Below are 115,343 nucleotides of genomic sequence, written 5' to 3' on the forward strand. Positions count from 1 at the left end.
GTATCTGTAATTAATTCTGCATCAGCTGTTTTACCTTGCTCTGTTTGATGGAAGAAGTTATCAAAATATGTGAAGCCTTTTTCCTGATCATGAACGAGAGAATTCAAAAATGGCGTAACTTCTTCTCCATGTAGCTTATAATCAATTAAGAATGATTGAAAAGACTCTAAATGAATTTTAATAATATTCTTTCCTTCACCCTTACCAAAATACGCTTCATTCGGTTCTGCATACTTCGATTTCGTGTAGTTCTCTACTTTTACGATGTCACTACTATCTGCTAGTACACGTCTAGTTGACGTTTTAGCACTTTGAATAGCATCATAAATGGTAAAGTTAAATGCTCCCAAATATTTCACTAAATAGTTTCTATCAAATGTTCTTTCTAATAACTGTGGACGGTCAGCTTCTGCTAATCCTAGATTAATAGTAAAAGCTAATACACCTGCAGCTAATACCATAAATGGCTTACGGAGTTGTATACGACTTACTGACCAACCTTTACGTATCGTGGTATACAATACGATTAGTAAAATGATATCGACTGCATACAGCAAATCATGCATTTGAGCTAAATCAGCAATACTTCCACCAATACTTCCAAAGTTATCTGTCTGCATTAACGTAGGAATGGTAATGAAATCACTATTGAAGCGATAGAACACGACGTTTGCATATAAGATAAATGAAAGAATTGCGTCTATTACGATAATCCATATTCCTGCTCTTCTACCTTTTGCAAATAAGGCTAGTCCGAGAAAAATTAATCCAGAACTGAGAGGATTAAAGAATAATAGAAATTCTTGCATTGCCCCACTTACACCTAGATTGAATTCAAATTTATATATCGTATACGTTTTTATCCAAAATAAAACCAGTGCAACCGCGAAGAACCCCATTTTTGTTGATACTAATTTCTTCACTTTTTTCACCTCTAATTTTAAATCTCAATTTTTAATTTGTTTAGTTATATCTTTAGCTAATAACGATTTTTAATTATAACGCAATCCTCCTATTTGGTCAAAGACTTTTCTGTGACTTTTTTTGGCATTATTTGTCGAACCCTTGATCCCTTAGCTTTACATAATAAAAAAACATGATATATTACCATGTTTTTCTATTTATTCCGCTTGTTTGGAGCTTGCTGTTACTCCAATCTGGGGTAGTATCTCTTTATTTATATACAACAAGATTCATTCCATGTATTACTTTCTTTAACCTGTATAATACTACAAATTAAATCGTTTAATTAACATATTTAATTCATCAGCTAAATCCGCTAGTTGGTCAGCGTTAGCGGCAACTTCTTCCATTGAACTACTGGTTTGTTGAGTCGAAGCAGAAGTTTGCTCCACACCAGCTGCTGATTCCTGTGAAATAGCTGCAATTTCACTTACTGAACCATTCATTTCTTTACTACTTTCAGCAATTCCTACTAAGTGATTTTTCACTGCTCTAATTTGTTCGGTCATATGTTTAACAGAGGTATAGATCGTATTAAATGTTTCTTCGGTCGACTCCATTTGACCTGTTCCCTCTTCTACTTCTCGATAACTTGTTTGTAGGGTAGTTACTACAAATTGTGACTCTGATTGAATATCTCCCACGGCATTTGTTATTTCATCTAACGACGAGGAAACCTGTTCTGCAAGCTTTCGAACTTCGTCCGCTACGACAGAAAAACCTTGGCCATGTTCACCTGCTCTTGCTGCTTCAATTGCTGCATTCAATGCAAGTAGATTTGTTTGCTCTGCTATGTCACTAATTACTGTTACTAAATTAGATATTTGCTGCGATTTAGTATCCAATCCTTCTACTCGCTGGACAGCATCCTTCACAATTTGATCAACTTTCCTAACTTGGTCCTTTGTAGATACCATAGTAACCTGTCCAGCTTCCGTTTGATCTAATATTTCAATAGAAGCATTCTGAATCATTTCGCTACTCGTATTTACTTCCTGAATACTTCGATCAAAATCATGCATCATACTTGCCAAGTTTCCTGCATGACTAGCTTGTCCTTCCGAACCTGATGCTAATTCCTGCATAGTTACAGCAACTTGCTCTGTACCTTGTTGAACTTCATTAGCCGCCTGTGTTAATGCTTCACTTTGGTCATTTACTTTTGAAGAAACTTGTTTCACTTTAGATAGGAGTTCCTTTAAATTAGCATTCATGGTATTAGCTGCATTGGTCAGTTGCCCAATTTCATCTTTTGTTTTAACCACCAACGGTTCATGGTTAAGCTTTCCTTCGGCAATAATATTCATTCGCTGCTTAACTAATTGCAATGGCCTCGTAATTGAATTTGATGTAATTAATGCAATCAAGGCTCCTAGTATAATGACTACTGCAGTAACCACTATACCAATTATAAGTAAGGAATTGCCTGTTTCAATCATCGACTCTCCCATGCTATTGATAGTTCTTTCTTTATCTGCTGCTAAATCCTTAAATCCACTTATCAAATCATTTGCAAGTGGCTGCACCTGGCTCGTCATAATGAGCATTGCTTTTTCTTTGTCTCCACTATCATACTCCTTAAAAACTTTATCCGTTAGATGGCCCCACTCAATTTTTTTATCCATTAAAGATTTTACTTGCTTTGAATCTGCGTGATCCAACACAAAATTCTCAAGCTTGATTGTTTCTTCCACTGTATCCTTAAAGTTCTGTTTGTATTTATTTTCACCATATAACAAATATCCGCGGATTTGACTTGTCCGTTCAGCCATATTTATAGCCAGCTGTTCATCTGCCACTAATAGCTGCATTTCTTCTTTTATTATCTCTTTTGTGTTTGCATTGCTCTGTTTCATACCAATAAAATTTGTAATGCCTAGCAATAGTACCAATATGATGATGACAGAAAACGCAACGAACAACTTCATTTTTATGCTCTTAAATGTCAATACTTTTTTCAATTCTGTTCCTCCTGATTTACAAAACTAGTTGTTTTTATTCCGATCAATGTTCTGTGTATCAATTTCATAATTCGGTAATATAAGAACTTCAACTCGTCTATTTTTCGCGCGATTTTTCTCGCTTGAATTAGGTACAGCTGGTTGATGCGGTCCATACCCTTTAGCGCTAAATTTAGTTGGATCTAGTTTTTCATTTTTTAATAATAAATGCATGAAATTGACAGCTCGAGTCACACTTAATTCCCAGTTTGAAGTAAATTCGGCATAATTAATTGGGCGATCATCCGTATGACCACTAACTACCACTTGATGGGGCGGGTCCGTATAAAGAAACTCTGATACTTCCTCCGCAATTTGCTTACCATTCGTCGAAACTTCAGCACTCCCAGAATCAAATGATATATCGTTTAATATAGATATTAACAATCCTTCATCTGTCAGTTTTGTGTCTAATTTATCATGGAGCCCTTTTTCAGCAATATATTTATTCATTTGATTCTGTACTTCTTGTAAATCCTTTAGTTCCTGTTCATTTGGTGTTAATTGTTTCTCTTCTTCTTTGTTGTCCTCATCAACTTTATTTGGGAGTTCAATAGAATGATTACTCTCCTCTAAGATACCTTGTCCTCCAGAAAACTCATTTTGAAACACACGTGATAATTCTTTGTATTTTTGTGTATCAACCTCACTCATTGCAAATAATACGATGAATAGAGCGAGCAATAATGTTAATAAATCGGAATAGGGAAGTAACCATGATTCATCAATATGATGTTGTTTTCGCTGTCTATTTCTACGCATCTGTCTCATCCTTTTTTAAGGAAGCAAATTCCTTCGTTGACAAATACGAGCCTAGTTTATCTTGTACAACCATTGCAGAATTACCAACTGTAATAGATAACATTCCTTCCAGCATGATCTCCTTTATTTGCACTTCTTTTTTCGATTTTTCTCTAAGCTTATTTGCAAAAGGATGCCAAAGTACATATCCTGAAAAAATACCTAACAAAGTGGCAATAAACGCAGCGGATATAGCATGTCCAAGCACATCCATATTCTGCATATCACCTAATGCAGCTATCAACCCAATTACTGCCCCTAACACACCTAAGGTCGGCGCATATGTACCTGCTTGAGAGAAAACAGCAACTCCCTCCTGATGTCTGTCTTCCATAGCATTAATTTTCTCTAGCATAACTTCTCGAATAAACTCAGGAGACTGTCCATCTACTACAAACTGTAAGCCAGACTGTAAAAAAGGATCATCAATTTCCTTTAGCTGCTTTTCTAATGACAATAGACCTTCTTTTCTCGTTTGATCAGCTAATTGTGTAAACATCTCAACTACTTCTCTATGATTATATTGTTGTTTATCCGAAAAAATAATTTTCACTAAAGCTGGAATCTTTTTAAGTGTACTCATTGGAAAAGCAATACAAACAGATGCAGCAGTACCTATAAAAATAATTAATATAGCCGCTGGATTAACGAGTGCAACCAGATCAACTCCTTTTAATACCATTCCTACGCCAACTGCAATAATTCCTAAAAAGATTCCTATAATAGATGTTTTGTCCACATTTAATCCTCCTGTTCAAATTACATAACTTTCCATCAAAAAAGCTATCCTGATAACGAATAGCCAAAAAACCTCTTTTATTTATAGTTGTGAACACCTCACCTAGCTGATGTAGGAAAAGTGTCACTTCTATATAAGAAGAAACAAATAAAAGAAAATACTTGGCAACCAGGCGATCATAGATAGAATCCTTAGACCCTAGGCTTTGCGTCCTCCCCTTTCGAAAAGTTTGCCCTTATCAACCATGTCATGTTCATTTTTGTATACCATTGTTATCGGCAGGATTTTTAAAATGATAAAGATAAAATTGGAAATATGTGCTTTTTTATAAGTCTATATATCTATTGCATATGTGTAAAAACTGTTAATAATTTCTTATGTCTCTTTAATTCTAGGCATTTTTACCGATAATAATGACGTACAATTATTAACAACAAATTGAAATAAAGACAGGAGTGAAAAATATGACCTTTGCCAATGCTGAAAAATTAGCAGAAACAAATATTCATCCATTATTACAATCTTTTGTCACCGTTGGACCATTTTTACAAAGCTTAATAAATGATGATATAACAATTGGAATTTATGATACAGAAAAGTTAGTGATCAACTTTCCAGCGGAAACATTCTCGCTTAATGTAAATCCTGGTGACCCTTTAGTAGAAGGGGATATTGTTACAAATGCTATTTTAGAGAATAAAAATCAAGCAGCCATTGTCCCTGCAGAACTATTCGGCGTAAACCTAATTGCTCGAGCTATTCCTCTACACGACGAAGAAGGAAATGTTATTGGTGGTGTAGGAGTAGGCCTAAGTGTTGAAAAAGCAAATCAGCTATCGGAAGTTGCAACAAATTTATCTGCCGTGTTTGATGATGTGACTAATACGATTCAAGATATGGCTGAGTCCATTACCGGGCTTGCCAGTAACATGTCCTTTATTTCAGAAAAAGCTACAGAAGTCACAAATCGCGTTGATACCATTGAAAAAGTATCAAATGTTGTCAAGGGGATAGCCGATCAAAGTAATTTATTAGGGCTTAATGCAGCAATTGAATCAGCGAGAGCTGGGGAACACGGAAGAGGATTTTCTGTTGTAGCAGATGAAATTAGAAATATGGCAGCTAATTCAAAAGACCAGGTAACAGAAATACACACCATTACGGATAATATTAAGGAAGTAATATCTAATCTCGATACCTATATTCAGGATGCCAACTTAGAATCAGACAGTCAATCGGCAGCGATCGAAGAGCTAACTGCCACAATGCAGGAAATAAATGGGAACATACACACATTGGCACAATTAGCGAAAGAGAACATTCAACTAAAAAATTAAACAAGGAGTGATACAAATGGATTTCAAAAAATTAAACAGTCAATACATTAACGGAACATGGCGTGAGGGTTCATCAACCACAATAATGGAGAATAAAAATCCATATAACGGAGAAATTATTGCTACTTACAAAGCTGCAACTACAGATGATTTGAATCAGGCTTATCAAGCTTCAGCCTCCGTACAAAAACAGTGGGCAAATACTAATCCAACTACACAGCGAGAAGTGTTTGAAAAGGCTGTACATTTCATTGAAAGCAACCATGAATCGATTGTATCCATTATTATTGAAGAAATTGGTGGAACCCGACTAAAGGCTGAATTCGAAATCGGGCTCGTAACAAATATAATAAAAGAGGCTTCCACTTTTCCATTTCGTATGGATGGAAAAATATTAACTTCACCAATTGATCATAAGGAAAATAGAGTGTATCGTGTACCTGTTGGAGTAGTTGGTGTAATTAGTCCATTTAATTTTCCATTCTTTCTCTCCATGAAATCAGTAGCTACAGCATTAGCATCTGGTAATGGCGTCGTATTGAAACCACATGAGCATACAGCGATTACTGGTGGAACAATGATTGCCAAAATTTTTGAAGACGCTGGATTACCAAAGGGATTATTAAATGTCATTACTACGGAAATTGCTGAAATTGGCGATTATTTTGTGGAACATCCAATTCCACGAGCTATTTCTTTTACTGGATCTACAAAAGTTGGAAAACATATCGGTGCAGTGGCTGGAAAAAACTTAAAGGAAGCTCATTTAGAGTTAGGTGGTAACAGTGCTCTTGTTGTTCTTGACGACGCTGATATGGATTTAGCAGTAAGTGCTGCAGTTTTTAGTCGTTTCACCCATCAAGGACAAATTTGTATGTCTGCAAATCGCTTAATTGTTCATGAAGACGTGTATGACGAATTTGTAGAAAAATATCAAGCAAAAGTATCAACATTAACTTGCGGCGACCCAAGTGATCCAACTACAATTATTGGACCACTTATCAATGAGCAACAAGTGAAAAATACCGTGAATTTGATTGAAAAAGGAATTGAGGAAGGTGCAACGCCGATTGTCCACGGAGGAGTTAAAGGAAATGTTGTGGAACCAGTAGTATTTACAGATGTTACACCAGACATGACATTAGCAAATGAGGAGCTATTTGCTCCAGTCATATCGATAATGAAAGTTTCCAGTGATGAAGAGGTTATTGCTTATGCCAATAAAAGTGATTATGGATTAAGTGGAGCCATTCACACAAGAGATGTGGAACGAGGAGCAGAGCTCGCAAAGCAAATGGATACTGGTATGATCCATATTAATGATGGTACGATTAACGACGAACCAAATGTTGCCTTCGGTGGTGTGAAAAATTCTGGACTTGGCCGATTAAATGGAGAGTGGAGCTTAGATGCCTTCACAACATTTAAATGGATTAGTATACAACATAAAGCACGACAATATCCTTATAGTTAATGGATTGACTTCCGAAGGGGCTGCCTTAAAAGCAGCCCTTTTTTGAATACAAAAATTAATAAAATTGGTTTTACTTATTAGATCAAGAAACCGCCCATATAACAGTTTGCTAGTTAAAAACCTACTGTCTAAAAGTGATAAATCGATCAGTTGTAATGAATTTATAGGGACTGGTATTATTTTATTTCTTAACTACATTTTAAATATGTAGTAATTTGTCGATATAAAAAGAAATACATGATTAAACATTCCCCCTAATATAAGGGAATGTAACAACGACCTATACGGAGGTATAACCATGACTCACCCTTACTTAAAAATAGGAAATCGTAAAATTGGTAAAGATTTCAAACCTATAGTTATTGCAGAAATTGGTATTAATCATGAAGGGAATATAGATATTGCAAAAAAAATGGTAGATGCTGCTTATAATGTGGGTGCCGAAATAATTAAACATCAAACGCACGTGGTTACTGATGAAATGAGTAAAGAAGCTAAAAACGTCATACCAGGAAATACAGACGTTTCCATTTATGAGGTGATGGAGCGATGTGCCTTAAATGAAGCAGATGAACGTGAGCTAAAGAGCTATGTTGAAAGTAAAGGAATGATCTTCCTCAGTACTCCATTTTCACGAGCCGCAGCTAATCGATTAGAAGCAATGGATGTTCAAGCTTACAAAATTGGATCAGGAGAATGTAATAATTATCCATTAATTGAGCACATTTGTTCCTTTGGCAAACCCATGATTGTTTCTACAGGAATGAATAATATTGACAGTATAAAGAAAACCGTATCTATTCTAGAAAGAAACAATATACCATACGCTCTATTGCATTGCACAAACTTATATCCAACTCCTCCTGAACTTGTAAGACTTGGAGGTATGGAGCAATTGGAAAAGGAATTCCCTAATGCTATTATCGGACTTTCCGATCATACTACTAATAATAATGCTTGTTTAGCAGCTAGCGCATTAGGTGCCTCTATTTTAGAAAGACACTTTACAGATCGTATGTCTAGAAAAGGACCTGATATTGTTTGTTCCATGGATCCAAATCAACTAGGCGAATTGATAGAAGGAACTTCACAAATATTTAAAATGCGGGGAGGAGACAAAAAACCTGCAGATGAAGAAAAAGTAACAATTGATTTTGCCTTTGCAACAGTTGTTACTACCAAAGAACTAAAATCTGGTAATACGCTCACAAAAGACAATATTTGGGTTAAAAGACCAGGTACAGGAGATATAAAAGCGGAACATTACAAAGATATCCTTGGGAAAACCGTTAATCGAGATATAGATATAGATGAGCACTTGTCATGGAGTGATATAAACTGATGGAAATGAGTAAAAAAAAGAAAATACTTTTCATTACAGGTACTCGAGCAGACTACGGGAAAATTAAATCTTTAATGAATGAAGTTGAAAAAAGTGATTCCTTTGAATTATACGTGTTTGTTACTGGTATGCATATGTTAGAGAAATATGGTTCAACATGGAAGGAAATAGAAAAAGACGGATTTAAGAATATGTACCTGTACATTAACCAGAACGATAGATCACACATGGATATTACACTAAGCAATACGATTTCCGGAATTAGTAACTACGTACAAGAAAATAAACCTGATCTAATTATCATACATGGTGATAGACTAGAAGCATTAGCTGGAGCTATAGTCGGAGCCTTTAATAATATTCGTGTTGCACACATTGAAGGTGGAGAAGTCTCAGGAACTATCGATGAATCAATTCGGCATGCGATAACCAAATTCTCTCATATTCACTTAGTAAGTAATGAAGAAGCGAGAAGAAGAATATTACAGTTAGGTGAAAAAGAAGAAACTATACATATTATTGGTTCACCTGATATTGACATAATGCTTTCTGATGATTTACCGTCATTGGCAATGGTTAAAGATAGATATGATATTAATTTTGGGGCATATGCTATCGTAATGTATCATCCAGTAACAACAGAATTAGATAAATTATCTTGCCACGTTAACAACCTGGTAGATTCACTGATTGAATCAAATCAGAATTTTATTGTAATTTATCCAAATAATGATGAAGGCAACCATATTATTATTAAAGAATATAATAGATTTAAAGAGATTGATAATATTAAAGTCTACCCTTCCATGCGATTTGAATATTTCTTAACATTACTTAAACATGCACAGTTTATAATTGGAAATTCAAGTGCTGGGATTAGAGAAGCTAGTATTTATGGCATACCATCGATAAATATAGGAAACAGACAGCAGGGAAGGTATGACCCTACTAAATTTCAAGATATCATCATTAGTATTGAGGAAGAAAAGCAACAAATTGGAAATGCCATATCTTCCATTAAACATCCAACTAGTAGAAATTTAAATTTTGGTGACGGTACTAGTCATAAGAAATTTATTAACCTACTAGAGGATGAAAGTATATGGAATATTCCCATACAAAAAAAATTTATAGATACCAATTTAGTGGGTGTAACAAATGTATAAAGGAAAACAAATTTTAGCTATAATACCAGCAAGAGGTGGTTCTAAAGGTATCCCACGGAAGAATATCATACCGATTCACAATAAACCATTAATACAATATACAATTGATGAAGCCCTGTTATCAAACTATTTAGATGAAATAATCGTATCTACTGATGATAAAGAAATAGCGCAAATTTCCATCAATCTTGGCGCTAACGTTCCATATCTAAGACCAGAAAAATTAGCGCAAGATCATTCAAGAACCATTGATACAGTTATGCATGTTGTGGAAAAACAAAAAGAACGTGGATATAATTACGACTATGTAGTCGTTTTACAACCAACACAACCACTACGAAAACATTGGCATATAGATGAGGCTATTGAAAGTGTTATTAATAATAACCATGAAAGTCTTGTTAGTGTTACAAAAGTTAAAGAGCACCCAATTTTAATGAGAACTATAAACAAGAACAATAAATTAGAAAATATCATAAACAAGACGAGTACATTAAGAAGGCAGGACTTTCCTGAGGTGTATAAAGTAAATGGAGCAATTTATATAAATAATACTGCTACACTTCACAGCAATACTAGCTTAAATGATAACAAATATTCATATATCATGGAAGAAAAATTCGATTTGGATATAGACGATTTAAAAGATGTAGAACTTTTCTATGATTTATATCATGAAAGATAACTGAAATACTCCCAAGTAGATAGCTGATACTAATCTGTCTGCTTGGGAGTATTTAGAGCTACCATTATATTGCTGTAGCATGTTACAATTTGTTCTATGAATAAAATTAACTATAAAATTCCCTTTCTCTCTAGCCAATTCTTTAGATCACAATAAAAAGAATCATTTTGCTTTTTAAGTTGTTCATTTTTATAGGCATATTCGTTTGATAATGTAGTTAGTGTTTTCAACGTATTGTTAAGCTTGCTTAACAATACTTCTTCAAACCCTCTCTCGTTTACATTCACTAATCTATCTTCTAAAGATAACTCACGGTATAAATCATTTATCTTTTTATAACTACTTAGTGCTATAGTTGGTATATTATGGGCAATAGCACAGACATTACTATGAAACCTCATTCCTAATATACATTTACATTGTTGATATAATCCAAAAATATAACTTTCTGAGCCTCTCCCTGTTAAATATGGAGCAACTTTCACTCTTGTTCTTCTATGTTTATCATTCAAGTAATTAAGTAGATCAGAAATAGCGGTTAGATCGCTATATATATGTGGAATTAAAATTATTTGATACAATTTATTGTTTTCTAGAAATGTATCTAATACAGTTGAAAATCCATTGATGAATTCTTTATAGGTAATATTTTTATTAAATCGAATAGATTCCATATCACGTGCAATATTGATTCCAATTGACTGATAATTACATTGTAACTCAGGAAAGTCATACGTATCAGTAGTCATAAAAAAAGCTCCATCAGCTATCCGATATATTTTATCGTTATACTTCGTTCCGTATAACGATTGTAATGTTTGATAGGAGCCATCATTTCTAACAGACACTAAATAATTATCAGAGCTTGTTACGTTAGATAAAAATTCATCAAATTTATAAATAGCATTTTCACTTGCACCCTTAGCAATATCACATCCCAAGCCAAAAAACAATATTGGTGTACTAATTTTCAATAATGTTTCTTTGCTTATATTTATAGTCGTTCCTGTAAATGAATAATCCCATTTAAGTTCAAAAAAATTCCCTCCACCAATGATTACCAAATGATATTCATTACAAAGTTCAATAAACGCATTACTGTTAAAGTCTCGTAAGTTCCATGATTGATAGAATTCCCTCATCTCAATTTCTTTAAAATTCAGTTTCTTGGGAAATAGGATTTTTTCTAGTTTATTTCTCAATCCATTATGATTTGCATTATCTCCAATATTCCCATTAAAACTAGCAATATGTAATATGTTAATCGTATTCATCTCGTTACCTCTTCTAGTTACCATATTTCAATTAATTTATCTTTGATGAAATTAATTGCCTATCTATTTGTTCATTAATTAGTTGTTCCAACTCTACACCTGCACTCCTACAATTCTGAATAAACCTAGTAAACAGTTCAACAATATGATTTGCTTTTTTAATTGGATCAGCTTCCATAACGATATGATTCATTTCATTAATTAGAAAATCCACATGAACTCGTACATAAGGAACAACAAATTTTCTATAGTACATATTTTCGTTTAAATTAGAATAAAGATAATCAAATTCTCCAAAAGCTTTTTCCAAGTTAATTCTATTTTTTAAAGCAATATTTTTATTTAATTTTCGAATCAATTTGTTTATGTTTTCAATAATATTGTAAAATTGGTGCATGTAATTTTCTAAACTATTTAATTTATCCGACAATACACTTTGATCATAAGAATTTGCTGTTTCCCACCATTTTTCTTTGATTATTGAATGAGTTAAAACTTCTTCAATCACTTGTTCAATAGGACAAAAAGGAACTCCTTTAATCTCAGCTCCTCCTTTTGTTGTATTTATAAAGGTATTGCCTTTATAATGTGTTACAATTTGCTCAATACTTTCTCTCATGTTATTAAACGTAATATTTGATTTAATTTCATTACCATACACATCTTTAATCGGAACTCCCTTTTTTATAATCTCTTTATTAAATCCATTCTTCAAGTGTGTATAGCCAATTCCTTTAGCATATAGTTCATCATCCTTATATGCCAAATTCTGTCCTGCAAAAATTATTGGATCACAGCCTATTTCTGACAATAACTGTACCATTAATACCGCAATAGACGTTGCATCATTAATACAATCATTTGCATTAATTTGCGAACCTAAAAAATATTGAGATACATTATCTACTGTTGTTATAAAGTGTACCTTTGGTCCAGTAAATCTCTCCAACGTTTCAAATCCAACACTGGATCCATAAATTAGCGGAATATCATGTAAACCACTATCATTTAACCGTTCAAAGACTTTATAATTGTTATCGCTAGGAGCATACGTACAAACTGCATCCGGTATAACATCATACTCAAGTAAACTATTTATGGCAGATCCAACGGAAAAAATATTTGCTAATTCATTTTTTTTAATGTACCTTATAAATTCCATATCTTCCACTAATGATGGACCAGCAGAGATAATCACTGCCGGTTTCCTCTTAAATTGCTCAAGCTTAATATCTTTCATCATATTAGGAGTAGTTAATACAGATTTAAAGTTATGTACACTATTTATTGTCCATCTTTTTTGGAATTTCTCATTTGTATGTAATCTCGAACGACGATTAGTAATTACTTTTTTAACATTAGATCGAAATTGTATCATTTTTTCCTTAAAGAGATTTTCGTAACTTGGTAGAGTGATAATATAAATGTTTTGATTACTAGAGACAAATTCCTTTAAATAACTCATTGCTTCCTTTTCATAGGTATCAATATAAAGTTGTAATGTTTTTTTTGTTATTAGCTGATTAAGTTTCCTTTGTTGTGTCAATTCAAAAAATACTTCGGGGCAAGGTTCATAGATCGAATACGTATTGCTAGGATACATTTCCTTAAACTTTTCAATATGATATCCTAGCCCAACACCATAGAAAAATACATGTGTATCTTCCATAATACTCTCGCTATGTGCAGTTATAATTCGCTCTGCTTCACGAATTGGATCATATAAACTATGAATCATCAACGGATTGCCTTCAGTCGTTTGGTATCGAATTGTTTTAGCTCCTGTTTTTGATTCAAGGATGGTTAGTCGATTCAATTCTATCTTGTTCTCATGCTCTAAAAAATAGTTTCGAATTTCAGGGAATCGCGCTCTTAGCAATACTATGTTGTCAATTAGCATTTTTGCATAACTCCCTATCTTCTAGTGACTTTTCTAAATTATTCTCTAGCGATTCATAGGCAGGAACGACTTCATAAGATAATATATCTGAAATTAGCACCGTATCCTTTGTTTCAATTCCCTCCATCAGTGCTTTGAAGCCTTGTTCACAAGTTGAAACACTCTCCTCAATATTTTCCCAATAAGCTGGTTTTATTTTGGATGCTTTTGTGAACATGTTAAACTGTAAGATCCATTGCATCCCTTCAGCTAACTGATCAATCCCTTCCCATGTCTGCTTCGTAAACGTATGGTAGCTAGCATCAATTAGCTCTTTTAGTGCTGGTATTGCACGTTTTAGATAATCATTAATAGAATCCATCGTTTCCCAAATCATCTCCTGCTTACTATGGGTTACAATTTCCACTTGAAGAATCTCTTGAAGATGTTTTGATATATATGCTTCATGCTCCTCATAAACCTCTTGATTATCTATAACTAAATGACTGAATACTGTGTTTTCTTGTTGGATAAGTTCATTTACTTTTTCATAAATGAAATGAATTGCAGAAGTGTCATTTTCTACCGTATAGGACGTTTGTTTATGTAGTAATTTCATATGAAATCCTCCTATCTAATTACACTTTTATTATCGGCAAATAACGAAGAAAATTAAATAATAGAGATAAGAAAAACTGAGCAAAATTCGCTCAGTCCTTATCACTAAATGCTCCGATTTACGCTTTCTCTAGTAGCTATTATGGAATAATAGCTACTGCTTGACCGCCACTCCGGCTGCCCACTTCCCTTTCCGTGGGGTTTGTCCTTCATCTAACTTTTTTAGCAAAACCCGCTCAAAAAAGTGGATCTTCAGGTCAAACATTTCCCACAGGAGTTGAAGTGGCCGCCCTTCGCTATCATCAGGCTCTACAACGCTAGCATGAAGTAACACAGCTGCTTTTATACTCACGGATAGCGATTTTCACTTTAACCATTGTAAAAAAAGTCAACCTATTACTTATGACAAGAATTGTTGCACCTTCTCATAGCGGAGACTAATTACGTAGACTCCTGCGGGAATAGCGCGAGCCGAAAATCCACTTTGCAACGTGTTCTTCTTTGCAAAGTTAGTTGAGGCCGTGCCCGCGGAAAGCGAAGTAATTAGTCGGAGCATTGCCAATATACATCAAACATTTCAAAATAACTACTTGGCTTAACGCAGTCATTGCACTGATTTTATACTTTCTTAACTTAAAATAAAAACCGACCTCATATCATGAAGTCGGTTTAACGTACAGCTCATCATTGAATGTAACTTATCTTAGAAGTTGTAGCACACCTTGTGGTTGTTGGTTAGCTTGAGCAAGCATGCTTTGCGCAGCTTGAGTAAGGATGTTATTCTTAGTGAATGACATCATTTCTTTAGCCATGTCAACATCACGAATACGTGATTCAGCTGCAGTTAAGTTCTCAGCAGAAGCCCCAAGATTGTTAATAGTATGCTCAAGACGATTTTGTACTGCACCTAATGCTGAACGTTGAGTTGAAACAGTGTTTACAGCTTTGTCTATGTTGTCTAGTAGTGTATCGTATCCAGAAGTAGTTAGAGCGTTACCACTACCATCTACTACAGAAACATCTGCAACACCTAAACCACTAGCGCTCATATCGCCGATTTCGATAGATAATTGCTGTCCTTGATTAGCACCAATTTGGAAAGTTAACTGACCACTACCTGTACGGCTACCGTCAAGCAATGTTTTTCCATTAAATTCTGTACGATCAGAGATACCTTTACTTCCAGACTGACCACCTAATTCTTGAATTAAAGAATCAATTTCATCCTGGATTGCTTGTAAATCTTCTGGCTCTTGAGTACCTGTACTTGACGCTTGCACTGTCAATTCACGCATACGTTGTAGAATGGAATGAGTTTCATTTAGTGCGCCTTCTGCAGTTTGAATTAAAGAAATCCCATCTTGTGAGTTCTTTTGAGCCATTTCTAGCCCACGAATTTGGCCACGCATTTTTTCAGAGATTGCGAGACCTGCAGCATCGTCTCCAGCTTTGTTTATTTTCAAGCCTGAAGAGAGCTTCTCCAATGAGCTTTGTACTGCGTTGTTGTTACCTGATAGTTGGCGGTGCGTGTTTAGCGCCGCAATGTTGTGATTAATAATCATTTTTTCCTTACCTCCATGTAAGTATATTTTTTGCGAGCCACATCCTTATGTCTCACATCTATAACAACTCATATAGAGTTATTACCAAGTATTAGTAGATTCACTGTGCTGTCGTCCTTAACGTTAAGGCTGTAACCATTAATCTCTATGATTACATTACTTATATCGGCATATTCTTTCAATGTTTAAACGTTTTTTTTATTTTTTCTATTTTTATAGCTGAAGCATATGATTATAATAGAGTGACTCGGAAGTTTATGGTTTCTTTTCAAGAGAAAGCTAAGTATTTCACAAAATTTAAGGAGGAAAAGGAATGAAGGCTTTCACTGCATTTTGTGAGCGAATGGTACAACGTTTTTTACCTGATGCGTTTTTATTTGCCATCCTACTTACATTCACTGTATTTCTTTTAGGAATTATCTTTACTAACAGTTCTCCAATGCAAATGATTGATTATTGGGGGACAGGGTTTTGGGATTTACTTGCATTTGCAATGCAAATGTCCTTAATTGTTGTAACTGGATACATATTAGCAAATACACCACTAGTCAAAGTTGTGTTAAAAAAGATTAGTAATCTAGCAAATACGCCTTCACAGGCCATACTATTAGTCACATTTATCGCTTCCTTAGCATGTTTAATCAATTATGGGTTCGGGCTTGTAGTTGGAGCTCTTTTTGCCATTCATGTAGCGAAACGTGTACCAACGGTTGATTATCGTGTATTAATGGCAAGTGCCTATAGTGGATTTCTTCTGTGGCATGGAGGCTTATCTGCTTCTATTCCATTATTAATTGCCACACCAGGCCACTTCTTAGAAGATACGATTGGTATAGTACCTGTTTCAGAAACGTTATTTAGTGGTTTTAATTTATTTATAGCTGGTTTTCTATTATTCACCTTACCTTTTGTCAACCGCTTTTTAATGCAAGCACGGCATCCACTAATTCATTCTGACGCAACCGAGTGGCAAACAAATAACATAGACGAAAATAGCGAGAAAGATTCCGTTGAAGATAAAAGTCCTGCCGACCGTTTAGAAAACAGCAAAACGATAGCTTTCCTGATTGGCATCATGGGGTTAGCATATGTTATTTATTTTTTTATAAATAACGGATTCGATTTAAATATCAATATTGTTAACTTTATTATGCTTTTCTTAGGAGTTATCTTACATCGCACCCCAAGACGATTTTTAAATAGTGCAACACACGCTGTTAAAAATGTCGGTGGTATTGTTGTGCAATTCCCTTTTTATGCTGGGATCATGGGAATGATGGTTGCTTCTGGTCTATCCGAGCAAATGTCTCTATGGTTTGTTGAGATGTCCAATGCGTTTACCTTTCCACTGTTTACATTTCTTAGTGCCGGCATTATTAATTTTTTCGTACCATCTGGTGGCGGGCAATGGGCCGTTCAAGGTCCGATTATGATTCCAGCAGCTTTGGACTTAGGTGTAGATACAGCAAAAACAGCGATGGCTGTTGCATGGGGGGATGCATGGACGAACATGATCCAACCATTCTGGGCATTACCTCTTTTAGCTATCGCTGGATTAAAAGTTAAAGATATAATGGGATTTTGTGTCATCCTATTATTATATAGTTTCATACCTATTTCTATTGGATTATTATTCTTTTAGTAGCAATAATTAATTACAAAAGTTAGGTATCTTCTTAAACTATTTTTTCCCACTTGTAAGGGTTCAGCCTCCTGTAAACTAAACACTTACTAGAGGCTGTAACCAATTTCGTTCAAATCTTAGAGATAACATTAATACTGCTCTTGTAAAAATGTATAAATCTCTGTTTGTATTTGTTCAAGATTACTTGTTGATGGAAAATGCCCCATATCAAAGGTATGGTAGCTAATAAGGTTTGGAATAATCTGTTGAGCATACTTCATTACTCGTCGATTTGGAAAAAAGATATCTCTTTCTCCTGTGATAACCATTGTAGGGGAGTGATAGTTTCTTAACTCCTTCCTTGTTGTTAATTTTGGCATATTCTTTTCCAATTTTACGTGCGAAAATATATTTCCTATCAATTGGCGATCCTGATCCGTCATTACTCCAGCAGATAATGCATTTGTAATTGTAGTTAAGCTAGCTTCACTACGATTACGATGATAAGAGACTAAAGGAAGTATTACATGGCGTAGCATATCTTTTTTTGAACCAAGTTGAATACCAGAGGGATTAATAAGAACGGCACAAGCTATTCTTTCTGGCTGGAAAGTAGCCAACCTAAGAATAATACCTGCACCATAGGATGGACCAATGAATGCACTCTTTTCCAATTGAAACCAATCCATTATATCGGATATCCAGTTGGCAAAACTATGATCTTTTGCAGAAATACGTGTTTCGTCACTATAACCTGGATGGCCTATTGTATCTGGCGCATAAATACGATAATGATGAAAAAGCTCCTTAAACCAATATAATGTCATTGGATTAATTGCATTTCCGCCTTGTAGAATAATGAGTGGCTTTGCGTTTTTCGGCCCGGTTATTAGCAGATGCGTATTTCCAAAGCGTGTTTTGACATACGCACGCTCCAAACGCAGTGAAAAGGCTTCTAAATAATCTTCATAGGCTTCTTGAATCTTATTTTTCCCATCCACACTCTTATAAATAGTAGCTATTCCCATATAATACTCTCCCTTATCAAATTGCCAAAATGATATAATCATCACGTATCATGTACTCGTTTTTTCTGCGCAATGATAATTCCAATAATTATCATCCCTGACCCACCTAGAATCCCAAAAGTCATTTTTTCACCAAGCAGAAAACTACTAAATAACAGCCCAAACATGGGAACAAGTAATGTAGATATCGTCGCCGTAACCATATCTACTAAACTAAGAATTAAAAACCATAATGTAAAGCATAGTGCAGATGCAAATACACCTGTAAATAATATGTAGTATACACTTTTACTATTTACTAATAACGGTTCATGATGCTCCATGAAAAGGGTAACCATCATAATAGCCAGTGCTCCAAAGAACATTTGAAAGGCTGACACCTGTATTTGCGATAGGTTTTCAAGTTTTAATCGGTAATACGTATTTGCCACTGCCCATGAAACGGCAGCAAGAATAATTAAAATCTCACCTATTATCATTTCTGGCGATTGACCAATCCAAATATCCCATCCTAAAATCGTTAAAAGTCCTAGCATACCAATAAATAGCCCTATAGATTTAGCTAAGCTTAATTTTTCATTTAAGAATTTTACTGCTAATAAACTACTCCACATTGGCATGGAGTATAAGAGAACAGAGGACTTCCCTGCGTCTACAAATCGTAAAGCATACATGACTAGTAAGAAGACAATAGCTGTTTGCAGAATGCCAACGATAACAATATGTTTCCAATATTTTTTTGGAGGCAATCCGAGCTTCAAGATCCATGCTACTAACAGTAACGTAATAGCACCTACACCAAAGCGAAATGAGGAAAATGTGAATGGTCCCATGTATTGTAATGATTCTTTCATTAGTACCCATGCATAGCCCCAAAGTAATGTAATAAATAAAATAAGGCTGCCAATAAGGGTTCGATTATCCTTTAACTTCTCCATGAAAACGTTGGAAGACTTCTCCATTTCTCTCCCCCTTTTTCATATCATAGCAAAAAACACGTAAAAAAATAAGCCTGCTTATGCACGCTATAAGAACTTTAACTTTGATACAATAAGGCAACATCAGTTTTTGTTTCCAACATGTCGCTGCAGAGGATAGTGAATTTCTTATCGACCTTACGTATATCTGACTTGATTTCCATTTTCAAGTCTTTTAATTCTTTTTTTACAGAGCTGATAGTTGTTTCCATATTTGCAAAGTGACTTTCTGCCTTTCCCACTCTAAATTCCAACTTATCTACTTTTCCGTGGAGTACTTTAACGTTATTAGAAACTTCCATAACTGCTTGAAAAACGTCCTGTAAAGTTATTTCACTCATGCCTCTCCCCCTTTTCACTATATTTTTATGCTAAGCATACCACCATCTATTTATCTCAACAACCGAACAAAATATGAAATTTCGAGAAGACTCACCTGTATCCTTTAAATTTCTTCCTACTACTAAATATAATGTTGCAGAAATAATAGGATACTAAATTAGCATTTCTATGTAGCAATAATTACGAATGCCAAACTACTATGTAAAAGAAAACGAATAGGTACGTGCATACATATTCAATTTATAGAAACTGATTCATTCCTTGAAACTTTTAAATAATATAAAAAAATAAGCCTGCTTATGCACGCTTTTTAATAAACAACCTTTCGTGCTATTAACTTCTTTGTACCGCTTTCCAATCTACCTTCTGTTACTACTGCTATCTTTCTATCTATACGTTTCATATTTTTTTCTAATCCATCAATATGCAACCCCATATGATCTATTCTTGACTCTAGATTGGTATAGAGTTGATTAATCTGACGACTGTTTGTCTTTACATCTTCTAATTCTTCCATGACATCAGTGATAGCATGCAACAGATCTTCCACCATCTGTTTGGTCAATCTGTTTCCTCCTTTGTCATACATTATTGTCATCGTAACAAGCAATCTTATAACTAACAAGTGTATATAGGAGGAATTCCCATCTTCAAAATAGGTATATATATCTGGAAAGTGTTTTTTAAACCTTGAATTAAGGAGCGACCCGAAAACGTTAGCTATTTATCGATTAATTGGGATTCACTCCTTTATCAAGGAAACTTATCCTCTTGGGAACCTGATCATTGAATGATTTTTATCCCACATATAACTGGCAGTCCCCCACTTCAAGTAATAAAGTGAACCCAATATGGGTAAGTGGGGATAAACAAAACTCCGACTGATTGAAGTTTCACTCTATAGATCAATGATCTTATAGTCCAAATTCTGACTTGTATATTACACTATTGCTTCTGTTCATGAATAATATTACCGGCAAGTGCATAAAGAACTGCATAGGTTACAAAGTGAGAAGAATTATCATTTGTATCTTGCTGTGGGTAAACTTCAACATAATCCATTCCTCTAACACCCTGTTTGGCAAAAGCATAAATAAGCTCCAATAGCTCAAAGGAAGTAAGCCCATTCCCATCAACAGGACCACCAGGATTATAAGCAAAATCAAGTACATCGCTGCAAATGCTTAAGTAAACAGCTTCTGTTCCTTTACTTGCAATGGAATAGGCATGCTTAGCAAGTGCTGCTATATCTGTTGATTTGCGAATATCTCGGATAGTAATTGTGGACGCACCTACTTCTGCTGCATACTTTCCAGTCTCTGGTGCGTTTCGTGGGCCATGTATCCCCATATGCACGATGCTTTCATTTCGTACACTTTCACTTTCATATATACGATGGAAGGGTGTACTTCTTGCATAAAGGTCACCTTCATAATCCTTATAATTATCGTAATGGGCATCAAGGTGGATTATTCCTACTTTGCCATTAATATCTTCACTTAATGCCTTAACAATAGGGTAGGTTATCCCATGATCCCCACCAAAAGCTATCGGAAATTTACCTGTATTCCAAACTTTAATGGCGAATTTTTCAATTCGTTTCATTGTTTCTACCGTATCTGCTGGCACAACATCAACATCTCCTAAATCACCTACCCTGTAATGCTCTAAAACATCTACATTATCGAGTTCAGGTAGATAACCAGAATAACGAGCTGAGTTTAAACGAATGACTTTTGGGCCTAATTCACAACCTGTATAATCTCCCCATGTAACTGCACCTTCCCAAGGTACTCCGTAAATAAGAACATCATTCTCTTTTACTTTTTCGTCATGTAAATCTGCCTTTGAACCACCTAAAAAGCAAGGGGTATTACCATATATTTTTTCATGCACCATGTTGTACCACTCCTAGAGTTTATTTAACGCCAGTTACTTTATCGTATTCCTTGAGCATTTCATTGGAAGGTCCCTTACCAACTAAGCTACATCCGATAATGGCAATACTAGACAAAATAAAGCCGGGTACCATTTCGTACAGTTCAGATCCAGTTAACGGCCAAAGAAAAACTGTTATCCCGCCAACTAGAATGCCAGCTATTGCACCATTTCGGGAAGTTTTTCTCCAAAATAAAGAAAACAATATTGCTGGGCCAAATGTGGCACCAAAACCTGCCCATGCATACCCAACTAAATTAAGTACAGAACTAGTTTCATTCCACGCGATTAGTACCGCAATCAATGCAATAACTAATACGGAAATACGACCAACCCAGACGAGCTCATTCTCACTAGCATTTTTACGGAGGTACCTTCTGTAAAAATCCTCTGATAATGCACTAGAAGAAACCAATAGTTGTGAGTCAACTGTACTCATAATAGCGGCCAAAACCGCTGCCAGTAGGATCCCAGCTACCCATGGATTATAAACAACTTGAACAAGCTGAATAAAGACTTGCTCCGAATCAGCAAGTGGCTGGTCAAATGTAATGATCCCTAACATTCCAACAATGAGTGCTCCATATAGTGGAATGACCAGACCCATGGTTACACTAATTAACCTGGCTTTTCTCACTTCTTTGTGGGAACGAATAGCCATAAAACGAGCAAGTATATGTGGCTGACCAAAGTAACCAAGCCCCCACGCAAGTGCTGAGATAATTCCAACAGCCCCAATTGCACCTGCAGATTCCCAAAGAATGCCTTCCGCTTGACTATAATCTGTAGCGGCAAAAGCATCGATTAAACTTGGAGTTATATGACCAAGCTGATTAAACAGTTCCCCAAATCCACCTATCTTAATCAAACCATATATTGATGTAAATAGTAGTGCAGCTGACATTAGAGCACCTTGAATAAAATCGGTATAGCTTACTGCCAAAAAACCTCCCAGAAACGTATATGCAACAATAATAATGGCACCTACAGTTAATGCTAGGTGATAATCCATTTCAAAGGTTCCTTGGAATAGTTTTGCACCTGCAACTAAGCCTGAGGCTGTATAAAATAGAAAAAAAGCTAGAATAAAGACAGCGGAAATAACACGTAACAAATGGGAGTTATCACGGAAACGATTTTCAAAATACTGGGGTAATGTAATGGAGTCATTTGTATATTCGGTATAAATGCGAAGTCGTTTTGCAACATACTGCCAATTTATCATTGCACCAATTGCTAAACCAACAGCAATCCATAAACTCCAAGTGCCAAGTCCAGCAGCATATGCAGCACCAGGTAATCCAATTAACAACCATCCACTAAAATCACTAGCGGAAGCCGAGAAGGCTGTAACCCAGCTATTTAATTTTCTTCCACCAAGTACATAATCAGATAATGTATTTGTCATACGATAGGTTACAATTCCGATAAGGATCATCACTATCAAATAAACAATAAATGTTAAGATTGTGGGATTCATTAGTCTTCATCCCCCCTTTCTGTAAAAAAAGTGACGACAGCCCAAACTACCAACAATGGCATTGGAACAGCAAACCAAAAGAAAGTCCATCCACTAATCGCATACTCCATGTTTCTCCTCCTTTTCTTGGCGTTTGGATATAATTACGATTTCATCTTAACATAAATAACTGAAAATTTCATCTAATCTAAAAATGATGAGGTTTAGCTTCTCAACGATAAGAAAAACTGAGCAAAATTCGCTCAGTCCTTATCACTAAATGCTCAGATTCACGCTTCCTCTAGTAGCTATTATGGAATAATAGCTACTGCTTGCTTGACCAACACTCCGGCTGCCCACTTCCCTTTCCGTGGGGTTTGTCCTTCAGCTAACTTTTTTAGCAAAACCCGCTCAAAAAAGTGGATCTTCAGGTCAAACATTTCCCACAGGAGTTGAAGTGGCCGCCCTTCGCTATCATCAGGCTCTACAACGCTAGCATGAAGTAACACAACTGCTTTTATACTCACGGATAGCGATTTTCACTTTACCCATTGTAAAAAAAGTCAACCTATTACTTATGACAAGAATTGTTGCACCTTCTCATAGCGAAGACTAATTACGTAGACTCCTGCGGGATTAGCGCGAGCCGAAAATCCACTTTGCAACGTGTTCTTCTTTGCAAAGTTAGTTGAGGCCGTGCCCGCCGAAAGCGAAGTAATTAGTCGGAGCATTGCCAATATACATCAAACATTTCAAAATAACTACTTGGCTTAACGCAGTCATTGCACTGATTTTATACTTTCTTAACTTATCAAAAAGACGATGTACGTATACATCGCCTACACGTTTGTTATTTTTCAGAACTCCAGCACGCTCTTAAAAATTCTGTATCTGATACAAGTACATCGTACGCTTCATCTGAGATCATTTGATGATTTTTTTGATAGGTAAGCAAGTCTACAAAACTGTCCAAGTGTTTTATCATTTTATCTTTTCGATTTTTTTCCTCATAATAATGAAGTATATCTAAGTGTAATCGAGTTCGATTGATCAGCTGCTGATTTGTTAACTCCCCTCGTTGTTCATAATAGTCTATAAGCGATTTCATTCCTCTTATCGAATAGGAGTGATTTTCACGAAGGATTGTTACATCTGCTGTGACTGGAAGATGGTCAGATGCATTGGACATGTTTACTTGAGCAGCGTCTATCTTCATACGAGGTGACGTAAAAATATAATCGATTCTCCGGTTAGGAGCTGTCGATGGATACGTATATCCTTGCACATCATTGATATGCCATGCATCATCATACCATTGAAATAACGGATGCAATTCTTCTGCATTCGGTCTAGCATTCATATCTCCAACTAAAATATTGTAATTATTTTCTAACATAATTGCACTCATATCACTAACTTGCATTTCCCTAATTGCTGGATTAGAACGATAGTCTAAGTGAGTAACATAAAAGTGAACCACCGCTCCTTCAATTGTGATTTCTGCTTCTAAAAATCCTGGTGCCAGTCTCGGCTCAGGATTAGGATCTTGAGTAGAAAGTCTGGTGATTTGCCTATTAGCTGCATTTGTAATGGGATATTTACTTAACATAGCTACCCCAAATTGTCTACGATGGTCACTACCTTGGGCTGGTTCCATATCATAAATTGGAGCAAAATAGTAATACATATCCAGTTCTTCCGCAAGTAATTGAATGGTATTGTCGTAGTTACTCCTAGCCCCCCAATGAACATCAACTTCCTGAAGACCTATGATATCTGCTCCAGTTTCTTGGATGGTTTCAGCTATTCGCTCCAACTGATAGTTTCCATCCGTTCCCCTTCCAGCAGCCATATTATAGGTAGCCACTTTAATAGGTATTTCCTCTTCATTTACATAGTCATTAAATTCAGCAGCACTAAAGATGGATAAAGTGGGAAAACAAACGATGCATGAAAATAAAACTATAGCAATTTTCTTCAATTTGTACACATCTCCTTTGAATAAATGCTTAAAGTTACTTCGGATAGCGTTTAAAATATTGCTTCAAAAACGAGACTGGGACAAACACAACTTCTTCACTCAAAATACGAATAATCATGTTATCAATAGGAGTATCATCGCCGCACCGTTAAACTATACTCGTGGCACGGCCTCAGCTAACTTTGGTAAAGAAAAACACGTTAATACGTGGATCTTCGAACTCGTGCTGTTACCGCCGGAGTCTCGCTTATTTCAGGTGCTAAATGAATGATTCTGATCAAAAAACGAACGATGATTAATTTCAACTAATTATCGTTCGTTTTTAACCGTTTCTTCATTCTTTTTGTCTCAGCCTCGTTCTTTATTGCCATTGTTTAATCATATCGTTGGCTTGCTTCATTAAATAGCTATAAGCCTCCTCTACAATTCGTTGACTATCTTTCTGCTGATCTAATAAGAGCTTAAAGCCTTTCATATGTTTTCTTACTTTATCAGCTTGTCCTTTCTTTTCATATTGAGCTACTGCTGTTAAATGCATTGTTAATTTCCGCTTTGCAGCTTCTTCAATGGCACCACTTTCTGTGAACCTATCCACAGCTGCTTGCATATTATCTACAAGTATTTTGTAAAGTAAATAATTTCTTCGCGTTTGCTTAAATCTCTCTAACTCCTGATTCCAAGTTATCACCATTTCTTCAACTGCGTCACCATTTTCAATTGCTTCACGGACCCACCCATTACCAATTAGGTTATCAAAGAAAGATATACCGGAGCTATTTTCGGCCCGAAATGCAAATTCATCCGGATACATGTCATGAATTGCTTTTACAATATGCAGCCCAGTAATTACTGGCTGATATGCTTCTTTATCGATAACATGAATTTGAACACCGTGAGTAAGTGTTCCGCTATGCTTTGAAAACATCGGGGTAAACGAAGCTGCTCGGAATAACACACCTGGTACTTCCAATTCATTCAAAGCCTGTGCAAATTCAGTACTGTTTATAAAAGGCGCTCCTATTAATTCGAATGGCTTTGTCGTACCACGTCCTTCTGACACATTAGTTCCTTCAATTAAAGCTGCTCCCGGATATACAAGAGCAGTATCAAGCGTCGGCATATTAGGTGACGGCATCACAAACTCTAAATTTGTATCATTATAATACATACCGCGCTCCCAGCCATTCATTTCCACAACCTTTAGATCGGCACCAATAGCAAATTCCTCATTAAATAAATTTGCCAACTCTCCTACAGTTAATCCATGACGTAATGGAATTGGATAGTTTCCTACAAATGAAGCATAGTCCGGATCAAGAACGGGCCCTCCTACGTCATACCCTCCCAATGGATTAGGGCGATCCAAAACAATAAATTTTTTTCCATTCTCTTGCGCTGCTTCCATCGCATAAGCCATAGTATAAATATACGTGTAGAAACGCGCTCCTACATCTTGAATATCAAATAGCAGGACATCCACATTTTCTAGCATTTCTGGAGTTGGCTTTCTTGTCTCTCCATATAAGCTATAAACTGGCAAGCCCGTTTGTTCGTCAATATAATACTCTACATATTCTCCTGCTTGTGCATCGCCACGAACGCCGTGCTCTGGGCCATAAAGTGCTGTTAGATTTACAGCAGGATCATTGTGTAACCGATCAACAATACTATTTAACGCTTGATCCACTCCCGTAGGATTGGTAATTAAACCAACACGCTTCCCCTCTATTAATTCTTTTTGTTCATCTAATAAAACTTCGACACCCAGTTTTAATTCATCTTGCGTATTTTCAAGTCTTCCATTCGTACTATCTGCCAAAACCATGGATAGTGTATAACATATAAATGCTAGACTTAAAACTATTACAACTACCTTTTTCATCATTCACCCCTCCTGGAATTCTCCAACTTCAATATGGATATGAAGCAAAAAAGACAGCTAATCCCACCTTATTACTTGTGAGTCATAGCTGTCTTTCACTTCACATATAGAAAATGATTCTCTTAGGAACTTACTTTTCACTACTCTTTCAATCTCCACTTATTAACCAAATATGCAGAATCATTTATCAAAGTAGTGTAAGCATCCTCAGAAATCAATTGATTTTGCTTTTGGTAGTCTAATAGATCTTGAAATCCTTGTAGATGCTTCATTACTTTTTCAGTATCTTTTATTTCTTCATATCTACTAATCGCAGTTAGGTGAAGTTTAACCATATAGGCAGCTCGCTCACTAGTAAAGGCGCCTTTTCTTACTAATATCTCTACTTGCGCTTTCATACTTTCTGCACTCCAAGCATGTATCGCTGCGGCAGTAAGCTCAGAAACCTTGCGGCGAATCGGATTTGTAGATACGGTTTCACGAGTTGGATGTACCCGATTGGTTAATAGTATAGCGATTGTTTCTTGATTTGGGCTTGCTACAATCGAAGTCCCCGTATAACCTGTATGCCCCATCGTATTTTCTTCTGCTAAGTTATCCATATACCAGCTCTGATTCAATTCCCAACCTAATCCTTGATCTTGCCCTGGAAATGCGTCATTCCAATTCGTATTCATTAATTCTACAGCTTGTTCTGACAGTACTCTTTCTCCACTATATACTCCCTTGTTCAACATCATTTGTGCAAATGTCGCTAGATCAGCTGCTGTGCTAAAGATACCAGCTTGTCCAGCTACACCATCAAGTGACCAAGCATTCTCATCATGAACACTTCCCCATACCAATCCTCGATTTGTCCACGGCTGATATTCAGTAGCAGCAATACGCTCTCGTAGTGTAGACGATGGGTTATACATGGTGTCTTCCATTCCTAAGGGGTCTGTGATGTGATCAGCTACAAAATGATCTTGTCTCGTTCCACTTAACCGTTCGATCAATATACCTAATGTAAGGTAATTAACATCACTATATACATATTCTGTATTTGGAGGATTCTGCAATGATTCATTCAAAACGAAGTCTAACCGGTCATCCCTCCCCCCTTCTATTAAATAAAGAGAACTTGAAGGACTCGGCGCAAACCCTGAAGTATGTGTGAGCAACTGACGAATAGTAACCGATTCTTTTCCATTTACAGCAAACTCAGGTATATAATCAGCTACAGGATCATCCAATTCAAACATACCTTGATCCCATAATTGCATGACTGCTGTTGCAGTGAATAATTTTGAAATGGAAGCCATATCAACTATCGTATCTTTTTGCATTTCAATAGGCTGCTCCATCTCTGTAAAATCTGCATCTGTATATCGTGCTGCATATCCGTACGCTTCGTGTTTTACAATTTTCCCTTTTCTAGCAACAAATACAACTGCTCCAGGCATTACCTGTTCAGCGATAGCTTGATCAATAGCATAATCGATATCTTGTAATGGGTTATCAAGCATATCGACACTGGCCGGTTCGCCAGGTACTAATTCCTGATCAGAGGCTTGTCCAACCTCAAGGTTAGTGAATATGATAGATATGGCAAATATTAAAATAAGCAAGAATGATTTACCTTGTCTTCTCATACCGGTCATCCCCCCCTCAAATAAAGTGAAACTTCATTCAATAGGAGTTTTCTTCCATCTCCTACTGAAGATTAGTTAAACGAATCGGGCATCTAAGTACCTTTTCACCCACTTTGACTATTTTTCACTAACTCTGGCACTTAAAGTGGGAGTCCTACGGCACTCTACATGCGGGATAAACAGTTATTTTTCTTCACCTGTTTCTTGGGTTGCTGTAAATGTCCATTCTAAATGAAGAGAATCACCCTGAAATTGATTCTGATCCTCACCATTATCTACGAAATTAAACTTCACTACTAAATCATCAATGGAATCAACTGGCAATCCTTGCTCTCCAAGTAATGGATCAAACACATGTTCATTCACTGCCTCGGGGGTCATCTGTCGTAATTCAGCTAACGTAGTTTGGTAGATTACTTCATCTAATTTATCTGCGTTATAGAGGAATTCAACCTCAATATGCTCCCCAAAGTCGGCGGTATTATCACCATTAGCATCTCCTACGGTATAATCTGTATCAAGTAATACTTTATCAATATCGAGTGTTCCATTATTTTGTAGTTCAAAATCTCGTACCATCGAATCTCCAGGTTTAATATTCTCTACTTGAATAATTTCTGTAGGTTCGGCAGCTAAATCTAACGTACCAGCAGCAAATGTATTGTTCGTTGTTTCGCTATCACTGAAATAAGCAAATGTACCACCACTTATTAATGATATTCCTAATGCAGCTGAAACCATTCCCATACCTAATTGCTTTTTGATATTCATTGAAAATCCTCCCCTTTTTTATTAAAATGGGTCTTTTTCCCAGTCTTCATATCTTTTTCATCCATTACTTCTTTCACCTGTCTGAGCGTACGACGAATAATAATATAGGAGTAAGTTAGGAGTAAAAATCCTGGCAAAATAAGGAGCAAGGCTGCTCCTTCACGAGAACTAGCAAAATTTATCACGTACCCTACATACGGAATAGTGAATCCTGTATAATATCCAATGATATTCTCTGAAAGTACTGGACTTAGATCGTGTCCGTCATTCGCATCACCTTTTGTAATATATTGTTCTCCATCATTTAATACTTCGGTAATTCGGTGCGTGACAATCATGTCATCTTTCGTATTAAATGTGATAACATCATCTCTATGGAACCTTGTCATATCCCCGCCAGTTTTAATGGAGATTATTGAGCCTGTATCGATTTTAGGTTCCATTGATCCAGATAAAACTGTTTTCAGTTGATATCCAAATAGATTTCCTTCATTTCCTGTCACCTTAGAAATGAACACAAGAAATAGCATACATAGTAGAAATATGAATAGTAAGCTCGTTAACCCACTACTGATTTTCTTTAGTAGCGCTTTGTTCTTCATTGGCAGAATCACTCCGTTCAGACACTTCTCCGTTAACCTCTTTTTCTGCTTTATTTCTCTGTTTTTCTTGTTCTGGTTTACTAGAGGATTCCTCTTTATTAACAGCATTATCTTCATCACTAGGCTGTTTCTTTTCAGTTTCTCTTTCTGTAGCTTCTTCTACATCAGCTTCTGCTGATCCCTGCTCCGAAGCTTCCTTGTTATCTAATTTATCTTCTTCCTTATTAGGCTGATTTTTTACAGATTCTTTCTGTGTCTGATCAGTATTCACAGGATCATCTTCATTTGATTTAGGCTTCTTATCTTCCTTATAGGCTACAATTGTACCGCTAACCTTGGATGAATCTGAAAATGAAGCAGTAGTAGGTGAAGAAATCTGGCATATAATCATAAAGAGAATGTACATACTCGCTAAAGTACGCACAAGAACATGTTGTACCCATCGTTTATGATTTCTTTTCTGTTTTGTCCATAACAACGTACAATACCCCCGATAATTGCAATTATTATTGTGATTGCCAATGCTCTATTAAAAGAATTGCCTGCGTATCCAGATAACTAAATGCTTTTTCTGATATAGCATCATTTTCAAGCTGATGCTCTAATAATCTTTGGAAACTATCCATATGCTTAATTACTTTATCTGATAATCCAGTTTGCTCATATCGACTAACTGCCGTTAAATGCATCGTTAGTTTTCGTTCACCGTTTATTATTTCACCTTGATTAACTAATTCAGCAACAAGCTCCTTCATTCCATCTGCACTAAGCTCTGTTTCAATATAATCTAGGCTATGACCAATATCGTACAGCTCTGGAATGGTAACTGGTAATCTACCGAATGGATTTTGTTTACCAGTTAAAACATCTGCTACTGCATTCATGGAAACCTCTAAATAACTATAGGTACTTAAATACCCATCCACCTCAGGAAAAACCATGATATCATAAGGATTTCGATGGGCAGATACAATGATTTGCTTGCCTGATGCCTGTAATGCTGAAACCAATTCTTGCTGACTTTCATTCGTATTAGCTGTATAAGAAGTTACTATTACCTTATCTACAGTATTAGCATGTGCAACTGCCTCTTCTATTTGTTGGTCTGTAGGAGATGTGCTTGTAGGATAACTACTCGTATTGATCCCTTTTTCCTGTAAAAGATTTGATATCATAACAGGCTTCGCTACTGATGGACCTGTCACTAGCACTTTTTCCGTTTCTTCAAGCGGTAGCACGTTATTATCATTTTTAACAAGCGTTACACTTCTATCAGCAATTTCCTGTGCTGTTTGTAAATGCTCAGCTACTCCAATATTTTGAATAGCCTCTGAGTCTGTATACGGATCTTCAAACAAGCCATTGTCCATTTTTGCATGTAGAATACGATATAAAGACGCTTCCAGTCTTTCTTCACTAACCTCTCCAGATTGAACAGCTTCAAGCATACTATTAAATGCAAGCTCAACATTTGGCGGATTTAATAAAATATCAGCTCCTGCCTTAAAGGCCTCCACCGGTACTCGTTCAGGTGGTACGACGTTTGCTCCCGACATTCCTAGACTATCCGTAATAATTAATCCGTCAAACCTCATTTCTTCTCGAAGTAAATCGGTTAAAATTGGTTCCGATAATGTAGCTGGTAATCCCGAATCATCAAGGGCCGGTACTACGATATGCCCAGTCATAATCGATTCAATTCCGGCATCAATGGCTTCTTTAAATGGCTTTAAATCTACTTCATGCAGTGTTTCCAGATCGTGATCGATAATTGGCAATCCATAATGAGAGTCTACTGCTGTATCACCATGACCAGGAAAGTGCTTGGCTGTAGATATTACATTTTCCTTTTTATAAGCTTTTACTTGAGCTACACCAAGGTTAGATACAAGGTTTGGATCCTCCCCGAATGAGCGAATACCGATAACTGGATTTTCTGGATTCATATTAACATCTACCGTTGGTGCAAAATTCATGTTAATTCCAAGGCTGTTCAGTTCTTCTCCGATAATACTGCCACTACGCGTGCCATAATCCTCCGACCTTGTAGCTCCAAGCGCCATATTCCCTGGAAATATAGTACCCGGACTTGTTACTCTTTGGACAATTCCCCCCTCTTGATCTGTGGAAATAAATAATGGGATGGAAGAATCTTGATCCATCGCAATTTCCTGTAATCCGTTTGATAATCCATTTACTTGTGCAGCATCAAGCGGCATGCCAATATTTCCTGTCCAGTTGAAATAGATGATTCCACCGACATGGTAATTTTCAATAACTTCCTGAAAGTTTTTTCCGCCACGATGATTACGCAAATTAATGTCTTCATAATCTGGATCAGTAGGAGTTTGTCCATAAACATGCACAACAAAGAGCTGACCTATTTTCTCCTCAAGTGTCATCCCCTCGATGATTTCTCTAATTTCATCATTGCTTGCATCTTTTTTATTTTCTTGGTTTGCAAAGCTAGATAACGGAAACATAATGAAGAACAGGACTACCGAGATGATGGATATCAATCGGTAATGTTTCAATGATATTTCCTCCCTTTAGAAAATTAGCTTACGTGGGAACCCAACATTCTTGTGCAAATTCAAAGAGGATTAATGTCGAATTGAATCAACTTGCCAACATGAATCTCACACTCAAATCTACTAAAAAAATAACACCTACCTTCCCTCAAGATATTCAGGTCATAGATGTTAATCCTTCGTATGTATGTAGTTATTTTGACAATAGCAAAGAAATATGGAAATATCTACTACTATTTATCAAATAAATCTAACTTTTCAAAAAATGATTAGAATGAACTACCTATGATTCACCATTTAATAGGAGAATAGTATATGCTTCAGTTACAAGCATTAAAAAAGAACTATATTACTATGGAACTTTTACTAGCCAATACCGCTAATTTTAGAACCTACTATTTTTTTAAATGGCATGCTAAACTAAGGATTAAGCTTAAACGGATAAGGAGATGTTTCCATGAATGACTTTCCTATATTTGATGGACATAACGATACGTTGTTAAGACTTTTGCACGATCCAGAAGATATGGAGGGCTTATTTTTTTCTGAAACCGCTAAAGGACATATTGACTTGCCTCGTGCGCGAAGGGGAAATTTTTGTGGGGGATTCTTTGCTGCTTTCACTCCCAATTCGGACTATGATGCAGAACCGGAAAAATATTTAACAAAAAACGGCTACGATATCCCGTTACCTCCACCAATTAATCAAATGTCAGCGTTAAATTACACAAATACGCTTGCTGCAAACTTATTTAAACTTGAATCTGTATCGAATGGCACATTAAAAGTAGTTAAAAATGCCGCAGAATTAGAACATTGTTTAAACAGCAATGTAATTGCTGCTATCTTTCATATGGAAGGCGCTGAAGCAATAGATGAAGAATTTAATGCCCTCCATATCCTTTATCAAGCTGGATTACGTTCTCTGGGAATAGTTTGGAGCCGCCCAAACAAGTATGGACATGGAGTCCCTTTCCGCTATCCAGCTACACCCGATATAGGTGATGGGCTTACAAAAGCAGGGAAAAACCTGGTTCGCGAGTGTAACGAATTGGGAATAATGATCGACACGACGCATTTAAACGAAAGAGGTTTTTGGGATGTGGCAAATCTAAGCGATGCACCTATTGTTGCCACACACTCTAATGTTCACGCAATCTGTCCAATTTCGAGAAATCTTACTGATAAACAGCTACAAGCGATAAAAGAGAGTAATGGTGTTGTTGGAATTAATTATGCTGTTAATATGATTCGAGCGGATGGACAATTTGGTACAGCTATTTCTCTTGATGAAATCGTTCACCATATCGCATATATTGCGGAACAATTTGGCATAGAGCATGTGGCCCTAGGCTCAGACTTTGATGGTACAACCGTTCCGGACAGTATGAAAGACGTTACTGGATTACCTAACCTGATGAATAAGCTACGACTACATGGTTTCTCTGATAAAGAGCTACAAAAAATTGCCCATGGCAATTGGATCCGCGTTTTAAAAAATACATGGAAGGACTAAGAACAAAAGCGCAAACGCTCGATTAGAAACGTAACGACTGGAGCGAGTCAACGGAGATAAAGAAATCACTATAAGCTTGCGAGCCGATGATGTCTTAGATTAGGGCGATTCGTGAAGTCGCTCTCGGCTCAACATGCCCCTACTTATCCGCATGGGCTACATTTATAATTTCCTTTAATTTCCTAGACTATTAGAAAAAGGTGAGTGGAAACTTGTCATCCACCACCTTTTTTTATCCCTTTATTGCCCCTTCTGTCATCCCCTTAGCAATTCGTTGCTGGAAAATAGCGTATAAAATAATAACAGGAACAATAGCAATTACTAGGCTGGCAAATAACGTTCCCCATGCATTTGTATACTGCGCCTCACTACTTATATAATCAATTGCTAAAGCAAGTGTATAGTTCTCGCTACTTTGTAGAAATATTAAAGCCATAAAATATTCATTCCAAAATTGAATAGCATTCATTATGGTGACGGTGATAATACCTGACAGACTTAACGGTGTAATGATCTTCCACAGAACACGATATGGCGACATTCCATCCATAGCTGCTGATTCTTCTAATGATTTGGGGATTGTACTAATAAAGCTTGTTAATACAAAAATAGAAAATGGTAGTTGACTTACAGCATATACAATTGCCAATCCGAAAATATTATCCAACAGGTTCAATTTCATTAAAAGGAAGAATAACGGAATCCAGCCTAACACCATTGGAATCATCATCGCTGATACATATAAGGTAAATAGTAGTTTACTTCCACGAAAATGGATTCGTTCGATAGCATATGCTGTTGGAATAGAGAGAATTAAGGTCAAACATGCACCGACTAAGGTTACAACCAAGCTATTAAATACACTAATATCAATATTGTAATTGGACCATGCTGTTACAAAATTTTGGATATTAAATGAATCCGGTATCCCCCATGGATTACGATAAATTTCTGCATTTGACTTAAAGGATCCAAGAAACATCCAAAAGATAGGGTATAATACAGCTATTGTCCAAAGGATTAATGGTATTCGAATCCCTGTCCTTCCAAGAATTTGTCCAACACTTCGCTTCAACGGTAGCTCCTCCTTTCATACACAATCGAATTAATATTCCACTTTTTCTCTACGCATAAAGAACTGTAATATTAGTACCGTAAGTAGCGAAAGAATCAATATCATAACTCCAATGGTAGCCCCATAGCCAAAATTATACTGCACAAATGCTTGTTGATACAGATATGACCCCATTACATGTGTAGCATTGTTTGGTCCACCACCAGTCATGACCTGTACGATAATGAAAGATCCGTTCAGTGTAGTAATTACAATATAGAGGACAGAAATTTTAATTTGTGGCCACACTAGCGGAAGGGTTACTTTCCAAAATTGCTGCCATTGACTTGCACCGTCGATCTCCGCTGCTTCATAATAGCTTTTGGACACATTCGCTATTCCTCCCATCAACATCAATAAAAATAAACCAATACCTGCCCAGATGGATGGAAGAACAAGACTTGGTAGTGCCCAATTCTCATCGCCAAGCCATGGCTTGGCAAAGCTTTCTAAGCCTAAAAACTCCAACCCAGAATTAATAAGTCCTAAATTGGGGTTATATATAAACGTCCATAGGATGCCAATAACTACTACAGACATGATATTCGGAAAAAAGAAAACAATTCGATAAAATGGTGCTTCTTTGATTTTTAACTGTGTTAATGCCACTGCAAAAAACATAGCAAGAATCATGATACCAATCACCTTTGTAGCAACGAGAAAATAATCATGAATGATCGTATCCGGGATAATAGCATCCTTCAACAAGCTGATGTAATTCGCTAAACCGACAAACTCTTTATGTTGCGAGGCACCTGACCAATCGAAGAAGGAATAATAAAGACCGCTAAACAATGGATAAAGTGTAAAAATCGCGAACATGATAAATGTCGGCACTAAACAAAATGCTAGAAACAGATATTTCTGTTTTTTTGACTGTACCATCAAATCACTCTTTCTATTGAACTATAAGAAATGAATATCTGTAACCTAAATAAAGGACTAAGCACGACATCATTCTTCCTAGGCTTTGCTTAAACATCGTCCATACTGACTTGCGGATAATAATCCCCGTCAGCAGTGAAACAAAGCTGACGGGCATCACTTACATTGTCATTTAATTACTATTACGGTAATTTTTAGCTGCTTTTTCGGCTTCTTTCACGAATTCCTCTGCCGTCATATTCCCAAGCATTAATGACATCAGCGCATTTCCGATTGGCGTTTCCAAATCGGCGCTCATTGGATGAGGTTTTTCATAGATTTGTACTTGTTCTGGATCGTTTATCATGGCATTAGCCTCTGTCAAATAGCTAGGTATCTTATCATTCGCAGTTAAATCTACCCCTGTTAGATTCATAATTGCCCCCGTATGTTCGGAGAAGGACATAGCATACTCTCTAGTGAAGGCAAATTCAACAAAAGCCTTTGCCGCCTTTGGATTTTCAGCATTTTCTGCAATTGCCAATGGACGTAAGTCAGGTACAATAGCAAATGGCTCACCTACATCCTGCATTGGAGAAGGTATAAATCCAAAGTCAAATCCTTTTGGAATATCATTAGCCATTTCATTCGGTAACCAGAAACCTACTGGAATAAAGGCGTTTTTATGCAAAAGAAAATTCATTTGTGACTGCGTATGATTTAATGCACCAAGACCCGAATCAAACATTCCTTCTTGTTGCATTTTCTCTACCTTTTTCATCGTTTCTAAAACGATATCACTCGTCCATGCCCCTTCTTTTCCAGTAATTAAATCCGCTAATAATTCATCACCTCCAGCTGCTCCAAATGCTGGATATAGCATTCCTCGAAGGAAATAATAGGGATGCTGACCTGACGTTACAAACGGATCAATCCCTTCTCCCTTTTTAATTTCAGCCATAGCATTCATAAAGCTATCAAAATCTGTAGGAACTTCATACCCCTTCTCTTCAAATAAGGCTCGATCATACCAGGTTCCCCACGTATCAAAAACTAAAGGCAACGAATAAATCTCTCCATCGAATTTACCAGGATCTACAATAAAGCTCTCTACTAATTTATCACCATTTTCTAGTTCAATTCCTTCTACCCAATCTGTTAAATTCATTAATTGTCCATCTTCTACCATTTGCGTTTCGCTAGAACCCGCTCCATCAATATATACAACATCTGGTGGATCATTCGATACCCAACGTGATCGCATTTCTTCATTAATATTAGGTCCTGCATGCTCAATGATAGTAACATCCGGGTATTCTTTCTGAAAATCAGCAATAACTTCTTTCCACCATGAATCCCCGTATCCCCCAACAAAATATTGTATTTCCAAATCACCTGCTATTTCGCCTTCCACCTCCTTTGCACCTTCACTTGAATCATTTCCAGTACCTTCTTCCGAAGCGTCATCCTCTGAAGAACACCCTACGGTTAAAGTCACTAGAAATATAGCTAAAAACAGCAATATCCAGCGGAATTTTAGTATTCCCTTCAACTGTATACTCCCCCTTTTTCACTTAATTTTTATATGAATTCACACTAATAGGATATCTATTAATGGGAATCAACCATTTTCCAGCATTTACTAATAGTGTTAATAAAGCGCTTTTTATTTATTGTATGTAAAGAACAAGCTTTAATTCCTATACCTTGCTATTTATCTAGTTATTTTTTCGTGATGAGGAAAATAACTAAGCAATGCCTTTAAATACTAGAATTTGGCTTTTTCTAAGAAACCAAAATAACATGTAATATATTACTAATATTTTACAGAATATAGTTATTTGTGCTAATCCTTCATAGAACATATAAAATGCCCTCTTACAAAAGCAAGAGAGCCCACTGATTTTTTAATATTTTCTATTTTACTAAATCCTTAACATAGTACCAATAGCTTTTCCAAACACCGTAATCTAATTGCTTGTAGAAGTTCACTAGTCCGGTCCAATCAATTACAATTCGGTTAATACCACGTTCTCTTAAATAATGAATTCCAGCTTGAACTACCATTTTACCATAACCATTTCCTCGTTCCTGCTCATCTACCCCGAGCGGACCTATACCACCTAACGCTTCGTTAAATAATGGGCTCCAATAAACGTTTTGTGCTATTATCGGTGAGCTTGCATCATTGATTCTGCAAAAACCAATAATATGCTGATTTTTTTTCAATACGACAAACTCTCTGCCAGTTCCACCGTGCTTAAAATATTGAATGGCTTCATATTCCCATCTTCCTGGAAAACATCGATTTAAGAAAGTCAGTAACGAACTCTTTTCTTCTTTCTTTAATAAAGATAATTCAACACCAGGCTTGTTTGGTTTGGGGTAACTTAACGCCGTATAACTACTTAGTAAATCAAACGCTTTACCATTTGCTTGATATCCTTGATGCTCAAACCACGCTGATGTTTGTGGAAGTACACTAGGTATCCCCGGAAAATAATGCCACACATCTTGTCCAAGAATAATTCTAGTTACTCCACTTTGTTTAAATGTATTTTCTGTATGAGCTAGCAATGCTTTACCTACACCTTGATGACGATAATTATGATGAACAAGTAGCACTTGAATCCAACCAGTATTAGCGGGTAACCCTACTTCAATTTCATCCTGCCATTTTTTAGCAACAATGAAACCAATAGTTTTATTCTCAGCATTAACCGCAATTTGTGATGCTTCGTAACATACATTCGTATCTGCAAAACTATTTTGTCCAAATAATTCCTCTCTCATTGGAAAATATTGACCGATTTCTTTATTCCATAACTGTACCAATTCACTTATTCTATCCTTACTCCACGATATTAGTTTCATTACTCCTCCCCTTTACGGACATATTTTAGTGAAAAATCAAAAAAATCACACTTTTACTAGATTATAGTGTAGAACTATTTCATTGTAAATTTTAAATAAAGTGAAGCTTCCATCCGTGAGGGAAATGTTTATCGCTCGCGGATTGTTAGTACCACAAGGGTTTGACCTAAAGGCCCTTAAACCAATCGGACATTTACTGGCAGTTGATCTCTCCTTTTATCCATATTGCTTTCACTTTATTGCTTGAAGCGGGGGCGCTAACTGCCAGTTATATGTAGGATAAAAGGAGGCTAGGACAAAACACAACTTCTTTACTCAACATACGAATAATCATGTTATCAATAGGAGGATCATCGTCGCACCGTGAAAATATACGCGCTTTCCACGGGCACGGCCTCAGCTAACTTGGTAAAGAAAAACACGTTACCACGTGGAACTTCGGACTCGTGCTGTTCGCGCCGGAGTCTCGCTTATTTCAGATGCTAAATGAATGATTCTAATCAAAAAACGAGCGATAATTAATTTCAAATACGATACCGCCCCCTGAAGTTAGAGTAAAAAGTCTAACTTCAGGGGGTGTTTTTGTGGCTAAATATAGTGAAGAATTTAAAGTGAAGGTTGTCACCGAGTATATAGATGGAAATCTTTCATATCGTTCCTTAGCCAAAAAATATCATATGGGTAGCTTTACACCAATATATGAATGGGTGAAAAACTATGAACGTCACGGTATGGAGGGACTAGAACGAAGAAATACAAAGAAGGAGTATTCTGTTCAATTTAAATTAGATGCGATACAATTTATGTTAGAGACAGGTGCTTCTTATACAGAAACTGCTGTTCAATTTAAGTTGAGCACTTCGTCCATTGTTAAACTCTGGATGAAAAAATTTCGCAAACAAGGTAAGGAAGGCCTGGAATTAAAACAAAAGGGGGTAAAGGAAAAATTGGCTGGGCTGAGTCCAGTTGAGTACCGAACGCAATCCAGCCAATCAGCTGCATAGTATAAACTCTAACTTTTGGGGGTAACCACCTTATCGTTCGTTTTTGATTGTTTCTTCATTCTATTGTCTCAGCCTCTTTCATCCTTTATCTCGTTTTATTTTTATCTTTCGCTTCGTATCAAATTGTTGTTTAAAACTGCTTAATGCTTCTCTTGTTGAATCTAATCTTTCTACCGTTTTGTCATATTCTTCAGAAGCATAGCACATGAACAGCACATCAATTAAATGCAACTGAGCAATTCTAGAAGCTGTTGCACCACTTCTAAATGTTGCTTCTTTTGCAGCAGAAATATAAAGGTTTGTATCGGCAATACTAGCAACTGATGAGTTACCATATTTTGTAATGCTAATCGTATTACAATTATTATTATTGGCCATCTCTAGTAATTTTGTAACCTCAAAGGTATCACCTGAGAAGGAAATACCAATTACAACATCTTCCGATCCTTTATTAGCAATTGCAGTAGCCGCCATGTGTAGATCAGAAAATGAATGCACCTGCTTATTAACTCTGAGAAACTTCTGTTCTGCATCCTTCGCTGCAATATATGATGCTCCAAATCCTACAAATAAAATAGATCTTGCTCTAATTAATAATTGAACGGCTTCTTTTATCTGATCCATATTTAAAATGTCCACCGTGTCCTTTAATGTCTGTATCGTATTAGTGTTTACTTTCTCTATGATCTTTGCGTATTCCTCGTTGGGCTCGATATCTCGATAGCCTTCTGATTCATTCACTCTTAAATCTCCTGCAACACGTAGTTTTAATTCTTGAAAACCATTAAAACCAAGCGATTTGCATAGACGAATTACCGCAGCACTACTCGTTTCACTCTTCTCGCCTAACTGTAAAGCTGTAAGTAGTATAGAATCTTCCGGATGTAATAATATATAATTTGCTATTTTCTGTTCTGATGGAGGCAAACTGTTTATCATATCATTTAAGATAACCAATCCACCCTTCATTTGTGACATCTAATATCGCCCCCTACTTTAGATTTCGCATATTTGTAATCATCGTTGGAGTTATATTTTTCCCAAGGCTCAAATAACATCCTATCAAGGAACCCTGAGCTGGTAATAAAGTTGGTTGAACAATAGTTATATTATGTTCACCATTCATAATTCCTTCCTTCACTAGCGGTGGTAATATAGCATCATCCTGAAAGATTCCACCACATAAAACCGCTTTCACATATCGATTATCAGGAAAAAGCTTCTCATGAAGCGTTAGAATACTTAGCACTATCTCCTTTGCCGCATTTTCTATTATTTCTTTTGCAGGAATATCACCTGCCTTATATGCATTAAACACAAGTTTTGCCATACTTGCAATTATTTTCTTTGATTCAGCAGAAAAATAGATTTGATCGATAACCTCTCGAACATGTTTCGCATTAAAATAGTCATAAATCATTTCCAAGAGAATTGTTTCATGACTTCTTCCATCAAAAAACCTCAATGCGGCAGATATTCCATTTTTCCCAATATCATAGCCACTACCTTCATCTCCCAGTAAATGTCCCCAGCCACCTACTCGATCTTGCTTATGCTGATGATTTATTCCATAAGATACTGAACCAGTTCCGGAAATATGAACAATTCCTGGTTTCCCGAAAGTTCCAGAATACAATGCATTTAATGCATCCACTTCTACTTGTAGCCTACAATTATTTGGTATATAGAGAGAAATCAATTTATGTAATTGCTGCTGGGAATTCTTGCTTCCGGCACCAGCTATCCCAGCATACACCCCAGATACCTTATTAAACTCTTCTGGATATTCCCTTTTAAGATGAGCGAAAATAGATTTAAATGTATGCTCCAATGCTTCGGGTGAAACTGCATTGGGATTAGACGGTCCAGTAATATATTGAGTAATTGTATTACCATGCGAATCGGCCAAAATAGCATGTGTTTTTGTTCCGCCACCATCTATACCGATAACATTAACCAACTGTCCCACCTCACTCGCTTTATTGCTCATTTAATATAGCCATTGCTCTTCTTAAATTATTACTCGCGGCTTCAAGAATTTCAAAAGCCTTATTTGGCTCAATTTGAAATTTACTTACTAGAGTAGCTGCTTTTAAATTATTATTGCACTTCACTAATGCTGTTTTTGCTGTTTTTTCGTCTACATCTGCAATATCTTGGATGATAGATATTGTTCGATTTCTTAATTTTTCATTAGATGCTTGTACATCAACCATATAATTTTGATAAACTTTTCCTGATTTTATCATGGAGATCGTTGAAATCATATTTAAAACTAATTTTTGTGCAGTACCAGCTTTCAAACGGGTTGAACCTTGTACTATCTCCTCTCCAACGATTAATTCTATGGGAAAATCAACCAATTGGCTAATTGTAGAATTATCGGAACAAACCACTCCAGCTGTAGGAACATCCATTTTTTTCGCTTGCTTTATTCCCCCAATGACATAAGGTGTCTGTCCACTAGCTGCAACTGCTATTAATAGGTCACCCTCTGTCAATGTTTGACCGGCATCCTTTGCGCCACTTTCTTGACTATCTTCTGCATTCTCTACCGCATTCCTAATCGCTGTATCTCCACCAGCAATTAACCCTGTAAACAGATTTGGACTTACACCAAAAGTAGGTGGACATTCAGATGCATCAAGTACCCCTAATCTACCGCTAGTTCCAGACCCCATATAAACAACCTTGCCACCATTTTGTATGGTTTCTACTACTTTTGTAATTACTGGTTCAATTTGTGGAAATGCCTTTTCAACAGTATAAGGAACTGTTTTATCTTCTTGATTCATTATAAGTCATAATCTTACTAATAGACATTTCATCTAAATTCATCTTCTTAACCTCTCCCCCAATTATTATCTAGCAAATGTGGTACTATATTAACTTTATAGAATTTATTCAAGTTTTATGCACTTATTTTTACTATTCACGTATTGCTAACTCATGTAATTGTCATTACAAATTTTATATTTATTAATTCTATTTTCTGTTTTCTTTAAAGCCAAATTTGTCCCATGGTTGAAGGTAATCAATTAGAAATTGTTCCTCTTCACGAATTTTACCAACTATATTTGTTTTGTTAGATTTTTCCATATAAATTGATTTTTCGAATTTCAAAAACGCAAATCAGTGCTGCAATTAAGACAAATTAGTAGAAAGTTTCATATAATTGACGATAAAAGATAAAATAATTTCAATATATGGTATAAAGTTTCACTATAAAGATATTTTATTGACACTTAGTTTTACAATGACTATGATCAAACTATAGTAAGGAGGAACAATCGAGTGAAAATCGCAACAATTCGATTTAAGGAGTATTACGAGCAAGCAAGTACAACAGAACAAGGAATTATTTCATTTGTGATAAATCACCCAGAAGAAGTAGCAAAAATGACAATTTATCAATTAGCTGAGCACACTTTTTCATCACCTTCTTCTATTATTCGTCTCTGTAAAAAGAATGGTTTTTCAGGTTATAAAGAATTTTCTAAGTCACTATTATACGAGCAAGCTGTTAGAACCAGTTACAAGAATAAACAGATTGCTGATGTTAACAAAGTAGATAGTGTGAATGAAGTGGTTGATAAGGTGACCAATAAAAATATTTTATCACTAGAAGAAACGTCAAGTTTACTTGACATTAATGTCATAGAAGATTGTGTGAAATCAATTCATGATTGCGAAAAGATTGTGTTGTTTGGAATCGGTGCTTCGCTTATTGTTGCTAAGGATGCACAACTAAAATTTACTCGAATTAATAAAATGGTTTATGTTGCAGAAGACTGGCATACACAATTGTTAATGGCAAAAAATATGACAGACAATGACATCGGAATAGTTATTTCATATTCAGGAGAAACAGAGGAAATGATTCAATGCGCAAAAACAGCTAAAGAAAATCAAGCCAAACTTATTTCTATAACAAAATATGGAAGCGCAACCATTTCTGGAATATCTGATTATAATCTTTTTGTTGCAGCAAATGAGTATGTGTTTCGAAGTGGAGCAATGTCCTCTAGAATATCTCAGTTGAATCTAGTAGATATTTTATATACGAGTTATATGAATATTCAATACGAAGAATCAATTGCTATTCTAGAAAAAAATCAGATAAGAAAGGGGTCTAATCTCAATGATTAACCTTAATAATATGACAACGGAAAAACAAAATACGAAGACAATGAATTTGGATCAAATGTCTGTTATAGAAGCACTGAAAGTAATGAATCAAGAGGATCAACAAGTAGCCAAAGCAATCGAGCCTGTCTTACCAGCTATTGAGCAGGCGGTAAAATCTATAATCTCGTCTTTCGAAAGTAATGGGAGATTAATTTATATCGGTGCAGGAACAAGTGGACGTTTAGGTGTGCTTGACGCAGCAGAATGTCCACCAACATTTGGTACCCCCCCTGAAAAAGTGATTGGACTTATTGCTGGAGGTGAAAAGGCTTTTACAAAAGCAGTTGAAGGTGCCGAGGATAGTAGGACATTGGCAGAACAGGATTTAAAAGAGCTTCAATTGAAAGAAAATGACATTGTAGTAGGGTTAGCGGCTAGCGGTCGAACACCTTATGTGATTGGAGCACTAAACTATGCTAATTCGATTGGGGCAAAAACCGTCGCCATTGCTTGCAATCAACATTCTCCAATTGGAAAGGTTGCGACAGTTCCGATTGAAGTAACAACTGGACCAGAGGTGTTATCTGGTTCTACTAGGTTGAAAGCTGCTACTGCTCAAAAGTTGATTTTAAACATGCTTTCTACTATCTCAATGGTTGGAATTGGAAAAGTCTATAAAAATTTAATGGTAGATTTACAAACAACCAACCAAAAACTTGAAACAAGGGCTCTACGTATTGTGATGGCTGCTACGGAAGTAGATATGGAGACAGCAAAAGCCAAATTAAAAGAAGGAGAAGGAGATGTAAAATTAGCCATTACCATGATTTTACTAGGGAGTGATATAACAACTGCAAAAGCAAGTCTTGAAAAAGCAAATGGACATATAAGAAAGACAATACAATAAAAGATGAGAGAGGGGTTCTTATGGCGAATCAAAATGAGAAATTAATTGATCAGATAGTTAAACGAATTGGTGGAGAAGGTAACATCCAAGCAGCAACCAACTGTATGACCCGTTTACGTATTCGAATGAAAGATGAAGATAAAGTAGAAGTAGAAAGTTTAAAGGAATTGGAAGGTGTAATGGGTGTTGTTCAAGCTGAAACACTCCAAATAATTGTGGGTCCAGGGAAAGCTAAAAAGTTAGCGGATTTGCTATTGGAACGATATAAAGTGTCAGAAGATAGTGATGTATCTACTGATGACCATCAAAAGGTAACCGAAAATTGGCAGGACAATAAAGCTTCCATCAAGCAAAAACAGAAAAAAAGTAAACTAAAGTCTGCGCTTGAAACAATCTCTGGTATCTTCATTCCAATGATTCCTGCGATTATTGCAGCTGGTATTTTTAACGGATTTAGTAGCTTAATTGGTACATTACAAGGAGAAGGAACACTAACAAATGACTTTTGGGAAGCCATTCGATTGCTATTCTCGCTTATTGGAACAGGCTTTTTAGGATATTTTGCAATTTTTACTGGTGTAAATGCAGCAAAGCGATTTGGTGCAACCGAGGCACTGGGTGGTATGATTGGTGCCATATCAATAGCAGCACCAATCGTTGAACTTTCTCAACTTTTTAACCTCTATGATGCAGAGGAGCCATTAAATTCTATTTTAACAACAGGAAAAGGCGGTATCATAGGTGTTATTTTTGGTGTATTTCTTTTGGCAAAGATAGAAAAAGCGATACGTAAACGAATACCCGATGTATTTGATCTGATTGCTACACCCGTTTTAACACTTCTTATTGCCGTAGCTTTATTCGTATTCATTATAATGCCAGTATCTGGTGTATTATCTGATTGGCTCGTAAGTGCATTAAGTGTGATCATTGGTTCTGATAATACAGTAGTTAATATTATCTCGGGCTATATTCTGGCCGCAGTATTTTTACCCATGGTACTATTAGGTCTTCATCATGGATTAATTCCAATTTATGCGATTCAATTAGAAGCACTAGGAGGAGTTTCCTTATTTCCTGTACTCGCTATGGCAGGTGCTGGTGAAGTAGGAGCTGCCATAGCGATCTATTTAATTTGTAAAAAAGTAGGTAATCACCGAATGAAACAAATTATCGCAGGTGCTTTACCAGCTGGTTTGCTAGGTATTGGAGAACCATTGATTTATGGTGTTACTTTACCACTGGGTAAACCATTTATTACAGCAGGCCTAGGTGCTGGCTTTGGTGGAGCATATGTGATGATGACACACGTCATGGCGAATGCTTGGGGACCGTCAGGACTCGTAGCTATTCCATTAATGCAAGCAGATAAAATGATTCATTACGTAATCGGTATTTTTATTTCTTACATTTGTGGCTTTATAATTACACTATTATTTATAAAAAAGGAGGATGTAGCCAATGCATAATCCACTTGGGTTCTCTGTTTACACCTCAACCTTCGAAAAACAATTGCCAATGTTAAAGACTATAAACCGGAAAAATACCCTTGTTTTTACTTCTTTACATATTGCAGAAGAGGTAGACGATGACTATGTGAACAAAACAAAAGAAATGTGCCATTGGTTATATCAGAATGACTTTAATATTATCGCTGATGTTTCTCCGAAAACATTAGCGATATTCGAGCAGAAAGATATACTTTCACTTGTAAAAGATTTACATATTTCTGTACTGCGTTTGGATTACGGTTTTAATGAAAGAGAAATCACACAATTAGCAAAGAAGATTCCTATCGCTTTCAATGCCTCGACCTTAGATGTATCTGTTCCATTGCCACTAGAAGGGAAGTTGTTATATGCGATGCATAATTTTTATCCGCGACCTGAAACAGGATTAGATGAGAAGCTATTTGAAACAAAGAATCAAGCTATCAAACAAAAAGGATCTGTCCAAATAATTGCTTTTATACCAGGTGATCAAGCATTACGAGGTCCAATTTATGAAGGTTTACCGACTCTAGAGAAGCATCGCGGCTGGCCACCTTACTTAGCTTATCTTGATTTGATAACAAAAAGTTTGGTTGATCAAGTATTCTTAAGTGATGTACAAATCTCATCAGAACAGTTAAAACTAATTGAAGACTACCAATCAGATGAGATTATCTCTGTTCCAGTATCATTTACGGATAATTACGATTACTTATATAATCAAGTATACACCATTCGCATTGATTCACCACACGGTTTAATACGATTGCAAGAATCGCGAGGTTATGCGAGTCAAGGAGAGAAAATCATATCAGAGCACTGTTCAGAAAGATTCAGAGGAAAAATCACTATCGATAATGAGAAATACAAACGATACTCTGGAGAAATACAAATCATGCGTGAAAATTATCCAAAAGATGAGCGAGTAAATGTTGTTGGAGAGATTAACGAGATGTACCTGCCCATTGTAGACTGTATTAAGAACGGTGATAGCATTCGATTTGTTCCATTTTAGTATGATAAAGAAATCACACCATAGCAGTTTCAATTATTTGGGAAGTATAAAATAATATTCCTAATTAAAACATAGTAGCCATCGTAAAGTTGTTGGCGTATGTAATGTACCTATTAATATGAAAATAACCATTGCCAAGCTGTTAGATGTACCAGTTGACGACATTCACATTACATTTGCTGGCCTAAATCATATGTCATACGGAATGGACGTACATGTGAATGGAAAATCGAGGTTGCAAGAAGTGATTGCATTACTAGCTAATCCAGAAAATCAATTATCGATGAAAAATATTACACCAATACCATGGGAAGAAGAATTTCTAAAAGGACTAGGAATGATCCCGTCCCCATATCACAGATATTATTATAAAACTGGAGAAATCCTAGAAAAAGAGTTAGAGGAATACCGTCAAGGCAAAACAAGAGCCGAGGTGGTAAAGGAGTTGGAAAATCAATTATTCGAACTATATAAAGATACAAGCCTAAATATCAAGCCACCACAGCTTGAACAACGAGGCGGTGCTTATTATAGTAATGTAGCATGCGACCTTATTTCCTCCATTCATAACGACAAAGGGGATATTCAAACCTTAAACGTTATAAACAATGGAGCCATTTCCAATCTACCTAATGATACGGTTGTTGAAGTCAATTGTGTCGTTACTAAGAATGGACCGATTCCGCTAACAGTAGGTGCACTGCCTCCTTCAATAAATGGACTTATTCAACAAATAAAGTCATTTGAGCTTGCTGCTATTGATGCTGCAATATCTGGCTCATCTCAAAAAGCATTGCTAGCGCTTTGTATAAATCCATTGGTTACGAGTGATCTAAAAGCTAAACAAATAATGGAAGAATTATTAGCAGCACATAAACATTATTTACCGCAATTTAATAATTAATCGTGAAAATAGAAACATGCTTGAAAAGAAACGTATATTTCGATTCAGGCATGTTTTCTTCTATATACTTCCTACAGAATCTCTATAAATAATCTGATGAGGAATTATTATTCTTTTTTCTGGTTCATCTTTTGACTTCGTTTTTTCGATTAGCGCTTTTGCAGACTGTGCACCTAGTTGATATATTTGAATATCGACAGTGGTTAACGCTGGGCTTGTCATTTCCGATAAATATACATTGTTAAAGCTTACTAATGAAATATCTCTTGGAACCTGCAGCCCTAGTTCTTCCAAAGTACTTAATACACCGAGACTCATTAAATCATCACTAACGACAATACCAGTCGGTCGTACCTCAAGTGATAATAACTTAGCAACGGCTTCTCTTCCACCAGATTTAAGAAATTCCGTATGGATTAAGTAATCCTTTCGAACAGCTAGGTTTGCTTCTAGTAACGCATTCCCATATCCAGCTTCTCGATCTCTCGTTACAAATAAATCTCTCGATCCACCGATAAATGCGATTCGCTCATGTCCTTCATTTATGAGATGTGCAGTAATTTCTTTTCCCGCTGTGAAATTATCATTATCTACATGCGTAATTTCATTAATATGCTCATATGGCTTTCCTACGATTACAAAGGGAAAGCGCTTTTCTCGTAAAAAACTCATAATTCGATCGTTTACACGCGAATATAGCAATATGATCCCGTCGACATAACTGCCATACACCATTCGTTCTACCTCAGCAAAATTTTCATCCTCTGTTTCACCGCTGGAAAGTGTCATTGAATATTGCATTTGATGAGTGATTGAACCAATTCCCCGAAGAACTTCCGGAAAAAAAGGATTCTGTAGTGCTTTATCAGCAGAGGAAGGCATGACTACCCCTATTGCTTTCGTAGACTTAGCAACCAAGTTGCGAGCATTAACATTAGGATGATAGCCTAATTCCTTCATCGCTTTTCTTACCTTCTTTTTTGTATCAGGACTAATTCGTGGATTATCAGCAATTACCCTAGAAACAGTCGAAGGTGATACACCTGTTACTTTAGCCACATCTTTAATTGTTACCACAGTATTCACACACCCTCTGTCTCCGTTTACTTTTAAAAATGCATTAATAGTAGCCTAGCTAGTTTATTTAACTTATTATAACAAACTAATTACATATTGTGGATGAAATTAAATTTCTTTAACCTACCCTTTGGTAGCCCCAGAGGTTAGTCCAGAAATTAAATATCGCTGTAAAAGTAAAAATACGAATGCAATTGGTACAGCTATCAGTATTGAACCAGCAGCAAAACGAGTGAAATTAGTGGAAAATTGATCATTAATAAAATTATATAAGCCTAAAGCTAATGTATACTTTTCTGGACTAGTTAATACGATACGTGGCAATAAAAAGTCCATAAAAGGTGCCATAAAGTTAAACAAAGCTACTACTGCAAGAATCGGCTTAGCTAATGGCAACATAACTGTCCAGAATATCCTTAAATGTCCTGCTCCATCTATTTTTGCAGCTTCATCCAACTCCTTAGGAATCGTATCAAAATAACCTTTTACTAACCACACATTAAATGGTATTTGTCCTCCAAGATATATTAACATAAGCCCATATAACGAATCGGTCAAACCAATTGTGTTTAACAAAATATAAAGTGCTACCATCCCCATTAATGCAGGAAACATTTGTAAAAGCAAAAACATATATAACCCATATTTTCTTCCCAAAAATGTATATCGTGAAAATACATATGCTATTAACGAAGTAATAATGACCGAACCGACCGCATTAACTATCGCGACATATAGACTGTTTTTATACCAAATGATATAGTCACTATTCGGGTCAGTAAATAACCATTTATAATGTTCTAATGTTGGAGATTCAGGAAATAAATCCGTGACCAACATATTTGAGCCTGGGTTGAGACTCATCATTAATGCCCAAAATAAAGGATAACCAATAATTACGAACATCATAAGAAAAAATACATAAATGAGTGCTACCTCTACTTTCGATTTTTTCTTTGGTGACATAGCCATTAATAACGTCCCTCCTCTTTAAAGGATGCCGTTTTTCTAAACTGGAAAAACGCAAATGCAGAAATAATGATTCCCATTATAATTGTAATTGCAGCAGCCATATTGTAATTATTTGTTTCAAATGTAAGTTTATAGACCCAAGAAATCAGTATATCCGTCCCTCCTGCATTTTGACCACGAACAGCTGGATTCCCTTCATTGAATAAATAAATAATGTTAAAGTTATTAAAGTTTCCTGCATATTGCATGATTAATAACGGTGCTGTTGCGAATAGTACATGAGGCAATGTAATGTGACGAAACTTTTGCCACCGAGTTCCGCCATCTACGTCAGCCGCTTCATACATGTCTTGAGGCACGCTTTGAAGCACTCCTGTAAATAAAGCAAATACAAACGGAAAACCAAGCCAGGTTTGAATCATAATTAATGCTATCTTTGCCCAGAATGGATCCGAAAGCCAAGGAATCATGATTTCAAATTGACTTAAGATATCTCGATTAATGGCACCAAAAGTCGGGTTAAATAAGGCAGAAAAAATTAGAATCGATACAAATGCTGGTACTGCCCACGGTAGAATTAAAATCGTTCGAATCGTTCGCTTATATTTAATTCGCTTGTCATTAACGAGTAATGCTAAAAACAATCCTAAAATAATTTGGAAAGTTGTAGCCACTACTGTCCAAACTACTGTCCAAGTGAATACACTTAAGAATGTATCTTTCCAAATACCTACATTAGCTAAATCCACAAAATTATCAAAGCCAATCCAGCTTAATAAGTGTCGTGGTGGAGCATTGTATTGATTATAATCAGTAAATGCTAATGCCAACATAAACAATAACGGTACTACCACGATAAATAAAAGCAATAGTAAACCAGGAAGAATCATAAAGTATGGGAAGCCATTGTTATAAAAGGCTGCTACGCCTTGAATTAAAGTCGGATTTGGTCTATTATTCTCCCTAGCTATTGCATCTGATCTAGCATCTTTCAAATTGAAAGCATAGATAGCAATTCCAAATCCTAAAATAATTAGTGAAATTAACCCTTGTATTAGTAGTTGAATAGAATGATGATCTCGAGGAATTGTTCCCAAAGTGAATAATCCCCATATTCCAATATCAATATAATGCCATGTTGTAACCAAGAATGATACCGTCACAATCAAAAAGATAATACTTTTCAGAAAACGACGATTATATAATTGCCCTAATCCTGGAATAATGGATAAAATCGTAGCAATATTACGAGGTTTTTTTATCCAGGTACCGCTACTACTATCATTTGTTGCCATTCCAGTCTCCTCCTATATTTCACAAATCACTTGGTAACTCTAAAAATCTTGAGGCTGGGACAAAAGTGTTTTGACCCAATAAAAAAAATGATGGTTCGTACAACGAAGCTCTTCGAAAACACTTCGCTTTGTGCGGACAACTGATGAGACTTCTCAAGCTAATACATTGTGATGCCTTTCTTACCGTGGAAGTCTACGTATGTTTCAGAAGCTGGCGTGGTTTATCCCGCATATAACTGGCAGTAAGTCCCTCACTTCAAGCAATAATGTGAAACCAATATGGATTAAGTGGGAAATCAACTGCCAGTAAATGTCCGATTGGTTCTAGGGCCTTTAGGTCGTACCCTTGTGGTACTAACCATCAGTGGGGGATACACAAAACCCTTACTGATTAAATTTTCCCTTTATTGTTCGTTTTTAGTCCATTTTTGTTATGTCCCAGCGTCTTGTGCCTAATTTGCTCCAGATGCGTCTATCTGCCCCTGAATCGTTTCAACGGCTTCATCCAAGACATCTTTCACTGGTTCCCCTTTAGAGATAAAATTTAATGCATCATTAATTGGGTCCCAAACTTGCTGCATAGCAGGAACACTTGGCATAGGTTCACCATACTGCGTTTGTTCCGCAAATGCTGAAAAGATCGAATCATCCGCAATTACTGGATCTTCCATCGCATCATCACGAGCAGGAATCTCTCCAGCAACATCGTAATAAATCATCGAATTTTCATAGTTGGTAATATAAGCCATTAAGTGCTCTGCCCACTCCTTATTCTCGGAATAATAAGACAACATATAGAATTTAACTCCTACAAATGACTTCGGATTTTCTCCATTCTCTAAAACAGGTAATGGAGCTGCACCCAGGTCATCACCTAAAGCTTCCGAGTATTCTCGTACCATCCAAGGTCCATTGATAACAGTTGAAACTTTTCCTTCTTGGAATAAACCATTCATAATATCTGGAGTCAGATCTTGAGGAATATAGTTATTATCAAACCATTTTTGTACAAGTTCCCCTCCTTTTACAGATCCTTCATTAGCTAATCCAATATCTGAAATATCATAGTTACCAGCTTCATTCCTAAAAACATATGCTCCATTTCCAGAAAAGAAAGGATAAACAAAATAGAAGTTAGCTGCTTCCATTAAGAATCCAAATTCATCACTACTTGTATCTGTATCTCTCTCCGCAATTGACATAATATCTTGCATTGTTTCCGGTGTCTGTTCTACTAACGATTTATTATAGAACATTGCATACGTCTCAATGACGGCAGGATATCCCCAATAGTTATCTTCATACTGTACAGCTTGTAAAGCGGTATCGGTGTAATCGCTTTCTTTATTTCCGAAATTGACTGGTTCTACTAATCCCCTAAGTACTAAATCACCAATTCTATCATGTGGTTGAAAAATGATATCAGGTCCGTTCCCAGCAGGTCCTTCCACGTCCAGTTTTTCAACCTGCTCCAACATATCCACTGGAACCATGTCTACTTTAATACCTGTTTCTTCCGTATAATTTTTCGTAATTTGCTTAACTGCTTCTTGTTGTTTTTCCTCTGCATTCACCCAAAGTTTCAGAGAATCTGGTTTTTCCGGCATTTCATTCTCTGCGGCTTTCCCATCGTTGCTAGAGTCTTCCTTTGGTTGATCTGGTCCACAAGCGACTAGAATCCCAGCCACTACTACCAATACAAATAAATAAATGAAGCTTTTTTTCACCCTGTACTCCTCCTAAATTTATTAATTTGAAAGATTGCATTTTTAATGAAAACGTTTGCGCAATCTTTGTATATTAATTATACAGATTCTCTTTAAAAACACAACTGAAATTTAGAAACTTCATATTATTTACTCTTCTAATAATATAGCGCTTACATTATTAAATAAATAATGTTAAGATAATCGATAAAGTGAATCTTCAACCTGTTGGGGTTTTGTTTATCCCCCGCTTCCCTATATTGTTTTCATTTTATTGGTTGAAGTGTGGTCTTATCGTCAGTTATATATGGGATAAACATTCCTTAAATTTTCGTCTTATTTTTAAAATAGCGCAAACGATTGTACAAAGGAGGAGAAAAATGCACAAAGAAGCTATCTATCACCGACCAAAAAATAATTTCGCCTATGCATATGACTGTGATACATTACATATTTTCTTGCAAACAAAAAAGAGTGATATACAATCCATTGATCTTATCCATGGTGATCCTTATGATTGGATAGATGGTCAATGGCAGACAACCATAAAACCGATGGAAAAATCAGGCTCTACTCATTTCCATGATTTTTGGTTTACACAAGTAAAACCTACATTCCGAAGAATGCGTTATGCTTTCATTTGTTCTGACGATGAAGAATCCTATATTTACAGTGAGGGAGGATTTTTTACACATCCTCCTAAAGACATAGCTCATTATTTTTGTTTTCCATACTTGAACAAAACAGATGTTTTCAACCCACCTGACTGGGTTAAGAAAACAATATGGTACCAGATATTCCCTGAACGTTTTGCAAATGATAATGAGAAATTAAATCCTAAGGGAAGTTTACCTTGGAATTCAACCTGCCCTAGCCCCACTAATTTTTTTGGAGGAGATTTCCAAGGAATAATTAACCACCTTGACTATTTAGAAGCATTAGGAATTAATGGAATATACTTGACACCGATTTTTAAAGCGCACTCAAATCATAAGTACGATACGATAGATTACATGGAAATTGATCCACAATTTGGAGACAAGAAGCTGTTTCGTGAATTGGTTAAAAAATGTCATCAGCGTGGAATAAAAATAATGCTCGATGCTGTCTTTAATCATAGTGGATTTTACTTTCCTCCGTTCCAGGATGTACTAGAAAAACAGGAGCAATCAAGTTATACGGATTGGTTTCATATAAAAGATTTTCCTATCCGTACGGAACCAGTACCAAATTACGATACGTTTGCTTTTGTATCGACAATGCCCAAATTAAATACAGAAAACGCTGCAGTACGAAATTATTTATTACAAGTGGCTCGTTATTGGATTAAGGAATTCGACATTGATGGCTGGCGCTTAGACGTTGCTAATGAAATTGACCATTCTTTCTGGAGAGACTTCCGTCGTACAGTTAAAGAGGCCAAACCAGATGCCTATATTTTAGGTGAGATTTGGCATGATTCAATGCCTTGGCTACATGGAGACCAATTTGATGCAGTTATGAATTATCCATTTACAAACAGTGTCATTGATTTTTTTGGCAAAAATGAAATAAAAGCATCTGACTTTACAGCGTCAATTTCAACATTACTGCATATGTACCCACGAAATATTAATGAAGTAGCCTTTAATCTCTTGGATAGTCATGACACGCCTCGCGTGTTAACATTAGCAAATGGTAATGTAGAAAAAGTAAAATTAATGTATTTATTTCAACTATCATTTGCGGGAACACCCTGCATTTATTACGGTGATGAAATTGGCATGCAAGGTGGTGAAGATCCTGGATGTCGCTCATGTATGGAATGGAACACCAACAGGCAAAATCTTGAACTATTTCAATTCATTCAAACACTCATCACATTGCGAAAAACAGATCCCCTTTTTGGCAATTATGGTAATTTCAGATTTATTTATGATGATAATGAAGCAAATCTTATTTGCTATGAAAAAAGGAATATAAATAGGCGCCTAGTTTTTATTTTACACGCAGGAAAAATGAAAACAAAGCTTAGCATCCATTCTATCATGGACGAGACTAAATCTATTAGTGAATGGTTCCTATCAAAACAAGGAATGATCAGGAAAGCATTGGATTCTAAAACCGATCCATTAATAATACAGCCACTTAGCTATCGTATTTTTGAAATGTAATAATTTTTTAAAATTTTCTCTTGACAGTCTATTTACTTTCTAAGATAATGAGTACAATCAAAACTTCATAATTTACCTATCGAGAGTCAGGGGAGGAAACTGGTCCATTGATCCTGCGGCAACCATACTCATTCAAAAAGAGTAATACGGTGCTAAATCCAGCAAACGAAAGTTGTTTGAAAGATGGGAACTGTAATGTATAAGCCAATCAAACCTCTTTCAATCTGAAAAGAGGTTTTTATTTTTTTCTCTAACTATTTTGGTGATTTAAAAGGAGGGATCAGATGGCACAGATCGATGATACGAAAATAAACGATATTATTTCAGCAATTCAAAGGGTCGAGTTTGGATCATTAGTAATTACGGTTCATGAAGGAGAGGTTACACAAATTGACACAACGGAGAAAAAACGCTATCCATTAAAACCAAAAGTAAAGAGAAAGTGATAGGAAAATAATTCTTTCACTTCTTTCATTATTACTCCACTTTGTTCGTATGTTGCGCTTATTGGAACACCAATGGCCATATTTGCAAAGTCGAAGTAAAGCTACTTAAATAACTTTCGCTTATGCTGATTAGACGACTAAAGGCACCCACTTGAAGAAGAATATATTCTTCGTATTAGTAGGGTGTCTTTTTTTAAATAAAAATTGGAAAGGAGTGTGATGAGAGATGGATTTATTAACTGAATTAGATAGAAGAATCCTTATTGGTGATGGTGCAATGGGGTCTTTACTTTATTCCTATGGAGTGGATCACTGCTTTGAAGAATTAAATCTTACATTAGAAGAACAAATTGCACAAATTCACCAAGCATATATTCATGCTGGTGCTGATTTAATTCAAACAAATACGTATGGTGCCAATTATATTAAGCTCGCCAGATATGGATTAGAGGATCAAGTAAAAAAAATCAATACAGCCGCTATAAAAATAGCAAAGCAAACGGCTAGTGAGGATGTATTTGTGCTTGGAACGATTGGTGGTATACATGGTACACAAACACTTCAAGCCACGAATGATGAAATTAAGAGAAGCTTTAGAGAACAGTTATATTGTTTACTATTGGAGGGGGTAGACGGTCTAATCTTAGAAACCTACTACGATCTAGAAGAGTTGACAACTGTACTTGAAATAGCTAGAGAAGAGACAGCGCTACCAATTATAGCGAATGTATCCATGCATGAGGCAGGTATACTACAAAACGGCATCCCTTTACCAGAGGCATTACAACGGTTACAAAACACAGGAGCAGATATTGTCGGAATTAATTGCCGCTTAGGTCCATTTCATATGCTTGATTCTTTAAAGGAGGTCCCTTTACTAGAAAGGTCATTTCTTGCAGCTTATCCAAATGCTAGTCTTCCTGCATATCGTGACGGAAAACTTATCTATGAAAATGAGCCAGATTATTTTAAAAGCTGTGCCAAAGATTTTCGTAATGAAGGGGTAAGGCTTCTTGGAGGATGTTGTGGAACAACTCCCGCCCATATTCAAGCAATTGCAGAGGGCGTTAAAGATTTAGAGCCGTTACAGGAAAAAGAAGTAATTCCTAAAGCAGAACCGATTGAAATTCGTAATAGTCCAATAGATAAAGAGCCCCGCTTAATAGATATGGTAAAGCAAAGACATTCTATTATCGTTGAATTCGACGCACCGAAACACTTAGATACGGAGGAGTATTTGGAAGGGATTAGAGCTTTAGATAAAGCAGGTATTGATGCAATTACACTTGCTGACAATTCATTGGCAACACCTAGAATCAGCAATATAGCAATCGCTGCAAAAATCAAACAGGAAATCGGTATCAAACCACTCGTGCATTTAACTTGTAGAGATCGCAATTTAATCGGATTGCAATCACATCTAATGGGATTACATGCACTTGAGATCAATGAAATCCTAGCCATTACTGGAGACCCTACTAAAATAGGAGATTTCCCTGGGGCAACATCGGTTTTCGACCTAACATCACTTGACTTAATTAAACTCATAAAACAATTTAATCAAGGTTTGTCATTCTCTGGTAAATCACTTAGACAACCTACTAAGTTTCAAGTTGGTGCGGCCTTTAATCCCAATGTTGCAAGACTAGATAAAGCTGTTAAGAGAATGGAAAGAAAAATAGATCGAGGTGCTGATTACTTTCTAACACAACCAATATACAGTAAAGAAAAAATTATCGAGCTTGCCGAAGAAACACAGCATATAGATAAGCCAATATATGTAGGCATTATGCCATTGACATCAACCAAAAATGCAGAATTCCTGCACAATGAAGTACCAGGAATTAAAATGCCAGAAATTATTCGGCAACGAATGAAAAACGTAGCAGTAGATAAGCAACAGTCCATCAAGCAAGGAATTGAGATTGCAAAGGAATTGCTTGATACTGCGCTAACACATTTCCAAGGCATCTATTTAGTAACCCCATTTATGCGTTATGACATCAGTATACAATTAGTAAACTATATCCATAAATCTTTAGAGATAAACCATTCATCAATGATGAAACGAATATAACCAAAATACAAATTACAGGAGGAAAAAGAATGACATTTACTGCAATTAGCTCTAACTTAGGTTACCCAAGAATTGGAGAAAAAAGAGAATGGAAACGAGCGCTGGAAAGCTTTTGGAAGGAAGAAATTACAAAAGAACAATTAATTAAAGAAACAGATAAAATCAGGTTAAAAAATTTGAAAAAGCAACAGGAGCTTGGCATTGATCTAATACCAGTTGGTGACTTCTCTTTCTATGATCATGTGCTTGACACATCAGCAATGTTCGGTGTTATTCCAGAACGTTTTTCTTACAATGGTGGAAAGGTTGATTTAGAAACCTATTTTGCTATTGCCCGTGGAACTAAAGATGCTGTTGCTTCAGAAATCACCAAGTGGTTTAATACGAACTATCATTATATTGTTCCCGAATTGGAACATGCACAGCCTATACTAACAGAAAATCGTCCACTTGCTTTTTATAAGGAAGCAAAAGAAGAATTAGGTATCGACGGTAAACCTGTAATCTTAGGCCCAATCACATATTTAAGCTTAGCAAAGGGGTATAAAGAGGAAGAATTCGATGAATTACTGGATGTGTTTGTTCCATTGTATCTGCAAATATTGGAGGAATTAGAATCAGCAGGAGCTACATGGGTCCAGATAGACGAGCCTATCTTTGGAACCAAATTAGATGATGCAGTGATTCAAAAAGCAAAAAAAGTCTATACGCAATTCTGCGAAGCAGCACCAAAACTAAAACTCATTTTACAGACATACTTTGAACATGTGATCAATTATGAATCTATTATTGAATTCCCTGTTGCAGCAATCGGTCTTGACTTTGTTCATGGTGATAGCTTACAACTAATTAAGCAGTTTGGTTTTCCTAAAGATAAAGTATTAGCTGCTGGTATTATTAATGGTCGAAACGTTTGGCAAGAAAACATAGCAGATAAGCTTTCTATTATTGAAGAAATAAAATCAATTACGACTATTCAAGATATTATTTTACAGCCTTCCTCTTCCTTATTACATGTACCGGTAACGAAAAAGCTAGAAGTGGATTTAAATCCAGATATAAAAGCTGGCTTATCCTTTGCTGACGAAAAGCTTGAAGACATTACTACACTTACAAAGGGCTGCAACGATGGAGAGCATAGTATTGCCACTAAAATAAAAACGAACCAAGAACAGCTTGCGCGCTTTAATAGTTCAGCATTGCGAACAAATGACCAAGTTAGAAAAGAGCTTCAGAGCCTAGATACTTCCGATGCAAAGCGGCCATTACCGTTCAATCAGAGGATTAAAAAGCAGCAACACGAATTAAAACTTCCATTATTACCAACGACGACAATTGGGAGCTTACCACAAACTCCAGTAGTAAGAAAAACAAGAACAAAGTGGCGCAAAGGGGAAATATCTAATGAAAAATACGAGCAATTTATAAAAGATAACATCGATAAATGGATTACTATTCAAGAGGAGCTTGAGCTTGACGTTCTAGTTCATGGCGAGTTTGAACGAACTGACATGGTTGAATACTTTGGTGAAAAACTAAATGGTTTTGAGGTCACAGCATTTGGTTGGGTGCAATCGTACGGTTCCCGTTGTGTAAAACCACCTTTGATTTTTGGTGATGTATCCTTTAATAAGGCAATGACAGTTAAGGAAAGTGTATATGCACAATCGTTAACAGAAAAGCCAGTGAAAGGAATGCTAACTGGACCTGTCACTATTTTAAATTGGTCCTTTGTCCATGATGACGCTCCACGTTTTACGATACAAAACCAGATAGCTCTGGCACTGCGAAAAGAGCTTGAAGCACTTGAAGAAAATGGTATTCAAATTATTCAAGTAGATGAGCCTGCCTTACGTGAAGGGTTACCGTTAGATGAAAGGAAATGGGAAGATTATTTAGAAGCAGCAGTTTATGCTTTCGGCTTAGCAACTTCAGCTGTGAAAGATAGCACACAAATTCATACGCATATGTGCTATTCAGAATTCCATGATATCTATGAAACCATTGATGCATTAGATGCAGATGTCATTTCTATTGAAACATCAAGAAGTCATGGGGAGATGGTAACTACGTTTGAAGAGAATACGTACGAAAAAGAAATTGGACTCGGTGTATATGATATACATAGTCCCCGAATACCTGCAAAGTCGGAGATTATACAGAATATTAATCGTGCATTACAGACCATTCCTCCAAAGCAATTCTGGATAAATCCCGACTGTGGATTAAAAACAAGAAATGAGGAAGAGACCATTGGAGCCTTAAAAATAATGGTTGAGGCTGCTGCCGATATACGAAAGGAGCATTTAAGTTACCAAAAGAACTAATTTACATGAAGGAATTGGAATAAAAGTAATGAAGAAACAACAAAAACGAACAATAATTAGATCGAATTAATTATTGTTCGTTTTTTGATCAGAATACATTCATCTAGTACCTGAAATATGCGAGACTCTCCTTGAAAATGAAGAACGCTTTTTCAGCACATACTTTAAAATTGATGAAGACGTCTGATTTTTATCCCACATATAACCGGCAGTAAGCCCCGCTTCAAGCAACAAGGTGAAACCAATATGAATAAGAGGGGGATCAACTGCCAGTAAATGTCCGATTAGTTCATCTAACAACTAGTGGGTTAATAAACCAAACACCCCACGGATGAAAGTTTCACTTGATGTTCTTACTTCTTCAGGTTTTTCTACAAATATTAAATCCCATTCTTTTCTGTTCATTCCTTTTTGATTATTTTCGTCAGCAATATGTTTGGATGCACATGGAGAAAGTCGTAGAAGCTGCAAAACCTCGAAAAAAACCAATTTCTAATAGTAACTGTGATATGGAATGGCAACAAGAACTATGTAAAAGGTTGATTTAATGGAACAAGAATTTAATTCAATATATTTTTAGTTTCTCCTTCAAATGTAACGAATTACTTAAAAAGTAGAACAAAAGTGCAAGCACCCGATTAGAAACGTATAAGAAAAACTGAGCAAAATTCGCTCAGTCCTTATCACTAAATGCTCCGATTTACGCTTCCTCTAGTAGCTATTATGGAATAATAGCTACTGCTTGCTTGACCACCACTCCGGCTGCCCACTTCTCTTTCCGTGGGGTTTGTCCTTCAGCTAACTTTTTTAGCAAAACCCGCTCAAAAAAGTGGATCTTCAGGTCAAACATTTCCCACAGGAGTTGAAGTAGCCGGCCTTCGCTATTATCAGGCTCTACAACGCTAGCATGAAGTAACACAGCTGCTTTTATACTCACGGATAGCGATTTTCACTTTACCCATTGTAAAAAAAGTCAACCTATTACTTATGACAAGAATTGTTGCAACTTCGCATAGCGGAGACTAATTACGTAGACTCCTGCGGGATTAGCGCGAGCCGAAAATCCACTTTGCAACGTGTTCTTCTTTGCAAAGTTAGTTGAGGCCGTGCCCTCGGAAAGCGAAGTAATTAGTCGGAGCATTGCCAATATACATCAAACATTTCAAAATAACTACTCGGCTTAACGCAGTCATTGCACTGATTTTATACTTTCTTAACTTATAAAAAAAACGATTCCTGATAATCTCAAGAATCGCATTATATCCATATTTATATCTGATGCTGGTGAGAGGATTCGAACCTCCGACCCCTTCATTACGAGTGAAGTGCACTACCAGCTGTGCTACACCAGCAAATTCATAATGAATATGATACTACCATTTCTATTTTTCTTCAAGTCTCTTGCTTAACCCATGTTTTTCCTTTAATCAGAAAAAAGTTTACTGGATTTACCTATCGATAAGAACTATAAAACATGTAAAGAAATAGAGTGATGTTTACGATTAATAATCTGATTAATGATTTTTAGTATGAGAAAAGCATATTCAATTATAGGGAAAAATTTTTAATGGGGCTGGACAAATCACAACTTCTTTACTTAAAATACGAATAATCTTTTTAGCAGTAAACTCCCAAGTAATAAAGTGAAGCCAATATGGATAAGTATAATCTTACTAAAAATTATTACTGAAACGTTTTCTTTTTTTATACGTTATTAAATACAGGAGGCGATTTAAATCGAGAAAATTATTCTTTATTTTATGTCTGTTCATGTTTTTAGTGGGGTGTTCTAATGAACAAGAGGAGGCAGAAACAGCGAAGAAGAACAAAAGCCAAGAAAACTCCTCCTTTCAAGAACAACTAGAGAATTTAATGGATGAAAATGAATTTAAATATGAAGAAATAATTGACCTTGATATAATTGATGATTATATTTACAGTGTTACTGTCAATTTCAATGGAGGATTGGATTTAGCTATAATAAAAAATAATAATGGTACGTTAAAGTGGATTGCTGGATCTGGTGACGCTACCATTTTGCAATATGAAGATTCGAGATATGTATATCTTATAAAACCTGATGATCCTGAGGTGAAGCAAGTAAATGTGTTTGATGTGCCAGTTAAATCAGTAACCTATTACCATCAACAAACAGAAAGTTACACGAGAGAGATAAAATACTGGATAGCTTACACTGAAAAAGAACCAGCACCGTCTGTGGTTGAATACATTAAAAATTAAATAAAACACGTATTCTCGTACTATTCCCTTTATTTCCTAGACTATGAAAAAGAATAGGGCTTTTCCGAAGCTTTGGTGAAAAGGCATTAGTGAGCCCCTATTGTGGGTAAGCACCATGAGGCTCACCAGCCGTCCACGGAAAGGGAGTATATATCCAGAGCAGCTTCGTCACACGAATCATCATTTTCAGTTGTTCGTTTTTTTCTTCCTCATTTTCTTCTTCGCTTATTCGCTTTTATTTTTCCTTCTAGCGATCATTTCTGTAACCACATTCGGACTTGGCCCCCCTGTAATGCTCCTTCTTTCCACAAAACAAATAGGATCAACAATCATGTCCCAAGCCTCGTTAGAAAGCGTTACATCTTCAAGCCAATCATTCACTTGATCGACGGGGATTTCGTACAATTCTTTATCAAGGTTCAACGCTTTTTTTGCTATCTTACTCGCTTTCTGATGCGCTCTCCGAAAAGGAATTTGATAGTCACGAGCTAATACATCGGCTAATTCTGTTATAGTGATCATATGATTCTTAGCCTGTTGAATCGCCTTTTCTTGGTCAAAATCCATTGTTACGATAACCGCTCGCATTAATTTAAGAACTCGTAAAGCTTTTTGATAGCCTAGATATAGATGAGGTTGCAAATCATCCTCCGTATCATTAATATCTCCATAAGGCGTATTGTGAATCATATGAATAACAGTCATCCCCTCTCCAGCCGCACTACTAGCAATTGCACGTGAATGTTCCATCGAAACTGGATTTCTTTTTTGAGGCATAATACTGCTTACCTGCACATATGCATCTGACACTTTTAGCAATCCTACCTCTTTAGATGCCATTCTTAAAAACTCTTGAATCCACCTACCACAATTCGTCATTAGACTAATTAAAGCTTGTGCCGACTCCATTAAATAATCGCCTGTACCAATGGCATCATAAGAGTTCTCAATTAATCCATCAAAGTGCAGAAGCTCCATCACCCGTTCTCGATTAATTGGAAAACCAGTGGTCGTTATAGCCGCTGCTCCCATCGGAGACTGATTAACTGTTCGATATGCTTGTTCTAATCTTTTAATATCTCTTTGAAGATTATCGTATATCGCCAGTAAATAATGCCCAAAAGTAGTGGGCTGGGCAGGTTGCGTATGTGTGTGTGCAGGCATAATTGAATTTACATGTAACTCTGCTTGATATAATAATGCTTCCGCTAATTTTTTTGCTGCCTCGATTGACTGATTAATATAATCTCTAATGACAATACGATACATCGCCTCTCCCATATCGTTTCTACTTTTTGCGATATGCATTTTACCAGCCAATTCCTCTCCAATTATCTCTCCAATTTTTGATTCAACTAGAAAAAATAAATCTTCGTAAAGAATCGAATATTCTATTTCATCCTTATTGATCGACTCCACTTTTGCTATTCCATCTAGTATACGATCAGCGTCATTTCCGCTAATGATCCCCTGTTCTTTTAGCATAATTGTGTGAGCTTTATGGATCATAAACATAGCATGAAATAAATATTTTTTTTGGTCATCAAAAACAGGCTTTAGTAATTCTGTTATATATGTTTTTCCGGGGAAGCCAACACCTTCATCCATTTCAAATTGCTTTACAAAATCCATATTCATACACCTCTATATTTCAGTAAATTTACAATGTATTCTCTGTTTTCACACCGAGAAATTTATATGAAATAAACATCACGATTGCAATTAGTCCAACCTGAATCATTCCGTAGGCAGATGCCTGTCCTATATTGAACATCCTTAATTGATTCATAATTTCTATTGAAATTGGTCGATTATCTAGTGTATATAACAGGACTGAAGTAGGAAATTCTCCAACTGCCTGTACAAAAGCCAACAATGTACCACTAAGTACGCCTGGCATAATAATAGGTATGACAACACGTCTAAATGTATAGAACCATTTGGCTCCAAGATTTTGAGCAGCTTCTTCTATAGAGTCATCCATTTGTTCTAAAACAGCAGTTGTTGATCGAACAACCAATGGAATAAATCGTACAAAATAAGCTAATGGTAAGATCCAAAACGTGCCAACTAAAATTTTTCCAAATGAAAAAGCTGAAGGTTCGTTAAATGCAAGAATTAAATTCATCCCCACAACTGTAGCGGGTAATGCCCATGGAATCATAACTAATATATCCAAAAGATTCTTTCCAATAAATTTACGTTTAACCAATGCATATGAAGTTATGATTCCAAATACGAATACACCTAAGCATGCCAAAAGAGACATCACCATACTGTTTCTAACTGGATCCCATATATTTGGATCCTCAAATAACAGGATGAAATTTTCTAAACTGAATGCTGTTGGGTACGTTTGCCATGTCCAAGCTCCCTCTGGCACGAGCGATAAAATAAGTAAAGTAGCATGTGGCAACAGTAAAACGATCATTGCTAGAATCCCTAAAGTTACCATGCACCATTTTAATACAGGGTTACTTACTTCACTTCGGTGAGCTCCTATCCCTTTACTAGCCATTCGATAGTCTTTCCTATCTTGATACCAGCGCATAAATAGCAAGAATGATATGGAGACAACTGACAAAATAACCGATTGAGTAGCAGCCATTTCGAGGTCCCCATTGATTTTAGAAAAGTATATTTGCAAGCTTAGAACTCGAAAGCCGCCTGCCAGAAGAAATGGGGCACTGAATGACGCCATTGAAACCATAAATACCAATAATGAAGCTGCTACTAAACCTGGTGTTAACAATGGAAATGTAACTTTCCAAAAAACTTTAAACTTATTTGAACCAAGATTATACGCGGCTTCCTCCAAAGAAGGATCGATATTGTTTAACGCTGACGATGTCGTCATATAAAAGTATGGATACATCGTATAAGCGTGTACGATCAAGATTCCAGTTATTCCGCCAATGCTAAATGGAACCTCTGATAGATTTAGTACATCTTTAATAGCATTTGGAACAAGTCCTGCTTCTCCATATAAATACATAAATGCCATTACCCCAACAAGAGAAGGAAGTACTATTGGCATTATTGCAATATTAGAGAAAAATTGGCGTCCAGGAAAATCATACCTATTAAATATATAAGCCAAGGGGATTCCTATTAATGCACTTAAAAGTACAGATAAAAGTGAAATGTAGACAGAATTCCATAATGCTTCAAAATTTGCAGCAGATTTTTCTCCAAAAAAATCCGAATAGTTTTCTAATGAGAAAACACCATTTTTCTTAAAACTTTCAAGTAGTGTCTCAATTGAAGGATAGAGGACAAACCCAATTAAAACTAAAATAACCGGTATTAATAAAAGTAATGTTTTCCTTTTTTCAGCGTTTAGCATTTCATCACATCCTAGCCTTTGGGATCACTCTTATTTGATCGGCGGGAAGCTTTACATTTACCTTTGATCCATTGGTTAGATATGTACTTGGACCTTCATTTAAATCCGTTGCCCGAATAATTGCATCGCTACTTAGCTTAATATAAGTGTGTACAGAGGCACCTGTAAATTGTACAAGTATTACTTCACCTTTAAATACGTTTTCCCCTGTTAGTGACGCTTTATCTATCTGTACGGATTCGGGACGAATCGACATTAAAAGCTGATCATTACGGTTGTATTCGGCTATGTTTACCTCTGTTGCCTGAACTTGAATGTCTGCATCCAATTGTTCACAGTGATAAATTTTCTCATTATTTTTTTCCTCTTTAAAAGCTATAGGTATTAAATTCGTTTCACCAATAAACTCCGCTACAAAATCATTAACTGGCTGATTATAAATCTCTGTAGGGGTTCCTACTTGTTGACATTTTCCCATGTTAAAAACTGCAATTCTATCACTCATCGTTAATGCTTCTGCCTGATCATGGGTAACATAGATTGTTGTTATGCCATAATCCCTTTGCAGACGTAGGATTTCATTTCTCATTTCATCTCGTAATCTAGCATCTAGATTACTTAATGGTTCATCCAGTAAAAGAATGTCAGGTTCGATGACTAAAGCTCGTGCCAATGCAACACGCTGCTGCTGTCCCCCACTCAGTTGACTTACTTGCCGATCCATATACTGATCAAGTCTAACTTTTTTGAGTATGTCCTCCACACGCTTTTTAGTCTGAGATTTAGTTATTTTTCTGACCTTTAATCCAAAGGCAACATTCTCAAAAACTGTCATATGGGGAAACAAGGCATAGTTTTGAAAAACCATGCCTGTATTTCTTTTTTCAGGGGGGACAGTAGTCATATCTTTATCATTAAATGTTACTTTTCCTTTCGTTGGATAATAGAACCCCGCTATCATTCGTAACGTTGTTGTCTTTCCACAGCCACTAGGACCAAGAAATGTAAAAAATTCCCCTTCCTTAATTAGGATGTCCAACTCTTCTACTGCTGTAACATCACCGAATTGCTTTGTAATTGCAGATAAATTCACTGTTGACATGCACAACAACCCCCTTTGACATTATTCCAATCATTCTTCGCTTAAATCTTTTTCTGCATTTTTGATATTGTTGTCCCAATACTCCATCCATTCACTTTGTTTTTCCTGAAACAGTGACCAGTCAATTTCCATCGGATTAATCTCCGTTTCAGTAATCCATTCCGGTAAATCTTCTACATCTTCTCTTGTCGGAATTCTGTAATATGTCTCAGCAAGCAGTTTAGCAGCTTCCTTTGTATTCACAAATTCGTAAAATGCTTCAGCCGCTTTAGGATGCGGTGCATCTTTTATGATTGCTATCCCCTCTGTCAGAACTGGTGTACCGCTTTCTGGAATAACATAGTCAAACGGGTAGCCTTTCTCTTCAGCAAGCATAACGGTATCGGGCATATTCCAGACCGACAAATTCCCAACGCCCTTAGCTACCTGATTGTACATAATCTCCGGATTTGCGGAGTATTCTTTTGTATTTTCATCTAACTTACGTAGCCATTCATAACCTTCATCAGGGCTTTCCGTATCTTTATACGTTCTGTATATCATCGATGAGTAAATTGTCCGCATCGTACCAGAAGCTAATGGATAACGAATAATGAGTTCATCCTCCCATTTAGGATCAAGTAAATCGTCCCAATCTTTAGGTGCTTCCTCTGCGGAGATTTCTTTCGAATTATATAAGATAACTTCTGGTGTAATGGAGGTTCCGGACCAAGTCCAGTCTTCATCATGATACATTTCATCCAAGGCATCTGCATAAGAAGGCTTATACTCAGCAAGTAATCCCTCATCCTTAGCCTGATCAAAATTCACCTGTGGTGCTCCCCACCAGACATCTACTTGGGTATTATTCTTTTCAGACCTTACTCGATCCAGAATTTCCTGTGATCCCATATCTAAGAATTCCATTTCAATTCCGTATTCCTCTTCAAACTGTGCTTCAAATTCACTTAATATATCTTTTCCATGAGGAGAATAAACAACTACCTTTTCTTCTAGGTCACTACCAGATTCGTTTTTGGACTTTCCTCCTGACTCTTCAGAGCCACCAGCAAGACATCCAGAAAGGATACCTATCACTATTACTACTAAAAAAAATAAATAACCTCGTTTTAATAGACGCACTAAAATTACCCCTCTCCCTTAATTGTTAACATGCTGTCATGCTCCTTTAAAAACAATGCAACTGCCCCAACAACCCCTGCTTCTTTTCCAAGAATTGATTTTACAACATCACATTTTTCAGGTGTGAACCGATCAATAATAGGCTGCATCTTATTAATTATTAATGAATACGATTCACTTACACCACCTCCTAAAACAATCATTTCTGGATCAAATAAAGAGATATAATTCGCTATACCAATCCCAAGATTTTCTATTGCAGTTTCAATTATTTCTACTGCTTGTTTATTATTTTTTTCATACAGTTTAAAAGCTTCTTTTGCTGTTAATGTCTTCTTTAATTTTTTCGATAATTGACTCCCTATAGAAGAACCACTGGAAACGCTTTCTAAATATCCATAACCTTCATAAACTGGATAATATTGCTGCGCATGTTCCTTATCAGTAACCATATAACCAATCTCTCCAGCACTATAATTACTACCTCGATATAATTGATTATTTATAATTAATCCACTACCGATCCCTGTACCGATTGCTATGTAGATCAGATTTGAACGAGTACTTCCAATACCCTTCCAATGTTCCCCTAACACACTAATATTAACGTCATTATCAATATAAATGGGGAAATTAAATTTGCTGTTTAACTCCTTTTTTATAGGGAAATTAATCCACCTTAAAGCAGGAGCTTCCTTTACTATTCCTTTTTCTACATGTACTACTCCTGGTATACCTACACCCATACCAAGTATCTTTGAGTTATCAATATTTAATTTCTCTTTTTGTTCCTCCACATGCTTTTTTATCTGCTCAAATAAATTTTTTTCTAAATAAACTTGGGTAGGAAACTCGCTAAAGGAAATCATAGATCCATTTAAATCTGTAATGCCTATCGCTACCTTTGTACCACCAATATCAACTCCGATAATATAAGCTTTATGAGGATTAAACTTTAAATTAACTGGTTTTCTTCCTCCACTCGAAGAAGCTTCTCCACTACCAGTTTCCAAAATCCAGCCCTCTTTTAAAAGCTGATCCACTACAGCAGAAACTGTCGGTTTACTTAACGAGAGTTGCTTTGAAATTGTTGCACGGCTTACCGTTTCATTTTCTTTAATGTAATTGATTATTAGCCTTCGATTCATCTGCTTCATATAGGATGGATTACCTTTGTGCATTATATAAGCTCCTTATACTGATATTCCTTGCATTTTAGTTAGTAAAGTTTACTTACTAATCTAACAACTTTAATTATTATAAATGAAAGCCTTATCATTGTAAAGATAAAATAATTAAAAAATTCATATAAAGTGAAACTTCAATCAGTTGGGGATATTAAACCTACACTGATTGTTAGTACCACAAGGGTATGACCTAAAGGCCTTTGAACCAATCGGACATTTACTGGCAGTTGATCCTACACTTTCCAACATTAGTTTTTACTTTATTGCTTGAGTTGAGGTCTTACTGCCAGTTATATGTGGGAAAAATAAAATTTTGCAACTATTTACCTACTAATTTTAAATAAATAGATATTTTGTAATATTTACATTAGTTCAAATTATGTTATCTTGTTGTTGTAGTTTACATCAGGTTAGTTAGTAAATTTTACTAACCTACATTATTTTAAAGGAGGGAAGTGTGTTTTAATCCATTTTTTGAAAGGGGTTTCATACATGAGAAGAATTATTGCTAATTTACTTGTTTTGCTATTAGTATTCAGCCTAACATCTATCAATGGGAGTGCAAAAGAAACCGACAAACAGCACGATAAAGAACTTTGGAATGTTGTTCATCCTTTGAGCACGACCGTTACTTTTTTAAATACAGGTGCTCACCCCGACGATGAACGAAGTGATTTTCTCGCCTATTTATCTAGGGGGTTAGGTGTTAAAACCACAAGTTTAATTGCTAACCGTGGAGAAGGCGGACAAAACGAAATAGGTGATGAACTTGGTAATGCGCTTGGAATCATTCGCTCTAATGAAATGATCGAAGCTGCAAAAATTACTGGTGTAAAAGCTTTTCATTTAAGCAGGACGACTTCTGACACTATTTATGATTTTGGATTTTCTAAATCACCAGAAGAAACGCTAGACAAATGGGGAGAGAATGTAACCTATGAAAGACTCATTCGATTTATTCGAACCCAACAGCCAGATATTGTTATGCCTTCTTTTCGAAATGTTGATAGTCAACATGGACACCATCGAGCAATAAGTCTTCTAACTGAAAGAGCATTTGAAGATGCAGCAAACCCTAATGTTTACCCAGAACAACTAGAAAATGGTTTATCTACTTGGCAGATTAAAAAAATGTATCTACCTGCTGCGTCAAAAGATACAGCATCTACTTCCATTGAAATTGGTGATTATGATCCTATATATGAAATGACGTATCCACAATTAGGAGAAGCGTCTCGATATATGCACAAGAGCCAAGGTATGGGAAACGATATTCCAGCGGAACCACGGCAAATACATTTAGAGTTAATCAAATCTGTAGAAGATAACAATACCGAACTATTTGATGGGATAGCATATGACTTTAATGATTGGGCAAAACGAATATCTAAAAAGAATATAAGCAATCATTTAAAAAAATTACAAAACGACTTAGATTCGATTATTCAAGAATATCCAAACAGAGAATCCATTTTCGTAAAGTCACAGCAATTACTGAAAACTGTTGAACGAATCATAAATAAAACAAAACGTACAGAATTTGATACATCAATGAAGCGTGATCTGCTTCATAAACTCGAACTTAAAAAGGAACAGTTACAAAAAGTTATTTTTACAGCTTCAAACTTACAAATTAAAACCCGTGCAGCATCATCTATCGTTACACAGGGTGAGCAATCATCTATTACAATGGAACTTACAAACAAAGGAAAGAAAACACTCAAAAAAATAAATGCTGATCTACTTCTACCTAAAGATTGGGTAAACGTAAATTCAAAGCAGATAAAGTCATTAAAACCAAATGAATCAAAAACTATTATTTTTGACTATGAAGTACCAAAAAACGCAGGGTATTTTCAACCTTATGAGGAACCTATTATCAAAACAAAGGTTTCAATGAATGGAAAAGGTACGAAAGCTACAGCTATCGAAGAGCTTCCAGAAACGTTGGCCATTTTACCAGAACTTAGTGTCACTACGAATCCAACAAATATAGTGGTAAATACAGCTGACGTTCAAGACAAAATACCTGTTACGATCACTGTTAAAAATTATAGCTCTGGAAAAAGAAAAGGTAGCGTCTCATTAAATCTTCCTAAGGGATGGAATAGTGAACCAAAGCAGAGCAACATTTCATTCGAAGAACGATATGATGAAAAAGAGGTGACATTCAATCTAATTCCCCCTTCTAAAATAGAAGAAGGCAGTCTATCTATTGAGGCAAAAGTTAATTCAAGTGGAAAAACCTATCAAACAGCGGTACAAGAAATTCAATATGATCATATAAAAGATTCCTATTACCAATATCCTTCAATGATTAACGCGGAAGCTTTTAAATTATTAAAACCAGACAACTTAAAAATCGGCTATATTGAAAGTGGTTTTGATAAAGTAGCCGATTATTTAATAGAGACTGGATTTGATGTTACAACGTTAAAAGAAGAAGATCTATCATCCGGAGATCTTTCACAATTTGATACCATTATTACAGGTATAAGAGCGAATTTATCTCGAACAGACTTAGTGACCAATAATCAACGTTTGCTTCAATATGTTGAAGATGGCGGTCACCTCGTTGTCCAATATCACAAACCGGGCGATAACTGGGACACTCAAAATAGCGCACCTTACCAATTAAAAATCGGAAGTCCATCTATCGAATGGCGTGTAACGGATGAAAATGCTGTTGTGAACATATTGAAGCCTGAGCACAAGTTATTTAATTACCCTAATACAATTACAGAAAATGATTGGCAAAACTGGGTGCAGGAAAGAGGATTATACTTCCCGATGAGCTGGGACAGCAACTTTGAAACCTTTGTTAGCATGTCTGATCCAAATGAAGATCCATTTACGAGCGGCATTTTAATGGCGGAATATGGCAAAGGGACTTATTTGTATACAAATCTTGTATTTTATCGACAAATAGATAACCAAGTCCCAGGCGGTTATAGAATATTTACGAATTTAATTAGCTACGGTGTGAATGAATAATATTAGCTGTTATAAACATAAGAAGATTAGTTGGTAAAGTCTGAACTGCTCCCTGTCAAGTAGACAGTGGAAATAATAAAAATGGATTTTATTTTTTACCTGTCTACCTTAAGGGGAGCATATCAGTCATCGACAGATGATTTTGCTCACTATTTTCCATTTAGAGTTATAGTGAGAGGTAAAAGAAATCTTGAATAAAGCTACGTGTTTTTCTTTACTGGGCGATGATATTCCAATATTAATAAAAAGATTATTCTATTTTAAATATAGAAATGATAGACTCTGCTATTATCTTACTTAATCATTGTTCACTCATCAAAGTCTTTCGTGACATAATGAGACATGGCGCTGATCAGATTTGGCGATTAATTGGATACCGTAGCAATCTTTTTTTGTATCCTATTCCTACGTTAGCCTTATAAAGCGACTTCAATCAGTTGGGAATTTTGTTTATCCCACCACTTACCAATATTGATCTCACTTTATTACTTGAAGTGAGGGTCTTATTGTACTGCCAATTATATGTTGAATAGACCATATTGATCAAGAAAATACCCTGATAATGTCTTTAACTACTAAAAGGTTTGCTAGAAAAGAAAAACGGAGCGAAATTCGCTCAGTCCTTATCACTAAATGCTCAGATTTACGCTCCCTCTAGTAGCTATTATGGAATAATAGCTACTGCTTGACCACCACTCCGGCTGCCCACTTCCCTTTCCGTGGGGTTTGCCCTTCAGCTAACTTTTTTAGCAAAACCCGCTCAAAAAAGTGGATCTTCAGGTCAAACATTTCCCACAGGAGTTGAAGTGGCTGGCCTTCGTTATTATCAGGCTCTACAACGCTAGCATGAAGTAACACAGCTGCTTTTATAATCACGGATAACGATTTTCACTTTACCCATTGGAAAAAAAGTCAACCTATTACTTATGACAAGAATTGTTGCACCTTCTCATAGCGGAGACTAATTACGTAGACTCCTGCGGGATTAGCGCGAGCCGAAAATCCACTTTGCAACGTGTTCTTCTTTGCAAAGTTAGTTGAGGCCGCGCCCGCGGAAAGCGAAGTAATTCGTCGGAGCATTGCCAATATCCATCAAACATTTCAAAATAACTACTTGGCTTAACGCAGTCATTGCACTGATTTTATACTTTCTTAACTTAAAATAAAATATTAGCCTAGCTAATCCCTCATACGTTGCAAGGGATATAATTTATTTCAAATTTGGTTCTGGAGGATCATCTGAATGGCGAAGCGCCCAAAGTGGAGTGTCATATATATACGGTGGAGCAGGATCTAAATGTGGGACAGAACCAAAGGCAATTGGACGATCAACATAATTAAATGTGCCATAACCATCCATACTTGGACCAGATGCCCAACGCCCCTCCGCACTTGCATCACCTTGTGACAGATTGAACAACGTATAAGAGACCTGTTGCTTTTCTAATTCTCTTGGGAATGTACTCGGTACGACGATGTTTTCTTTTTCTTCTAATTCACATATGGCTGCATACCATTGATTCTGATGCATCGTATCACGAGCCAGTAGCCAAGAAAGCATGTCACGAACACCGGCATCATTCGTCATTTCATAGAGACGTGCTACTTGAAGACGACCTTGTGATTCTGCATTTAAATTTGCTCTAAAATCTGCGAGCAAATTCCCACTTGCAGCAATGTAGCTAGCCGTCCAACGATTTCCAACACTATCCACTGGCATAGCGCCTAATCCCGAAACTATTGCTTGCTGAGGGTTGGACCCCCCAATGATCGCTGCGATGACTGGGTCCTTTATAGCATCTTCCACCTCTACATCAGGTGCACCATCTAACAACCTTGCAATCATCGTTGCAATCATTTCAACATGGGCAATTTCTTCAGTCCCTGTATCCATCAATAAATCTTTATACTTTCCATTACCTCTTGTATTCCATCCTTGAAAAAGATATTGCATCATGACAGAAATCTCGCCAAATTGTCCTCCTAATATTTCTTGTAATTTTTTCGCAAAAACAGGATCTGGACGATCAGGTTTAGCATGATATTGTAATTCTTTCACATGATAAAACAAGAAAAACACCTCTTTTCTTTTTATAACTATTTAAGCCTCTGTTAACAAGCATATGTATACATCATGTTGTCCCATGTCATAAATAAAGTGAAACTTCAATCCAATCCGTGGGGGTTCTGTTTATTCCTCACTGATGGTTAGTACCACAAGGGTATGACTTAAAGACCTTTGAACCAATCGGACATTTACTGGCAGTTGATCCCCACTTATCCATATTAATTTCACTTTTGCTTGAAGTGCCCAGTTATATGCAGGAAAAAAATTTCCTTTCACCATGCTATTCTTGTTTGGAAAAATGATTTTTCGTGTATAGTGTGAATAGGAAGGATGTGTTTTAATGCCCAATCGATTAATTGATGAAAAATCTCCATATTTATTACAGCATGCTGACAACCCAGTTCATTGGTATGCATGGACTGAAGAAGCCTTTACAGCAGCCAAAGAGCAAAATAAACCAATATTTCTTTCCATTGGTTATAGTACTTGTCACTGGTGTCATGTTATGGCACACGAATCCTTTGAGGATGCGGAAGTGGCATCAATACTTAATGATCGTTATATCGCTATAAAGGTAGACAGAGAGGAACGACCAGATATTGATTCCATTTATATGAAGGTTTGCCAAATGATGACTGGACATGGGGGATGGCCATTATCCATTTTTATGACTCCTGACAAAATTCCTTTTTATGCTGGTACGTATTTTCCAAAGCACAAGAAATATGAAGTTCCAGGATTTGTCAATGTCTTACAACAGCTTTCTCGAAAGTTCACAGAAGATCCAAAGCATATAATCGAAGTTACCAAAAGTGTACAACAAGCCCTCCAAAAGAGTCATCCTTCTAAAGGAAATAATCGAATTTCTAAGGAGCAGCTTAATCAGGCTTACCATCAATTAGGTAAGAGCTTTGACTTCGAGTATGGTGGATTTGGTAAAGCACCTAAATTTCCTATGCCACACAACCTAATATTCTTAATGAGACATGCTTACTTAACGAAAAACACGGCAGCTTTAAAGATTGCTGAAAGCTCCTTACAAAGCATGGCTGCTGGTGGAATTTATGACCACATTGGCTTTGGATTTTCGAGATATGCAACAGATAAGGCATGGCTTGTACCTCATTTTGAAAAAATGCTCTATGATAATGCACTTTTGTTAATTGCATATGCGGAATGCTATCAAATTACACAACGTCCCTTTTATAAAAAAATTGGTGAAGAAATCATTACCTTTATTCTCAGAGAAATGACGGATGAGAAAGGCGCATTTTATTCTGCTATTGATGCAGATTCAGAAGGGATTGAAGGGAAATATTATGTATGGAGCTATCAAGAAGTGATGAATATTTTAGATGAAGACCTTGGGGAGATTTATACAAGAATCTATGACATTTCGCCAAATGGTAATTTTGCAGGAAAAAATATTCCCAATCTTATTCAAGGTCATTTTGACCAAGTAGCCAACGAACTGGATCTCCCTAAAAAAGTGCTAGAGGAAAAATTAGAAGAAGCAAGACAAAAGCTTTTTGCAGAAAGACAAAAGCGAACCTATCCTCACGTCGATGATAAAGTTTTGACTAGCTGGAATGGATTAATGATTGCCGGTCTTGCCAAAGCTGGTAAAATTTTTCAAAATCAAAAATACATTAACGCTGCAATAAGAGCAGTACGTTTTATTGAGAATCATCTATTTCACAATGAACGGCTCATGGCACGTTATCGAGCTGGGGAAACAAAGTATCCAGGTTATATTGATGACTATGCCTTTTTACTATGGGGCTATGTAGAGTTATATGAAGCCACGTTCGATCTTACATTTTTGCATAAAAGCAAACAACTGGCAGAACAAATGCTGGAACTGTTTTGGGATAATGACAACGGCGGTTTGTACTTTACTGGTAAAGATAGCGAAAAATTAATCACTAAAGATAAAGAAGTATATGATGGTGCGATACCTTCTGGTAATAGTGTTGCAGCTGTTATGCTTATTCGTATTGGATATTTAACGGGGGAAACAAATTTCCTTGATCATGCTGAAGAAATGCACTATACATTTTATAAGGATATCGATGCACAACCTTCTGCTAGTCCATTCTTTCTACAGTCCGTTCAGCTATTTGATCATCCAACAAAAGAAGTCGTCATTATTGGGTTAGCTGACGATCCAAAAAAACAAGCTTTCATCGAACAGCTTCAGCAAATGTTCTTACCTGATGTATCGGTTCTCTCTCTGGAAACGAGTGAACAGGCAAATAATATTGCCGACTTTGCGAGCGTCTACAACCAGATCAACCAAGAAACTACGATTTATATTTGTGAAAACTTTTCCTGCCAACGTCCAACAACAAATATTGCCGAGGCAATAAAGAAAATTAGGAATAGGTAAATGTGTATCTCTAGCAAAGTCTATCGACATATATGAGGATAGGCTTCGTGATGAAACATTTCATAAGTCAATTGCGTTAATTTAAATGATTTGTTCATGGTATACTGAGTATAGGATGTGAAAAAGGAGTAATTTAAACATGAAAGTAAAAATGAATGTACAAACAGCATACCATGGTGACTTATTACGTGCAGGAAAAATATATGAAGTTGATGATGAGACAGCAAAACGCTGGATCGCAAGTAAATTAGCGGTGAAAATCGAAGATTAGTCCAGCTTTTATCCCGCATATAACTGGCAATAGGATATTTTAATTAAAGCCGAACGGATTCAAATGGTACTCCCTCGGAAGTTAGAGTGAAAAAAATCTAACTTCTGAGAGCAATTCCATTCCGTTCGGCTTTTGCCGTTTTAACCACAGCGCTTTACACTTGTATCTAAATACCCTTGAGAGACAGCAACCACGTTCTTAAGTACGAATCTATCTATTAGCAAAAAATTCTTCTGCTTTTTCCAGAAAGACTTCTTGTTCTGGCGATATGTCATATTCCTCTTCTATTGCATCAACTGGACATACAGCTTTACATGCACCACAATCGATACATATATCTGGATCAATATAAAATTGATCTGGACCTTCTTCGATGCAATCAACTGGGCAAACGCTAACACATTCACCTGACTTTTCGCCTCGGCATGGATCTAGAATTACAAATGCCATCTATTATAACCTCCCTTATATCCTTAAACAAGCTTCCACTTCTTATTTAATGATACAGGTGATACGCATTGCAAGTAAACAGCTTGGAAAATTTTTTATCAGCAACTATATTTACAAGTAAACACCTATCCCTGGACCAAATGGGATGCCGAGGAATACAAAAAGTAATAATAAAATGATCCATGTAAGTAAGAAGCAGATACTGTATGGTAACATTAATGCAATTAGTGTACCAATTCCAGCCTTTTTATCATAATCCCGCATGAATGATAAAACAATAATTATATAGGGATTCATTGGCGTAATGACATTTGTAGAGGAATCAGCAATACGATATGCAACTTGGATAAAGGCGGGATGATAATCTAAATAATAAAACATTTTTAAAAAGATTGGTGCTTCCAATGTCCATTGTGCTGATCCACTAAAAATGAATAGATTTAGCACAGCTGTTAATAGCACAAATCCAATTACAACTGCTATACCTGTAAATCCAATAGATTCCAGGAAATTTGCTCCGCTTACTGCGATCCATGAACCGATATTGGACCAATCAAAATATGCAATAAATTGAGAAGCAGCAAAAATAAGGACAATGAAGCCAGACATATCTTTCATAGCTTCTCCCATATATTTACCTACATCACGAGAACTAGTAATCTTTTTAATAGTAACCCCGTATGTAATACCAGCAATAATAAATAATATTAAAATTAGTGGAACAATTCCATCTAGAAATGGCGAAGGTACAATTTTCCCCTCCGCACTACGTAGAGGAGAATTTGGTATAAATAATACAATTAATATTAGAGCAATATATACACTACTTGCGATTACCGCATTTTTTAGTGCTTTTATCTCAATCGGTTTCACCGCTTCAAATTCTTTCTTTACATTTCCCTCATACTTACCTAGACGTGGCTCTACAATTTTCTCTGTAACGAGAGCACCTACTATAGAAAGAACCACTACGGATACAATCATAAAATACCAATTATCTACTGGCGTTACAATCACATTTTCATCGAGTGTCTTCATTACTTCTGTTGAAATACCAGAGAGCAATACATCTGTACCATTAATCATAAAATTTGCTGTAAAACCAGAACCAACACCTGCAAAACCTGCCGCTAATCCAGCTAAAGGATGGCGACCAATATTATAAAACACCATCGCAGCTAATGGCGGTACAATAACAAAAGCTGCATCTGAAGCAATATTCCCTAAAATCCCTGTAAAAATCACTGCATATGTTACTAATGAAGTTGGTGCCTTCAAAATAGTACTTTTTATGCCAATTTCCAATAGTCCAACTTTATCTGCTAAACCAATCCCTAGCATCATTGCTAACACGAGCCCTAAAGGAGCAAATCCCACAAAATTATCTAGCATAGAGGTTAGAATAAATTCAAGACCTTCTTTAGAAATTAAGCTTTTAATAGCAACCTCTTGTCCATCAACTGGCTGTGTATAGGTAATGTCAAATAATGAAATGATCCAGGATAATAAAATTATAATTCCAGCTAAACTAATAAAAAGCATAAAGGGATCAGGTAATTTATTGCCAACCCGTTCAATTCCATTTAATAATTGAGTAGCTATTGAATTTTTTTCCTTTACTGCCATACACTTCGTCCTTTCTCTTGTACGTTTACACGTATTTAGTCGTTGCCTTTTAAAACAATATTTGCCAAAGCTTCTACGGCAACTATTAACACTTCTTCTTGGAAATCAAAGGCTTGATGATGATGAGGATGGTCTAAAGCTGTTCCAAATAACATATATGTTGCTTTACCACCACTTGCCTGAACTCGATTAATCATAAAACTCGCATCTTCAGATCCAGCCACCTTCGCTACAGGAATTACTTTCTTTACGTAGCTACTATTGTTACAAGCATTAATAATGGCAGAAGCAAGTGACTTACTACAATTGATTTCTTCTGTTTGACCGACCGCTTCTATTTCATAAGTAACATTCTGCATTATTGCTGCTGCCTCAACGATTCGCATGGCCTCGGAGCGTACATATTGATTAATGTCCTCTGTCTCTCCCCGTGTCTCTACTTCTAAATAAGCACTGTCAGGAATAATATTCCTACCACTACCAGCAACCATCTTCCCTACATTAATTCTCGTAATTCCATTGCTATGCCGAGGAATAGCGTACAGGTTTGCTACAGCAGTTGTTGCCGCTAAAAGTGCGTTTTTGCCAAGCTCTGGCTTCATTCCTGCGTGAGAGGCTGTCCCTTTAAAGTTAATGTTCAATTTTGACGAAGCAAGAAAACCATCCACTGTAGCTGCGATGGTACCGATTGGCAAGGACTCTATTCCGATATGTCCCGAATAGAAATAATCTACATCGTCCAACCAACCATTTTCTGTAATTGCTTTCGCACCGCGGCCACCTTCCTCAGCAGGTTGAAAGATCAATGTGAATTTACCGCTAAGTTGTGCATGATAGCTAGAAATAAATGAGGCTAACCCAAGCCCGATTGTCATATGGCCATCATGACCACATGCATGCATCACTTGCTTATTTGCTGATGCGAAGTTATGTTGAGCCGGAAAATGCTTTTTTTCATTCGTTTCTTCAATTGGAAGAGCATCAATATCAAAGCGAAAAGCCATATGATCACCTGATTTACCCGTATCCCAAGTAGCAATGATCCCCGTCATCCCACCTTGCATAGTAGAAAGCCAGTATTCATCAACGCCATTGTCTGTTGCTCTTTCCTCATACATATCCATTTGCTCTTTAGGAGGTAGACCCAAACGCACTTCCTTTTTCATCACATCTTCACCTAAATGAACCATAAAGCCAAGCCTGTTTAGTTCCTTTCCTAATTTATAGGTTGTCACATATTCCATAAAACCCAATTCTGGGTAGTTGTGAAAATCACGGCGCCAAGCAATAAGTTGTGGGTTTAATTTATTTAAGAAATCAATCATTCATTCTCTTCCTTTGCTAATTTTTCTAATGTATCTATAGCAACTTGCACTAAAAGTGACGTACCGATTGGCAATGCTCGTTCATTTAACTTAAAATGCGCATCATGTAGTGGAGCCTGTTCCTCAGGAATATCAATCTGGGTACCAAGCCAAATAAATGCCCCCGGATAATTCTCTAAAAATCTACTGAAGTCTTCGCCTGCTAAGGAAGGGCTTACATTTGGTGTTTCTCCATTTATTTTCTGTGCAGCTAGCCTGGCAACATTAGCCCATTTTGGCGTATTAATGGTTGCCGGGTATCCATCTAAATAAGTGATAGCAGCTTTTGCCTCAAAAACTTGTGCTACTTGATTCGTAATGGTAAAAAAACGTTCCTTTAATCGTTTACGAATTATTGGTGAATAGGTGCGAATCGACCCTTCTAATGTCACTTGGTTTGGAATAATGTTTGCTGCTTCACCACCATGAATTGTTCCAATTGTCACGACAGATGCTTCTAATGGGTCTAAGCTTCTGCTTACAATTGTTTGCAAGCTAGTAATAAGATGTCCAGCCGCTACCATGACATCATTTGTTTGATGTGGCATACTCGCATGCCCACCTTTACCACTTAGTGTAATTTCAAATCGATCCGAGGCACCCATCATTTCTTTATCACGAATACCAAATTGTCCGACTGGTAAGTCTGGCCATACATGCTGTCCATAAATAACATCTGGAGTATACTCAGCAAATACTCCATCATCAAGCATTACTTTAGATCCTCCAATAGGTGAATCCTCTTCAGCAGGTTGAAAAACTAATAGAATTGTTCCTTTTAACTGTTCACGCATTTGTTGAAGAACATGACCTGCTCCCAACAGCATTGCCGTATGTGCGTCATGACCACACGCATGCATAACATTTGCATAATTGGATGTGAAAGGATGATCATTTAGCTCCTGTATTGGTAAAGCATCCATATCTGCACGTAGCGCTACTACTTTACCAGGTTGTGTTCCTTTAATAATTCCTAATACGCCATGTTTAGCATAACCCGTTTGAAAAGCTATGCCGTATTCAGTTAGTTTCTCTTGAATAAAACGGGAGGTTGCCGCTTCATGATTACTCAATTCAGGATTCTGGTGTAAATAACGTCGTATTCTAATAACATCATCTTGGATTTCTCTTATTTGTTCTTTTAGAACATTTGTCATTCCCATGCCCCCTCTGTTTCATTTTTCGATAAAATTCGGCATATCAGAAGTATACAAAAAAAATTCGACAATGTATATTATATTATGAAAATTTATAAATATGTATTCATTGCCAATTTCGTTTTAATTATAAAATAACTGGGAATTACATAATTATAAATAAAGTGAAACTTCGATCAGTTGGAGGTTTTATTTATCCCATAGTGATTGTTCGTACCACTAGGGTATGACCTAAAGGGCTTTGAACCCATAGACATTTACTGGTAGTCGATAGCCCACCTATTTTATTGCTTGAAATGGGGGTATTACTGCCTGTTATATGTGTAATAAAATTTTTTTAAGTAAAGGAAAGGAGTTTTTACAGATGAAATCATATACCGTAATACCAAATGTCGATGCAACAGGATGGTTTGTGAAGTTAGAAAATGTAGCACCTGAGGAGTTATATGATGCAAAAGATGAAGCAATTGCAGTGGCGGTAGAAATGGCACAGGAGAATAGTCCAAGTAAAGTAACGATCTTAGATAGATTCCATAACGTTGTTGAAGAAACAAGTTATTAAACCAAAAAACGTGTCAGATCTATTCTGGCACGCTTTTTGGTGATTATTTATTTTTTAACTTTGCAAGTTGTTCAGCAAGCGCATTATTACTAAAACCATCCTCTTGCTTTTTCAGATATTTATTAACTTCTTTACGGGAAACGTTATGTTTCTTCTCTTTTTGTTTTCGTGCATTAAATGTAGCCAGTTTTTCACGATGACCACACTTACAGATAAATATTTGTCCGTCACCTTCACCTCGTAATTCGAGACGCTTATGACAATTTGGACAACGTGCATTGGTTTGTTTTGCTATATTTTTTTTATGGCCACAGGAACGATCCTGGCAAACAAGCATTCTACCTTTTTTATTTGTTATTTCCAGCATTAATTTTCCACATTCTGGACATTTTGTTCCTGTCATATTATCATGCTTGAATGTTTCTTTACTTGTTTTAATTTCCTGAACTACCTGTTTCGTGTATCCTTTAATCTCAGATATGAATTGCTTTTTATTCAATTTACCCTCAGCAATTTGTGTTAGTTTATCTTCCCATTCAGCCGTTAATGCCGGTGAACGCAATTCCTCTGGTACTAAATCGAGTAATTGTTTACCAGTTGAAGTGATAAATATATATTTCCCTTTCATTTCCATATACATATTATTAAATAATTTTTCAATAATATCAGCTCTGGTAGCTACCGTGCCAATGCCACCTGTTTTATTTAAAGTGCTTGCATGTTTTTTATTCGTTGTACCTAAATAACGTACTGGGTTTTCCATTGCTTGTAGTAGGGACCCCTCTGTAAAACGCTCTGGTGGCTTCGTTTCCCCTGCCGTAATGGTATAGGTACTAACCGTAAGTGTCTGGCCATTTTCTAAAGCAGGTAACTGTTGATCATCCGCCGATTCTCCGTCATCATAACGGTTATGGTATACTTCTTTCCAGCCTTGTTTTTTGATAATTTTTCCGTTTGCTGTAAACTGTTCTCCTTCTGTTTCAGCAAGCACGGTTGTTTGTTCAAATTCGTACGGGTCAGACAAAACAGCTAAAAATCGTTTTACAACCAAATCATAAATCTTCCGTTCTTTATCATTTAAATCTTCAAGAACTACTGATTGTTCAGTTGGAATAATCGCATGGTGGTCGGATACCTTTGCATTATCTACGACAGACTTAGATAGCTTTAAATCTTTCCTAAGAATTTTATTCGCAGTACGAGCGTATTGATCGACACCACAAGCTTTAACACGGTCCTTTAAAGTCGAAATAATATCAGATGAAAGTACACGAGAATCCGTTCTTGGATACGTTAAGACTTTATGCTGCTCATATAATTTCTGCATAATTGATAAAGTCTGTTTTCCTGAGAAATTAAAGATACGATTTGCATCACGCTGTAGTTCCGTTAAATCATAAAGCTGTGGAGCTGATTTCTTTTTATATTGCTTATCAATATGTGTAATTGTTAACGGCTTGTTTTGCACCTTTTTTTGTAAAGCTTCAGCCGCTTCTTTTGAAAAGATACGCTTATTATTCTTTTTGTCTTGCCATGTTAACGAAAAGCCTCGTTTCGTTTTCGCAGCTAAGCCATAAAATTTCTTCGGTTTAAATGATTTAATTTCAGCTTCTCGTGCAGCAATCATTGCAAGTGTTGGGGTTTGCACTCTTCCCGTTGATAATTGCGCATTAAATCTAGTTGTTAATGCTCTTGTTGCATTTAATCCAACATACCAATCTGCTTCAGATCGTGCGACCGCTGAAGCATATAAATTCTCAAATTCTTTGCCTGATTTTAATCGATTGAATCCATCACGGATTGCTTTATCCGTTACAGAAGAAATCCATAAACGCTTTAGTGGTTTTTGAACACGTGCTTTCTCCAATATCCAGCGGGCAACAAGCTCTCCCTCTCTTCCAGCATCAGTAGCAATGACAATTCCCTTCACATCTTTACGCTGAAGCTGTGCCTTTACAGCTTGAAATTGTTTTCCTGTCTTCTTAATAACAGCTAGTTTTAGATGGACAGGTAACATGGGCAAATCTTCAAGCTTCCACGTTTTGTATTTATTATCATACACTTCTGGATCCGCTAATGTAACTAAGTGGCCGAGAGCCCACGTTACGATATATTTGGAACCTTCTATAAAACCATTGCCTTTTTTATGACAATGTAATACGCGGGCAATATCTCGCCCTACGGAAGGCTTTTCTGCTAATACAACTATTTTACTCATCTTTAAATTCCTTTCTAAAAAGACCTATCCATTATTTTATCATATTTCAACCTGCGTTTCAGATCGGAGTAGTTAATCAAAATTTTAGACTTCCCCATTTTTATCGTCACACTCTTGGGCCTCCTTTATTACATCACTTTAAAAAGTTGGATACGCACAACAATTATAAAATAACCATACAATACCTTAGAAATAGATAAAGGAATTGGTGCTATGCTTTTTTATACTGGTTTAATTTTTTTAGTTATTGCAGTTAGCTTAGATGGATTTGGTGTAGGGATAACTTATGGCATGCGAAATATTCGTGTACCACTAAATGCGTTAATTATTATCATGCTATGTTCAGGAATTATCGTTTTGCTATCCATGACGATTGGAAATATGTTGACCTCCATTCTTTCCCCGAATATTGCTAGTATGCTTGGTGGAAGCATACTAATTATACTAGGTAGCTTTGCATTATTTAATTGCATCGTTCCTAGAAAAGAGCTGGAAGAGACAGATACAAATCAAAATATCTTATCGACCGTTCTATCTACCCCTGGTAAGGCTGATTTGGATCATTCTGGCGTTATTTCTCCAATGGAGGCAATCCTGCTAGGTTCTGCATTAGCACTTGATGCATTTGGTGCTGGAATTGGTGCCTCTATGTTAGGTTATGGAGCATTTTTAACAGCCGGTTTAATTGCAATTATGAGTGGTACATTTTTATTCTGTGGATTAAAAGCAGGGATATGGTTAGCGAAGAGCAGACAATTACAGCGTATGACTTTTCTTCCACCACTTTTATTAATTGCCCTTGGAATAACTAGCTTAATACATTAGGTTACGGAAAACACAAGTTGAACTGTACCCTATCAAATAAAATGTGAATATACTAATATCTAGTAAACTGCTTAAGCTGAAAAGAATGGAGCTTAGCAGTTTACTTTTTTGCATGAGTTTACTGGGTACTCTCCTTATTCAAATTCTCAACAAATAGCTTAGAGCTATCACCCCTAAAACTTAGAGAACAATCTGTTCTTTATGATGTGAAGAGTGCTTCCAACGTATCAAGCCATATAAAGTGAAACTTCCATCCGTGGGGGGTGATTTTTTCCCCCACGGATTGTTAGTACCACAAGGGTATGACCTAAAGGCCCTTAAACCAATCGGACATTTACTGGCAGTATTGCATATCCATTTAGCCATCTCCTTTTCCATATAAAAACTCGAAATTACTCTCCTAATATATTTTAAAAGGAAGTATTTCGAGTTAACTTATTAACATATTTTATTTAGAATAATGAGATTATCCAACCAATAACAACAATCGCTCCAATAATCATTAAAAGCATACGTAGCATCTTCTCATCCTTTCGTTTTATACGTGTTAGCTAAATACCCTTCATACAACCTTTAGAAACATTCATTCCCTTATCAAACATTACAACTCCATCTTACTTGACAACCCAATAATTTTATGAGATTATGATAGAGTTAACAAAATGGAGTAACAGATAAGTGATCTGGCATTCTACAATGTTTTTGAAGATGCTTATTCACACTGGCGCGACTAAGGGGTCGCAAGGACGTAAGAGCAGGTAGGGCTTACGTTGCTTAAGTTAGAGAACATCCAGTGGAAGTTTTACCGCGGTTAACGTGAAATTCTACACGGAAATCTATTTAGACGATTTCCAAAGTGAATAACATTATTATGTTATGTTGCATATTTCTTAGAAATGCTTAAGTATAAGCTAAACAACATCTGATATCAAAGAATTTCCCACCCGAAGATTATTTTGGGATAAATAAAAATAAAACTTATGTGTTACTTTAGTATTAAAGGGGTACTCTTAAAAGTGAGTGCCCCTTTTCCAATATACATACAAATGAAAGTAGGTTACATAATGAATCAATTAGTTGGTACCATTCAAACGATGACAGTAGATCGGACCATTGAAACAGGATATGTATTAACCTTTGAAATGAATGAATTTCTATTACATCACAACGAAACCAATACCATATTAGAACCCAATCAAGAAGTGGACGTATTTATCTATATGGACAAGAAAGGAAAGGTTGTAGCTACAACAAAGCTTCCACATATAAAAATGGATATATACGATTGGGCAGAGGTCAAAAATGTTATTCCAAATCTTGGCGTATTTGTAGACATTGGTACAACAAAAGATATTCTTGTATCTAAAGATGACCTTCCCTTATTTGATCAGGTATGGCCACAAATTGGAGATAGGCTTTTTGTTACCTTAGGTAAGGATCAAAAAGGGAAATTGCTTGCTCTTCCTGCTAGCGAAGGGGTTATTGCTAGAGAATTGGAATTAGCGCCTGATTCCCTCTTAAATACAATGATTGAAGGAACAGTATATCGTACTAGTAGAGAAGGATCTGCTCTAATCACGGGTGATTTTTATCGTGGTTTTATTCATCACAGTGAAAGAAGGAAAGAACCTCGTCTTGGTCAGCAAGTAAATGGCCGAGTCATTGAAGTTAAACCAGATGGTACATTAAACATATCTCTACGCCCATTAAAGCAAGAAAGTATGCACGAAGATGCAGAAGCTATTTTACAGCATCTAGAAGCTAATGGAGGAGTTATACCTTTCAGTGATAAAAGTGATCCAGATGATATACGAGGAACTTTTCATATTAGTAAGGCTGCTTTCAAACGAGCTTTAGGAAAATTAATGAAAAATGGCAAGGTAGAGCAAAGAGAAGGAAAAACGTACTTAAAAAGCTAGTATTTTTGTAGTTCCATCTAAACGTATGCTCTTGACAGTGGTCCTAGTTTACATTTCCACTTGCTTATCAATGTAGATAGCATTTTCATTAGAAAACCTGAGCAAAATTCGCTCAGTCCTTATCACTAAATGCTCAGATTTACGCTTCCTCTAGTAGCTATTATGGAATAATAGCTACTGCTTGACCACCACTCCGGCTGCCCACTTCCCTTTCCGTGGGGTTTGTCCTTCAGCTAACTTTTTTAGCAAAACCCGCTCAAAAAAGTGGATCTTCAGGTCAAACATTTCCCACAGGAGTTGAAGTGGCAAGCCTTCGCTATTATCAGGCTCTACAACGCTAGCATGAAGTAACACAGCTGCTTTTATACGCACGGATAGCGATTTTCACTTTACCCATTGTAAAAAAAGTCAACCTATTACTTATGACAAGAATTGTTGCACCTTCTCATAGCGGAGACTAATTACGTAGACTCCTGCGGAAATTGCGCGAGCCGAAAATCCACTTTGCAACGTGTTCTTCTTTGCAAAGTTAGTTGAGGCCGTGCCCGCGGAAAGCGAAGTAATTAGTCGGAGCATTGCCAATATACATCAAACATTTCAAAATAACTACCTGGCTTAACGCAGTCATTGCACTGATTTTATACTTTCTTATCTTTGAACAAAAGCGCAAGTAGCCGATTAGAAACGTAGCGACTGGAGCGCGGAACGAGTCAACGAAGATAAAGGAATCACGGTGAGCTTGCGGCCAATGACTTATTATAAAAAAAGAGCGGTACCAACCCGCTCTTTTTTTGCTTCCATTATTTTCTTACGCTTTTGCATTTGCATAAGAGTCAGTTAAAGCTGTAATAATTAAGCCAATAGCTGACGCGAATAGAGCAGCAATGCCCCATCCTCCAAACCCAGCACCCATAATATCGACTTTTTCGACTAAAGTAGCTAATACAAGAAATACGATACCCACAATAACTAATAAAAATCCGGGAATATAACCTGTATAGCTTTTTTTCGATGTTGCTTTTAACAGGACTAAACTGATAGCAACAAGAATTACCGCTAGTATTGCACCAATTGTAAGCACTGACTGTACCATATTTTCACCTCATACAATAAATATATTGCTTAATATAGTCTACAATTGAACACGCATAAAGTCAATTATACATCCCTTTTTTTCGGTGGCGTTTTCATGACAATGGATAAATAAATTAGAATTGTCAAATAAAATGATGAATATAGTTTTATAAATAGTAAAAAGGAGGTTTTGAAATGAAGAAGCGTTTTATTTGGTATATTCTTGCTGCCTTTATTTTATCCATCATTGTCGGAACTATGTTAGGAGAAAATGCTAGCTTTGTTCAACCACTTGGCGACCTATTTTTACGTCTGATTAAGTTTATTATTGTTCCATTAATTTTAGCTACCATTATTGTCGGAGTCACCAGTGCTGGAAGCGTCAGAAAGCTAAGCAGATTGGGAGGAAAAACATTAGGATATTATTTAGCCACAAGCTTTATCGCCATCTCCATTGGACTCATTTTCGGATACCTGTTCACACCTGGTACAAATACAGGAATTGATACACCTGAGCCAAGTTCAAGTTCAGCTCTAGCTGAATCAGAAGGTGTTATTCAAACAATTTTAAACATTGCGCCAACTAATCCAATGGAAGCATTAGCAACAGGAAATATTTTACAAATTATCTTTTTTGCAATATGTATAGGGATTGGCATTATTTTAGTAGGAGAATCTGCGCTACCGGTTCAACGATTTTTTAATGGACTTGCCGACATCATGTATAAAATTACGAATAGCATTATGTTGCTAGTTCCATTTGGTATATTCGGATTACTTACACCTATCATTGGTGAATATGGTTTATCCGTCCTCCTACCATTACTAAAATTAATCTTAGCAGTGCTGGCAGCATGTATTATCCATGCAGGAATCGTTTACGCACTCGCTGTAAAATCAATGGCAAAAATGAATCCATTCCATTTCTTTAAAGGAATCTTCCCAGCTGCAGCTGTTGCATTCAGTACTTCAAGTAGCTCTGGAACACTACCAGTGACAATGAAAAACACACAAGAAAATTTAAATGTTTCTAAGGAAACAAGTAGTTTTACATTGCCATTAGGCGCCACAATAAATATGGATGGTACTGCTATCTATCTTGGAATAGCAACTGTTTTTATTTCCCAATACTATCAAATTGAGCTTTCCTTTCCACAATTACTAACCTTAGCACTAGTAGCAACATTAGCCTCTATTGGTACTGCTGGTGTACCCGGTGCAGGATTAATCATGCTTACAATGGCATTAACAGTTGTTAGTCTGCCCCTCGAAGGGATCGCACTGATTGCAAGTATAGACAGAATTCTTGATATGATGCGTACTTCCGTTAATGTCATCGGAGACGCATCAGCAAGTGTTGTCGTTGATGCATCCGAGTCGCAGCGAGAAATAAAACATAGCTATACTAAATAACGAAGTAAACACCAAACGTAATTAAGAAACGAGACATGTAAGCGATTCATCTCCTTGTTCACAGATCGATAATATAAAGCGAAACTTCAATCAGGTGGGGGGGGTTTGTTTCCCCCCCACTGATTGTGGGGAGCTCTAAACGAAAATAGTATTTCATTTGAAGAAGATTTTATTCTCCTCCGAATGTTAGTTACAAAGTAAACGAGGTTCATTCACTTGTAATTTTTAACTAACCTACCTAAGATCATGCTTGTTACACAGGAAATTGTTAAAAGACATTTAAAGAAAAATGAAACTTTGATCCCACACCTTCTTCACTTTCCACCCATATTTCTCCTTTATGACAGTTGATAATCTCTTTACTAATGGATAAACCTAACCCATGTCCACGCATTTGTTTATCACTATTGTTTGTATAAAATCGTTCAAACACATAAGCAATTTCTGAAGCTGGAATCCCTGATCCTTCATCTTCTACCGTAATAATTGCTTGTTTATCAATAACCGTTAATCGTATTCGAATTTCTCCTTTCTTTGTATGTTTGATTGCGTTAGCAACTAAATTCGTCATTACTTGTTCTATTCTTTTCACATCAACTTCAACCAATAATTCCTGTTCTGGCATTGTATTAAAATTCCACTGGTAACGCAGACCAGCCTGCGTTACATCTAATTCAAATAGATGACAAAGATGCTTAAATAGTTGACGTAATGATACTATTTCCATCGAAAAATCTAGATTTCCAGCCTCCAATTGAGCAAGGTCAAATAAATCTTGAACAAGCCGATTTAAAGAGAATAGTCGTTTCTTAATTACTTGTAGATAAGAAAGCTTCTTTTCATCTTCATCAACGGTACCATCTAAAATTGCATTCACATAACTCTGAATGGTCGCAATCGGCGATCGCAAATCATGCGATATATTAGATAATAGCTTTCTTCTCATTTCTTTTGATTTAGCTAAGGAATCATTCGCTTGTATAAGGTTTTGATTGGCTTTATGTAATAAATTTGTCCGTTCTTCTACCTTCGCCTCTAATGATCCATATAAATATGCATTTTCAATAGATATGGCAGCCTGTGAAGCTAATAATGTGAGCAACACAATGGAATCCTGTGTAAAAACGTAGGACGCCTTATTATTTTCTATATACAGTACTCCAGTTAATTTTTGTTGATAAACGATAGGTATTGCTAGAATTGATCTAACCTGATTTTCTTTTATATAGTTATCGTTTAGAAATCCGCCCTTTTTAAAGGCTTCTCCTAGCACAACTGGTTCCATTGAACTTGCAACATAATGAACCAGTGAAACAGAAAAATTTTTCTGACCGTCAATGGATTTTGTCTTTTCGTAGATACTAACCTTTTCTTCTTCATAAGCTGCTGCCAGCTTCAATTCTCCAGGATAATTTAGAATAAGAAACGCCTTTTCTGCTCCTGCATTTTTCACAACGAGATTCATCAATTGCTGTAATAGACGGTTCCATTTAATTTCACGCGAGATAACGCTCGCTGCTTCGAAAATAGCATTCACATTTAAGCTTTCCTTCTCCATTTGCATAATCGGCATCTCTTTTTGCCGTTCAGCAAATAATTCTGGATGGCCCTGCGATATTTGTAATGCTACGTTGACTGCTCCCCAATCCATGAAGTACTGATATGCCTCAACCATATAAGCCATTGCTGACTTCGGTAAATCTCTATTCAAATAGTAATGACCTGCACATAGATTTGCTAATGCAGCATCCTGAATATAACCATTTTGTTTCGCAAAATTACTTGCTTGATTATACAAATAAATTGACTTATCATTCGCATCTTTTATAGATGTTAATTCTGCTTTTACAAGTAAAAACTTATGCAAATAGTTTGCTTCTCCATGCGTTGACCACATTTTTAATTTGGCTAACCGCTTCTTTACAATAGCTTTCCCTTTTTGCTTAGATAACTGACCATCTCTTATTAATCTTACCGTCCAAAGCGCGTCATAAAAATAGTAATCCGGCACAATTACAAGAATAAGGTTGTCATCAACTAGGCGATCTAATTTCTTCATAATAGCAATTGCTCCTTGCTTATTTTGAAACAAATATGTCATCTGCAATCGAATTGTATAATGAATAATCGTTGCAGAAGGATCATTCGTAAATTCGGCAAATTCCCAGTTTACCTCTGAGTATTTAGATGATAACACATTAATCCAGTCCACCACTTCATCTAAGAAATCATTGGACAATATATACTCATTTCGTCTTGCAAATTCCAATTGTCTTTGAATTCCTGCTTTTACATCCAGTAAGTGTTCTCCTTTTATAAATAAAATCAACCCAATAAATGAGCTATTAGCACCAGCGAGATGAAGGTTACCTGATTCGATGCATAATTGCTGTGAACGTTCTAAATAATAGATGTTGCCATTAATATGATTTTTCCAATGATTAACAAAACTGCCAAACACAAAATATACGCGAGCCTTTAAACTGTTATCCGAATACTTTTCGGTATGCTTTATTGCTAAATTTGCAAAGTAGTAGCTTGCATCATAATCGTTAAAACCAGCACTCATCATTAAGGCATAATTATTATAAACCAATGCAGTGACATCCATATCTCCATGTTTTAAAGTCAAGCGAAGCGCTCGCAACATCAGTATTGTTGCTAAGTTTTGATTCACATGATAGGTAGGTGCATTTGTATTAATTAATGTTCGCATCATAGAATGTACGGTTTTATTTGCTACCTCTGGAAGGTTTAATAGATGACGTTCTTTCCGTTTTAAAGCCAGCTTTGTCAGCAAATATTCCTTCGTAATATCATACTTACTTGGATTTCGTTTGAAGTTCCAATTAATTAGCTGTAATCCTTCCAATCCTGCTTCTGTAGCCTTTTCTACTTGATGAATATGTGTATACAGCGTGATTTTTAGATCATAGATGCGTAATTTATCCTGTATCGAAGTAGCATAATGAAGAGTTTCATTTAATGTGTTTTCAGCTAGATCAAACTGCTGATTTAAATACTGAGCTTCACCAAGCCCAATCATAATTTTATATGTAATTGCATAATATTGCTCTTTCCATTTCACATCCGAAAGTAACTCATAGCCAATATGAAAATAATGAAGAGCAGCATCTGTTGCCGCACGATACTTAGCCTTTTCCCCAGCTTTCCAATTCCATTCTACTAACTCTAGCTGTTTCTGCCTTGATAATAGGTTTCGACTAAGGTTTAGATGATTAACAATATCAAAAATATATGCTTCTCGCTCTTTTTTAGTATAATTATTCAATAACTGCAGCCCTATCATGAGATGATATGCTTCTCTTTCCGTTTTTGAAAGGCTGGTGTAGAAAGCTTGTTGCACTTTGTCGTGTAGGAATCGATACGTAGGCGGATGCTTATCTAATAGGGAGATATCTTCGTTTGGATATATCCACTTATAACTTGCATCTAACGGGAGGACTAATCCTTCTTCAAGGCCATGCCATAGATTGTCTGCAACTTCATGATAACTCTTCTCAGAAATAGTAACTAATGACTTTAAATCAAATTGGTTACCGAAACATGAGGCTAACTGTAAAATTTTTATGGTATGAATAGGTAATTTTCCCATCCGTTTTAAAATAAAATCGATAATTGAATCTGACATCGAAATTTGTTTCAACGCAACGGTATCAATTCTCCATTCTGTCGTATCTTGATGGTACCCAATAACACCCTCATCATGAAACGATTGAAATAGTTGGACAATGAAAAATGGGTTCCCTTGTGTTATATGGTAAACTAGCTTCTCAACATATGAAGTGTCCATTTTAGTTAAAGAAAGGGTTTCACTAACCCACTCCTTTATATGCTTTTTCGTTAGAGGCTGAATTGGAATTTTTGTAATCTGTACTTTTTCTTGTTTTAGCCTTTCTAGCATTGCTTCAAATGGGTGCCCGACAAATATTTCATTATCACGATATGCGCCTATAATAAGTAAATGCTGATTATTAGGATTGATTAAGAGATAATGAATCAAATCAAGTGTAGCACTATCCGCCCATTGTAAATCATCTAAAAATAAAACAAGTGGATGATCTCCTTTAGCGAAAACACCAATAAACCTCCTAATTGCTTGTCTGAAGCGATTATGAATTCCTTCAGGAGGAAAATCACTTTGTTCTGCTTGTGAGCCAATCAACCATTTTATCTCAGGGATAAAATTGACAATGACAGCTGTATACGTATCTAATTCTTCTATTAAGCGACTTCTCCACTTCGCAGTACTTGCTTCTCCTTCTGATAGAATTTGCCGTAATAATATCTGGAATGCATGAATAATTGGCGCATATGGTATCTCCTTATTTAGGTGCATAAATTTCCCGGAAATAAAATATCCCTTTTCCTTAACAAGTGGTTTATGTAACTCATTTATCAACACTGTCTTGCCAATACCTGAAGGTCCTGGTACTAGAAGAAATTCTGTGCCTCCCTCTTTAATACGGTAAAAACCTTCTAACAGCTGCTTACTAGCTTCTTCTCTGCCAAACAATTCGCTTGGTCTTTCATAAACGCTAGCTTTATCTTTTTGTTGAAGTATGAAAGGAACGATGGTACCGGTCTGATTTAGCTGATTTAAACAAATCGCTAAGTCCTCTTTTAAACCAAAAGCGCTTTGGTACCGAGTTTCAGGCATTTTTTCTAAAAGTTTCATAATGATCGTTGATAGCATTACTGGTATTTTTGTAGTAATACTACTTGGGTCAATTGGTAATTTTGTGAGGTGAGCATGAATCATTTCTGCGGGATGATCTGTTTGAAATGGCAAATCTCCAGTAAGCATCTCATATAAAACGACTCCAAGAGCGTATAGATCTGTACGATAATCCAACGACCTGTTCATTTTACCTGTTTGTTCCGGGGACATATATGCAATATGATCTTTTATTTGATAAGGACTTACATTTGGATGTGGAAGCTCAGACGAAAGTGTTGTTGATTGATAAAACCCTGTTATCTTAATGCCATTCCCTTGTGAAGCTATTAAAATATTTTGAGGATGAATAGATTTATGTATAACGCGCTCTTGATGTATTGTACCAAGTGCATGTGCTATTCTTAAGGCAATAGCTATTAAATCTTTGACAGTTGGTTTACTATTTTCATACCAATCCATTAGCGTTCTACCAGAAAACGGCTCCATCACTATATATATATCGCCACCATGATTCTTTCGTTGCAAGGGTTTAAGAACATAATTACTCGTTAACTGCTTTGCCATATAAAAATCATGAAGCACCTCCGCCTTGCGTTGAGCGTAATTTGTACTTTTAGTGTCTTTTTTTATACAGACTATCGCTTTATCTTGCATGGAGAATGCCTTATATAAATCCCAAGTATCTGCTTCAATCACCGTATCTACTATTCGGTACCCTGGTAATGTTATCATGAAAACATCTCTCCCTATTTTCAAGAATTGCTTCGTGAACTGCTCCCACCACTTACCACCCTTACGGGTTGCTTGAAGTGGGGGCTTCTTGGGTAATCGCCACTTTTGGTAGCTGACGAAATGGACCAAGCTAACCCTCTTGTTCCAAGAGTTTATATTTTCATTAGGCACTTGCTAATAAGCGAATGCCTTCTTTTTTGATATGGAGAGCTGAATTATAATCTCTATCGAGATTTAACCCACACGAACAAGCGTATGTTCTAATTTCTATAGGCATTGGTTGGATATTTCCGCAACTCGAACAAGCTTTGGTAAGTTTTATCGACAAATACTTAATAAATTAGCAAAAGAACAACGTAAACTTTCTCGTAAATGGAGACTTCTTTCGGAAGTACGTTAAAGAACACATTTGACTCTTTAACTATATTTAAATGAAAATTTAATTAATTTTAAACTCCCTTTATACATGATTATTTAATCTTATAAATAAAGGGGGAGTTAGAATGAAAAAACAGGAGATTACTCAGAATCAATGTCAATACGATGAAGAATGGATTCAATTAATTTCCTTAGCTAAATTCTATGGGTTTACTACAAACGAAGTACGTTTCTTCATTAAATGTATAAAAGAAAAAGACTACTAATTACGCTGCTCACTAGCAAACCTATATCCTATACCTCGGATCGTTTGTATATATTGGGGGTCTTCTGGATTATGCTCTATTTTCTTCCGAATATTACTTATATGGACCATAACTGTTCGATGATCCCCAAGACTGTTCACTCCCCAAATCAATTCAAATAACTGCTCCACACTATAAACGCGATTGGGATTACTTGCCATCAAATACAGTAGTTGAAATTCTTTTGCAGATAATTTCACCTGTTTTCCGTGCGCTATCACTTCAATACTTTCGGGTTTTATCAAAATTCCAGGATAGATAATTTGCTTAGCCGTTGCATAGGTAGTTTCTCCTTCAACTTTGGTCGATAATACTCGATGACGTCGTAAATGTGCTTTAACCTTCGCTACAATAACTGGCATACTTGTACTCTTTGGGATAAAATCATCTCCACCAACTCCAAGACCAAGGATCTTGTCTACATCCTCTTCCTTCGAACTAAGGAATAATATAGGAATTTCTGATTTTTTTCGGATCATTTGACAAAATTCATATCCATCTAAATAAGGCATCATGACATCTAATAATATTAAATCAGGATTTATTTTATCCACACATTCGATTGCTTGGTAACCATCTTCTGCTAAATGAACCGAGAATCCATTTTTCGTCAAATATAATCCCAAGACCTCTAGCATGTCTAAATCGTCGTCAACAATTAATATTCTCTCGCTTGCCATCAACCATCACCTTACTCAATAATATAATGATAAGAATTTAAATTTTCAGTAAAATCAGCATATGACTATTATACTACACAAGATAGATTTTTCCAGTTTTCTCTGTTTTATTTTACAGTTAGTTTCATAATTATTGTCTACTCGCTTTATTATAGGAGGTACATAGATATTTTGACTAGCTTTAATAGTCTTTTACAATACTTAAAAGGACATTTTGGCATTTATGTTGAATAATATATATTAGGAAAGATAAGGAGGATAATCATGCAAACAACATTTGAAAATTATACATATGAACGCCCTAATTTACCTCAAGTAAAGCTAACATTCAAAAAGTTAGTAACTGCTTTTACACAAGCTCAATCACTCGACCAGGCAAATCAATCCTTAACAGCAATTAACGATTTTCGAAATCGATTATCAACTATGTTCAATTTGGTCTATATTCGAGCTTCTATTGATACAAATGATGAATACTATCAAAATGAGAGGGATTTCTTTGACGAGGCAGAGCCAGAAATAAGAGGCCTTACCTTTGATTTTTATAAAGAATTAGTAGCTTCTCCATACCGAGATGAATTAGAAAAACAATGGGGGGCTCAACTTTTTCACATTGCAGAATGCGAATTAAAAGCATTTTCACAAGAAATTATTCCATTGCTTCAAAAAGAAAATAGATTGACTTCCGCATACGCAAAACTAGTAGCATCCGCTGAAGTCGAGTTTCAAGGAGAAACTTATACACTTGCACAACTTGGACCATTTGCTCAGGATAAAGATCGCAATGTTCGAAAAGAAGCAAGCTTAGCTAGTGCAGAATTTTTTAACACACACCGCGAGCAATTTGATGAGATATATGATCAATTAGTAAAAATCAGACATGAAATAGCGACAACACTGGGGTATAAAAATTTTGTGGAGGTAGGCTATCTACGGATGCAACGCATCGATTACGATGCTGAGATGGTCCATAATTTCCGTAAGCAAGTAAAAGATGTCATTGTTCCTTTAGCTTCGGAGCTATATAACCAGCAGGGAAAACGTATTGGTGTGGATACATTAAAATTTTACGATGAAAATTTCCGTTTTCAAAGCGGAAATGCAACACCAAAGGGCAATCCGGAGTGGATTATTGAGAATGGTAAAAAAATGTATAAAGAGCTTTCTCCTGAGACTAACGAATTCTTTCAATTTATGTTGGATCGACATTTAATGGATTTGGAAGCAAAAAAGGGAAAAGAAGCTGGAGGCTACTGCACGATAATAGAAGATTATCAAGCTCCATTTATTTTTGCTAATTTCAATGGAACGTCAGGAGATATAGATGTTCTTACACATGAAGCTGGTCATGCCTTTCAAGCATACGCAAGTAGTCATTTTAGAATTCCTGAATATTTATTTCCAACATCAGAGGCTGCGGAAATCCATTCAATGAGCATGGAATTTTTCACATGGCCATGGATGAAGTATTTCTTCGGAGAGGATACTGAAAAATATAAATATGCTCACTTAACTGAAGGTCTGCTATTTTTACCATACGGTGTAGCAGTGGATGAATTCCAGCATCTCGTATACGAAAATCCACAATGGTCACCTGCAGAGCGAAAACAAGCTTGGAGGAATCTCGAAGCGATTTACCTACCACATCGTGATTATGACGGCAATGATTATCTTGAATCTGGTGGTTTTTGGCAGCGCCAAGGACATATATATGATAGCCCTTTCTACTATATTGATTATACGTTAGCTCAAATCTGCGCCTTCCAATTTTGGAAACGATCACGTGAAGATCATGAATCAGCATGGAAAGATTACATCAAACTATGCAAGCTTGGAGGTTCTATACCTTTCTTACAACTGGTAAAATCAGCGAATCTCTCTTCACCTTTTAGTGAAGGGACGGTAGAATCTGTTGTAGAAACCATAAAGGATTGGTTGTCTTCTATAGATGATCAAGCTTTATAAGTGAAACTTCAATCAGCGGGGGGTTTGTTATCCCCACTGATTGTTAATACCACAAAAATTATCAACACTATGTTTATGCAGTCGTTAAAATGGGATACGTACTTTCAACATATCGTAATTGCTTATCTTTTCCGTTCACTAAAATAGAATGTGTAATATAATTCCCATTGACCGTCTTTATTCCGTTTAGAAATAAATTTGCGGTAATTCCCGTAGCAGCGAAAATGCAATTATCCGTATTTACTAATTGTTGATGAGTTAATGCTTGTTCCGGGTTTACTATTCCCATTTGTAAACATCGTTGTATTTCCTCGCTATTCCTGGGCATTAGCTTTGCCTGCATCTCTCCACCAAGACATCGTGCTGCAACAGCTCCCAACACCCCTTCTGGTGCTCCACCAATCCCCAGAAACATATCAATATCTAATTCTTCCATACAAGTCGCAGTCGCATAAATAACATCTCCATCATTGAATAAAAGTACGTTTGCACCACAATTCCGAATACGATTAATATATTCTCTGTGTCTTGGTCGATCTTGAATAAGAATATTTAATTGATCCATCGGTTTATCTAACGCCTTTGCCAACGTGTGTAAATTATCTTCTAACGGGGCTTCAATATCAATTTTCCCTTTTGCTTTTGAGCCGACAGCTAGCTTTTTCATGTACATATCTGGTGCATGAAGTAACGAGCCCCTTTCAGCTGCGGCGATCACTGTAATGGCATTTCTTTGTCCATTGACGATTGGTGTTGTTCCTTCAATAGGATCCACTGCAATATCAACAGCAGGACCTGTTCCAATACCTACCTTTTCACCAATGTACAACATGGGGGCCTCATCTATTTCCCCTTCACCAATTACAACAGTCCCACTCATCTTTAGTCGATTCAGTTCCTCTCTCATAGCGGATGTTGCTGCTTCATCAGCTGCAATTTTATCTCCACTCCCAACCCAAGGCTTTGATGCAATCGCAGCTGCTTCAGTAACCTTCAAAAAATCTAATAACAATGCTTGCATTAGATACTCCCCCTAGTTTAGCTGCAATGATTACCTGCAGCTACTTCTTCACAACTTTGATTTAAAAATTTCTTTTCGTTTTCAATAATTTTATCTACTTTTCGTTTTGAACCATTTGCCCAAGAAACATTTAAAAAGGCCTCAACCACCTTTTTTCCAATTTCAATGCCAATAATTTGTGCACCCATTGTTATAATTTGTGCATTATTACTTAACTGGGCACGTTCTGCAGAGTACGTATCGTGAGCAAGGGCAGCACGAATTCCCGGATATTTATTTGCAGCTATACATACACCAATGCCTGTTCCACAAATTAATATTCCCCTATTTAATTCTCCTGCTCGAATCGCCTGCGAAACTTCAAAGGCTACATCTGGATAGTCAACAGCATTACAGGAATGACATCCATAATCAATCATTTCATGTTCTGTATCCTTCAAAAATTCTTTTATAGATTCTTTAAATGCATATCCATTATGATCACTGCCAATCCCAATTTTCATGTTACAAAGCCCCCATATTTCTGTTCATTTCTTTTCATTTTATTTCATATTTTATTATTTTTCAATATTTATTTTCGTTTTTATTTATTGTATTGTTTTTAAAATAAAATGGGGATCTTACTTCCAATAAAATGCGCGATAATAATTACAAAAAAATAGAATCAGAGAAAAGTATCTGATCCTATTTTTTTCGATCCTTTACTCTTTTTTTATTACCCTTAACTTGCTTTTACTTTTTTCGCTTCCACAAAGTCTAAAAACGTAGCAAGTATGAAATAGGCAGAAGTAGCTCCTGGATCTAGAGCACCTACCGATCTTTCTCCTAATCTACTAGAACGCCCCTTTCTCGATACTAAATCCTTCGTAGATTCCATACCTTCTTTTGCCGCAGCAATTGCCTCACTATATGCTGCAATAAAGTCGTTCGATTCCTTATATTTCGTCTCCAACATCGTCGCAAATGGTTCAAGTGTATCAACCATTGTTTTGTCTCCAACTTCAGACCTTCCCCGTTCCTTAATTCCTTTAGCGAAAGCAAGCCAATATGCTACCAGATCATCAGTATGAACCGTCGATTTATTTTTAATTGTTTTAGCACCTCTCATAAAACCTGTTGCATATAAAGGACCGACAGAAGAACCGACTGCATTTAAAAATGTCTTTCCAACAATTAGACTAATTTTTGCACTGTCTTCTTCTTCAGCGAGCTCATTTAACAGCCTTTCATGTACAGCTTGCCAGCCAATAGACATCGTAACTCCGTGATCTCCATCACCAATCCTTCGGTCAAGTTCACAAAGGTAATCTTTTTGCTCTTCAATCATATTTACAATCAATATAAAATAATCCTTAAAATCTCTAGCTGTTATCTCCATTTTTGATCCCCCCATTTAGGACATAGAATTATTTTTGTACAAACATCGGGCAATTTACTGGATGGTCCATTGTTTTCTTTAATTCAGCATCTAACTTCATAATTGTTACAGAGCAACCACCCATCTCAAGTGAAGTAATGTAATCACCTACATAAGAACGGTAAATCCCTATACCCTGCTCTTTTAATAATTGCTCTACTCTACGATAAACAATATATAGTTCCATTCTTGGAGTTGAACCTAAACCATTAACTAATACTGCCACCTGCTCCCCTTTGTTAATCTGAATATCTTGTAATATGTCCTTAACAAGTCGATCTGCAACATGGTCTGCAGTTTCAAGTGGACCCTTTTCAATTCCAGGTTCTCCATGATGTCCCAAACCAATTTCCATCTCATTCTCTCTTAGTTCAAAACTAGGTTTCCCCGTTTGAGGTAAGGAGCATGGTGATAAACCAACTCCCATCGAACGGGTGTTAGAATTCGCTTTTTCAGCAACACGTACTACATTTTCTAAATTATACCCAAAATCTGCTGCTGCTCCAGCTGCTTTATAAATAAAGAATTCTCCCGCTATACCACGACGCTTCTCCATTTCTTCTTTTGGTGCAGATGCAACATCATCTGTTGCGAGCGCTGATCCTACTTGAATATCTTCCTCTAAATCAGCCATTTCCGCTGCCATTCCAAAATTCATAACATCTCCAGCATAATTTCCGTATAAGTATACTACTCCTGCTCCTTTATCAATAGCTTTTGTTACTTCTAGAATAGGATCTGGTGACGGAGAAGCGAATATATTTCCTACAGCTACACCATCAGCCATTCCATCACCTACATATCCCATAAAACCGGGCTCGTGCCCTGAACCACCACCGATTAGAATACCTACTTTATTATCCCTTGTTTGTCTAGCAGTAACTAATGAACGGTTGTTTTCTGGTAATTGCCTTATGTAATCAGAATGCGCTTTCATATATCCTTCAATCATTTCCTCTACTACATTGGTTGGATTATTTATTAGCTTTTTCATTGATGCACACCTCTCATTTAATAGTAACCTCAAAAAATTAGAAACTTCCCACTTTTCATTCTATCATAATAAACCGTTACATTAGCTTATGAATAGCCCATGCTTCTGTGGACTATTCATACGTATTCACATGCTATTAAACAACGGAGCGTGCTCTATCTTTTTCTTCTATTTCAACCTCTTGCTCAGGTAATTTTAAGAACATAGTCATAATTGCTCCAGCAAAATATAATCCAGCTAATAACCACATTAGACCTTGCGTGCCTATTAAATCATAGAATAATGCAACAAGTGCAGGTCCTACAAAAACGCATAAGCCAGCCCCTAAATTTAGAATAGACATGGCGGCTCCTTTGTCACCATCTCCAACTAATGAAGGTGTTAAAGCAGAAAGTGGTACAAATCCAGCTAAACAAGCTCCCCATAGCATACCAATTAATCCAATTAAGAAAATATTCCCTGTAAAAACCTGTGGGACATAAAACATCATCAGGGTAAAGACCCCACAACCAACTGCCCCAAACCACATGACAGTATTTCTCCAACCAAATTTGTCTCCCACATAGCCAAAGATTAAGTTAAATGCTATATTGGAAATGAAGATGGTTCCCCAAATATTTAGCCAAACGGTAGTTTGGATGCCTTGATCTGCTAGATAAATAGGTAAGAATAACGGAAAAGCATATTGAGATGCTTGGTTGATAATACGAACAATACCAGCTATAGCAACCTTTGGCTCCCTTTTTAAAATCGTTATTCCATTTACTAATTCTTTTAATTTATTATCCGCACTATTTTTCGCCTCTAATTCAAATTTATCCCGATTAACAATTATTGCGAAAAATGCTCCAACACATACCCATAAAACCGCACTCCACATCGTCGGTATATGTCCAATTGCTTTAATTGCCCAGCTTGAATAGTACGCCCCTAGCACACTTAGGCCGCCGGTAAACACAAACCAAAACCAACCTACGGCAGTTCCTAGTTGACATTGTGGTGTACGATACGTTATCCAAACAAGAAATGCATAGGCAAATAATGGGTAACCAAACCCACGTAACGCATATGTTGGAATCATCAATTCATAATGAAGGTTCGGTATGGCTAGGCCGACAAATAGGATATGCCCAATTAAATATAGAACCAGACCAGTGGTCATCGTTTTTCTAGGACCAAATGCTTCCACTAAGACCCCGGATAACCAAGCTGCAATAGCAATTGTTACCCCATAAGATGTTGTAAGAAATGCTGCTTGCTGAACGGATAACCCTTCATCTACAAGAAATGGGCTAATCCAGGCTAACTCTAGACCATCTCCCATCATAAAAATCAATACACCAAAGTACCCCCAGGCTAAATTTGCTGGAATACCTATTCTGTCTAAAAATGTTTGATTTTGATTTAAATTTGGCATGATTCTCCCCCTTGTATTAGACATCGTTATGGCTGTAAAATAATTTTTAACGACTTATCGCCTTTTTTCATTAATTCAAAGCCCTTTTCAAAGTCTTCTAGTGGTAGTTGATGTGTAACAACCCCCGCTGTTGGAAAGTCTCCGTTGGAAATACCTTCTATCACTAAAGGGTAACAGTATGGGCCGAGGTGAGAACCTAATAAATCAAGCTCTTTCCGATCACTTATAATGCTCCAATCCACGGAAACCGGCTCGCCAAACACACTAAATTCCACAAATCGCCCAAGTTTTCGAATAGCATGCAGACCTTGTTCCACTGATTTCGGATGACCTGTTGCTTCAATATAAATATCACAGCCATATCCATCGGTCATATCTTTAATTTCCTTTACAACATCTGTTTTACTTGGATTCAAAACAATATCTGCACCAAACTGCTTCGCTAATTTCAAACGGTCTTCTTTCATATCCAATACGACTAATTTTTTGGGTCCAGCTTTTTTAATTGCACCAACCATTCCTAACCCCAAAGTTCCTGCACCAGAAAGTACAACAATATCACCTAATTGCACTTGAGCGCGTTGTACAGCGTGAAGACTACAAGCATACGGTTCAATTAAGATAGCATCTTCAATCGGCAAATCTTCAGGTACTTTGTAATTAATAGCTTCTTTTGTAAACTTCATATATTCAGCCATGCCACCGTTTACATTATTTTGGAAACCATATAAATCATGCTTTTCACACATCCAATACTGACCGCGGTTACAAAAGCGGCATTCCCAACAAGGAACAATTTGTTCGGAAATCACTCGATCACCAACTTCAAAATCAGTAACTGCTTCCCCCTTTTGCACGATGCGACCAATAAACTCATGACCTGGAATCATTGGAGCTTTTATATAGGCGGGCTGTGTTTCATCTCCCCAGAAACTCGGAGCACCTTCATAAGCCTTAATATCACCAGCACAAATACCACATGCTTCTACTTTAATGATTATTTCCTTTTCATTTTCTAACTTCGGTGATTTAACCTTTTCCTCAAGTTTATAATTTTTCGGGCTATATGCTACAATCGCTTTCATATGTTCAGGAATTTCTTGTTGTTTACTAACATTTTTTTCTAATGCCTTTTCCATACTCCCATCTCCCTTTCAATTCGTATCCGTAAAGCATTATTTTCGTAGAAATGAATCACGAATTTTTTTGAAATCGTTTTCAATTTCTATTTATATATTATCATTCATTTTCGTATTGTCAATATTATTTTTGATTTTTTTCAATTTTACTTATTTAAATAAGTATTTTTTATTAATTAACATAAAACGAAAATATATATGGTTAGATATTGATAAATACCGATAAATGAAATAAGATTAAGGATAGAATATATATAAGGGTGAAACTTCATGAAAATGTTTGCTAGTGAACGAAGGAGTAAGATTATTGATCTTCTTCATGAGAGAAAGCGGATTACTGTTAAAGAAATCGCTTCCCAGATTGGGGTATCCGAAGCTACATTGCGAGCTGATCTAAATAAAATGGAGCATGAGGGGCTTTTAACAAGAACTCATGGTGGGGCAGTGCTTAATGAAGATAAAGAAAACGATAATAGCTTCAACGTAAGACAAAAGAAGAATAAAGAAGAAAAAATCCAAATTTCTAAAAAAGCAATTGAACTCATTGAAGAAAAACAATGTATCTTACTCGATGCAAGTTCCACGGCATTAGAGTTGGCTCGCTTATTAAATTCGGCATCACTACGCTTAACCGTTGTTACGAGTGGACTGCAAACAGCAATTGAATTAAAGGATAATCCAGATATTACTGTAATATTAATTGGTGGTGTCGTAACTAAAAAATCAACTTCAATTGAAGGCACATTAGGAATTGATATTCTGGATTACGTAAATATTGATATTATGTTTACATCTGCAAATGGATTTTCCTTCGAAAATGGTTTAGAGGATTTTAACTTATATGAAGTACAAATTAAAAAGGAGATTGTGAAACGAGCCTCAAAAGTAATTGCTTTAGTTGACTCCTCCAAAATCGGTAAATCTTCCAGTGCGGTATTTGCCAAATTTGAACAGATTGATCGATTAATTACAGATCAGCCAATCGAGTCACCATTTTTAAACAAGTTAAACGAATATCGTATAGATACCATTATTACGAATGAAACATAAGAGGTGGGATTAAAAAACTCACTTCTTTTTTCTAATATCAATAAACAGATTTTTTAAATTTTAATAGATAATACTATTAGATAACCTTCCCACTTTCAACGGAATTGACAAATGGCTTTCGTATTTGAATAATAGGTAGCATAAGGTTGAATATGCAAACAAAGGAGAAGTCCATGAACTATAAAATTCTATTCCTCGATATCGACGGTACTATATTAAAACCAGACCATACATACTCACCTTCTACAAAAGAGGCAATCGTCCAAGTACAACAGCAAGGAATACTTGTTTTCCTTTGTACAGGAAGGCCCCTTCACGAAGTAAACGACTTAGCTCATGACCTGGGAATTGATGCATACATTGGCTATAATGGTGCCTATGCCGCATATCAAGATAAGCCACTTGTCAATGAACCTATGAAACAGCATACATTAGAAAGTTTTCTGTTACTTGCAAGCAAGCATCATCATGAACTCGTTTGCTATACAAGTGAAAAAAACTATTTTACAACTTTATTTAATTCAATTACGAAAGATTTTGCAGAAGTTTTTCAGTTAAAGCAAAACGAAAGGCTATCAGATCATGTACTTGATCAGATACTTGGCGCTTCAATTATGAACGTCAGTCCAGACCAAATAAAATTGTATGAGGCAATGGAAGAAGGTATTCATTTATCTAAGGTAAATGTAGAGGGAGTCGAAAACTGTTATGATATCATTCGCAAACAAGTGAATAAAGGAGAAGCAGTTAAGGGAGTCCTAGAGCATCTACAAATAAAAAAAGAACAGGCTATCGCATTTGGAGATGGTATGAATGATAAAGAAATGCTACAAGCTGTAGGAGAGGGTTTTATTATGGAGAACGGTGATCCTAATCTTCTACCATTTGCAAAACACCAAACCACATCCGTACAGAATTCTGGTATCTTCAATGGGCTGAAACAGTTAGGTCTAGTGAAGTGAATGAAAAAAAGGGAAGCCAGGTCATTAAAATATCCTTTACAAAGGGTACACATCTGCTTGCCCTCTTTTTTATAAGAAAAATCCACCGTAAATAAGCGCACCTATGATGACAAATGCTGGATGTACTTTCATACGCTCCAGTAATAAATAACTTACAAGCATCAATATAACTGTTTGCCATAAACCGATACCTTCATAAGATTCACTAAAAAAGCGCCATGCCATTACACCTAGTAAGATACCGATAACTGGTCGAATGTAGAGCGTCATTCGCTTTACTTTCGGTGAATTCTTATATTTATACAGTATACTTAACAATACAATAATTAATAGTAGGGACGGTGCTACCGTAGCAAAAACACCTATTGCAGCCCCTGGGATTCCCGCGACATCATAGCCAATATAGCCGGCCATTTTTGTAGCTATTGGTCCGGGTAGTGCATTTCCTAATGCAAGAACTTCACTGAACTCCTGAACATTCATCCATCCATAACGAGTAACTACTTCATTTTCTATAAGCGGTATCGAGGCTGGTCCTCCTCCATACCCCAGTATTCCCGGTATGAAAAACGCAAGAAATATTTCCCAATAGATCATGACGGATCACCTTCCCTACCGGTGATGTTTTCTTCTGTATTTGGCGCTTTATCCTTCTTTACGAGTGCTAGGATTAATAAAGCCGCTATAATAAGTCCTGGGTGTATATGTAGAACTTGCAATAAAACGAAGACAATTAACAGTACTAGTCCTGTTTGTAGCCACCCCATTCCTTTTCCTGCTTTATGAATAAATTGCCATGTTAACGTTGCTAGCATGACTCCAACTATTGGTATGACTGCAGCCGTCATCCCCTGAACCCAATCGTACTCTTTTATGGAGGATAAGGATGAAAGAAGTAAAATCATCAGAAAAATGGTAGGTAATATTGTTGCTAATACCGCATTAATCATTCCCAAAACCCCTGATACCCGGTAACCAATATAACCGGCAAGCTTTGTAGCTATTGGGCCCGGTAGTGTATTTCCCAATGCAAGTAAATCACCAAATTCCTCATCATTCATCCACTTAAAATTATCTACCACTTCTTTATGGACAAGTGGTATAGAACTTGGTCCACCACCATATCCTAAAATTCCAACTCGAAAAAATGCTATAAAGATATTCCAATGATTCCTCATGGCTCACGTACCTTTTCGATAATGTAGCTTACACTAAATATTCATCCCACGTCTCAAGAAGTGGGCTTGCCCGTTCGGAAAATCTGTATTTTCTTACTCTTACACCAATTTAAATTCTATACTAATAAACAAATATTTAGCTGTCAACAATTTATTATGTCAAAAACAAATAAAAATAATGATAAAACCTTACAAAATAAAATCAAAGCATAAAAAATCTTACCATTTGTATTTATCAAATGTTTGAGTATTACATTGTTTTTCTCAGGAAAGTTATCTGTTAAACTATATTTAGCTTTAAATAAATCGTAGGAGCAGAAACGATGAAACTGGATAACATTGATGTAAAATTGTTAGAGGAACTTGCTGAAGATGGCCGATTATCTTATGTTGAATTAGCTGATAAAGTTGGACTATCGCGTGTGGCTGTTAAGGATCGAATTCAAAATTTAAAGGAAAAAGGCGTTATTGAAAAGTTTACAGTTGTCATTAACTCAGAGAAATTCGGAAAGCAAGTATCCGCTTTTTTTGAAGTAGATGTGGAACCAAAACAGCTTCAACGAGTTGCTCAAAATTTAGCTGATCACCCTCAGGTAGCAAGTATTTATCAAATGACAGGACCCAGTACACTACATATGCATGTACTTGTAGAAAACTTTCAAAATCTTGAAGTATTCATTAACGAAGAACTATATTCTGTTGAGGGAATAACTCGAGTAGAAAGCTCAATTATCCTAAAGCGATTTAAAAGTAGAACTGGGTTTAAATTGTAGTCACACCTAATAAAGGTGATGTCCTTAATGAAATCACCTTTATTTCGTATTACCAAAAATATAGTGCTGCCAAGATCGCAATGATAAAAAATACGGTACTAGAAAATAATCCAATAAACACTTGCTCTTTCCTAGAGTACGCAAGCGTTTGACTCGCCAAATAGGTCGTAGTTGTATGAATAGGTAAAATAATCATACTACCGACAATCATAATAATTAAAAGTGCTAAGGGAACAGGAGGAAGTCCAACCTGGTGAGAATAAGACATAACAACTGGAAAAATAACAATAATTGCCGATGATGGTACGATAAAAAAGAAGCGTAATATGAACACCATTATTGCAATAATACTAACACTTAATACTACTCCTGCTCCTTCAGGTACGACTTTCATTAATAGTTGCGCTAATTGAGATGCAGTTCCATTAGTTTCAAGGACAGAACCTAATGAAAAAGAAGCTCCCAGCAACAAAAAATTCTCCCAGTCAAGCTTACGTATATCACTATTTGTTACTAAGTCAATTTTCGGAATGGCGTAAAAAACAACTAAGAGCATAGGTGGCAATAATAAAGGTACTTGCTGGGGATCAGTAACGACCCACGTCAATACCATTACGAAAAAGCTTATACTAACTATCCACATTTGCTTCGAAGGCTCTCCTTGATCTTCCTTCAATATACTAGAAGTAGAACTGGGTACGTTAGAATAGCTAATTTTACGGGATTGCCTCGAAATATAGTTATAAACAAAAAGAAGGGTCAAAATGGAGCCAATCCATATTGGAGGGGCCATAAGTAAAAACCAGTCTAACCATCCTAAATCAGCAATTTGATAATCCCTTAAGAGTTGAGAAGCCAAAATCGGAAATCCCCCACCAGTATAAACAATCATTGTTGCATGCTGGTTTATCATTCCAATAACATGAATGCCATATTTACGAAATGGACTTTGCTCTCCTAGAGCAAAATAGTCATTTAATCGATCTATCAAAGGTAATAGCATTTTGAAACGTGCTACAGCTGATGGAAGCAGCACAGGTAGCAGTAAACTAAATAGAGGCAGACCGATAATAATAAATTTCGGTCCCCCTTTACTCATTTTCAACAAAAATCGAGCCACTATGCCATCAACACCCGCCTTAATAAGCACCTGACTGATAATTGATAACATAAAAATAAAGTAAATCGCTGGTGATAAAAATCCTACTACTGCCTCTTCCATACTATCAGCTAACTGAAAAACCATCAATAATGCAATAATTAATATACTACCAGCTCCAGTAGGAATTGGAGCCGCCACCCATAAGTAAACCGCTATTCCTAGTACAAACAATGTACGAAGTTGTTCAGCTGTGAAGTGTGTAGCCATCGCGTCTTTTACAAGCAATAGTACTAAACAACATATTACCAGTACAAAAGACAGCCAGTATATTTTCTTATAGCTTTTATAGTAAACACTTCTGATGATTCGCATTTATGCTCTCTTGCTCCTTCTTATTTGTTGAATCAAAGGAAAAGCAAGAGACAATAATGCAATAATTAGTAGTGTTAAAGCTAATGGGTCTTGTACAAAGATCATCAAACTTCCATTTGATATGGTCAATGACTGTCTAAACGCCTGTTCCATCATCCCTCCTAGGATAAATGCTAAAATTAATGGCGGAGCTGGAAACGAAAATAGTCGCATAAAAAAGCCAATTACACCAAATAAGAGAAGCATGTATAAATCAAACGTATTAAAACTAATCGCATAAACCCCAATAATGCTAAACATAATGACTAATGAAATAAGCAATGGACGGGGAATTTTTAATATTTTCGCTATGTAAGGGATTAGCGGTAAATTAAGAATTAGTAGAAATACATTCCCTATATACATGCTAGCGATAATCCCCCAGAAAATCTCAGGTCTATCGGTCATTAATAATGGACCAGGCTGAACGCCTAACACAAGAAAAGCGCCCAACATAACAGCTGTTGTTCCGGATCCTGGTATACCTAAGCTTAGTAATGGAACAAAAGCACCACTAGTCGCAGCATTATTAGCAGTTTCCGGTGCAGCAAGTCCTTTTACTGAGCCTTTTCCAAACGCTTCAGGACTTTTGGCAATTCTTTTTTCAGTAATATAAGCTATAAATGAGGCAATAGTTGCTCCTGCCCCTGGAAGTACTCCAAGTAAAAAACCTAAGATGGATTGACGTGACATTGGACCACGCATTTCCTTAAACTCCTGCTTGGTTATCTTTAAACTACCTAATTTATGAGCATTATCCATTGATAAATCTTTACGATTTATAATTAATGTACAAACCTCTGCTAATGCAAATAAACCTAAAGCAATTACCAGGAAGTCTAAGCCCTCCAACAAATTCACATTTCCAAACGTAAATCGTTGTGTTCCCGTCTGGGCATCGATGCCAATTGTGACCACCATAAATCCAATAACAGCTGAGATTAAAGCCTTAATCGTTGACCCTTCGGATAAGCTTGTTATTAAGGTTAATCCCATAAACATTAAAGCAAAATAAGCAGGTGGACCAAAGGAGACTGCAACACTTGATAGTATCGGTGCTAAAAGCATTAATAAAATGACACTTACAGTACCTCCAACAAAAGATGACGTAGCAGCTATAGCAAGTGCTTTGCCTGCCTTTCCCTGTTGTGCCATCGGATAACCATCAAATGCTGTTGCGACCGTTCCAGAGATCCCAGGTGCATTTAATAATATGGAAGATGTAGATCCACCAAAAACGGCACCGTAGTAAACACCTGCCATCATCACTAATGCAACGGTTGGTTCCATTCCAAACGTCACTGGTATCATGACAGCAATAGCACTGATTGGTCCCAGCCCTGGTAACATACCGATGAATGTACCAACAAAAACACCAATTAAAACGAAAAGTAACCCTTGCATACTAAATGCAACCTGAAAGCCAGTTATAATTCCTTCAATAGAATCCATACGGAACCTCCTCTAAAACGGTAATAATCCTTGGGGTAAACTTATTTGCAAAAATTTTGTAAACGTTATATACATAAAAATTGGAAAAATAAGAGCAACCACCCCATTTGTAAGATGTTTTTTATATCCTAAGAACCATGAACAAAAATAGATAAACAGTGTTGTAGTTATAATAAATCCTAAGAATTCCAATAGTGTAATATAAAGCAAAATAAATAAGAATACAGCAATTAATGTACCAATATCTTTCAAAGGAATATTTCTACGCGATCGCTGTTCTTCTGTTTCTGAATCCTTAGCAAAAAATAAACAAATCGATAAAAAAACTAGCAAATAACCCAATCCTTTTGGAATAACATCCGCATCAACAGGTGTGTATGGATAAGCAGGTAGTTGATATGCCATTACTAAATAAGCTACTGCTATAATTAGTAGAATAATGCTGATACGTTGATTTAATGCTTTAAACATGCCTTCACCACCTATAATTTAAAATACCTTATTGCTAAAACCTAATTTAGACGCTACGCTTTATTAATTTGTGTGATGATATACGCCAACTGTAAGGAAACATATATAATTATTCATTATTGTAAAGATAGAAGCCAATGACCTTAGCCATTGACTTCTAGGAAATGGTCTATTTCGATAGACCTAATTCATCTAGTAAAGACTGAATCTCTTCTTTCTGTTCATCTAAAAATGACTTATATGATTTGCTGTCCATATACATTTCATCCCAACCATATTGCTCTCTGATATCTGCAAAAGCCTGTGAATCACTTAATTCTTTAAATTTTTCTTCATAATATTTCACAGCTGCATCGTCCATATCCGGAGGTCCAAAAAATCCACGCCAGTTTACAAAGGTTGCATCAATCCCCTGTTCATTAGCGGTTGGAAAATCTTCTATAACTTCACCCTCTAATCTCTCCTCAGAAGACACTCCTAATACCTTTATTTTCCCAGCCTTTACTTGTTCTACTGTTTCTGCCACTCCAGTTGAGTAAACGTCTGCACTTCCATTTAGCACTTGCGTCAGTCCCCCACCTTCTTGGTCAGATACATACTTAATTTTTGTCACATCAACCCCTGCAGCCTTTGCAATCTGTATGAACTGGATATGATCCATACTCCCCGGTGAAGAGGCACCAACAACTGTAATACTAGCAGGATCTTTCTTCATATCCTCAAATAAATCATTAAGATTATCCCATTTTGCATCTGCTGACACCGCAAATGCAGCGTAGTCTGCTATCATATTAGCAAGTGGTGTAAAATCCTCGTGTCCATATTCCGACTGCCCATTTAACGGAATTAAAACAATTGGAGGTGAGGATACAAATAAATTATATGAACTTTTTTGTTTGCCTGCGATATACGCCCAACCTACCGCACCTCCACCACCTGGTTTATTTACAACCCCAATGTCCTGATCAATCAATCCTTCTTCTGTGAATACTTTAGCAGCCATGCGTGCTGTAGTATCCCAGCCTCCACCAGCTCCTGCTGGTGCTATAATTTCAATGGGTTTCTCAGGTGTCCAATCTCCTGATGAGCCAGTTGCCTTTTCATCTTTACCGGAACATGCTGTTACTGTAAGTATGATCACAAGAAACCCGATAAGCGTAATCCACCGTTTCACTCCTCATTCCTCCCTGTTTTAAATCATTGTTTGCTTTCTACTATTTACTCTAATAAAATCCCTTCTTTATGTAACCGTTTACAAAATAAGATGCAATAAGAATTTTTTGTCTATTTTGAGCATTTTGTTCACGGGAATAGGAGATTAACTTCTATGTATTGTTTATTCATCTTTTATCAGCTGTTTATCGAAAAGATGACAAAAATTCCCTCTTCGATACAGACAAGCATAATAACGGAGAGGGAATTTATCAACTGCTGAATGGTGGCTATTTCAAAATGAGTGGCAAGCCTTCTCAGGCGTATACATATGGGGATTGCTTCCATCATACTTCCAGCAGTGTTATACAACTAACATGTTACACTATATGATTAGTTCATTCTTTGTGCATTGCTGCTTCCTTAGATTATCAATTATCGGAGCCTAGCCTTCATCATAATTCCTACTTTAAATGATATCTTCGCTCTGGTCTTCCTACGATACCATACTCTAATTCAGCCGTAACCTTATTAATGGATATTAAATACTCCAAATATCTCCTTGCTGTTGTTCGTGAGGCGCCAACTTTAGAACCCATTTTCTCAGCAGTAATACCAGTATTTACTTGATGTAATATTCCTTCAACCTTTTCAAGCGTTAATGGGTCTATTCCTTTTGGTGTTGGTTCTCTAGTACTTAGCTTCTGTCCAAAATAATCATCTAAAAATGACTGATCTACCTCATTTTTTGCTGCTAATTGTTGTTTCATATTTTTATAGCGTTTGATAGTTTCTATAAACCGTTCCATTTTAACTGGTTTAATGATATAGTCAAAGATTCCATTGCGTATGACATTACCAACAATCTTTGTCTCCGTTGCTGCAGATATCATAATAAAATCAATGTTAGGATTACGATGACGAATTTCTAGCATAATATCACTACCTAACATATCAGGCATATAAATATCTAGTAATATTAAATCAGTTGCAGTTTTGCTAACCATATCCAGTGTTTGCTCTCCGTTTAACGCTTTTCCAACAACCTCTATACCTGAGATTGTCTCTAAAAACTTTTCATGAATATTTGCAATTCGATAATCGTCCTCTGCAATAATGACACGTATCATTCCATCCCCCCTCTGCTAATCACTTTTTGTCTGTTTAGGAATAAAAACAGAAAACACTGCTCCTTTGTGTTTTTGATTATGTACTTCAACAGTTCCCTGAAGTTCTTCTACTGTATCCTTAACAATAGCTAATCCATAACCGCGATCCTTCATTCCTTTTGTAGAATAGCCTTGTTGAAAAATTTGCTGAACCTCCATATCATTGATGCCTTCGCCACTATCGGCAATTTCAAATACAATATCTTGACCTATATCAGTTGCAAAAATTACAACCTCTTTAACATTTTGTTGTTCAACTGCTTCCATAGCATTATCAATTAAGTTACCAACAATTGTAATTAATTTTGCCATATCCATTTGCTTCGGCAATGGCTGTAAGTAGCTATTCGGATCAATTGTAAGCGCAATCTTTTTTTCTGACGCCTTTCCTATTTTTCCTAACAAGATAGCTTGGACGGTTTGATCTTTTATTTGATCAAGCAAAATTTTATTTTGATCCGCATGTATCTTTGATTCTTTTTGAATTAACTCAATAGCCTCTTTATAATGTTGTAATTGCAATAACCCTGAAAGCACATATAGTTTATTGGTGTACTCATGTGTTTGGGCACGTAAATCTTCGGAATACTGCCTAACTTCGGACAATGTATTTATCATTTCATTTAGCTCTGTTTTATCCCTAAAGCTTGATACTACGCCTACTACTTGTTCATTTTCTATGATTGGCTTACGGTTAACAATAACCTGTCGATTATTTAAAGCTATTTCTTCATCTTTTATTACGTTTCCCGATTGAAGTACATCGTACATTTTTGTATTTGGAAAAACATCCTCTATTTTTTGATTCGCTTTGTTATTATTAATTCCTAAAATTCTTTGCGCAGACTCATTCATTAAATTAATTCTACCAGTTTGATCAATTGCAATAATCCCCTCCTTTATCGAAGAGAGGATGGCATTCCGATCACGATAAAGAGTTGCTATCTCATATGGTTCCAGACCAAACGTATCCTTTCTAATATTTCTTGCTAATAAGACCCCACCAACGATACCAGCCAACAATACCAATAACGATACTCCACCTAGTTTTAATAATTTATTGAAAA

General features: G+C 36.3%; 95 protein-coding genes, 1 tRNA gene, 4 pseudogenes and 2 riboswitches (2 of these 102 cut by a window edge). Of the genes and pseudogenes, 30 read left to right on the top strand and 70 right to left on the bottom strand.

All coding sequences use genetic code 11. The features are described 5' to 3' along the window. The 4 genes from D9782_RS21475 to motA form a co-directional block, all read right to left on the bottom strand. On the bottom strand, positions 1–923 hold the beginning of the coding sequence (locus tag D9782_RS21475) for a lipoteichoic acid synthase (RefSeq protein ID WP_121605690.1). It extends 1,027 nt beyond the left edge of the window; the window shows 923 of its 1,950 coding nt (coding positions 1–923); it begins with the start codon at positions 921–923; its stop codon lies beyond the left edge, outside the window. A gap of 306 nt (positions 924–1,229) precedes the next feature. Then, positions 1,230–2,924, bottom strand: a complete 1,695-nt coding sequence (locus tag D9782_RS21480) for a methyl-accepting chemotaxis protein (RefSeq protein ID WP_121605691.1) — start codon at positions 2,922–2,924, stop codon at positions 1,230–1,232. Positions 2,925–2,948: 24 nt separating this feature from the next. Then, positions 2,949–3,725, bottom strand: a complete 777-nt coding sequence (motB, locus tag D9782_RS21485; protein ID WP_026679937.1) for a flagellar motor protein MotB — start codon at positions 3,723–3,725, stop codon at positions 2,949–2,951. Then, positions 3,718–4,503 carry a flagellar motor stator protein MotA gene (motA, locus tag D9782_RS21490; RefSeq protein WP_026679938.1) on the bottom strand — a complete coding sequence of 262 codons (786 nt, stop codon included), beginning with the start codon at positions 4,501–4,503 and terminating at the stop codon, positions 3,718–3,720. Before motA ends, motB begins: the two co-directional genes overlap by 8 nt. Positions 4,504–4,663: 160 nt before the next feature. Next, positions 4,664–4,747: riboswitch (cyclic di-GMP riboswitch) on the bottom strand. Positions 4,748–4,967: 220 nt separating this feature from the next. Here motA and D9782_RS21495 point away from each other — a divergent pair. The 5 genes from D9782_RS21495 (at position 4,968) to D9782_RS21515 (ending at position 10,507) form a co-directional block, all read left to right on the top strand. Further along, positions 4,968–5,840, top strand: a complete 873-nt coding sequence (locus D9782_RS21495; RefSeq protein WP_034678428.1) for a methyl-accepting chemotaxis protein — start codon at positions 4,968–4,970, stop codon at positions 5,838–5,840. Between the two features lie 16 nt (positions 5,841–5,856). Continuing rightward, positions 5,857–7,314: an aldehyde dehydrogenase family protein gene (locus D9782_RS21500; protein ID WP_121605692.1), complete on the top strand. Its 1,458-nt coding sequence runs from the start codon at positions 5,857–5,859 to the stop codon at positions 7,312–7,314. A 298-nt stretch (positions 7,315–7,612) separates the two neighbouring features. After that, positions 7,613–8,656, top strand: coding sequence for an N-acetylneuraminate synthase family protein (locus tag D9782_RS21505; RefSeq protein ID WP_026679941.1), 1,044 nt, complete (start codon positions 7,613–7,615; stop codon positions 8,654–8,656). A gap of 5 nt (positions 8,657–8,661) precedes the next feature. Further along, on the top strand, positions 8,662–9,822 hold the full coding sequence (gene neuC / locus D9782_RS21510) for a UDP-N-acetylglucosamine 2-epimerase (RefSeq protein WP_026679942.1): 1,161 nt from the start codon (positions 8,662–8,664) through the stop codon (positions 9,820–9,822). Continuing rightward, positions 9,815–10,507 (top strand): acylneuraminate cytidylyltransferase family protein, encoded by a 693-nt coding sequence (locus D9782_RS21515; protein WP_121605693.1) that lies wholly within the window; start codon positions 9,815–9,817, stop codon positions 10,505–10,507. Before neuC ends, D9782_RS21515 begins: the two co-directional genes overlap by 8 nt. A gap of 110 nt (positions 10,508–10,617) precedes the next feature. On the opposite strand, the gene D9782_RS21520 is transcribed toward D9782_RS21515, so the two are convergent. The 5 genes from D9782_RS21520 to hag form a co-directional block, all read right to left on the bottom strand. Continuing rightward, positions 10,618–11,781, bottom strand: a complete 1,164-nt coding sequence (locus D9782_RS21520) for a polysaccharide pyruvyl transferase family protein (protein WP_162986485.1) — start codon at positions 11,779–11,781, stop codon at positions 10,618–10,620. A 31-nt stretch (positions 11,782–11,812) separates the two neighbouring features. After that, positions 11,813–13,681: a motility associated factor glycosyltransferase family protein gene (locus D9782_RS21525; protein WP_026679944.1), complete on the bottom strand. Its 1,869-nt coding sequence runs from the start codon at positions 13,679–13,681 to the stop codon at positions 11,813–11,815. Continuing rightward, positions 13,671–14,279 carry a DUF8042 domain-containing protein gene (locus tag D9782_RS21530; protein ID WP_026679945.1) on the bottom strand — a complete coding sequence of 203 codons (609 nt, stop codon included), beginning with the start codon at positions 14,277–14,279 and terminating at the stop codon, positions 13,671–13,673. Before D9782_RS21530 ends, D9782_RS21525 begins: the two co-directional genes overlap by 11 nt. A 153-nt stretch (positions 14,280–14,432) precedes the next feature. Next, the gene (locus D9782_RS21535; RefSeq protein WP_121605695.1) at positions 14,433–14,630 is read right to left on the bottom strand and encodes a hypothetical protein; all 198 of its coding nucleotides are present in this window, start codon (positions 14,628–14,630) and stop codon (positions 14,433–14,435) included. A gap of 346 nt (positions 14,631–14,976) precedes the next feature. After that, positions 14,977–15,840, bottom strand: coding sequence for a flagellin Hag (gene hag / locus D9782_RS21540; protein ID WP_026679676.1), 864 nt, complete (start codon positions 15,838–15,840; stop codon positions 14,977–14,979). Between the two features lie 313 nt (positions 15,841–16,153). Between hag and D9782_RS21545 the strand changes: the two genes are divergently transcribed. Further along, positions 16,154–17,482 (top strand): short-chain fatty acid transporter, encoded by a 1,329-nt coding sequence (locus tag D9782_RS21545; protein ID WP_121605696.1) that lies wholly within the window; start codon positions 16,154–16,156, stop codon positions 17,480–17,482. 131 nt (positions 17,483–17,613) lie between these two features. Here the strand turns inward: D9782_RS21545 and D9782_RS21550 are convergent, their stop codons facing one another. The 15 genes and pseudogenes from D9782_RS21550 to D9782_RS21620 all read right to left on the bottom strand — a co-directional run bounded on the left by D9782_RS21550 (position 17,614) and on the right by D9782_RS21620 (position 32,612). After that, the gene (locus tag D9782_RS21550) at positions 17,614–18,534 is read right to left on the bottom strand and encodes an alpha/beta fold hydrolase (RefSeq protein ID WP_240455769.1); all 921 of its coding nucleotides are present in this window, start codon (positions 18,532–18,534) and stop codon (positions 17,614–17,616) included. Next, positions 18,534–19,454: a DMT family transporter gene (locus D9782_RS21555; protein WP_051388223.1), complete on the bottom strand. Its 921-nt coding sequence runs from the start codon at positions 19,452–19,454 to the stop codon at positions 18,534–18,536. The genes D9782_RS21550 and D9782_RS21555 overlap by 1 nt, the downstream gene beginning before the upstream one ends. Positions 19,455–19,528: 74 nt before the next feature. Further along, entirely contained in the window at positions 19,529–19,810 is a 282-nt protein-coding gene (locus D9782_RS21560; RefSeq protein WP_121605698.1) for a hypothetical protein, read from the bottom strand. Between the two features lie 311 nt (positions 19,811–20,121). Next, a complete protein-coding gene (locus D9782_RS21565; protein ID WP_121605699.1) occupies positions 20,122–20,376 on the bottom strand; it encodes a hypothetical protein in 255 nt (84 codons plus the stop codon). Positions 20,377–20,756: 380 nt separating this feature from the next. Beyond that, positions 20,757–21,710 (bottom strand): agmatinase family protein, encoded by a 954-nt coding sequence (locus D9782_RS21570; protein ID WP_026679679.1) that lies wholly within the window; start codon positions 21,708–21,710, stop codon positions 20,757–20,759. Between the two features lie 19 nt (positions 21,711–21,729). Then, complete coding sequence (gene putP / locus D9782_RS21575) at positions 21,730–23,229, bottom strand: sodium/proline symporter PutP (RefSeq protein WP_026679680.1); 1,500 nt, start codon at positions 23,227–23,229, stop codon at positions 21,730–21,732. A 290-nt stretch (positions 23,230–23,519) separates the two neighbouring features. Then, entirely contained in the window at positions 23,520–23,735 is a 216-nt protein-coding gene (locus tag D9782_RS21580) for a hypothetical protein (protein WP_121605700.1), read from the bottom strand. A gap of 323 nt (positions 23,736–24,058) precedes the next feature. Beyond that, positions 24,059–25,189 (bottom strand): endonuclease/exonuclease/phosphatase family protein, encoded by a 1,131-nt coding sequence (locus D9782_RS21585; RefSeq protein ID WP_240455770.1) that lies wholly within the window; start codon positions 25,187–25,189, stop codon positions 24,059–24,061. A gap of 361 nt (positions 25,190–25,550) precedes the next feature. Continuing rightward, positions 25,551–25,796, bottom strand: a complete 246-nt coding sequence (locus D9782_RS24010; protein ID WP_371414018.1) for an FIMAH domain-containing protein — start codon at positions 25,794–25,796, stop codon at positions 25,551–25,553. A gap of 18 nt (positions 25,797–25,814) precedes the next feature. Further along, positions 25,815–27,071: pseudogene (locus D9782_RS21595) on the bottom strand (exo-beta-N-acetylmuramidase NamZ domain-containing protein); the annotation flags it as partial. Positions 27,072–27,211: 140 nt separating this feature from the next. Continuing rightward, the gene (locus D9782_RS21600) at positions 27,212–28,705 is read right to left on the bottom strand and encodes a serine hydrolase domain-containing protein (RefSeq protein WP_121605701.1); all 1,494 of its coding nucleotides are present in this window, start codon (positions 28,703–28,705) and stop codon (positions 27,212–27,214) included. Positions 28,706–28,888: 183 nt separating this feature from the next. Continuing rightward, a complete protein-coding gene (locus D9782_RS21605; protein ID WP_026680682.1) occupies positions 28,889–29,476 on the bottom strand; it encodes a CalY family protein in 588 nt (195 codons plus the stop codon). After that, complete coding sequence (gene sipW, locus D9782_RS21610; protein ID WP_121605702.1) at positions 29,473–30,078, bottom strand: signal peptidase I SipW; 606 nt, start codon at positions 30,076–30,078, stop codon at positions 29,473–29,475. The genes D9782_RS21605 and sipW overlap by 4 nt, the downstream gene beginning before the upstream one ends. Next, positions 30,044–30,556, bottom strand: coding sequence for a SipW-dependent-type signal peptide-containing protein (locus tag D9782_RS21615; RefSeq protein ID WP_026680683.1), 513 nt, complete (start codon positions 30,554–30,556; stop codon positions 30,044–30,046). Before D9782_RS21615 ends, sipW begins: the two co-directional genes overlap by 35 nt. A 28-nt stretch (positions 30,557–30,584) precedes the next feature. Beyond that, on the bottom strand, positions 30,585–32,612 hold the full coding sequence (locus D9782_RS21620) for a glycoside hydrolase family 3 protein (RefSeq protein ID WP_240455771.1): 2,028 nt from the start codon (positions 32,610–32,612) through the stop codon (positions 30,585–30,587). 454 nt (positions 32,613–33,066) lie between these two features. Between D9782_RS21620 and D9782_RS21625 the strand changes: the two genes are divergently transcribed. Next, positions 33,067–34,125 (top strand): dipeptidase, encoded by a 1,059-nt coding sequence (locus D9782_RS21625; protein WP_121605703.1) that lies wholly within the window; start codon positions 33,067–33,069, stop codon positions 34,123–34,125. Positions 34,126–34,357: 232 nt separating this feature from the next. Here the strand turns inward: D9782_RS21625 and D9782_RS21630 are convergent, their stop codons facing one another. The 4 genes from D9782_RS21630 to D9782_RS21645 form a co-directional block, all read right to left on the bottom strand. After that, positions 34,358–35,200, bottom strand: coding sequence for a carbohydrate ABC transporter permease (locus tag D9782_RS21630; protein WP_121605704.1), 843 nt, complete (start codon positions 35,198–35,200; stop codon positions 34,358–34,360). Positions 35,201–35,230: 30 nt separating this feature from the next. Beyond that, a complete protein-coding gene (locus D9782_RS21635) occupies positions 35,231–36,124 on the bottom strand; it encodes a carbohydrate ABC transporter permease (protein ID WP_121605705.1) in 894 nt (297 codons plus the stop codon). 172 nt (positions 36,125–36,296) lie between these two features. Continuing rightward, positions 36,297–37,655 carry an ABC transporter substrate-binding protein gene (locus D9782_RS21640; RefSeq protein WP_121605706.1) on the bottom strand — a complete coding sequence of 453 codons (1,359 nt, stop codon included), beginning with the start codon at positions 37,653–37,655 and terminating at the stop codon, positions 36,297–36,299. A 365-nt stretch (positions 37,656–38,020) separates the two neighbouring features. Then, a complete protein-coding gene (locus D9782_RS21645) occupies positions 38,021–38,977 on the bottom strand; it encodes a GNAT family N-acetyltransferase (protein ID WP_026680690.1) in 957 nt (318 codons plus the stop codon). A 584-nt stretch (positions 38,978–39,561) separates the two neighbouring features. Here D9782_RS21645 and D9782_RS21650 point away from each other — a divergent pair. Next, on the top strand, positions 39,562–39,981 hold the full coding sequence (locus D9782_RS21650; protein WP_121605707.1) for a helix-turn-helix domain-containing protein: 420 nt from the start codon (positions 39,562–39,564) through the stop codon (positions 39,979–39,981). Positions 39,982–40,059: 78 nt separating this feature from the next. On the opposite strand, the gene D9782_RS21655 is transcribed toward D9782_RS21650, so the two are convergent. From D9782_RS21655 to D9782_RS21670, 4 genes and pseudogenes are all read right to left on the bottom strand, one after another. Next, positions 40,060–40,959 (bottom strand): MurR/RpiR family transcriptional regulator, encoded by a 900-nt coding sequence (locus tag D9782_RS21655; protein ID WP_034679317.1) that lies wholly within the window; start codon positions 40,957–40,959, stop codon positions 40,060–40,062. A 13-nt stretch (positions 40,960–40,972) separates the two neighbouring features. Beyond that, positions 40,973–41,971 (bottom strand): N-acetylglucosamine kinase, encoded by a 999-nt coding sequence (locus D9782_RS21660; RefSeq protein WP_080668717.1) that lies wholly within the window; start codon positions 41,969–41,971, stop codon positions 40,973–40,975. Next, a complete protein-coding gene (gene murQ / locus D9782_RS21665) occupies positions 41,961–42,776 on the bottom strand; it encodes an N-acetylmuramic acid 6-phosphate etherase (RefSeq protein WP_121605708.1) in 816 nt (271 codons plus the stop codon). Before murQ (D9782_RS21665) ends, D9782_RS21660 begins: the two co-directional genes overlap by 11 nt. Before the next feature lie 190 nt (positions 42,777–42,966). Then, positions 42,967–43,080: pseudogene (locus D9782_RS21670) on the bottom strand (phospho-sugar glycosidase domain-containing protein); the annotation flags it as partial. A gap of 195 nt (positions 43,081–43,275) precedes the next feature. On the opposite strand from D9782_RS21670, the gene D9782_RS21675 reads away from it, so the two are divergent. From D9782_RS21675 to D9782_RS21695, 5 genes and pseudogenes are all read left to right on the top strand, one after another. After that, positions 43,276–44,130 carry a MurR/RpiR family transcriptional regulator gene (locus tag D9782_RS21675; RefSeq protein ID WP_121605709.1) on the top strand — a complete coding sequence of 285 codons (855 nt, stop codon included), beginning with the start codon at positions 43,276–43,278 and terminating at the stop codon, positions 44,128–44,130. After that, positions 44,123–45,016 (top strand): N-acetylmuramic acid 6-phosphate etherase, encoded by an 894-nt coding sequence (murQ, locus tag D9782_RS21680; RefSeq protein WP_121605710.1) that lies wholly within the window; start codon positions 44,123–44,125, stop codon positions 45,014–45,016. Before D9782_RS21675 ends, murQ (D9782_RS21680) begins: the two co-directional genes overlap by 8 nt. Before the next feature lie 20 nt (positions 45,017–45,036). Then, the gene (locus D9782_RS21685; RefSeq protein ID WP_121605711.1) at positions 45,037–46,485 is read left to right on the top strand and encodes a PTS transporter subunit EIIC; all 1,449 of its coding nucleotides are present in this window, start codon (positions 45,037–45,039) and stop codon (positions 46,483–46,485) included. Next, positions 46,478–47,521 carry a MupG family TIM beta-alpha barrel fold protein gene (locus D9782_RS21690; protein ID WP_121605712.1) on the top strand — a complete coding sequence of 348 codons (1,044 nt, stop codon included), beginning with the start codon at positions 46,478–46,480 and terminating at the stop codon, positions 47,519–47,521. The genes D9782_RS21685 and D9782_RS21690 overlap by 8 nt, the downstream gene beginning before the upstream one ends. 79 nt (positions 47,522–47,600) lie before the next feature. After that, positions 47,601–48,425, top strand: a pseudogene (locus D9782_RS21695) (6-phospho-beta-glucosidase); the annotation flags it as partial. Between the two features lie 60 nt (positions 48,426–48,485). Here the strand turns inward: D9782_RS21695 and D9782_RS21700 are convergent. The 4 genes from D9782_RS21700 to D9782_RS21715 all read right to left on the bottom strand — a co-directional run bounded on the left by D9782_RS21700 (position 48,486) and on the right by D9782_RS21715 (position 53,496). Further along, positions 48,486–49,502 carry a LacI family DNA-binding transcriptional regulator gene (locus D9782_RS21700; protein ID WP_121605714.1) on the bottom strand — a complete coding sequence of 339 codons (1,017 nt, stop codon included), beginning with the start codon at positions 49,500–49,502 and terminating at the stop codon, positions 48,486–48,488. Positions 49,503–49,625: 123 nt separating this feature from the next. Continuing rightward, a complete protein-coding gene (locus D9782_RS21705; protein ID WP_121605947.1) occupies positions 49,626–50,468 on the bottom strand; it encodes a sugar ABC transporter permease in 843 nt (280 codons plus the stop codon). A gap of 5 nt (positions 50,469–50,473) precedes the next feature. After that, entirely contained in the window at positions 50,474–51,769 is a 1,296-nt protein-coding gene (locus tag D9782_RS21710) for a carbohydrate ABC transporter permease (protein ID WP_121605715.1), read from the bottom strand. A gap of 452 nt (positions 51,770–52,221) precedes the next feature. Then, positions 52,222–53,496 carry a sugar ABC transporter substrate-binding protein gene (locus D9782_RS21715; RefSeq protein WP_121605716.1) on the bottom strand — a complete coding sequence of 425 codons (1,275 nt, stop codon included), beginning with the start codon at positions 53,494–53,496 and terminating at the stop codon, positions 52,222–52,224. Positions 53,497–53,855: 359 nt separating this feature from the next. Here D9782_RS21715 and D9782_RS21720 point away from each other — a divergent pair, with 359 nt between their 5' ends. The 4 genes from D9782_RS21720 (at position 53,856) to metE (ending at position 60,478) form a co-directional block, all read left to right on the top strand. Next, entirely contained in the window at positions 53,856–55,628 is a 1,773-nt protein-coding gene (locus D9782_RS21720; protein ID WP_121605717.1) for a glycoside hydrolase family 13 protein, read from the top strand. A 73-nt stretch (positions 55,629–55,701) separates the two neighbouring features. Further along, positions 55,702–55,818: riboswitch (SAM riboswitch) on the top strand. A gap of 94 nt (positions 55,819–55,912) precedes the next feature. Further along, a complete protein-coding gene (locus tag D9782_RS21725; RefSeq protein WP_080668636.1) occupies positions 55,913–56,074 on the top strand; it encodes a YezD family protein in 162 nt (53 codons plus the stop codon). A 226-nt stretch (positions 56,075–56,300) separates the two neighbouring features. Next, positions 56,301–58,151 (top strand): bifunctional homocysteine S-methyltransferase/methylenetetrahydrofolate reductase, encoded by a 1,851-nt coding sequence (locus D9782_RS21730; protein ID WP_121605718.1) that lies wholly within the window; start codon positions 56,301–56,303, stop codon positions 58,149–58,151. 29 nt (positions 58,152–58,180) lie between these two features. After that, positions 58,181–60,478 (top strand): 5-methyltetrahydropteroyltriglutamate--homocysteine S-methyltransferase, encoded by a 2,298-nt coding sequence (metE, locus tag D9782_RS21735; protein WP_026680400.1) that lies wholly within the window; start codon positions 58,181–58,183, stop codon positions 60,476–60,478. A 721-nt stretch (positions 60,479–61,199) separates the two neighbouring features. Here metE and D9782_RS21745 read toward each other — a convergent pair. Further along, on the bottom strand, positions 61,200–61,415 hold the full coding sequence (locus D9782_RS21745) for a hypothetical protein (RefSeq protein ID WP_121604397.1): 216 nt from the start codon (positions 61,413–61,415) through the stop codon (positions 61,200–61,202). Positions 61,416–61,757: 342 nt separating this feature from the next. Next, positions 61,758–61,830, bottom strand: a tRNA-Thr gene (locus tag D9782_RS21750). A 418-nt stretch (positions 61,831–62,248) separates the two neighbouring features. Here D9782_RS21750 and D9782_RS21755 point away from each other — a divergent pair. Further along, positions 62,249–62,719 carry a hypothetical protein gene (locus D9782_RS21755; RefSeq protein WP_121605720.1) on the top strand — a complete coding sequence of 157 codons (471 nt, stop codon included), beginning with the start codon at positions 62,249–62,251 and terminating at the stop codon, positions 62,717–62,719. Positions 62,720–62,944: 225 nt separating this feature from the next. Here D9782_RS21755 and argH read toward each other — a convergent pair whose 3' ends face one another. From argH to D9782_RS21780, 5 genes are read right to left on the bottom strand one after another with little or no spacing between them, the layout of a single operon-like run. Next, positions 62,945–64,351, bottom strand: a complete 1,407-nt coding sequence (argH, locus tag D9782_RS21760; RefSeq protein ID WP_121605721.1) for an argininosuccinate lyase — start codon at positions 64,349–64,351, stop codon at positions 62,945–62,947. Between the two features lie 28 nt (positions 64,352–64,379). After that, positions 64,380–66,065, bottom strand: coding sequence for an ABC transporter permease (locus D9782_RS21765; RefSeq protein ID WP_121605722.1), 1,686 nt, complete (start codon positions 66,063–66,065; stop codon positions 64,380–64,382). 4 nt (positions 66,066–66,069) lie between these two features. Continuing rightward, positions 66,070–67,167, bottom strand: coding sequence for an ABC transporter ATP-binding protein (locus D9782_RS21770; protein WP_026680405.1), 1,098 nt, complete (start codon positions 67,165–67,167; stop codon positions 66,070–66,072). Positions 67,168–67,197: 30 nt separating this feature from the next. Continuing rightward, on the bottom strand, positions 67,198–68,289 hold the full coding sequence (locus D9782_RS21775) for an extracellular solute-binding protein (protein WP_240455772.1): 1,092 nt from the start codon (positions 68,287–68,289) through the stop codon (positions 67,198–67,200). 5 nt (positions 68,290–68,294) lie between these two features. Beyond that, entirely contained in the window at positions 68,295–69,470 is a 1,176-nt protein-coding gene (locus tag D9782_RS21780; protein ID WP_026680407.1) for an ROK family transcriptional regulator, read from the bottom strand. 498 nt (positions 69,471–69,968) lie between these two features. Here D9782_RS21780 and D9782_RS21785 point away from each other — a divergent pair, with 498 nt between their 5' ends. Beyond that, positions 69,969–72,470 carry a PIG-L family deacetylase gene (locus tag D9782_RS21785; RefSeq protein ID WP_121605724.1) on the top strand — a complete coding sequence of 834 codons (2,502 nt, stop codon included), beginning with the start codon at positions 69,969–69,971 and terminating at the stop codon, positions 72,468–72,470. Positions 72,471–73,148: 678 nt separating this feature from the next. Here the strand turns inward: D9782_RS21785 and D9782_RS21790 are convergent. The 3 genes from D9782_RS21790 to D9782_RS23245 all read right to left on the bottom strand — a co-directional run bounded on the left by D9782_RS21790 (position 73,149) and on the right by D9782_RS23245 (position 74,817). Further along, complete coding sequence (locus tag D9782_RS21790) at positions 73,149–73,346, bottom strand: hypothetical protein (RefSeq protein ID WP_121605725.1); 198 nt, start codon at positions 73,344–73,346, stop codon at positions 73,149–73,151. A 334-nt stretch (positions 73,347–73,680) separates the two neighbouring features. Then, positions 73,681–74,541, bottom strand: a complete 861-nt coding sequence (locus D9782_RS21795; RefSeq protein ID WP_121605726.1) for a manganese catalase — start codon at positions 74,539–74,541, stop codon at positions 73,681–73,683. Between the two features lie 120 nt (positions 74,542–74,661). Next, positions 74,662–74,817 carry a hypothetical protein gene (locus D9782_RS23245; RefSeq protein WP_162986487.1) on the bottom strand — a complete coding sequence of 52 codons (156 nt, stop codon included), beginning with the start codon at positions 74,815–74,817 and terminating at the stop codon, positions 74,662–74,664. Positions 74,818–74,878: 61 nt separating this feature from the next. On the opposite strand from D9782_RS23245, the gene D9782_RS21800 reads away from it, so the two are divergent. Beyond that, on the top strand, positions 74,879–76,927 hold the full coding sequence (locus D9782_RS21800; RefSeq protein ID WP_121605727.1) for a thioredoxin domain-containing protein: 2,049 nt from the start codon (positions 74,879–74,881) through the stop codon (positions 76,925–76,927). Positions 76,928–77,066: 139 nt separating this feature from the next. Then, positions 77,067–77,198 (top strand): hypothetical protein, encoded by a 132-nt coding sequence (locus tag D9782_RS23845; RefSeq protein ID WP_255637716.1) that lies wholly within the window; start codon positions 77,067–77,069, stop codon positions 77,196–77,198. 210 nt (positions 77,199–77,408) lie between these two features. On the opposite strand, the gene D9782_RS21805 is transcribed toward D9782_RS23845, so the two are convergent. From D9782_RS21805 to D9782_RS21820, 4 genes are all read right to left on the bottom strand, one after another. Then, on the bottom strand, positions 77,409–77,648 hold the full coding sequence (locus D9782_RS21805) for a ferredoxin family protein (protein ID WP_026680412.1): 240 nt from the start codon (positions 77,646–77,648) through the stop codon (positions 77,409–77,411). Between the two features lie 111 nt (positions 77,649–77,759). Next, positions 77,760–79,274: an AbgT family transporter gene (locus tag D9782_RS21810; RefSeq protein ID WP_121605728.1), complete on the bottom strand. Its 1,515-nt coding sequence runs from the start codon at positions 79,272–79,274 to the stop codon at positions 77,760–77,762. Between the two features lie 35 nt (positions 79,275–79,309). After that, positions 79,310–80,599, bottom strand: a complete 1,290-nt coding sequence (locus D9782_RS21815) for an amidohydrolase (protein ID WP_205601743.1) — start codon at positions 80,597–80,599, stop codon at positions 79,310–79,312. Beyond that, positions 80,596–81,795, bottom strand: a complete 1,200-nt coding sequence (locus tag D9782_RS21820; protein WP_026680415.1) for a M20 metallopeptidase family protein — start codon at positions 81,793–81,795, stop codon at positions 80,596–80,598. Before D9782_RS21820 ends, D9782_RS21815 begins: the two co-directional genes overlap by 4 nt. 364 nt (positions 81,796–82,159) lie before the next feature. Between D9782_RS21820 and D9782_RS21825 the strand changes: the two genes are divergently transcribed. After that, complete coding sequence (locus tag D9782_RS21825; RefSeq protein WP_121605729.1) at positions 82,160–82,357, top strand: DUF2188 domain-containing protein; 198 nt, start codon at positions 82,160–82,162, stop codon at positions 82,355–82,357. Between the two features lie 43 nt (positions 82,358–82,400). Here the strand turns inward: D9782_RS21825 and D9782_RS21830 are convergent, their stop codons facing one another. Continuing rightward, a complete protein-coding gene (locus D9782_RS21830; protein ID WP_121605730.1) occupies positions 82,401–84,575 on the bottom strand; it encodes a DNA topoisomerase III in 2,175 nt (724 codons plus the stop codon). A 213-nt stretch (positions 84,576–84,788) separates the two neighbouring features. On the opposite strand from D9782_RS21830, the gene ytaF reads away from it, so the two are divergent. After that, complete coding sequence (gene ytaF / locus D9782_RS21835; RefSeq protein WP_026680418.1) at positions 84,789–85,400, top strand: sporulation membrane protein YtaF; 612 nt, start codon at positions 84,789–84,791, stop codon at positions 85,398–85,400. A 1,064-nt stretch (positions 85,401–86,464) separates the two neighbouring features. Then, positions 86,465–87,319 (top strand): CvfB family protein, encoded by an 855-nt coding sequence (locus D9782_RS21840; protein WP_026679594.1) that lies wholly within the window; start codon positions 86,465–86,467, stop codon positions 87,317–87,319. A gap of 174 nt (positions 87,320–87,493) precedes the next feature. Here D9782_RS21840 and D9782_RS21845 read toward each other — a convergent pair whose 3' ends face one another. Both D9782_RS21845 and D9782_RS21850 read right to left on the bottom strand, forming a co-directional pair. Next, a complete protein-coding gene (locus tag D9782_RS21845) occupies positions 87,494–87,691 on the bottom strand; it encodes a hypothetical protein (RefSeq protein WP_121605731.1) in 198 nt (65 codons plus the stop codon). Positions 87,692–88,127: 436 nt separating this feature from the next. Continuing rightward, positions 88,128–88,412 carry a hypothetical protein gene (locus tag D9782_RS21850; protein WP_026682990.1) on the bottom strand — a complete coding sequence of 95 codons (285 nt, stop codon included), beginning with the start codon at positions 88,410–88,412 and terminating at the stop codon, positions 88,128–88,130. Between the two features lie 176 nt (positions 88,413–88,588). Here D9782_RS21850 and D9782_RS21855 point away from each other — a divergent pair, with 176 nt between their 5' ends. Continuing rightward, complete coding sequence (locus tag D9782_RS21855; RefSeq protein WP_121605732.1) at positions 88,589–89,806, top strand: dicarboxylate/amino acid:cation symporter; 1,218 nt, start codon at positions 88,589–88,591, stop codon at positions 89,804–89,806. 268 nt (positions 89,807–90,074) lie between these two features. Here D9782_RS21855 and D9782_RS21860 read toward each other — a convergent pair whose 3' ends face one another. Together D9782_RS21860 and D9782_RS21865 are read right to left on the bottom strand one after the other, a co-directional pair. Continuing rightward, positions 90,075–95,240 carry a sensor histidine kinase gene (locus D9782_RS21860; RefSeq protein ID WP_121605733.1) on the bottom strand — a complete coding sequence of 1,722 codons (5,166 nt, stop codon included), beginning with the start codon at positions 95,238–95,240 and terminating at the stop codon, positions 90,075–90,077. Positions 95,241–95,403: 163 nt separating this feature from the next. After that, a pseudogene (locus tag D9782_RS21865) lies at positions 95,404–95,553 on the bottom strand (zinc ribbon domain-containing protein); the annotation flags it as partial. Between the two features lie 190 nt (positions 95,554–95,743). Here D9782_RS21865 and D9782_RS23250 point away from each other — a divergent pair. Continuing rightward, positions 95,744–95,884 (top strand): hypothetical protein, encoded by a 141-nt coding sequence (locus tag D9782_RS23250; RefSeq protein WP_161629299.1) that lies wholly within the window; start codon positions 95,744–95,746, stop codon positions 95,882–95,884. On the opposite strand, the gene D9782_RS21870 is transcribed toward D9782_RS23250, so the two are convergent. Next, the gene (locus tag D9782_RS21870) at positions 95,881–96,603 is read right to left on the bottom strand and encodes a response regulator transcription factor (protein WP_034679847.1); all 723 of its coding nucleotides are present in this window, start codon (positions 96,601–96,603) and stop codon (positions 95,881–95,883) included. The genes D9782_RS23250 and D9782_RS21870 overlap by 4 nt on opposite strands. A gap of 264 nt (positions 96,604–96,867) precedes the next feature. Here D9782_RS21870 and D9782_RS21875 point away from each other — a divergent pair, with 264 nt between their 5' ends. After that, a complete protein-coding gene (locus D9782_RS21875; RefSeq protein WP_121605734.1) occupies positions 96,868–98,568 on the top strand; it encodes a M3 family oligoendopeptidase in 1,701 nt (566 codons plus the stop codon). A gap of 73 nt (positions 98,569–98,641) precedes the next feature. Here D9782_RS21875 and glpX read toward each other — a convergent pair whose 3' ends face one another. From glpX to D9782_RS21905, 6 genes are all read right to left on the bottom strand, one after another. After that, positions 98,642–99,589, bottom strand: coding sequence for a class II fructose-bisphosphatase (gene glpX, locus D9782_RS21880; RefSeq protein ID WP_121605735.1), 948 nt, complete (start codon positions 99,587–99,589; stop codon positions 98,642–98,644). A 17-nt stretch (positions 99,590–99,606) separates the two neighbouring features. Beyond that, the gene (gene rpiB / locus D9782_RS21885) at positions 99,607–100,092 is read right to left on the bottom strand and encodes a ribose 5-phosphate isomerase B (RefSeq protein ID WP_026682984.1); all 486 of its coding nucleotides are present in this window, start codon (positions 100,090–100,092) and stop codon (positions 99,607–99,609) included. Between the two features lie 218 nt (positions 100,093–100,310). Continuing rightward, positions 100,311–100,967: a dihydroxyacetone kinase subunit DhaL gene (gene dhaL, locus D9782_RS21890; protein WP_026682983.1), complete on the bottom strand. Its 657-nt coding sequence runs from the start codon at positions 100,965–100,967 to the stop codon at positions 100,311–100,313. Positions 100,968–100,995: 28 nt separating this feature from the next. Continuing rightward, the gene (locus D9782_RS21895; RefSeq protein ID WP_121605736.1) at positions 100,996–102,000 is read right to left on the bottom strand and encodes a dihydroxyacetone kinase subunit DhaK; all 1,005 of its coding nucleotides are present in this window, start codon (positions 101,998–102,000) and stop codon (positions 100,996–100,998) included. A gap of 136 nt (positions 102,001–102,136) precedes the next feature. Continuing rightward, on the bottom strand, positions 102,137–103,417 hold the full coding sequence (locus D9782_RS21900) for an MFS transporter (RefSeq protein ID WP_121605737.1): 1,281 nt from the start codon (positions 103,415–103,417) through the stop codon (positions 102,137–102,139). Between the two features lie 26 nt (positions 103,418–103,443). Beyond that, on the bottom strand, positions 103,444–104,556 hold the full coding sequence (locus tag D9782_RS21905; RefSeq protein WP_026682980.1) for an MDR/zinc-dependent alcohol dehydrogenase-like family protein: 1,113 nt from the start codon (positions 104,554–104,556) through the stop codon (positions 103,444–103,446). 270 nt (positions 104,557–104,826) lie between these two features. Between D9782_RS21905 and D9782_RS21910 the strand changes: the two genes are divergently transcribed. Together D9782_RS21910 and D9782_RS21915 are read left to right on the top strand one after the other, a co-directional pair. Next, positions 104,827–105,606 (top strand): DeoR/GlpR family DNA-binding transcription regulator, encoded by a 780-nt coding sequence (locus D9782_RS21910; protein ID WP_121605738.1) that lies wholly within the window; start codon positions 104,827–104,829, stop codon positions 105,604–105,606. A gap of 173 nt (positions 105,607–105,779) precedes the next feature. Then, positions 105,780–106,568 (top strand): HAD family hydrolase, encoded by a 789-nt coding sequence (locus D9782_RS21915; RefSeq protein ID WP_121605739.1) that lies wholly within the window; start codon positions 105,780–105,782, stop codon positions 106,566–106,568. A gap of 69 nt (positions 106,569–106,637) precedes the next feature. On the opposite strand, the gene D9782_RS21920 is transcribed toward D9782_RS21915, so the two are convergent. Next, positions 106,638–107,165 carry a chromate transporter gene (locus tag D9782_RS21920; RefSeq protein ID WP_026680077.1) on the bottom strand — a complete coding sequence of 176 codons (528 nt, stop codon included), beginning with the start codon at positions 107,163–107,165 and terminating at the stop codon, positions 106,638–106,640. Next, entirely contained in the window at positions 107,162–107,746 is a 585-nt protein-coding gene (locus D9782_RS21925) for a chromate transporter (RefSeq protein WP_026680078.1), read from the bottom strand. Before D9782_RS21925 ends, D9782_RS21920 begins: the two co-directional genes overlap by 4 nt. Before the next feature lie 323 nt (positions 107,747–108,069). Between D9782_RS21925 and D9782_RS21930 the strand changes: the two genes are divergently transcribed. Further along, positions 108,070–108,519, top strand: coding sequence for an Lrp/AsnC family transcriptional regulator (locus D9782_RS21930; RefSeq protein WP_026680079.1), 450 nt, complete (start codon positions 108,070–108,072; stop codon positions 108,517–108,519). A gap of 49 nt (positions 108,520–108,568) precedes the next feature. On the opposite strand, the gene D9782_RS21935 is transcribed toward D9782_RS21930, so the two are convergent. The 6 genes from D9782_RS21935 to D9782_RS21960 all read right to left on the bottom strand — a co-directional run. Then, complete coding sequence (locus tag D9782_RS21935; protein ID WP_240455773.1) at positions 108,569–109,888, bottom strand: SLC13 family permease; 1,320 nt, start codon at positions 109,886–109,888, stop codon at positions 108,569–108,571. Positions 109,889–109,993: 105 nt separating this feature from the next. Then, a complete protein-coding gene (locus D9782_RS21940) occupies positions 109,994–111,484 on the bottom strand; it encodes a tripartite tricarboxylate transporter permease (RefSeq protein WP_121605741.1) in 1,491 nt (496 codons plus the stop codon). Between the two features lie 12 nt (positions 111,485–111,496). Next, on the bottom strand, positions 111,497–111,955 hold the full coding sequence (locus D9782_RS21945; protein ID WP_121605742.1) for a tripartite tricarboxylate transporter TctB family protein: 459 nt from the start codon (positions 111,953–111,955) through the stop codon (positions 111,497–111,499). Positions 111,956–112,124: 169 nt separating this feature from the next. Then, positions 112,125–113,129, bottom strand: coding sequence for a tripartite tricarboxylate transporter substrate binding protein (locus D9782_RS21950; protein WP_051388257.1), 1,005 nt, complete (start codon positions 113,127–113,129; stop codon positions 112,125–112,127). A 442-nt stretch (positions 113,130–113,571) separates the two neighbouring features. Next, positions 113,572–114,237 (bottom strand): response regulator, encoded by a 666-nt coding sequence (locus D9782_RS21955; RefSeq protein ID WP_026680084.1) that lies wholly within the window; start codon positions 114,235–114,237, stop codon positions 113,572–113,574. A gap of 15 nt (positions 114,238–114,252) precedes the next feature. Further along, a protein-coding gene (locus D9782_RS21960; protein WP_121605743.1) for an ATP-binding protein crosses the window boundary here: on the bottom strand, positions 114,253–115,343 show its 3' portion. 496 nt of this gene lie beyond the right edge of the window; 1,091 of the gene's 1,587 nt are visible here — the last part of the coding sequence; the start codon falls outside the window, past its right edge; its stop codon occupies positions 114,253–114,255.

Source organism: Virgibacillus sp. Bac332 (assembly GCF_003667785.1).
GTDB classification, from domain to species: Bacteria; Bacillota; Bacilli; order Bacillales; family Amphibacillaceae; genus Virgibacillus; species Virgibacillus salarius.

Excerpts from the sequence above, each read along its gene's own strand:
- D9782_RS21875 (WP_121605734.1), top strand. The coding sequence starts at position 96,868 with ATGCAAACAACATTTGAAAATTATACATATGAACGCCCTAATTTACCT.
- D9782_RS21725 (WP_080668636.1), top strand. The coding sequence starts at position 55,913 with ATGGCACAGATCGATGATACGAAAATAAACGATATTATTTCAGCAATT.
- D9782_RS21730 (WP_121605718.1), top strand. The coding sequence starts at position 56,301 with ATGGATTTATTAACTGAATTAGATAGAAGAATCCTTATTGGTGATGGT.
- D9782_RS21825 (WP_121605729.1), top strand. The coding sequence starts at position 82,160 with ATGAAATCATATACCGTAATACCAAATGTCGATGCAACAGGATGGTTT.
- D9782_RS21870 (WP_034679847.1), bottom strand. The coding sequence starts at position 96,603 with ATGGCAAGCGAGAGAATATTAATTGTTGACGACGATTTAGACATGCTA.
- D9782_RS21940 (WP_121605741.1), bottom strand. The coding sequence starts at position 111,484 with ATGGATTCTATTGAAGGAATTATAACTGGCTTTCAGGTTGCATTTAGT.
- D9782_RS21935 (WP_240455773.1), bottom strand. The coding sequence starts at position 109,888 with ATGGCTACACACTTCACAGCTGAACAACTTCGTACATTGTTTGTACTA.
- D9782_RS21605 (WP_026680682.1), bottom strand. The coding sequence starts at position 29,476 with ATGAATATCAAAAAGCAATTAGGTATGGGAATGGTTTCAGCTGCATTA.
- motB (WP_026679937.1), bottom strand. The coding sequence starts at position 3,725 with ATGCGTAGAAATAGACAGCGAAAACAACATCATATTGATGAATCATGG.
- D9782_RS21920 (WP_026680077.1), bottom strand. The coding sequence starts at position 107,165 with ATGATCTATTGGGAAATATTTCTTGCGTTTTTCATACCGGGAATACTG.
- D9782_RS21820 (WP_026680415.1), bottom strand. The coding sequence starts at position 81,795 with ATGACAAATGTTCTAAAAGAACAAATAAGAGAAATCCAAGATGATGTT.
- D9782_RS21495 (WP_034678428.1), top strand. The coding sequence starts at position 4,968 with ATGACCTTTGCCAATGCTGAAAAATTAGCAGAAACAAATATTCATCCA.
- putP (WP_026679680.1), bottom strand. The coding sequence starts at position 23,229 with ATGAATCCCACAATCTTAACATTTATTGTTTATTTGATAGTGATGATC.
- rpiB (WP_026682984.1), bottom strand. The coding sequence starts at position 100,092 with ATGAAAATTGGGATTGGCAGTGATCATAATGGATATGCATTTAAAGAA.
- D9782_RS21710 (WP_121605715.1), bottom strand. The coding sequence starts at position 51,769 with ATGGCAACAAATGATAGTAGTAGCGGTACCTGGATAAAAAAACCTCGT.
- dhaL (WP_026682983.1), bottom strand. The coding sequence starts at position 100,967 with ATGGAGATAACAGCTAGAGATTTTAAGGATTATTTTATATTGATTGTA.
- D9782_RS21505 (WP_026679941.1), top strand. The coding sequence starts at position 7,613 with ATGACTCACCCTTACTTAAAAATAGGAAATCGTAAAATTGGTAAAGAT.
- glpX (WP_121605735.1), bottom strand. The coding sequence starts at position 99,589 with ATGCAAGCATTGTTATTAGATTTTTTGAAGGTTACTGAAGCAGCTGCG.
- D9782_RS21925 (WP_026680078.1), bottom strand. The coding sequence starts at position 107,746 with ATGAGGAATCATTGGAATATCTTTATAGCATTTTTTCGAGTTGGAATT.
- D9782_RS21685 (WP_121605711.1), top strand. The coding sequence starts at position 45,037 with ATGGCGAATCAAAATGAGAAATTAATTGATCAGATAGTTAAACGAATT.
- D9782_RS21555 (WP_051388223.1), bottom strand. The coding sequence starts at position 19,454 with ATGGAGAAGTCTTCCAACGTTTTCATGGAGAAGTTAAAGGATAATCGA.
- D9782_RS21930 (WP_026680079.1), top strand. The coding sequence starts at position 108,070 with ATGAAACTGGATAACATTGATGTAAAATTGTTAGAGGAACTTGCTGAA.
- D9782_RS21705 (WP_121605947.1), bottom strand. The coding sequence starts at position 50,468 with ATGTCACCAAAGAAAAAATCGAAAGTAGAGGTAGCACTCATTTATGTA.
- murQ (WP_121605708.1), bottom strand. The coding sequence starts at position 42,776 with ATGAATCAAGAAGATAAAACAGTTCCTTATACTGTTGAAAAGGCATTT.
- D9782_RS21545 (WP_121605696.1), top strand. The coding sequence starts at position 16,154 with ATGAAGGCTTTCACTGCATTTTGTGAGCGAATGGTACAACGTTTTTTA.
- D9782_RS21860 (WP_121605733.1), bottom strand. The coding sequence starts at position 95,240 with ATGATAACATTACCAGGGTACCGAATAGTAGATACGGTGATTGAAGCA.
- D9782_RS21780 (WP_026680407.1), bottom strand. The coding sequence starts at position 69,470 with ATGCACAAAGGTAATCCATCCTATATGAAGCAGATGAATCGAAGGCTA.
- D9782_RS21625 (WP_121605703.1), top strand. The coding sequence starts at position 33,067 with ATGAATGACTTTCCTATATTTGATGGACATAACGATACGTTGTTAAGA.
- D9782_RS21765 (WP_121605722.1), bottom strand. The coding sequence starts at position 66,065 with ATGCTAAACGCTGAAAAAAGGAAAACATTACTTTTATTAATACCGGTT.
- D9782_RS21785 (WP_121605724.1), top strand. The coding sequence starts at position 69,969 with ATGAGAAGAATTATTGCTAATTTACTTGTTTTGCTATTAGTATTCAGC.
- D9782_RS23845 (WP_255637716.1), top strand. The coding sequence starts at position 77,067 with ATGAAAGTAAAAATGAATGTACAAACAGCATACCATGGTGACTTATTA.
- D9782_RS21830 (WP_121605730.1), bottom strand. The coding sequence starts at position 84,575 with ATGAGTAAAATAGTTGTATTAGCAGAAAAGCCTTCCGTAGGGCGAGAT.
- D9782_RS21570 (WP_026679679.1), bottom strand. The coding sequence starts at position 21,710 with ATGGTGCATGAAAAAATATATGGTAATACCCCTTGCTTTTTAGGTGGT.
- D9782_RS21550 (WP_240455769.1), bottom strand. The coding sequence starts at position 18,534 with ATGATTATATCATTTTGGCAATTTGATAAGGGAGAGTATTATATGGGA.
- D9782_RS21690 (WP_121605712.1), top strand. The coding sequence starts at position 46,478 with ATGCATAATCCACTTGGGTTCTCTGTTTACACCTCAACCTTCGAAAAA.
- D9782_RS21525 (WP_026679944.1), bottom strand. The coding sequence starts at position 13,681 with ATGCTAATTGACAACATAGTATTGCTAAGAGCGCGATTCCCTGAAATT.
- argH (WP_121605721.1), bottom strand. The coding sequence starts at position 64,351 with ATGGATTTTGTAAAGCAATTTGAAATGGATGAAGGTGTTGGCTTCCCC.
- D9782_RS21905 (WP_026682980.1), bottom strand. The coding sequence starts at position 104,556 with ATGGAAAAGGCATTAGAAAAAAATGTTAGTAAACAACAAGAAATTCCT.
- D9782_RS21815 (WP_205601743.1), bottom strand. The coding sequence starts at position 80,599 with ATGATTGATTTCTTAAATAAATTAAACCCACAACTTATTGCTTGGCGC.
- D9782_RS21660 (WP_080668717.1), bottom strand. The coding sequence starts at position 41,971 with ATGAGCAATAAAGCGAGTGAGGTGGGACAGTTGGTTAATGTTATCGGT.
- D9782_RS21855 (WP_121605732.1), top strand. The coding sequence starts at position 88,589 with ATGAAGAAGCGTTTTATTTGGTATATTCTTGCTGCCTTTATTTTATCC.
- D9782_RS21600 (WP_121605701.1), bottom strand. The coding sequence starts at position 28,705 with ATGAGAAGACAAGGTAAATCATTCTTGCTTATTTTAATATTTGCCATA.
- D9782_RS23250 (WP_161629299.1), top strand. The coding sequence starts at position 95,744 with ATGAAAAAACAGGAGATTACTCAGAATCAATGTCAATACGATGAAGAA.
- D9782_RS21645 (WP_026680690.1), bottom strand. The coding sequence starts at position 38,977 with ATGAAACTAATATCGTGGAGTAAGGATAGAATAAGTGAATTGGTACAG.
- D9782_RS21500 (WP_121605692.1), top strand. The coding sequence starts at position 5,857 with ATGGATTTCAAAAAATTAAACAGTCAATACATTAACGGAACATGGCGT.
- D9782_RS21850 (WP_026682990.1), bottom strand. The coding sequence starts at position 88,412 with ATGGTACAGTCAGTGCTTACAATTGGTGCAATACTAGCGGTAATTCTT.
- D9782_RS21915 (WP_121605739.1), top strand. The coding sequence starts at position 105,780 with ATGAACTATAAAATTCTATTCCTCGATATCGACGGTACTATATTAAAA.
- D9782_RS21520 (WP_162986485.1), bottom strand. The coding sequence starts at position 11,781 with ATGAATACGATTAACATATTACATATTGCTAGTTTTAATGGGAATATT.
- D9782_RS21945 (WP_121605742.1), bottom strand. The coding sequence starts at position 111,955 with ATGTTTAAAGCATTAAATCAACGTATCAGCATTATTCTACTAATTATA.
- D9782_RS21530 (WP_026679945.1), bottom strand. The coding sequence starts at position 14,279 with ATGAAATTACTACATAAACAAACGTCCTATACGGTAGAAAATGACACT.
- metE (WP_026680400.1), top strand. The coding sequence starts at position 58,181 with ATGACATTTACTGCAATTAGCTCTAACTTAGGTTACCCAAGAATTGGA.
- D9782_RS21755 (WP_121605720.1), top strand. The coding sequence starts at position 62,249 with ATGTTTTTAGTGGGGTGTTCTAATGAACAAGAGGAGGCAGAAACAGCG.
- D9782_RS21805 (WP_026680412.1), bottom strand. The coding sequence starts at position 77,648 with ATGGCATTTGTAATTCTAGATCCATGCCGAGGCGAAAAGTCAGGTGAA.
- D9782_RS21900 (WP_121605737.1), bottom strand. The coding sequence starts at position 103,417 with ATGCCAAATTTAAATCAAAATCAAACATTTTTAGACAGAATAGGTATT.
- D9782_RS21515 (WP_121605693.1), top strand. The coding sequence starts at position 9,815 with ATGTATAAAGGAAAACAAATTTTAGCTATAATACCAGCAAGAGGTGGT.
- D9782_RS21840 (WP_026679594.1), top strand. The coding sequence starts at position 86,465 with ATGAATCAATTAGTTGGTACCATTCAAACGATGACAGTAGATCGGACC.
- D9782_RS21635 (WP_121605705.1), bottom strand. The coding sequence starts at position 36,124 with ATGGTACAGTCAAAAAAACAGAAATATCTGTTTCTAGCATTTTGTTTA.
- murQ (WP_121605710.1), top strand. The coding sequence starts at position 44,123 with ATGATTAACCTTAATAATATGACAACGGAAAAACAAAATACGAAGACA.
- D9782_RS21895 (WP_121605736.1), bottom strand. The coding sequence starts at position 102,000 with ATGAAAAAGCTAATAAATAATCCAACCAATGTAGTAGAGGAAATGATT.
- ytaF (WP_026680418.1), top strand. The coding sequence starts at position 84,789 with ATGCTTTTTTATACTGGTTTAATTTTTTTAGTTATTGCAGTTAGCTTA.
- hag (WP_026679676.1), bottom strand. The coding sequence starts at position 15,840 with ATGATTATTAATCACAACATTGCGGCGCTAAACACGCACCGCCAACTA.
- D9782_RS21770 (WP_026680405.1), bottom strand. The coding sequence starts at position 67,167 with ATGTCAACAGTGAATTTATCTGCAATTACAAAGCAATTCGGTGATGTT.
- D9782_RS21655 (WP_034679317.1), bottom strand. The coding sequence starts at position 40,959 with ATGTCACAAATGAAGGGTGGATTGGTTATCTTAAATGATATGATAAAC.
- D9782_RS21955 (WP_026680084.1), bottom strand. The coding sequence starts at position 114,237 with ATGATACGTGTCATTATTGCAGAGGACGATTATCGAATTGCAAATATT.
- D9782_RS21560 (WP_121605698.1), bottom strand. The coding sequence starts at position 19,810 with ATGAGTGAAATAACTTTACAGGACGTTTTTCAAGCAGTTATGGAAGTT.
- D9782_RS21800 (WP_121605727.1), top strand. The coding sequence starts at position 74,879 with ATGCCCAATCGATTAATTGATGAAAAATCTCCATATTTATTACAGCAT.
- D9782_RS21720 (WP_121605717.1), top strand. The coding sequence starts at position 53,856 with ATGCACAAAGAAGCTATCTATCACCGACCAAAAAATAATTTCGCCTAT.
- D9782_RS24010 (WP_371414018.1), bottom strand. The coding sequence starts at position 25,796 with ATGCAAGCAGCTGTGGATAGGTTCACAGAAAGTGGTGCCATTGAAGAA.
- D9782_RS21810 (WP_121605728.1), bottom strand. The coding sequence starts at position 79,274 with ATGGCAGTAAAGGAAAAAAATTCAATAGCTACTCAATTATTAAATGGA.
- D9782_RS23245 (WP_162986487.1), bottom strand. The coding sequence starts at position 74,817 with ATGGTGAAAGGAAATTTTTTTCCTGCATATAACTGGGCACTTCAAGCA.
- sipW (WP_121605702.1), bottom strand. The coding sequence starts at position 30,078 with ATGAAGAACAAAGCGCTACTAAAGAAAATCAGTAGTGGGTTAACGAGC.
- D9782_RS21910 (WP_121605738.1), top strand. The coding sequence starts at position 104,827 with ATGAAAATGTTTGCTAGTGAACGAAGGAGTAAGATTATTGATCTTCTT.
- neuC (WP_026679942.1), top strand. The coding sequence starts at position 8,662 with ATGAGTAAAAAAAAGAAAATACTTTTCATTACAGGTACTCGAGCAGAC.